Source organism: Neobacillus sp. NRS-1170 (genome assembly GCF_050468025.1).
In genome coordinates, this window is sequence record NZ_JBITPF010000036.1 from 1 (window position 1) to 108,452 (window position 108,452).

General features: G+C 37.1%; 109 protein-coding genes, 4 pseudogenes and 1 riboswitch. Of the genes and pseudogenes, 72 read left to right on the forward strand and 41 right to left on the reverse strand.

Annotated elements, in window-relative coordinates; translation table 11 throughout:
• Window positions 1–79 precede the first annotated feature (79 nt).
• The 5 genes from ACIFOT_RS15940 to ACIFOT_RS15960 all read left to right on the forward strand — a co-directional run bounded on the left by ACIFOT_RS15940 (window position 80) and on the right by ACIFOT_RS15960 (window position 4,014).
• Window positions 80–592 carry a DUF3189 family protein gene (locus ACIFOT_RS15940; protein ID WP_430066203.1) on the forward strand — a complete coding sequence of 171 codons (513 nt, stop codon included), beginning with the start codon at window positions 80–82 and terminating at the stop codon, window positions 590–592.
• Between the two features lie 21 nt (window positions 593–613).
• Window positions 614–1,417, forward strand: a complete 804-nt coding sequence (proC, locus tag ACIFOT_RS15945; RefSeq protein ID WP_430066205.1) for a pyrroline-5-carboxylate reductase — start codon at window positions 614–616, stop codon at window positions 1,415–1,417.
• Window positions 1,418–1,510: 93 nt separating this feature from the next.
• Entirely contained in the window at window positions 1,511–2,746 is a 1,236-nt protein-coding gene (gene pgaC / locus ACIFOT_RS15950) for a poly-beta-1,6-N-acetyl-D-glucosamine synthase (RefSeq protein ID WP_430066207.1), read from the forward strand.
• Window positions 2,707–3,150: a hypothetical protein gene (locus ACIFOT_RS15955; RefSeq protein WP_430066209.1), complete on the forward strand. Its 444-nt coding sequence runs from the start codon at window positions 2,707–2,709 to the stop codon at window positions 3,148–3,150. Before pgaC ends, ACIFOT_RS15955 begins: the two co-directional genes overlap by 40 nt.
• Before the next feature lie 15 nt (window positions 3,151–3,165).
• Window positions 3,166–4,014, forward strand: a complete 849-nt coding sequence (locus ACIFOT_RS15960) for a polysaccharide deacetylase family protein (RefSeq protein ID WP_430066211.1) — start codon at window positions 3,166–3,168, stop codon at window positions 4,012–4,014.
• Between the two features lie 37 nt (window positions 4,015–4,051).
• Here ACIFOT_RS15960 and ACIFOT_RS15965 read toward each other — a convergent pair whose 3' ends face one another.
• The 4 genes from ACIFOT_RS15965 to ACIFOT_RS15980 form a co-directional block, all read right to left on the reverse strand.
• Window positions 4,052–7,081, reverse strand: coding sequence for an efflux RND transporter permease subunit (locus ACIFOT_RS15965; protein ID WP_430066213.1), 3,030 nt, complete (start codon window positions 7,079–7,081; stop codon window positions 4,052–4,054).
• A 115-nt stretch (window positions 7,082–7,196) separates the two neighbouring features.
• A complete protein-coding gene (locus tag ACIFOT_RS15970) occupies window positions 7,197–7,772 on the reverse strand; it encodes a YitT family protein (RefSeq protein ID WP_430066404.1) in 576 nt (191 codons plus the stop codon).
• 116 nt (window positions 7,773–7,888) lie between these two features.
• Window positions 7,889–8,875 (reverse strand): inorganic phosphate transporter, encoded by a 987-nt coding sequence (locus ACIFOT_RS15975; protein ID WP_430066215.1) that lies wholly within the window; start codon window positions 8,873–8,875, stop codon window positions 7,889–7,891.
• Between the two features lie 11 nt (window positions 8,876–8,886).
• Window positions 8,887–9,504 (reverse strand): DUF47 domain-containing protein, encoded by a 618-nt coding sequence (locus ACIFOT_RS15980; protein WP_430066217.1) that lies wholly within the window; start codon window positions 9,502–9,504, stop codon window positions 8,887–8,889.
• 304 nt (window positions 9,505–9,808) lie between these two features.
• On the opposite strand from ACIFOT_RS15980, the gene ACIFOT_RS15985 reads away from it, so the two are divergent.
• Together ACIFOT_RS15985 and ACIFOT_RS15990 are read left to right on the forward strand one after the other, a co-directional pair.
• The gene (locus tag ACIFOT_RS15985) at window positions 9,809–10,513 is read left to right on the forward strand and encodes a pirin family protein (protein WP_430066219.1); all 705 of its coding nucleotides are present in this window, start codon (window positions 9,809–9,811) and stop codon (window positions 10,511–10,513) included.
• Window positions 10,514–10,681: 168 nt separating this feature from the next.
• Window positions 10,682–10,936 carry a GlsB/YeaQ/YmgE family stress response membrane protein gene (locus tag ACIFOT_RS15990; protein ID WP_223593035.1) on the forward strand — a complete coding sequence of 85 codons (255 nt, stop codon included), beginning with the start codon at window positions 10,682–10,684 and terminating at the stop codon, window positions 10,934–10,936.
• A 38-nt stretch (window positions 10,937–10,974) separates the two neighbouring features.
• On the opposite strand, the gene ACIFOT_RS15995 is transcribed toward ACIFOT_RS15990, so the two are convergent.
• Window positions 10,975–11,898, reverse strand: coding sequence for an RluA family pseudouridine synthase (locus ACIFOT_RS15995; protein ID WP_430066221.1), 924 nt, complete (start codon window positions 11,896–11,898; stop codon window positions 10,975–10,977).
• Between the two features lie 109 nt (window positions 11,899–12,007).
• Between ACIFOT_RS15995 and ACIFOT_RS16000 the strand changes: the two genes are divergently transcribed.
• The 3 genes from ACIFOT_RS16000 to ACIFOT_RS16010 all read left to right on the forward strand — a co-directional run bounded on the left by ACIFOT_RS16000 (window position 12,008) and on the right by ACIFOT_RS16010 (window position 15,264).
• On the forward strand, window positions 12,008–12,406 hold the full coding sequence (locus ACIFOT_RS16000; RefSeq protein WP_430066223.1) for a YhcU family protein: 399 nt from the start codon (window positions 12,008–12,010) through the stop codon (window positions 12,404–12,406).
• Between the two features lie 345 nt (window positions 12,407–12,751).
• On the forward strand, window positions 12,752–14,494 hold the full coding sequence (locus tag ACIFOT_RS16005) for a phospho-sugar mutase (protein ID WP_430066225.1): 1,743 nt from the start codon (window positions 12,752–12,754) through the stop codon (window positions 14,492–14,494).
• Between the two features lie 47 nt (window positions 14,495–14,541).
• The gene (locus ACIFOT_RS16010; protein ID WP_430066227.1) at window positions 14,542–15,264 is read left to right on the forward strand and encodes an SDR family oxidoreductase; all 723 of its coding nucleotides are present in this window, start codon (window positions 14,542–14,544) and stop codon (window positions 15,262–15,264) included.
• A 405-nt stretch (window positions 15,265–15,669) separates the two neighbouring features.
• Here ACIFOT_RS16010 and ACIFOT_RS16015 read toward each other — a convergent pair whose 3' ends face one another.
• The 3 genes from ACIFOT_RS16015 to ACIFOT_RS16025 all read right to left on the reverse strand — a co-directional run bounded on the left by ACIFOT_RS16015 (window position 15,670) and on the right by ACIFOT_RS16025 (window position 18,529).
• Window positions 15,670–17,082: a SpoVR family protein gene (locus ACIFOT_RS16015; protein ID WP_430066229.1), complete on the reverse strand. Its 1,413-nt coding sequence runs from the start codon at window positions 17,080–17,082 to the stop codon at window positions 15,670–15,672.
• Between the two features lie 90 nt (window positions 17,083–17,172).
• The gene (locus ACIFOT_RS16020) at window positions 17,173–17,490 is read right to left on the reverse strand and encodes a DUF3889 domain-containing protein (RefSeq protein ID WP_430066231.1); all 318 of its coding nucleotides are present in this window, start codon (window positions 17,488–17,490) and stop codon (window positions 17,173–17,175) included.
• A 61-nt stretch (window positions 17,491–17,551) separates the two neighbouring features.
• Window positions 17,552–18,529 (reverse strand): M14 family zinc carboxypeptidase, encoded by a 978-nt coding sequence (locus ACIFOT_RS16025; protein ID WP_430066233.1) that lies wholly within the window; start codon window positions 18,527–18,529, stop codon window positions 17,552–17,554.
• 137 nt (window positions 18,530–18,666) lie between these two features.
• Here ACIFOT_RS16025 and ACIFOT_RS16030 point away from each other — a divergent pair, with 137 nt between their 5' ends.
• A complete protein-coding gene (locus ACIFOT_RS16030; RefSeq protein WP_430066235.1) occupies window positions 18,667–18,921 on the forward strand; it encodes a YhdB family protein in 255 nt (84 codons plus the stop codon).
• Window positions 18,922–19,016: 95 nt separating this feature from the next.
• On the opposite strand, the gene ACIFOT_RS16035 is transcribed toward ACIFOT_RS16030, so the two are convergent.
• Window positions 19,017–19,667 carry a response regulator gene (locus ACIFOT_RS16035; RefSeq protein WP_430066237.1) on the reverse strand — a complete coding sequence of 217 codons (651 nt, stop codon included), beginning with the start codon at window positions 19,665–19,667 and terminating at the stop codon, window positions 19,017–19,019.
• A gap of 13 nt (window positions 19,668–19,680) precedes the next feature.
• On the reverse strand, window positions 19,681–20,796 hold the full coding sequence (locus ACIFOT_RS16040) for a GAF domain-containing sensor histidine kinase (RefSeq protein WP_430066239.1): 1,116 nt from the start codon (window positions 20,794–20,796) through the stop codon (window positions 19,681–19,683).
• A 284-nt stretch (window positions 20,797–21,080) separates the two neighbouring features.
• Here ACIFOT_RS16040 and ACIFOT_RS16045 point away from each other — a divergent pair, with 284 nt between their 5' ends.
• From ACIFOT_RS16045 to ACIFOT_RS16080, 8 genes are all read left to right on the forward strand, one after another.
• The gene (locus ACIFOT_RS16045; protein ID WP_430066241.1) at window positions 21,081–22,262 is read left to right on the forward strand and encodes a hypothetical protein; all 1,182 of its coding nucleotides are present in this window, start codon (window positions 21,081–21,083) and stop codon (window positions 22,260–22,262) included.
• 36 nt (window positions 22,263–22,298) lie between these two features.
• A complete protein-coding gene (locus tag ACIFOT_RS16050) occupies window positions 22,299–22,487 on the forward strand; it encodes a hypothetical protein (RefSeq protein ID WP_430066243.1) in 189 nt (62 codons plus the stop codon).
• Window positions 22,468–23,418 (forward strand): lysylphosphatidylglycerol synthase transmembrane domain-containing protein, encoded by a 951-nt coding sequence (locus ACIFOT_RS16055; protein ID WP_430066245.1) that lies wholly within the window; start codon window positions 22,468–22,470, stop codon window positions 23,416–23,418. Before ACIFOT_RS16050 ends, ACIFOT_RS16055 begins: the two co-directional genes overlap by 20 nt.
• Window positions 23,415–24,872, forward strand: coding sequence for an alkaline phosphatase family protein (locus ACIFOT_RS16060; protein ID WP_430066247.1), 1,458 nt, complete (start codon window positions 23,415–23,417; stop codon window positions 24,870–24,872). Before ACIFOT_RS16055 ends, ACIFOT_RS16060 begins: the two co-directional genes overlap by 4 nt.
• Window positions 24,869–25,639, forward strand: coding sequence for a glycosyltransferase family 2 protein (locus ACIFOT_RS16065; protein WP_430066249.1), 771 nt, complete (start codon window positions 24,869–24,871; stop codon window positions 25,637–25,639). The genes ACIFOT_RS16060 and ACIFOT_RS16065 overlap by 4 nt, the downstream gene beginning before the upstream one ends.
• A gap of 97 nt (window positions 25,640–25,736) precedes the next feature.
• Entirely contained in the window at window positions 25,737–26,489 is a 753-nt protein-coding gene (locus tag ACIFOT_RS16070; RefSeq protein ID WP_430066251.1) for a hypothetical protein, read from the forward strand.
• 29 nt (window positions 26,490–26,518) lie between these two features.
• Window positions 26,519–27,442, forward strand: coding sequence for an FTR1 family iron permease (locus tag ACIFOT_RS16075; protein ID WP_430066253.1), 924 nt, complete (start codon window positions 26,519–26,521; stop codon window positions 27,440–27,442).
• Between the two features lie 65 nt (window positions 27,443–27,507).
• The gene (locus ACIFOT_RS16080) at window positions 27,508–28,956 is read left to right on the forward strand and encodes a hypothetical protein (RefSeq protein ID WP_430066255.1); all 1,449 of its coding nucleotides are present in this window, start codon (window positions 27,508–27,510) and stop codon (window positions 28,954–28,956) included.
• Between the two features lie 49 nt (window positions 28,957–29,005).
• On the opposite strand, the gene ald is transcribed toward ACIFOT_RS16080, so the two are convergent.
• Window positions 29,006–30,139 carry an alanine dehydrogenase gene (gene ald / locus ACIFOT_RS16085; RefSeq protein ID WP_430066257.1) on the reverse strand — a complete coding sequence of 378 codons (1,134 nt, stop codon included), beginning with the start codon at window positions 30,137–30,139 and terminating at the stop codon, window positions 29,006–29,008.
• A gap of 130 nt (window positions 30,140–30,269) precedes the next feature.
• Entirely contained in the window at window positions 30,270–31,523 is a 1,254-nt protein-coding gene (locus tag ACIFOT_RS16090; protein ID WP_430066259.1) for a PucR family transcriptional regulator, read from the reverse strand.
• A 298-nt stretch (window positions 31,524–31,821) separates the two neighbouring features.
• On the opposite strand from ACIFOT_RS16090, the gene alaP reads away from it, so the two are divergent.
• The 4 genes from alaP (at window position 31,822) to ACIFOT_RS16110 (ending at window position 36,110) form a co-directional block, all read left to right on the forward strand.
• Window positions 31,822–33,222: an alanine permease AlaP gene (gene alaP / locus ACIFOT_RS16095; protein WP_430066261.1), complete on the forward strand. Its 1,401-nt coding sequence runs from the start codon at window positions 31,822–31,824 to the stop codon at window positions 33,220–33,222.
• Between the two features lie 59 nt (window positions 33,223–33,281).
• Window positions 33,282–34,121: a 5'-nucleotidase, lipoprotein e(P4) family gene (locus ACIFOT_RS16100; RefSeq protein WP_430066263.1), complete on the forward strand. Its 840-nt coding sequence runs from the start codon at window positions 33,282–33,284 to the stop codon at window positions 34,119–34,121.
• A 219-nt stretch (window positions 34,122–34,340) separates the two neighbouring features.
• Window positions 34,341–35,210, forward strand: coding sequence for a permease (locus tag ACIFOT_RS16105; protein WP_430066265.1), 870 nt, complete (start codon window positions 34,341–34,343; stop codon window positions 35,208–35,210).
• A gap of 12 nt (window positions 35,211–35,222) precedes the next feature.
• Window positions 35,223–36,110, forward strand: coding sequence for a TIGR03943 family putative permease subunit (locus ACIFOT_RS16110; RefSeq protein ID WP_430066267.1), 888 nt, complete (start codon window positions 35,223–35,225; stop codon window positions 36,108–36,110).
• 122 nt (window positions 36,111–36,232) lie between these two features.
• On the opposite strand, the gene ACIFOT_RS16115 is transcribed toward ACIFOT_RS16110, so the two are convergent.
• Window positions 36,233–36,598: a cytochrome-c oxidase gene (locus tag ACIFOT_RS16115; RefSeq protein ID WP_430066269.1), complete on the reverse strand. Its 366-nt coding sequence runs from the start codon at window positions 36,596–36,598 to the stop codon at window positions 36,233–36,235.
• A 135-nt stretch (window positions 36,599–36,733) separates the two neighbouring features.
• Window positions 36,734–37,990 (reverse strand): DUF445 domain-containing protein, encoded by a 1,257-nt coding sequence (locus ACIFOT_RS16120; protein WP_430066271.1) that lies wholly within the window; start codon window positions 37,988–37,990, stop codon window positions 36,734–36,736.
• 302 nt (window positions 37,991–38,292) lie between these two features.
• Between ACIFOT_RS16120 and ACIFOT_RS16125 the strand changes: the two are divergent.
• From ACIFOT_RS16125 to ACIFOT_RS16135, 3 genes and pseudogenes are all read left to right on the forward strand, one after another.
• A pseudogene (locus ACIFOT_RS16125) lies at window positions 38,293–38,433 on the forward strand (HupE/UreJ family protein); the annotation flags it as partial.
• Window positions 38,434–38,474: 41 nt separating this feature from the next.
• The gene (locus ACIFOT_RS16130; protein ID WP_430066273.1) at window positions 38,475–38,849 is read left to right on the forward strand and encodes an N-acetylmuramoyl-L-alanine amidase family protein; all 375 of its coding nucleotides are present in this window, start codon (window positions 38,475–38,477) and stop codon (window positions 38,847–38,849) included.
• Window positions 38,850–39,017: 168 nt separating this feature from the next.
• A complete protein-coding gene (locus ACIFOT_RS16135; RefSeq protein ID WP_430066275.1) occupies window positions 39,018–39,557 on the forward strand; it encodes a hypothetical protein in 540 nt (179 codons plus the stop codon).
• Window positions 39,558–39,610: 53 nt separating this feature from the next.
• Here the strand turns inward: ACIFOT_RS16135 and ACIFOT_RS16140 are convergent, their stop codons facing one another.
• Entirely contained in the window at window positions 39,611–39,844 is a 234-nt protein-coding gene (locus ACIFOT_RS16140) for a hypothetical protein (protein ID WP_430066277.1), read from the reverse strand.
• 332 nt (window positions 39,845–40,176) lie between these two features.
• Between ACIFOT_RS16140 and ACIFOT_RS16145 the strand changes: the two genes are divergently transcribed.
• Window positions 40,177–40,473 carry a hypothetical protein gene (locus tag ACIFOT_RS16145; RefSeq protein ID WP_430066279.1) on the forward strand — a complete coding sequence of 99 codons (297 nt, stop codon included), beginning with the start codon at window positions 40,177–40,179 and terminating at the stop codon, window positions 40,471–40,473.
• 68 nt (window positions 40,474–40,541) lie between these two features.
• Here ACIFOT_RS16145 and ACIFOT_RS16150 read toward each other — a convergent pair whose 3' ends face one another.
• The 6 genes from ACIFOT_RS16150 to ACIFOT_RS16175 form a co-directional block, all read right to left on the reverse strand.
• On the reverse strand, window positions 40,542–40,724 hold the full coding sequence (locus ACIFOT_RS16150; protein ID WP_430066281.1) for a hypothetical protein: 183 nt from the start codon (window positions 40,722–40,724) through the stop codon (window positions 40,542–40,544).
• A gap of 119 nt (window positions 40,725–40,843) precedes the next feature.
• Window positions 40,844–42,196 carry a hemolysin family protein gene (locus ACIFOT_RS16155; RefSeq protein WP_430066283.1) on the reverse strand — a complete coding sequence of 451 codons (1,353 nt, stop codon included), beginning with the start codon at window positions 42,194–42,196 and terminating at the stop codon, window positions 40,844–40,846.
• Window positions 42,197–42,256: 60 nt separating this feature from the next.
• Window positions 42,257–42,691, reverse strand: a complete 435-nt coding sequence (locus ACIFOT_RS16160) for a MerR family transcriptional regulator (protein WP_430066285.1) — start codon at window positions 42,689–42,691, stop codon at window positions 42,257–42,259.
• Between the two features lie 156 nt (window positions 42,692–42,847).
• On the reverse strand, window positions 42,848–44,155 hold the full coding sequence (locus ACIFOT_RS16165) for a hemolysin family protein (protein WP_430066287.1): 1,308 nt from the start codon (window positions 44,153–44,155) through the stop codon (window positions 42,848–42,850).
• Window positions 44,156–44,283: 128 nt separating this feature from the next.
• A complete protein-coding gene (locus ACIFOT_RS16170) occupies window positions 44,284–44,850 on the reverse strand; it encodes a GNAT family N-acetyltransferase (RefSeq protein ID WP_430066289.1) in 567 nt (188 codons plus the stop codon).
• Between the two features lie 106 nt (window positions 44,851–44,956).
• Window positions 44,957–46,117 (reverse strand): histidine kinase N-terminal domain-containing protein, encoded by a 1,161-nt coding sequence (locus ACIFOT_RS16175; RefSeq protein WP_430066291.1) that lies wholly within the window; start codon window positions 46,115–46,117, stop codon window positions 44,957–44,959.
• Window positions 46,118–46,316: 199 nt separating this feature from the next.
• Window positions 46,317–46,423, forward strand: a riboswitch (TPP riboswitch).
• Window positions 46,424–46,495: 72 nt separating this feature from the next.
• Between ACIFOT_RS16175 and thiT the strand changes: the two genes are divergently transcribed.
• The 12 genes from thiT (at window position 46,496) to ACIFOT_RS16235 (ending at window position 58,001) form a co-directional block, all read left to right on the forward strand.
• The gene (gene thiT, locus ACIFOT_RS16180; RefSeq protein ID WP_430066293.1) at window positions 46,496–47,080 is read left to right on the forward strand and encodes an energy-coupled thiamine transporter ThiT; all 585 of its coding nucleotides are present in this window, start codon (window positions 46,496–46,498) and stop codon (window positions 47,078–47,080) included.
• A gap of 144 nt (window positions 47,081–47,224) precedes the next feature.
• Window positions 47,225–47,449: a FeoA family protein gene (locus tag ACIFOT_RS16185; protein WP_430066295.1), complete on the forward strand. Its 225-nt coding sequence runs from the start codon at window positions 47,225–47,227 to the stop codon at window positions 47,447–47,449.
• Entirely contained in the window at window positions 47,449–49,452 is a 2,004-nt protein-coding gene (feoB, locus tag ACIFOT_RS16190) for a ferrous iron transport protein B (RefSeq protein ID WP_430066297.1), read from the forward strand. Before ACIFOT_RS16185 ends, feoB begins: the two co-directional genes overlap by 1 nt.
• Before the next feature lie 21 nt (window positions 49,453–49,473).
• Complete coding sequence (locus ACIFOT_RS16195; RefSeq protein ID WP_430066406.1) at window positions 49,474–49,626, forward strand: FeoB-associated Cys-rich membrane protein; 153 nt, start codon at window positions 49,474–49,476, stop codon at window positions 49,624–49,626.
• Window positions 49,627–49,788: 162 nt separating this feature from the next.
• The gene (locus ACIFOT_RS16200; protein WP_223592984.1) at window positions 49,789–50,244 is read left to right on the forward strand and encodes a helix-turn-helix transcriptional regulator; all 456 of its coding nucleotides are present in this window, start codon (window positions 49,789–49,791) and stop codon (window positions 50,242–50,244) included.
• 60 nt (window positions 50,245–50,304) lie between these two features.
• Complete coding sequence (locus tag ACIFOT_RS16205; protein ID WP_430066300.1) at window positions 50,305–52,299, forward strand: transglycosylase domain-containing protein; 1,995 nt, start codon at window positions 50,305–50,307, stop codon at window positions 52,297–52,299.
• A 141-nt stretch (window positions 52,300–52,440) separates the two neighbouring features.
• On the forward strand, window positions 52,441–52,998 hold the full coding sequence (gene sigY / locus ACIFOT_RS16210; RefSeq protein ID WP_430066302.1) for an RNA polymerase sigma factor SigY: 558 nt from the start codon (window positions 52,441–52,443) through the stop codon (window positions 52,996–52,998).
• A complete protein-coding gene (locus tag ACIFOT_RS16215; protein WP_430066304.1) occupies window positions 52,952–53,299 on the forward strand; it encodes a YxlC family protein in 348 nt (115 codons plus the stop codon). The genes sigY and ACIFOT_RS16215 overlap by 47 nt, the downstream gene beginning before the upstream one ends.
• Complete coding sequence (locus ACIFOT_RS16220; protein WP_430066306.1) at window positions 53,296–53,532, forward strand: sigma-Y antisigma factor component; 237 nt, start codon at window positions 53,296–53,298, stop codon at window positions 53,530–53,532. The genes ACIFOT_RS16215 and ACIFOT_RS16220 overlap by 4 nt, the downstream gene beginning before the upstream one ends.
• Window positions 53,513–53,827, forward strand: a complete 315-nt coding sequence (locus ACIFOT_RS16225) for a YbjQ family protein (protein WP_430066308.1) — start codon at window positions 53,513–53,515, stop codon at window positions 53,825–53,827. The genes ACIFOT_RS16220 and ACIFOT_RS16225 overlap by 20 nt, the downstream gene beginning before the upstream one ends.
• A 404-nt stretch (window positions 53,828–54,231) precedes the next feature.
• Window positions 54,232–55,989, forward strand: coding sequence for an ABC transporter ATP-binding protein (locus ACIFOT_RS16230; protein ID WP_430066310.1), 1,758 nt, complete (start codon window positions 54,232–54,234; stop codon window positions 55,987–55,989).
• Window positions 55,986–58,001 carry an ABC transporter ATP-binding protein gene (locus tag ACIFOT_RS16235; protein WP_430066312.1) on the forward strand — a complete coding sequence of 672 codons (2,016 nt, stop codon included), beginning with the start codon at window positions 55,986–55,988 and terminating at the stop codon, window positions 57,999–58,001. The genes ACIFOT_RS16230 and ACIFOT_RS16235 overlap by 4 nt, the downstream gene beginning before the upstream one ends.
• Before the next feature lie 38 nt (window positions 58,002–58,039).
• On the opposite strand, the gene ACIFOT_RS16240 is transcribed toward ACIFOT_RS16235, so the two are convergent.
• Window positions 58,040–58,660, reverse strand: a complete 621-nt coding sequence (locus tag ACIFOT_RS16240; protein WP_430066314.1) for an NAD(P)-dependent oxidoreductase — start codon at window positions 58,658–58,660, stop codon at window positions 58,040–58,042.
• Window positions 58,661–58,957: 297 nt separating this feature from the next.
• On the opposite strand from ACIFOT_RS16240, the gene fumC reads away from it, so the two are divergent.
• Window positions 58,958–60,337 carry a class II fumarate hydratase gene (fumC, locus tag ACIFOT_RS16245; RefSeq protein WP_430066316.1) on the forward strand — a complete coding sequence of 460 codons (1,380 nt, stop codon included), beginning with the start codon at window positions 58,958–58,960 and terminating at the stop codon, window positions 60,335–60,337.
• A gap of 79 nt (window positions 60,338–60,416) precedes the next feature.
• Here the strand turns inward: fumC and ACIFOT_RS16250 are convergent, their stop codons facing one another.
• Entirely contained in the window at window positions 60,417–60,620 is a 204-nt protein-coding gene (locus ACIFOT_RS16250; protein WP_430066318.1) for a small, acid-soluble spore protein, alpha/beta type, read from the reverse strand.
• Window positions 60,621–60,953: 333 nt separating this feature from the next.
• On the opposite strand from ACIFOT_RS16250, the gene ACIFOT_RS16255 reads away from it, so the two are divergent.
• Complete coding sequence (locus ACIFOT_RS16255; RefSeq protein WP_430066320.1) at window positions 60,954–61,196, forward strand: hypothetical protein; 243 nt, start codon at window positions 60,954–60,956, stop codon at window positions 61,194–61,196.
• A gap of 41 nt (window positions 61,197–61,237) precedes the next feature.
• On the opposite strand, the gene ACIFOT_RS16260 is transcribed toward ACIFOT_RS16255, so the two are convergent.
• The 8 genes from ACIFOT_RS16260 to ACIFOT_RS16295 form a co-directional block, all read right to left on the reverse strand.
• Window positions 61,238–62,338, reverse strand: a complete 1,101-nt coding sequence (locus ACIFOT_RS16260) for an ABC transporter ATP-binding protein (RefSeq protein ID WP_430066322.1) — start codon at window positions 62,336–62,338, stop codon at window positions 61,238–61,240.
• Between the two features lie 106 nt (window positions 62,339–62,444).
• The gene (locus ACIFOT_RS16265) at window positions 62,445–63,350 is read right to left on the reverse strand and encodes a PucR family transcriptional regulator (protein WP_430066324.1); all 906 of its coding nucleotides are present in this window, start codon (window positions 63,348–63,350) and stop codon (window positions 62,445–62,447) included.
• A 114-nt stretch (window positions 63,351–63,464) separates the two neighbouring features.
• Window positions 63,465–63,656, reverse strand: a complete 192-nt coding sequence (locus tag ACIFOT_RS16270; protein WP_430066326.1) for a hypothetical protein — start codon at window positions 63,654–63,656, stop codon at window positions 63,465–63,467.
• Window positions 63,657–63,708: 52 nt separating this feature from the next.
• Window positions 63,709–63,918 (reverse strand): YheE family protein, encoded by a 210-nt coding sequence (locus ACIFOT_RS16275; protein ID WP_430066328.1) that lies wholly within the window; start codon window positions 63,916–63,918, stop codon window positions 63,709–63,711.
• A gap of 75 nt (window positions 63,919–63,993) precedes the next feature.
• Window positions 63,994–65,040 carry a YheC/YheD family protein gene (locus ACIFOT_RS16280; protein WP_430066330.1) on the reverse strand — a complete coding sequence of 349 codons (1,047 nt, stop codon included), beginning with the start codon at window positions 65,038–65,040 and terminating at the stop codon, window positions 63,994–63,996.
• Window positions 65,037–66,401, reverse strand: a complete 1,365-nt coding sequence (locus tag ACIFOT_RS16285; RefSeq protein ID WP_430066332.1) for a YheC/YheD family protein — start codon at window positions 66,399–66,401, stop codon at window positions 65,037–65,039. The genes ACIFOT_RS16280 and ACIFOT_RS16285 overlap by 4 nt, the downstream gene beginning before the upstream one ends.
• Window positions 66,379–67,482 carry a YheC/YheD family protein gene (locus tag ACIFOT_RS16290; protein ID WP_430066334.1) on the reverse strand — a complete coding sequence of 368 codons (1,104 nt, stop codon included), beginning with the start codon at window positions 67,480–67,482 and terminating at the stop codon, window positions 66,379–66,381. The genes ACIFOT_RS16285 and ACIFOT_RS16290 overlap by 23 nt, the downstream gene beginning before the upstream one ends.
• 1 nt (window position 67,483) lies before the next feature.
• Entirely contained in the window at window positions 67,484–68,863 is a 1,380-nt protein-coding gene (locus tag ACIFOT_RS16295; RefSeq protein WP_430066336.1) for a YheC/YheD family protein, read from the reverse strand.
• A 239-nt stretch (window positions 68,864–69,102) separates the two neighbouring features.
• Here ACIFOT_RS16295 and ACIFOT_RS16300 point away from each other — a divergent pair, with 239 nt between their 5' ends.
• The 5 genes and pseudogenes from ACIFOT_RS16300 to ACIFOT_RS16320 all read left to right on the forward strand — a co-directional run bounded on the left by ACIFOT_RS16300 (window position 69,103) and on the right by ACIFOT_RS16320 (window position 74,776).
• On the forward strand, window positions 69,103–69,453 hold the full coding sequence (locus tag ACIFOT_RS16300) for a YlbF family regulator (RefSeq protein ID WP_430066338.1): 351 nt from the start codon (window positions 69,103–69,105) through the stop codon (window positions 69,451–69,453).
• A gap of 126 nt (window positions 69,454–69,579) precedes the next feature.
• Window positions 69,580–70,449 (forward strand): Cof-type HAD-IIB family hydrolase, encoded by an 870-nt coding sequence (locus tag ACIFOT_RS16305; RefSeq protein ID WP_430066340.1) that lies wholly within the window; start codon window positions 69,580–69,582, stop codon window positions 70,447–70,449.
• Between the two features lie 127 nt (window positions 70,450–70,576).
• A complete protein-coding gene (locus tag ACIFOT_RS16310; RefSeq protein ID WP_430066342.1) occupies window positions 70,577–72,088 on the forward strand; it encodes a coproporphyrinogen III oxidase in 1,512 nt (503 codons plus the stop codon).
• Between the two features lie 131 nt (window positions 72,089–72,219).
• Window positions 72,220–73,839 carry a long-chain fatty acid--CoA ligase gene (locus ACIFOT_RS16315; RefSeq protein ID WP_430066344.1) on the forward strand — a complete coding sequence of 540 codons (1,620 nt, stop codon included), beginning with the start codon at window positions 72,220–72,222 and terminating at the stop codon, window positions 73,837–73,839.
• A gap of 146 nt (window positions 73,840–73,985) precedes the next feature.
• Window positions 73,986–74,776, forward strand: a pseudogene (locus ACIFOT_RS16320) (enoyl-CoA hydratase).
• Window positions 74,777–74,811: 35 nt separating this feature from the next.
• Here the strand turns inward: ACIFOT_RS16320 and ACIFOT_RS16325 are convergent.
• Entirely contained in the window at window positions 74,812–74,997 is a 186-nt protein-coding gene (locus tag ACIFOT_RS16325; protein WP_430066408.1) for a YhzD family protein, read from the reverse strand.
• Between the two features lie 125 nt (window positions 74,998–75,122).
• Between ACIFOT_RS16325 and ACIFOT_RS16330 the strand changes: the two genes are divergently transcribed.
• From ACIFOT_RS16330 to ACIFOT_RS16355, 6 genes are all read left to right on the forward strand, one after another.
• On the forward strand, window positions 75,123–76,022 hold the full coding sequence (locus ACIFOT_RS16330) for an ABC transporter ATP-binding protein (protein WP_430066346.1): 900 nt from the start codon (window positions 75,123–75,125) through the stop codon (window positions 76,020–76,022).
• Entirely contained in the window at window positions 76,015–77,268 is a 1,254-nt protein-coding gene (locus tag ACIFOT_RS16335) for an ABC transporter permease (protein ID WP_430066348.1), read from the forward strand. The genes ACIFOT_RS16330 and ACIFOT_RS16335 overlap by 8 nt, the downstream gene beginning before the upstream one ends.
• A gap of 117 nt (window positions 77,269–77,385) precedes the next feature.
• Window positions 77,386–78,606, forward strand: coding sequence for a metallophosphoesterase family protein (locus ACIFOT_RS16340; RefSeq protein WP_430066350.1), 1,221 nt, complete (start codon window positions 77,386–77,388; stop codon window positions 78,604–78,606).
• A 125-nt stretch (window positions 78,607–78,731) separates the two neighbouring features.
• Window positions 78,732–81,734, forward strand: coding sequence for an AAA family ATPase (locus ACIFOT_RS16345; RefSeq protein ID WP_430066352.1), 3,003 nt, complete (start codon window positions 78,732–78,734; stop codon window positions 81,732–81,734).
• Window positions 81,735–81,785: 51 nt separating this feature from the next.
• Window positions 81,786–82,730 (forward strand): 3'-5' exoribonuclease YhaM, encoded by a 945-nt coding sequence (yhaM, locus tag ACIFOT_RS16350; RefSeq protein WP_430066410.1) that lies wholly within the window; start codon window positions 81,786–81,788, stop codon window positions 82,728–82,730.
• Between the two features lie 83 nt (window positions 82,731–82,813).
• Complete coding sequence (locus ACIFOT_RS16355; protein ID WP_430066354.1) at window positions 82,814–83,008, forward strand: sporulation YhaL family protein; 195 nt, start codon at window positions 82,814–82,816, stop codon at window positions 83,006–83,008.
• Window positions 83,009–83,050: 42 nt separating this feature from the next.
• On the opposite strand, the gene ACIFOT_RS16360 is transcribed toward ACIFOT_RS16355, so the two are convergent.
• Entirely contained in the window at window positions 83,051–83,923 is an 873-nt protein-coding gene (locus ACIFOT_RS16360) for a peptidylprolyl isomerase (RefSeq protein WP_430066356.1), read from the reverse strand.
• Window positions 83,924–84,130: 207 nt separating this feature from the next.
• Between ACIFOT_RS16360 and ACIFOT_RS16365 the strand changes: the two genes are divergently transcribed.
• The gene (locus ACIFOT_RS16365) at window positions 84,131–84,217 is read left to right on the forward strand and encodes a YjcZ family sporulation protein (RefSeq protein ID WP_223593141.1); all 87 of its coding nucleotides are present in this window, start codon (window positions 84,131–84,133) and stop codon (window positions 84,215–84,217) included.
• 32 nt (window positions 84,218–84,249) lie between these two features.
• Window positions 84,250–84,342 (forward strand): YjcZ family sporulation protein, encoded by a 93-nt coding sequence (locus ACIFOT_RS16370; RefSeq protein WP_223592945.1) that lies wholly within the window; start codon window positions 84,250–84,252, stop codon window positions 84,340–84,342.
• Between the two features lie 290 nt (window positions 84,343–84,632).
• Here the strand turns inward: ACIFOT_RS16370 and ACIFOT_RS16375 are convergent, their stop codons facing one another.
• On the reverse strand, window positions 84,633–84,812 hold the full coding sequence (locus ACIFOT_RS16375) for a hypothetical protein (RefSeq protein WP_191272637.1): 180 nt from the start codon (window positions 84,810–84,812) through the stop codon (window positions 84,633–84,635).
• Between the two features lie 207 nt (window positions 84,813–85,019).
• Between ACIFOT_RS16375 and ACIFOT_RS16380 the strand changes: the two genes are divergently transcribed.
• Window positions 85,020–85,358, forward strand: coding sequence for a DUF1878 family protein (locus ACIFOT_RS16380; protein WP_430066358.1), 339 nt, complete (start codon window positions 85,020–85,022; stop codon window positions 85,356–85,358).
• Here ACIFOT_RS16380 and ACIFOT_RS16385 read toward each other — a convergent pair.
• Entirely contained in the window at window positions 85,355–85,930 is a 576-nt protein-coding gene (locus ACIFOT_RS16385) for an HTH-type transcriptional regulator Hpr (protein ID WP_430066360.1), read from the reverse strand. The two genes, ACIFOT_RS16380 and ACIFOT_RS16385, sit on opposite strands and share 4 nt — an antisense overlap.
• A gap of 222 nt (window positions 85,931–86,152) precedes the next feature.
• Between ACIFOT_RS16385 and ACIFOT_RS16390 the strand changes: the two genes are divergently transcribed.
• The gene (locus ACIFOT_RS16390; protein ID WP_430066362.1) at window positions 86,153–86,344 is read left to right on the forward strand and encodes a hypothetical protein; all 192 of its coding nucleotides are present in this window, start codon (window positions 86,153–86,155) and stop codon (window positions 86,342–86,344) included.
• Window positions 86,345–86,411: 67 nt separating this feature from the next.
• Here ACIFOT_RS16390 and ACIFOT_RS16395 read toward each other — a convergent pair whose 3' ends face one another.
• Together ACIFOT_RS16395 and ACIFOT_RS16400 are read right to left on the reverse strand one after the other, a co-directional pair.
• Window positions 86,412–86,939 (reverse strand): tryptophan transporter, encoded by a 528-nt coding sequence (locus ACIFOT_RS16395; RefSeq protein WP_430066364.1) that lies wholly within the window; start codon window positions 86,937–86,939, stop codon window positions 86,412–86,414.
• A gap of 151 nt (window positions 86,940–87,090) precedes the next feature.
• Window positions 87,091–87,510: an HIT family protein gene (locus ACIFOT_RS16400; RefSeq protein WP_430066366.1), complete on the reverse strand. Its 420-nt coding sequence runs from the start codon at window positions 87,508–87,510 to the stop codon at window positions 87,091–87,093.
• A 594-nt stretch (window positions 87,511–88,104) separates the two neighbouring features.
• Here ACIFOT_RS16400 and ACIFOT_RS16405 point away from each other — a divergent pair.
• From ACIFOT_RS16405 to ACIFOT_RS16415, 3 genes are all read left to right on the forward strand, one after another.
• Window positions 88,105–88,845, forward strand: coding sequence for an ABC transporter ATP-binding protein (locus ACIFOT_RS16405; protein WP_430066368.1), 741 nt, complete (start codon window positions 88,105–88,107; stop codon window positions 88,843–88,845).
• Window positions 88,838–90,061 carry an ABC transporter permease gene (locus ACIFOT_RS16410; protein WP_430066370.1) on the forward strand — a complete coding sequence of 408 codons (1,224 nt, stop codon included), beginning with the start codon at window positions 88,838–88,840 and terminating at the stop codon, window positions 90,059–90,061. Before ACIFOT_RS16405 ends, ACIFOT_RS16410 begins: the two co-directional genes overlap by 8 nt.
• Before the next feature lie 62 nt (window positions 90,062–90,123).
• Window positions 90,124–90,846, forward strand: coding sequence for an EcsC family protein (locus tag ACIFOT_RS16415; protein WP_430066372.1), 723 nt, complete (start codon window positions 90,124–90,126; stop codon window positions 90,844–90,846).
• A 22-nt stretch (window positions 90,847–90,868) separates the two neighbouring features.
• On the opposite strand, the gene ACIFOT_RS16420 is transcribed toward ACIFOT_RS16415, so the two are convergent.
• Entirely contained in the window at window positions 90,869–92,041 is a 1,173-nt protein-coding gene (locus tag ACIFOT_RS16420; protein ID WP_430066374.1) for a M20 family metallopeptidase, read from the reverse strand.
• 140 nt (window positions 92,042–92,181) lie between these two features.
• Here ACIFOT_RS16420 and ACIFOT_RS16425 point away from each other — a divergent pair, with 140 nt between their 5' ends.
• The gene (locus ACIFOT_RS16425; RefSeq protein ID WP_430066376.1) at window positions 92,182–92,817 is read left to right on the forward strand and encodes a phosphatase PAP2 family protein; all 636 of its coding nucleotides are present in this window, start codon (window positions 92,182–92,184) and stop codon (window positions 92,815–92,817) included.
• A 39-nt stretch (window positions 92,818–92,856) separates the two neighbouring features.
• On the opposite strand, the pseudogene ACIFOT_RS16430 reads toward ACIFOT_RS16425, so the two are convergent.
• From ACIFOT_RS16430 to ACIFOT_RS16440, 3 genes and pseudogenes are all read right to left on the reverse strand, one after another.
• A pseudogene (locus tag ACIFOT_RS16430) lies at window positions 92,857–93,819 on the reverse strand (hypothetical protein); the annotation flags it as partial.
• Between the two features lie 23 nt (window positions 93,820–93,842).
• Window positions 93,843–95,273: a recombinase family protein gene (locus ACIFOT_RS16435; RefSeq protein WP_430066378.1), complete on the reverse strand. Its 1,431-nt coding sequence runs from the start codon at window positions 95,271–95,273 to the stop codon at window positions 93,843–93,845.
• Window positions 95,273–95,716 carry a helix-turn-helix domain-containing protein gene (locus ACIFOT_RS16440; RefSeq protein ID WP_430066380.1) on the reverse strand — a complete coding sequence of 148 codons (444 nt, stop codon included), beginning with the start codon at window positions 95,714–95,716 and terminating at the stop codon, window positions 95,273–95,275. Before ACIFOT_RS16440 ends, ACIFOT_RS16435 begins: the two co-directional genes overlap by 1 nt.
• Before the next feature lie 155 nt (window positions 95,717–95,871).
• Between ACIFOT_RS16440 and ACIFOT_RS16445 the strand changes: the two genes are divergently transcribed.
• The 12 genes and pseudogenes from ACIFOT_RS16445 (at window position 95,872) to ACIFOT_RS16500 (ending at window position 108,202) form a co-directional block, all read left to right on the forward strand.
• On the forward strand, window positions 95,872–96,069 hold the full coding sequence (locus ACIFOT_RS16445; RefSeq protein ID WP_430066382.1) for a helix-turn-helix transcriptional regulator: 198 nt from the start codon (window positions 95,872–95,874) through the stop codon (window positions 96,067–96,069).
• A gap of 110 nt (window positions 96,070–96,179) precedes the next feature.
• Window positions 96,180–96,311 (forward strand): hypothetical protein, encoded by a 132-nt coding sequence (locus ACIFOT_RS16450; protein WP_430066384.1) that lies wholly within the window; start codon window positions 96,180–96,182, stop codon window positions 96,309–96,311.
• Window positions 96,312–96,504: 193 nt separating this feature from the next.
• On the forward strand, window positions 96,505–97,110 hold the full coding sequence (locus tag ACIFOT_RS16455) for a CHC2 zinc finger domain-containing protein (RefSeq protein ID WP_430066386.1): 606 nt from the start codon (window positions 96,505–96,507) through the stop codon (window positions 97,108–97,110).
• 2 nt (window positions 97,111–97,112) lie between these two features.
• Window positions 97,113–98,534, forward strand: coding sequence for a hypothetical protein (locus tag ACIFOT_RS16460; protein WP_430066388.1), 1,422 nt, complete (start codon window positions 97,113–97,115; stop codon window positions 98,532–98,534).
• 264 nt (window positions 98,535–98,798) lie between these two features.
• Window positions 98,799–99,332 (forward strand): ERCC4 domain-containing protein, encoded by a 534-nt coding sequence (locus tag ACIFOT_RS16465; protein ID WP_430066390.1) that lies wholly within the window; start codon window positions 98,799–98,801, stop codon window positions 99,330–99,332.
• 42 nt (window positions 99,333–99,374) lie between these two features.
• Window positions 99,375–99,764: a single-stranded DNA-binding protein gene (locus tag ACIFOT_RS16470; RefSeq protein WP_430066392.1), complete on the forward strand. Its 390-nt coding sequence runs from the start codon at window positions 99,375–99,377 to the stop codon at window positions 99,762–99,764.
• A gap of 22 nt (window positions 99,765–99,786) precedes the next feature.
• On the forward strand, window positions 99,787–100,188 hold the full coding sequence (locus ACIFOT_RS16475) for a terminase small subunit (RefSeq protein ID WP_430066394.1): 402 nt from the start codon (window positions 99,787–99,789) through the stop codon (window positions 100,186–100,188).
• Window positions 100,189–100,467: 279 nt separating this feature from the next.
• Entirely contained in the window at window positions 100,468–102,795 is a 2,328-nt protein-coding gene (gene hsdR, locus ACIFOT_RS16480) for an EcoAI/FtnUII family type I restriction enzme subunit R (protein ID WP_430066396.1), read from the forward strand.
• A gap of 116 nt (window positions 102,796–102,911) precedes the next feature.
• Window positions 102,912–104,340 (forward strand): annotated as a pseudogene (locus tag ACIFOT_RS16485) (N-6 DNA methylase).
• Window position 104,341: 1 nt separating this feature from the next.
• Window positions 104,342–105,718 carry a restriction endonuclease subunit S gene (locus ACIFOT_RS16490; RefSeq protein ID WP_430066398.1) on the forward strand — a complete coding sequence of 459 codons (1,377 nt, stop codon included), beginning with the start codon at window positions 104,342–104,344 and terminating at the stop codon, window positions 105,716–105,718.
• Window positions 105,719–106,205: 487 nt separating this feature from the next.
• Window positions 106,206–106,769 (forward strand): recombinase family protein, encoded by a 564-nt coding sequence (locus ACIFOT_RS16495; protein WP_430066400.1) that lies wholly within the window; start codon window positions 106,206–106,208, stop codon window positions 106,767–106,769.
• Between the two features lie 617 nt (window positions 106,770–107,386).
• A complete protein-coding gene (locus ACIFOT_RS16500) occupies window positions 107,387–108,202 on the forward strand; it encodes a DUF2628 domain-containing protein (protein ID WP_430066402.1) in 816 nt (271 codons plus the stop codon).
• The last annotated feature ends 250 nt before the right edge of the window (window positions 108,203–108,452 follow it).

Genomic DNA, 108,452 nt, shown 5'->3' on the forward strand with positions numbered 1-108,452 from the left:
TCATGCGCCTACTCTATTTTGGTTAAACTTTCAACAATCATCCATAATATAAATAGACAAACGAATAAAGGATGATACCATGATTTATATTTACAATGATTATGGTGGGACACATACAACTTCAATGGCAGCGGCTTATCATTTAAAACAATTGCCGCAATCAGAACAGAAATTGACGACGGAAGAAATATTAAATGTGAAATATTTCAATAAATTAACAAAACAAGATTTTGGCAAGCTAATTTTTCACGGAGTGGATGATGAAGGCCATTCTGTGTATACAATTGGACGGAAAAGGAACAAATATGTGGTTCCTGCTTTAAAAGAAATGAGTTTATTGCTGCAAGAAAAGTTTAAGTTTGATGAAAAAATCGTGTTTTCCAATACATCGCCAACCGTTCCAATTTTAATGTCAATGGGAGGATTTTTTTCGAGAGGATTAAAAATTGATGTTATCGGGGTGCCACTATTAGTAAAAGGGGCGAAAAGATGCTGTGACAATGTTTATCGCTTAGTTGAAAATACAAAAGAAGTTGGCAGAACAACATTTGCAGAAAATGTCATCATATTAGAAAATGAAATGTACAAGTAAGAAGAATAGGGTGTGGAGAGAATGAATAAAAAGATAGGATTTATTGGAGCGGGGAAAATGGCGCAGGCCATGCTAGAAGGAATTGTAAAATCAGAAGTGATTTCACGGGAAAACATCATGGCAAGTTCAGCAACAAAAAATACAATTGATAAAATCGCCGAGAGCTTCAGGATTAGGACATCATTACATAATATTGAAGTTGCAAGGTTTGCAGATATTCTTATCCTTGCTGTTAAGCCAGAACTTCATACTTCCGTAATTGAAGAAATAAAGCATGAAATTAAACAAGATACAATTATTGTAACGATTGCGGCAGGCATTAATTTAGTTGACCTTGAACATGCCTTTGGCCAGAAAGTTAAAGCAGTTCGGACCATGCCAAATACCCCTTCCCTGGTAGGGGAAGGAATGAGCGTCATTTGTCCAAATGACCGTCTTAGTGAAGTAGAAATTATGGAAGTTGAGCACGTGTTCAAGACCTTTGGAAAAACTGAACGGCTCGAGGAAAAATGGATGGATGCAGTGCCAGCCATTAGTGGATCTTCCCCTGCTTATATTTATATGCTAATTGAAGCCATGGCAGATGGTGGAGTTCAACAAGGAATTCCAAGGGACAAGTCCTATCGTCTTGCTGCTCAGGCTATTCTTGGCGCAGCCAAAATGGTTCTGGAAACTGGTATTCATCCAGGCGAACTTAAGGATAATGTGTGTACCCCTGGGGGGGCAACCATTGAAGCTGTGGCTGCTCTTGAGAAAAAGCAATTTCGCGGAGCCATCCTGTCTGCGATGGAGAGCTGTACGGATAAGGTAAAAATGTTAAGGTGATTTCACTTTGGATCCATTTATGGGTCCTTTTTTTATAAATAGGAAAAAATAAATCGGGAGGAGTTGCTTAATTGGATATGAAAGGTAAAAAAAATGGAACAAATAATTAGTTATGTTTCAGAGTTTGTGTTTTGGTATCCATTAATTATGTCTTTGATATGGATAGCTGGTACTCATTTATTTTTTAATTATCGTGAACAAGAAGACTTAATTAATTTTGATCAAATTGAATGGCCATTAATCAGTGTTTTAGTACCATGTTACAACGAAGAAGAAACTGTTGAAGAAACCATTCACTATTTGTCTAATATCAATTATCCGAAAAAAGAAATTATTGCAGTGAATGATGGGAGTACTGATAACACTTTTACTATCCTTCGGAGCCTGGTTAATCATTATTCCGATCTAAAAGTGATTGATTGTAAAGAAAATAGGGGAAAAGCAAATGCTTTACATATTGCCTGTCATGCATCAAACGGGGAGTTTTTAGTCTGCGTTGACTCTGATGCCATTTTAGATCCATACGCAGCGCATTATCTCATTTACCACTTTCTTCATAAGGGTGAAAGACTAGGAGCAGTGACTGGAAATCCAAGAATTCGAAATCGTGACACATTATTAAGTCGTTTACAGATTGTAGAATACGCATCGATCATAGGAGCGATCAAAAGAACTCAAAGAATAATAGGTAAAATTATGACCGTTTCGGGTGTGGTTGTAGCCTTTCGAAAAAAGGCCCTAGTGGATGTGGGTTTATGGGATCGGGATATGATCACAGAGGATATAGCCGTTTCTTGGAAATTGCAGGAACGATTTTGGGACATTCGATATGAACCACGTGCATTGTGCTGGATGCTTGTTCCTGAAACGATAGGCGGCATTTGGAAACAAAGAATCCGTTGGGCTCAAGGTGGACAAGAAGTGATGATGAGATATTGGAGGGTTTTATTAGACTGGCGACAAAGAAGGATTTGGCCAGTATATCTTGAACAATGGGTTAGTTTAATTTGGTCCTTTTCATGGGCATTTGTCACCCTTTATTATTTTTTTTCAGTCTCATCGATTCAACAGCTTTTTATATGGATAACTTTTTCGTCCTTCGCCCTTGTTTTTATGAGTCTAATCCAACTTTGGGCTTCGATAAAAGTCGATTCAAAGTATGACAAGATAACAAAGTATTACTTATGGGCTGCATGGTATCCAGTCATTTATTGGATTCTAAATGCATTTATCGTCATGTTTGCTCTCCCTAAAGCAATTAAATCAAGAATGAAGGGTGGTTATGCTACATGGGTAAGTCCAGACAGAGGGAATCGAAAAACGAGTTAATTATCCGCACAAAGATCAATTGGTTTAAGGAAATCTTAATTTCGTTCATTTCAATAATTGTTTGGACTTATTGTATAGGAGTTTTGTTTTTTTTTATTGGTGCATTATTTGATTATAATAATCAATATTTAGGTCTCATAAAGATTGCTTTTAAGATGACAAATAGTGATATACGTTCTTTTTTAATAATGGTTTTCTGTCTTTGGCTAATTTTTTATATCGGACTTTGGAGTTGGAAAAATTATAATTTGAAAAGGTTTGGTCCTTTAAAAAGGAGATCAATGCCGAATGATACGACAAAAGAAGATCTTTTACGCCTTAAGCTAATGAGTGAGGAAGATTTTCAATCCTTGCACCAATCAAGGGTAGTAGTATTTGAGAAAAACCCCATAAAAGATATTTGAAACTAGGTGGCCGCTTTGAAAAAGTATTTTTATGGCATTTGTATCTTGTTGATGGTTATTAGTGGTGGCTACAATCTCTATAAACATACGGATTTTTCTAAATCAGCGATGAGTTTTCCAGATGAACTTGACCAAAATGGTTGTCTTGGTTTAACTTACCATCGCATACGCAAAAACAATTTTTTTAATAAAACGGTTGAATTCCTAACAGGTACAGATGAATTAACCATATATAATGTGTATGAGGATGTTTTTAAAAAACAAATAAAAATTTTAAAGAAACAAAAAGCAGTATTTTTAAATCCAGATGAAATTAGAAAAGCTCAGGCAAATGGGGAGTTTCCAGAAAAATGTGTTTGGGTTTCCTTTGATGATATTGACATTTCAATGTATGAGAATGCCTTTCCGATTTTGAAAGAAAATGATATACCTTTTACTTTATTTGTGATTGCTGGACATGTTGGAAGAGATTTTGACAATTTACAACTTACTTCGTGGGATCAGCTCCAAGAGATGGTTGATAGCGGGCTAGCTACGGTAGGATCACATACTTTTGACATGCATAAATTAGTTGGAGTGAAACCAATCTTTTTCTTGAAAAGTAACCTCCACGCATTTGAGGAAGATCTATTGCTTAGTAAAAAGACGATAGAGAAAAACTTAGGGGTGCAGGTAGAAGATTTCGCCTACCCTTATGGAAATGGAAAAGATGAATTAGCTGCTGTGATTCAGAGAAGTGGATTTAAAAGCGCATCCATTCTTGCACCTAGATCAATTACTGTTAACAACGATAGATATTGGATGAATCGCATCCTTGTGAATGATGAGGTTTTTAAGAAAATCGTGACTAATTGGATCGATTAAAACCAAACCACCAGCAGAAAATGCTGGTGGTTCATTATTACACTGGTAAATCAGTAGGAGAAGATTTTTGTTTTCTTTGCTTTTTCGATTTCTTAAAATGGAACAATTCATATATTACCGGGATTACAACCAGCGTTAATAACGTTGCGACGCTAAGACCGCCAATAACGACAATTGCTAAACTTTGAGAAACAAGATTTCCTGCTTCAGCCTTTTTTAACAATAACGGGATCATCGCTGAAATCGTCGCTACTGCTGTCATAATAATCGGTCTCATTCGGATGGCAGTGGCCTCAACAATGGCATCGCGTATAATCATCTTTTGCTCATTTTGTTTAATCCGATCTAAAAGAACAATTGCATTTGTCACTACAATGCCGATTAGCATTAAAGCACCAAGCAGTGCTGTAATATCAACGGTAATACGGCTAATTAACAGACCAAGAATAGCACCGACAGCTGCAAGCGGCAACGAAAACAAAATGGCAATTGGTGCGCGAATGGTTTTAAAGGTAATGACCATAATTAAGAATACAATGCCAATAGAAACGGCCATAGTGGTAAATAAATCTGTGAAATCATCAGCCTGCTGGGCGCTGGCACCGCCAACAAAAATTTCAACCCCATCAGCAAACTTTAACCCTTTATTTTCTTTTTTGTCCCCATGGATAATTTTATTAATCTCTGCTGAAATATCTGAGAGTTTTTTAGCATCAACTGTTGCAACGATTCGAATATAGGGGTCGCCGTCTTTTGAGAACAGGTTTGCAGGTTTTTCTTCTTTCGTTAATTTAGCAATGGTTGAAACTGGCACCATTCCATTTGCCGTCATGACTGGGATATTTTCAATATCTCCAGATGATTTTGGATCTAATACAGGCTCAAGATAGACGACTGTTTGCTGGTCATTTAAGCTTAGCTCCCCAATAGGAGTCTTGTTTAACATAACCGAGAGCTGCTGGGCAATTTGAGCTGAATTGCCTTTCTCAGGGTCTACCTCGAGCGAATAAACAGTCTTTTTATCTTCCGCGTTCGTTTGGATTTTTTCAATTCCATTTATATTCTTAATTTTATCTTTAATTTTTAGCGAAGCAGTCTCCAAGTCGTTTGATTGGTCGCCGACAACATCAATTGTAATTTGAGGCGAGCCGCTGCTCGTCATGGAGGCGGCACCAGCAGTAAGAGTAGCTTCAGGATATTCCTCTTTTTGTGAATTTATTTTTTTGATAAGTTTATCTGTATCCTTTTTATCTTTTAGAACAATATTATAGGCAGCATTCGTAGGTGATCCAACAGCTCCAAATTTTGCTGCGTCGGCATTGTTGCCAAGCAGGGTGAATTCCGTTTTTACTTCTTTTTGGTCTAGGATAAACTTCTCTAGCTTTAAGGTTCCTTGTTTAACTTTTTCAATCGGTGTTTCATTTGGATAGTTCAAGTTAACACTAACAAATTCGGCGGTCGAATTATCTACCGTGCCTTTTGGCATCACAAAGTAGATGCCGATGGAACCCACAAACAATAGAAAAGATAATGTTAAGATAATCCATTTGTGGTTTAAAGACCATGTAACCAACCTCATAAATTTGACAGAAGGTTTATGTTCATGCAGCTTTGCTTTTCTTAACAAACCTGCACTCATGATTGGAACAACTGTTAGGGCAACAATTAAAGACGTAAGTAAAGAATAGGTTATCGTTAAGGCAAATGGCATCAAGAAATCCTGCAGACCGCCGCTGACAAGTCCTATCGGCAAGAAGACGGCAACGGTCGTCAGGGTTGAAGCAGTAATCGCCTTGGATACTTCTTTCGTAGCATCGATAACAAGTTGAATAGAAAACTTTTCATTTTGCATTTTTCTAAAAATATTCTCAATCACCACAATACTATCATCAACTAATCGACCCACGGCAACGGCAACACCGCCCAGCGTTAAGATATTTAACGTGACTCCTGAGCGTGATAGCAAAAATAAGGTAAACGCTAACGATAATGGTATCGAAACAATCGTTATGAAGGTGGAACGAATATTTCTTAAAAATAGCATGATGACAATTGTGGCAAAAAGTGCTCCAACTAAAACTTCCTTCATCATCGATGTGACTGATTTTTCTACCATATCTGCAGTAGCAAAGATGACATTTGTTTCTGTTTGTTCATATTTCTTATTGATTTCCTTGGTTGCTTCTTTTACCTGCTTACTAACTGTAACAGCATTTGACTGACTGTCCTTTGTAACGATGAATAAGAGGCCATCAGCACCATCAATTCTAGTGATTGTATCTTCAGGCTTATTTACCTTAACATTTGCGATATCTTTTAAACTAACACCTGGAGCGACAGAAAGATTTTCAATTTTTGTCAGATTATCGATTTTACCAAATACTTTAATGTTACTAGCTTTACCTGAAATTGTTTTTTCTCCGACAGCTACTGCACTGTTTTGACCCTGCAGAACGCTCATGACAGCTTGTAATGAAACCTGGTGTTGTGTGAGTAATTTATTGTCAACCTTGACGGAAACATATGAATTAGCCAGTCCGTATGTTTGAATAGAGGCCACGCCTTTTATATCTTTAAAATATGGAATGATTTTTTTGTCGGCAAATTTTAGATTTTCTGGGGTTAGACCATCCTTAAAGGTTACTCCAACGTCTGCGATAGGAATCATTGAGGTATTTAATTGAACAATAGTCGGGTTAGAAACATTAGCGGGAAATTGGATCGTACTAAGTGATTCTTGGACTTCCTGTTTTGCTTCCTTCATATCGGTTTTGGATTCGAAGTTGATATCAATCTTTGAGAAACCATCGCCCGTTGTGGAAAAAGTGTTCTTTTTGCCTTTTATCCCAGAGACTGCTTTTTCAATAGGTTGGGTTACATCATTCTCCATTGTGTTTGAATCTGTACCTTGCCCCATCACAATAACAGATACTTGAGGATTATCTGCGGAGGGCAAAAATTCCATCGGTAATGTTAAATAACTAACAAGACCCATTAAAAGAATAAGAATCGTCATAATACTGACAGCGGCTTTATTATTGATTGCCCATTTTGTAAACCACGACATGTTTAATTTCCCCTCTTATGGTTTTTTTTTCCTATAACCATGAGAATAGTAACACAACTTATTTGAAATACGGAGTTGTTTGAAAATTCTTTTTTCGCAAAAAACGACAATTATTTTAATGTGTTTCTGGTCTTCTTGCCACAGTGACTGTTGTCATGAGTCCAACACAAAGAATGGTCAATAGGGAATAAAAAAACTTTTCTAATCCAACTACTTGAATGCCGCTTGTTATAATCAGCCCGTCAATTAAGAAAATGATAATTCCTATATTAATTGTAGTAAATTTAGTTAACAGCTGGGCCAATAAATCTGTCCCGCCCGTACTTGTTTCATAGCGAAGCATGACGCCGATGCCAATCCCTACAAGCAACCCGCCAATGACTGTACTTGGTAATATACCGAGATGGATTCTTCCATTAATAAAGGAAAAAAGATCAATACAAAAGGATGAAATAATTAAACCATGAAGGCTGTAGAAGAAATAACGCCTTTCAAAAAACCAGGCTAATACATAAAGGGGAAGGCTAAGAAGAATAATGCTAAGTCCAGTGGGCCAGCCATAAAAATAATGAATGATTAAGCCTAAACCAATTACACCCCCATCTAGCAAGTGATAAGGGACTAGAAATCCGTTTACACCTAAACTTAATAATATTGAACCAATCATCATTGCGAATATTTTTTCAATCATCATTTTCACCTCAAAACTTGTCCTTTTACATTAAAGTTATGAAGCGTGACTTCATTTAGAAGTGAACAAATAAAAAAAGAGGAGGAAACAAAAGTTTCTTCCTCTTTTTATTGCATTTAAAAAGCAAGATTTAGAATAAAGTAGCAGATTCCTGCTAATACCGCGGTAATTGGCAATGTAATGACCCAAGTGATAAGCATTCGCTGGGCAGTACCCCATTTAACCCCTTTTAGACGGTGAGCAGAACCAACTCCAAGTATTCCTGAAGAAATTACGTGGGTTGTACTAACTGGTAAATGGATGAAAGTAGCACCAAAAATGATTCCAGCTCCCGTTAAATCCGCAGCGACCCCGTTAATAGGTCTTATTTTCATAATTTTTCCGCCAACGGTTTTAATAATTTTCCAGCCCCCGATTGAAGTTCCGAGACCCATGGCAATCGCACAGGAAGCTTGAACCCAAAAAGGAACCTCATCACTTTGAATAGTACCTGTAGTGAGAAGAGCCATAGTGATGATCCCCATCGATTTTTGTGCATCGTTCGTTCCATGTGAGTAGGACTGTAATGCAGCTGTAGCTATTTGGATATAACGAAAGTTTCGATTGGTTTTTGTTAAATTAAAATTCTGAAAAACAACTTTAAAAATACTATAAACAATGTAACCGACTGCAAACGCTAAAATAGGAGAAATAATTAGTGCTTCTAAAATTTTTAAAAACCCGCCATAGTTAAGTGAATTAAATCCTTCGGCTGCAATGGCTGCACCCGCAATGGAACCGATAATTGCATGGGATGAACTGCTTGGAATGCCGTAATACCAAGTGAGTAGGTTCCATGCGATGGCCGCAATTAACGCTGCTAATATTACTACAGTCCCATTGCTTAGGCTGAAAGGATCGACAATATCCTTCGATACCGTTTTAGCTACCCCAGTAAATGTCATCGCCCCAACAAAGTTCATTACCGCAGCCAAAATGATGGCATGACGGGGCTTTAAGGCTTTTGTAGAAACAGATGTTGCAATTGCATTTGCGGTATCATGGAATCCATTAATAAAGTCAAATGCAAGGGCACCAATTACAATTAATATAATTAGGGTCATAGTTAAGCTCCTTATGCATTTTTCATAATAATGGTTTCAAGAGTATTGGCAACTGATTGACAGTAGTCAGCAATGTCCTCTAGATTTTCATAAATTTCCTTGTATTGAATAATGCGGATTGGGTCTTTTTCAACAGTAAATAAATTTTTGATGGATTGTCTTAAGATATTATCGCATTTTGATTCAAAATCTTTTATTTTGATGGCATGCTCTCTAATTTGAGCAAGCTTTTTATTGGAAAGAAGTACTACGGCTTTATCGATTTCATGAACACTTCCCTGAATGGCTTCTACAAACTTAACCATAAACTCATCAGCACTAGTAATTGAATACATTTCAAATAATGCTGAACATCCTTCAAGTCCATCTAGGACATCATCCATACTCATGGCAAGATGCAGAATGTCTTCTCGTTCAATAGGAGTGATAAAGGCGTCATTTAATTCTTTAATCACTTCATGAACATACGAATCTCCTTTTGTTTCAAGCTCTTTCATTTTTTCAGAGAAAATTTTTAAATCACTCACGTTTTTTAATTTGTATTCTGTAAAAAAATTGGCACTTTCTTTTAAGTTAGCGGAAATATTATTTAATAAAACCGAGAACTTATCATTTTTTTTGAATGCCATGTGATTACCTCCAATATTCATATGTAAAGTTTTACACTTACCGAAAATATTTTATCGGAAATTTGTCGAAAAATGAAACAAATCTTAACGAAATTTACAAAAACTTAACATTTGAATTTTCTGAATTATGCTTCATCATAATAGTACTTTTTTACTTTTTCCTTAGAAATGTTTCTTTATGTATGAAGTTGACTAAATAAGACGAGGATAGTATGATTATCTCAAATTAAAGATATTTGATTTTGAGATTATGGGGTTAGACAAAATATTGGGATACTATAAAAAACAATTGAGGTGGAAACTGATGATTAACATTTTTAAAGCTGAAGATAGATATACTGCCGACCATGGCTGGTTAAAAAGTAATTTTAGTTTTTCATTTGCTGAATACTATGATTCAGCCAATATGCAATTTGGACCAATGCGTGTATTAAATGATGATATTGTGCAGCCCTTAAGAGGTTTCGGGGCACACCCGCATCGTGAAATGGAAATTGTATCCATAGTATTAAAAGGCCAATTAAAGCATGAAGATAGTACCGGACGAAGTGCGGTGACGACCTTTGGCGGGGTTCAAAGGATGTCAGCTGGAACTGGGGTCATTCACTCAGAAGTAAACCCTTCACCTTCAGACGAAGTAAACTTCTTACAATTATGGTTTATGCCTGAGCGAAATGGTCTTACCCCCTCTTATGAGAAAACAGAATTTGATGTAAGTCAAATGAAGAATATGCTATTACCAATTGTATCGAAAAATGGTGCCGGGGAAAAAGTAGCAGGTATCCATCAGGATTTAACCATTTATTTGTCTGATTTAGATGAGGGCAGCGAGTTAACTTTTCAACAAGAAAAGAGTCGGCGGATTTTCTTCTTTGTGATTGAGGGAGATGTAGAACTAAACCATGATTATAAGTTGAATAAACGCGATTCTGCTCGGATAACAGACACTACAGAATTACAGATTAAGGCTGCTAATAAAAGCAGATTAATGCTGATTGATTTACCATAAAGCAGACCGGATTCATTGAATCCGGTTTTTATTCTTTCTGTGAGTAATAAAATAAAAATTGGGTAATTTATAGGTACAGGCAGGAAGAATTCAATTTCTTCACCAACTGCCTGAGATTTAGGCTCAGACGCTTTAAAAATAGGTGAAAACTAAAAAGGAGTGTTCGTAATGGGCTTTATTTGGTCATTGATTGTTGGTGGTATTATTGGATGGTTAGCTGGTCTAATCGTTGGAAGAAATATTCCTGGTGGCATTATAGGTAATATAATTGCTGGATTTGTTGGCGCATGGCTTGGAACGATGATTTTAGGAAACTGGGGTCCGCATGTTGCTGATTTTGCCATCATTCCGGCGATAATTGGTGCTGCTGTACTCGTTCTCCTGCTAAGCTTCATCATGAGGGCATTTAGAAGAGCTGATTAAGGAAATAAAAGCCTCCCAACACGGGAGGCTTTGTCTATTTATATCGAATATACATCAATATCATCAAAAATAACCGGATGATCGATAAAAGGTGCGTGACAGCTGATTTTTTCTTGTGTAAACGGATGAACAAATTCAAGCTTTGCAGCATGAAGTGCCTGCCTGTTTACAAGTGGTTTTCCTCCGTACAAAATATCTCCAACTAAAGGATTGCCGAGGTGACTTAAGTGAACGCGGATTTGATGTGTTCTCCCTGTATCCAGCCAGCACTTTACATAAGACAGCTTTCGTACTTTATCTTCTTTTAATATTTGATAATGGGTAATGGCAGCCTGTCCAGAAGGAGACACTCTTCTTTTGGTTGCATGATGGCGGTCACGTCCAATTTGAGCATTAATGGTCCCTTTTTTTCTCTGTAATAAACCATGAACCATAGCAAGGTAAGTTCTCTTTATTTGGCGCTCTTCCAGCATTCTATCTAAGATAACACCAGCTAAAACGTGCTTCGCAAATAAGATTGCTCCTGAGGTATCCCGGTCTAGGCGGTGGATTTGGCGGATGTTTTTCATTTCTCCTTTTGACAATAAATAAAAAGATGCGGCATTGATTAAAGTGTTTGTTTCCGTATTTGTATCATTTGGATGAGTATTCATAAACGGCGGCTTATTGATAACAAGAAAATGATCATCCTCAAACAAAACCTCTATTTCATAGTAATGTGGAGGGACCTGAATCTCTTCTTCCTCAAATAATTGAATTTCTAGTTTTGTTCCACCGGTAAGCGGCAAATTCCAATCTACTCGATTACCATCCAAGCGGACCTTTTCTTCCATTCTGAAAGAATGAATGACTTTTTTGGGAGCTTTCCACACATTACGGAAAATTTCATCAGTTGTTTTGCCTTCCCACTCTTTTGGGATTATGAGCTGCAACCAATCTCCCTTTCGTATTGTATTAAGCATAAGTACTCCTTTACTTTCTATTAATTACCACGCTTTATTCCTCGTTTGTTATGTTATTCTTATCATATATATTACGATAGAATTATGCGATGGCAAAGGTGGGTTATAAGTGAAAATTGTTTTTGCCTCAACACCAAGTCAAGAGCAAGAAATTTGTGAACTTGTGAGGTATATTTACTCTAATATTTTTCCACTCTATTTTACTGATGAGGAAATTTTTCAGTTTGAACAGTTAAAGGTCTTGCATACTTCAGGGAAGCATGTCGAAGATTTTAGTACCTTAAAGGATGCCTTTCAGGTTATGACAAGCATTCAAACGATCATTTCCATTCTTGAGGCGTCACCTCTTGATGAACAGTATGCTGCTTTATTTGATAAAAATGTTGCGAATCTGCAGGATTTTGGATTGTTTTTCCCATTTGAATTTGAACAATTTTATGAAGCCAAGAGTTTGAAAAATACGATACTTAGTATATACACGAAAGCAGATAATGAATTGCTCATATAAAAATTAAAATGCCTGCATTTTTGCAGGTATTTTATTTTGCTTTTTTTTATGTGTTAAAAGCCATTTTTTATTTTTATAACTGTTGATTGGAGCGGAAGGCGCGAAGACTCCTGCGGGAGTACGGGGCCGAGGAGGCTCCCCGGCATGCCCGCGGACCGCTCGCGCCTGGAGCGCAAATCAACAACCAAGTTTAACAGAGCATTTTAATTTATAAAAATTTTAAGGTAAAATAGTAGGGTAATTAAACATTCTGCGAAAATTGTCGGATTTTATATACGATTTTTTAAGGAGTAACATGTTATAACTAAGAAAAAATATAAATTAGAAAGAAACGGGAGGGCCATTATGGACTGGAAAGAAGTAGCAAATAGTTGGATTGAATTTAAAGATTTGGATGTAGAATTACATAATCAATTAGAAGAAATAAAGAAAGATGAAAAACTGCTTGAAGAGGCATTTTATAAGAATTTGGAATTTGGAACTGGCGGTATGCGCGGTGAATTAGGTGTTGGGACAAACCGTATGAACATATATACTGTCCGCAAGGCTTCAGCTGGGCTGGCTGCATTCATAGAAGAACATGGTTTAGAAGCAAAACAACGCGGAGTTGTGATTGCCTTTGATTCACGCCACAAATCACCGCTTTTCGCAATGGAGGCTGCCAAAACACTTGCCACCAAAGGGATTCAAACATATGTATTTGATGAATTAAGACCAACTCCAGAATTATCGTTTGCATTAAGGTATTTAAACGCTTTTTCTGGAATTGTCATTACCGCGAGTCATAATCCGCCGGAATATAACGGTTATAAGGTTTATGGTTCTGATGGCGGACAGCTGCCTCCTCTTGATGCTGATATTGTGATCAACCGGGTAAATGAAATAGAGAACGAATTATTAATCGAGGTCGACAGTGAGGAAAAGTTAAAGGCTGAGGGACTCATTAAAACCATCGGTCAAGAAGTAGACCAAGCCTATCTTGAAAACTTAAAAACAATTTCCGAAAATCCACATCTAGCGGAAGAAACGGATCTTCATGTCGTATTTACTCCATTACATGGAACGGCCAATAAACCGGTTCGTTCAGCGCTTGCTGCTTTAGGCTATAAGAATGTAACAGTGGTGAAGGAGCAAGAGCTTCCAGACCCAGAATTTTCAACAGTAAAAAGTCCTAACCCGGAAGAGCATGCGGCCTTTGAATTAGCCATTCGTGATGGGAAACGAGTAGGTGCAGATCTTTTAATTGCGACGGATCCGGATGCAGATCGACTTGGTATAGCAGTCCTTAATCCTGAAGGTGAATATGTTGTTTTAACTGGAAATCAAACAGGGGCTCTTTTACTTGATTATCTCTTAACACAGAAAAAGGAAAAAGGAACGTTGCCTCAAAATGGAGTTGTGTTAAAAACAATCGTGACATCGGAATTAGGTAGAAGAATTGCTTCCGCTTTCCAATTAGAAACGATTGATGTATTAACAGGTTTTAAATTTATCGCAGAAAAAATCAAAGAGTATGAAGTTACAGGTGAGCATACATACCTATTTGGTTATGAGGAATCCTACGGATATCTCATTGGCGATTTTGCCCGTGATAAGGACGCAGTCCAAGCAGCATTATTGGCAACAGAGGTTTGCGCTTATTATAAAAAGCAAGGAATGTCCCTTTATGAAGGAATGATGCAGGTTTTTGAAAAATACGGCTATTATCAGGAAGGTCTTCGCTCTTTAACATTAAAAGGTAAAGAGGGAGCGGAACAAATTCAGCGCATTTTAGCCTCGTTCCGAAACGATCCGCTTAAAAACCTTGGCTCATTGAAAACAGCAGTATCTGAGGATTACTTAACGGGACTTCGTGTATCCGGCAATAAGGAAGAAAGAATTGAATTGCCAAAGTCCAATGTATTAAAATATACTTTCGAAGACGGTTCATGGGTATGTCTAAGACCTTCAGGCACAGAACCAAAAGTAAAATTCTATTTTGGTGTTAATAGTGAAAGTCTTGTATCAAGTAAAACGAAACTACAAGCGATTGAGAAAGACTTTATGGATTTAGTCGATCAAAAAGTAAAAATGGTACAAGAAAATTAGGATTTTAACCAACATCATCGAGAATTCATCAAGAAAGGAATAGCCATATGCTAAAAGACCAAATTGCCATTGTCACTGGCGCTTCTAGGGGGATTGGCAGGGAAATCTCTGTCAAGCTAGCCGAGCAAGGGATGAAGTTAACGCTTGTTGGAAGTTCAGCGCAAGTGACTGAAACAGCAAGTGAACTTAAGAAACTAGGGTTTGAAAATGTCCTTCCAGTTCAAGCCGATGTTTCGAATGAAGAGGATATGCTTCGGGTTGTTCAGTATACGATTGATGCCTACGGTTCAGTTGATGTTCTTGTAAATAATGCAGGAGTGGGCTTCTTTAAGTTAACTGAAGATGTAACTGTGGACGAGTGGAGGAAGGTATTCGAGGTAAATGTCCAAGGGGTATTCTTAGCAACGAAAGCTGTGCTTCCACATATGAAGAAGAAAAGGTCTGGAACGGTTATTACCATTTCTTCTGATGTTGGTCGCTATACAATCCCTAATGGTTCAGCTTACACAGCAACTAAATATGCTGTCCAAGGATTCTCGGGTTCAGTTGCTCAGGAAGTCCGTGAATACGGAATCCGTGTTGGCACGATCAATCCGGGTATGGTAGATACGTATTTTGCAGAATCCGAGCAAGGCTTGCCTGAGAAAAAAGACTGGCTCAAAGTAGCGGACATTGCGAATGCCGTGGTTTACATGGCTTCTGCACCTAAGCATATGATTATTGATGAAATCGTCTTACATCCTTTTGTACAGCAATATCCGATAGCATAAGAATAACCCCGAAAGGCACGTTGCGCCTTTCGGGGTTATTTTTTTGAAAATGGGCTACGTGATTGAAATCGAGGTGGTGAAGAGAATCAGAAGAATGACTCTACGTGACCGAAAATGTGGTAGTAAAAAGAAATGGGTAACGTAGAAAGGGTCTAGGTGACCGAAAGCGAGGTGCTGAAGAGAAAAAAGTAACGTAGAAGGGGTCTACGTGACCGAAAACGAAGTTGTAAAGAGAAAAGGGTCACATAGAAAGGGTCTACGTGACCCAAATGACTGCTGAAGAGGATATAACGGTCACGTAGAAAAAGTTTCATTGCCCGAAGCGACTAAAAATGAGCTCTTACGGTAAATGAAAACATAGATAAAAAAGCCATCCCAAAAACAACAGGATAGCTCTCTACAACATTATAAATATTTCCGATGTACACCTTTGCCGTCATAGGAAAAAAGCATTTTTCTTTCCTCGATGATGGTTTCTATATGGACGGGTCTTCCCCAAAGCTGGTGTACGTAAGGCAATACCTTTTCAAGATATTTTACATCTAATTCAACGCCTTCATACCAATGCTTTAAGTAAAGTTCACCATTTTTCAGGTAGTCGCCATCATTAACGGTAATGTACGGAAACCCGCCATTTACCCGCATATTGACTAATTGGTCGCGTATATGCTCCCACTGCTTATCAACAACTTTATAATCCCGTCCTTGCTTTTGGAAAAGATACATATCCTCTCTCATGACAAGGTCTTTATTCAAATAATTTCGCAAGAAGGAAATATCTGATTCAACCTCACGAACTTCAAATATTTTATCACGGCCAGACCCTGGCAGCACGCCTCTGCGCTTCATTTCATCTGTTGGATTATTGTAGCGCTCCTCGATATCCTCAAAAATTTTAATACCAAGATAATAAGGATTAATGCCTGTTTTTGAAGGCTGAACGACACCAGCATTCAATTTGGCAAATTCAATGGCTTCCCCGCTTGTTAATTCCAATTCTCGTAATATCCGTTGATGCCAGAACGAAGCCCAGCCTTCGTTCATGATTTTTGTTTCCAGCTGCGGCCAGAAGTAGAGCATTTCTTCGCGCATCATCGTTAAAATATCCCGCTGCCAATCTTCAAGCTCTCTGCTGTAGGTTTCAATAAAAAGGAGCAAATCCTTTTCCGGCCTAGGTGGAAATTTCTTTTTCCGTGGCTGTGCAGGTCCCTGTTTTTCTTTTTCATCCAAACTCCATAGGTCATCGTAGGGAGTGATGATTGGGGTTTCACCCGATTCTTCTTCATCATCGCCAATTGACCAAGCAAGCTTTGGCCTCATCAACGAAGGATCAATATGCTCATCAATTGCCAATACAGCATCTAAAAATGTTTCTACTTCTTTTTTTCCGTATTGAATCTCATATTTGTGAATTCGTTCGGCAGTGGCTGACATGCTTTCTACCATATCCCGCTTCGTATTTTGGAAACGGACGTTGTTCTTAAAGAAATCACAGTGGGCTAAAACGTGAGCAACGATTAACTTATTTTGAATCAGGGTATTGGAATCAAGTAAAAAGGCGTAGCATGGATTTGAATTAATAACCAGTTCATAAATTTTACTCAAACCCAGGTCATAATGGAGTTTCATTTTGTGAAATTGCTTTCCAAAACTCCAGTGTGAAAACCGGGTTGGCATACCATAGGCTCCAAAGGTATAAATAATTTCAGCAGGACAAATTTCATATCGCATTGGATAAAAATCCAGCCCAAATCCACTTGCAATCTCTGTAATTTCACTAATCGCATATTCTAGTGCTTTGCGTTCTTCACCATTCAATTGCCATTCCCCCCTTTTCCTCTTACCACAATGTATGAGGCTAAGCTGGGAATGATGAGAAAGAAGCCAAAAAACAATAAGCAGGGTCGCTTATTGTTTTTGATTTTCCACTGTTATATTTAAAACCTTATTATTTGTTGCATCATGACTCACTTTTACAATCACAAAGAAGTTCTGGTTATTTTCTTGCACTTTAAAACGAAAACCATCTTCTACCTTTGTTGTATCAATTTTCTTTCTTCCTAAATATTCATAATCCTTAATGGGAGCCCCTGGAAAGTCCGCCTGAACGACCGTTATGGCAATCCTGCCAAATTTTTCATAGTCAGGCTTTTGTGCCTCTCCTTGTAGGTTAACATAGACTAAAAAACACAACATAATAAATAGGCCAGCCAAAAATTTTCTCAAGAAAATCCCTCCAAAAAAAAGCGTTTGAAAATATTTTCTCCAAAATGTTCTGTAATATGTATTATTTGGAAATTTTTTTTGCCTCTTGCGCAAGCTTTAGCCCCACAAATCGGTTTCGTTTCCATTCTTTTTTAAAAACAGATAATGGCGGGCTTGTCTCCCCAACAAGATAACTAATTTCAATCGTCATGGCTGGCTTGTGATAAGTGGTGATAAACCAATCAGTGAACCCTCCTCCAACAGCATCATCAGGGGGAGTATTTAATTTATAACCCGTTATCTTCGCGATTTTTTTAGCAATTGATTTATCCCGTGAAAGATTCTTTCCATTTTTATATTTCCAAAAAATTTCTTCTCCAGCCGTATGATAAGCAACAGCAATTGAAGGATTAATTTCTTTAATAAAATTAGTCAAGGCTATGACCTCTTTAGCTTGAAGCGGCTTTTTCCCTTTATAAAGTTTATAAAATGGTTTATTCGTTTTTGTATCTAGACTGTCCCATCCTGCGGGGTATTGCCTGTTTAGGTCTACACCTATTCCATTTGCTTTCCATCGTTTAAAACGCTTTGAATCATCATTCATATGCAATATTTGTCCCTTTTGTTTGGCTGAAAATTGTTTAAAGTTGTGTTGTTGTATGGCTACACCATCTGGATTCAGCATAGGAACAAACCAGATCGAAATATCGTTTAAAATATTTTTGGAGCCAGTCCTCTCCAACGCATGATAATCATGGGCATAGGTTTCCAGCATTTTCATTAAAAGCATACTTGTCAGCCATTCACGACCATGATGGGAGCCGATTAAGACGATATTTTTTTCCCCAGTGCCAAGCTTAGCAGCTAAAATATTTTGTCCAAAATGGGTCGTTCCAATTGCTTTTAATTCAACTTCATCTTTATATTTCTCCTTCAATAACTTAAGATCATGTTCAAGCATTTCATAAGAGTATGGTTTATTCGTTATTACAATGGCGGCATTAGCAGTGGTTTGAAATGCAAGGAAGAGTACCATTAATAAACAAAAATATTTAGCCATATAACCTCCTCCTAAAGAATTTATACAGGTAAAAGTTGAAAAGGGCATAGGAATAGGGTGTCCAACATTTTCTGTGAAAGTTCTTTTAAAAATGTCATAAAATAAACTCAACTCCTAATAAGGAGGAGAGATAAAAAATGAATAAAGTGGATTATGACCGGGCGCTATATTATACGCATCGGTCAGAATGGGATAATTTACTGATATTAATGGTTAGAACAAAAGATCAATTTTTATCTAAAAAGATCGAACAATTCCTGCATGCTTACAATTTTGAAAGTGACTACAGTGTTCTTGAAAAGAAACTTTATAACCTGCTTCGTTACATCGACCATGCTAACGAAACCTTTGAAGCCGATCCTAATGAGATACCGATGTATAGTCTTTCCTAAAAAAACAAGTGGATACAGAATTGTGTGAGAAACTTTTTTACAACCGGACCAAAGAATTCCACCAAAAAACACGGCTTTATTCAGAAGCCGTGTTTTTAACTGTTTTTTATGACACCATTTCGTACAGCATAAAGGGCTGCTTGGGTTCGGTCAGCGAGCTCAAGTTTAGCTAAAATGCTGGAGACATGGGTTTTAACTGTTTTTTCAGTAATAAAGAGGGATGCTGCAATTTCTTTATTGCTTTTTCCACTGGCGATTTCTTTGAGGACTTCCAATTCTCTTTTTGTCAAATCTTCTAGAGGCTTTTTTTCTTCATTATTTTTAGAAGAGAACTGAGATAAAAGATGAGTTGTCGCTTTCGGATGGAGTTGATTTTCGCCTTTCATTAATTGTCTAATGGCTTTTACAAGTTCATCAGGCTCAATATCTTTTAGCTGATACCCAGAAGCACCGGCTTCGATTGCTGGGATGACATGGTTTTGGTCAGAAAAACTGGTTAAGATCATGATATTCATGCTCTGATGCTTTTCTTTTATTTTTCGCGTTGCTTCAATTCCGTCCATTACTGGCATGACTAAGTCCATTAAGACCACGTCTGGTAAAAGGATGTCTGCCAGTTCGACAGCTTCTTTTCCATTTTTCGCTTCCCCGATGATTTCGATGTTCTCTTGGGTTTTTAAGAAAAAGACCAAGCCTCTTCGGACAACATGATGGTCATCAGCTATAAGTATTCGAATGGTACTCATTATTCTTCTCCCCTTAAAAAGGTATATTAACTTTAATCATTGTCCCTTTATCTGTTTTACTTTTGATATGAAAAGTCCCCCCTAAGCTTTCAGTTCGGTCCTTCATACTTTTTAATCCGAGAGAAGGGAGTTCGTTTGCTTCGTCGTAATGAAAACCGGAGCCGGTATCTTTAATTTCAAGGGAAATTCGGTTTTCACCAACAAGGATAGAAAGATGAACCGACGTCTCCCCTGAATGTTTTTTACAATTTGCCAAAGCTTCCTGACCGATTCTCCATAATCCTTCTTCAATGGTGCTAGGCAAATGAATTACACCGTTCACATTTATGTTGACTTTTAAACCGAGCATGTCTCCGTAGCTGCATAAAGCACTGACGATGCCTTTTTCTAGTCCCTTTGGACGAAGCTGCCAAATAAGTGCCCGCATTTCGTTTAAGGCTTCCTGAGCCAAATCTTGAATATAGCCAAAGGTTTCTTTAACATCCTTACTCTTTGTCATTTCCATGCCGCCACGTGCCGTCAGACTCAAAGAAAAAAGCAGTTGGTTGACGGAATCATGCAAATCTCTAGCTAGTCTGTTTCTTTCTGCAGTTAAAGCAATTTCTTGTTCTCGGTGTGTCAGGTTTATTCGTTTTAAGGCAGATCCAATTTGCAGGGCTATAGATTCTAATAAAGCGAGCTCTTCATGGTTAAATCTTGTTTTATAGGGGGAACCCACATTTAAAAGGCCGAATTTTTCGTTTCCAGCTTTTAAAGGGACTGTGGCGTGATGTGTTAATCCACATGTATCTCCCAGACCTTGTTCAATGGCAATCTCTAGCCGTTTACATTCGATGATATTGGTAGCTTTATCTAATCGGCCATTATTGTAACGGTTAATACACCAGCAGTCCCCGGTGCACATTAGTGTATTTTGATTCTCTGTCAATGCCGGAGGAAGGTTTTCTTTCGCAGCCAGTTCAAATCGGCCTGTACGGTCAATCAGAAAAATCCAGCCCGTCTGCATACCTGTTACATTAAGTAGTTTTTTAAGAACCTCTGTAAGGATAGCTTGAATATCAGTGCCACGGTTAAGAAGTTCGGCAATTTCTTTCAATATTTTTAATTCGGATAGATGGTTTTCGTTCATTTAAAAGTCCCCCAGAAAATGCTAACTCTTCCCATTATTATAACGCTTTTTATTCCCAGGAGCCTTAGAAAAAAGTACAGCATTTTCTACGACCAAAGTCTGAAAAAGGAATGATCATGAATATAAAGGATGGCCTTTTTACCTTTTTAAACAGATTAGAAATAGTGTCTATTTTGTTACATTTGAAAAACCTCGTTGACATTGAGAATCATTCTCTCTATAATGATAAATGTAAATGATAATCATTATCAAACGACAAATATAAAAAACCGGGGGAAACAGGGATGTCTATCAAATTTAAACTTCTTGCAGCAACTGCAGCACTTTCTTTAATACTTGGAGCATGCGGAAAAGCTGAGGAAACCGAAACTAAACCAAAAGTAGAGAACAAGGAAAAATCAGCGGAGAAGAAAGAAGCTGAGAAAACAGAAGAAGTGGATTATGCGAAAGTTTTTAGTGAAGCCATCACTGAGCTTGATAAAGCAAAAGAAGGTAAAGACGTTGATTTTGCAAAAGTAACTGATTTGTACAATAAAAATTTAAAAGAGCTAGTTCAAAACCGTGATACTGAATTTGAAGATACCCTTGATGAAAAAATCACTGCTGCATTAACAGCTGGTAAAGATGGTTCAATGGACAAAGTGGTTGTAAGACAAATTTTTGATAAATTGATGCAAAAAGTGTTCTATACATCGATTAAGCACGATTTCACTGAAGTAACAGAAAAATGGGGTAACACAGACGAAGTAAATGGTGAACTTGAAGAAGCAAAAGGCTATTATGCTATCTTAAAGTCTACAGTTGAAAAGCGTGATGCCGCTTATGGAACCAATCTTGTCAGCGTGATCGATGGCGGATTTAACGAAATCGAAACGGCAATTAAGAACAATGATCAATTAAGCTTTAACTTAGGCAAGCAAGTAGTTGATAAGACTCTTATGAAGACTTTCTATCTTGCAACTGGAGCTCTTCCAAATGGATATGCGACAAAAACAGCTGCGGAAGCAAAAGAAGATGCTGCTGCAGCAAAGGTGGAGCAAGCGGAAGGCTGGGCGTTCTTCCAATCGTTATATAGTTATTTAAATAAACATGCTGTAGAAGAAACAGCTTTTATTGAAAAATCTTTTACGCTTGAATCTGATGTTAAAGCTATAGACCCTGCTGCTATTAACAAAGCGTTTGTCCGCGGCTTTGCAAAAATTGCCATTTCTGAGTACGGTGAAAGTAAAGAATTCTTAGAAAAAGGTGAAGATAAAGCAGCAGTTACTGGTTTAGAGGGAGCTCTATTTATCGATATTATTGGTGAGGATCTCAAGACACTTCTTGGTGAAGATGCTTATAAGACATTAAATGAAAAAGCCCAGAAATATGTCGATACAGCAAAAGCAAAGGATAAAGCTGCTGGGGAAACACAATTAAACGACTTGATTTCTAATCTGAATACAATCGTAGAGAAAGCGAAATAATGCAGAGGAATTATGTCTTAATAGAGGTGTATTGAATTGAAAGTTGTTGTAACAGGGGGAGCAGGAGTTAAGCTGGGGGCTTTTCGTCAAGGTGATGTTCATTCGACTTGGGCAGATATTAGAAAAGCAAAAGAACAGCTTGGGTATTATCCAGCCGTTACTTTTTCAGAAGGGCTTACCAATACAATCAAATGGGCGAAAAAACATGAAACGGAAATCTGTTAAACGATCCATCAGATTGACAGGAGTCTTCTTAATTGCAGTATTTATCGTATTGTCCATTCGTTATTTTCATCATGAACAATTTTTAAAGGAAACTAAAGAATTCTTCATTGGCAATCCGATTATCCTTATGATTGTTACGATTTCTTATTTGTTTTCATTTATCCTGAGGGCTGAAGCTTGGAGATTATATTTAGGAAAAAAAGTTAGGTTTTTCAGCTGTCTTCAAGGAGTACTTTTGAGTCTCTTTGTAAATCATATTATGCCGATTAAAGTAGGAGATGCGATTCGAATCGGTGTTTTATCCTGGCGGGAAAAAAATATCAAGCCGGAAATTTCCGCCCACTCGGTGATTGTTCTCAGGGTATTGGATATGTTTTTTCTTTTGTTGTTTTCCTTTATTGGATTAATCGCCTTATCGAGGTCATTTACAATCGGATATTCTCTACCAATGGCACTTATTTTGCTGGTAATCGTTTTAATTGGATTCTTAATTCTTAATAAATTTCGTCCGCCCTTTTTGGAAAAGCATATTCAATTAATAAAAACTAGCATAGCTAGCAGGAATTTTACATGGATTATTATCCTTGTTGCCTTAAGCTGGATTCTTGAAGGAGCTGTCGTTTGGGGAGTTACAACCTCACTGGGGAACGGTTTGCCCGTTTACAAAGCAATATGGGTCAACTCCATTACTGTCGGAGGACAGGTTTTTCAAATTACGCCTGGCGGAATTTCCACCTATGAAGCCGTCATGACAGCAGCTTTATCAAGTTTTCATTATCCGGTCAAGGATAGTTTTATGGTAGCGCTTGTTAGCCACAGCTATAAATTTATTTTTTCCTATTTTGTTGGATTCCTGCTCTTGATCCATTCACCGAGAACAAAAATCAACCAAATCAGAGAAATTCTTTTAATGAGGGGAAGACCTGAATGAAAAAAGCATCAAAATTTGAAAAAACAGCAGCTAGGTGCTGGAACCTATTAAATGAGGGAAAGCCGTTTACACCCATTTTTACAGTTGGCACCATGGTCATTTATTCATTATCCAAACTAGGTGACCCTTCATTTTTAGCGGATATTTCCTTAGGGCTGCTTGCCATTGTACCAATGCTGATTATTTATTATTTATTTGACTATCCATTGTTCTTAAGAAATTATTTATGGATTCCATTTACTGCCTATCTTATTATCTGGAACAATGTTAATCTCGGCCTGCTCCTAACAGCAATCGGTTTATATTTCTTTTTTACCGTCTTTTTTTGGGGCACCTTTTACTATCATTTACGGATAGGAACATCATGGCTAAATTTTACCCGCTTTTGGAAGCTCGTATTAAAAAATAGTGATTCAACCAGTGGAAACGCCCAGGAACAATTACCAAAGTTTTTGCTGCTTTTGTCACTTTGGAATTTAGTTACAGCCAAACATGAATGGTCCGGACGTGAAGTTGGCATTTTATTTCTTTTTTATGCAGGGGTACTATTGTTTTCATGGATTCTACATAAAAACTTATTTGACTGGAAGCCGAAAATTATTCCGACCTATACTTCCAATGTTAAGGAGCGAGATTCTGCAATTAACGAAAAGGTTATAGTTATGGTTATAGACGGTATGAGGAAAGAACGGTTTGAAGAAGCCAATACCCCCTTTCTTGATTTTTTGAGAAAAAATGGAACAGACTATACTCGAATGGAAACAGTCTATCCGGCAAGAACAGTCGTTTGCTTTTCTTCCATGTTCACAGGAACCTATCCATTTGAACACGGAATTAAATCCAATATGGTGTGGAAGCTCGGGATTAAAGTTGAAAGTGTGTTCGATACTCTAAGAAAAGTAGGGAAAAAGGGTTCATTATTAGCAGTTGCCCATCTAGTTGATTCATTTGGTAAGGATGTCGAGACCTATACTGCCGTAATGAATAATAGTATCGTCGACCGGAGCATTATTGAACGTGCCAAAAATATCATGAACGAGCAGAATCCAGACCTGCAGATTGTACAATTAATTAGTACGGATCAAACTGGACACAGCCGGGGCGTTTTATATGATGAATACATTCAAAAAATTGAAGAAGCTGATAGCCTGATTGAAGAATATTTTTATTGGCTTAAAGAAAAAGGGAAGCTTGATAATTACACATTTATTGTATGTGCCGATCATGGCCAGGCAGATGGTATCGGAGGTCATGGCCACTTGGATGAAGGTGAACGGTTTGTACCGTTCTTCATGTATGGCCCTGCGATTGAACAAGGAAAGAGTGTCGAGGAAAAGCAAAGTTTAGTATCTATGGCATCGACTATCTCTTACTTATTGGGGGCTCCATTCCCAGGTAAATCACGTGGTCCTGTATTAATTGATGCAATTAGGAAGGAAGTAATAAAGGAATGAAGCAGCAAAAAGTGATTGTTTTTCTACCAGCTTTTAATGAGGAAGAATCAATCGTTGAGGTGATTCAGAACATACCAAGACATTTTAATCAGAATGTATGTGTAGAAGTATTAGTTATCAATGATGGTTCGAGTGACCGAACAGAATTGCTTTCTTGGGAAGCAGGTGCTGATTATGTTCACACCTTCCCGATAAACAAAGGTTTAGGGGCAGCAGTCCGCAAAGGTCTAGAGTTATGTGCAGCAAATGGCGCAGACATCGGGGTTATGATTGACGCTGATAATGAATATCCTGCTGAGCAAATTCCCGAATTAATTGAACCAATTTTAATGGGAACGCATGATTATGTGATGGGTTCCCGATTCCTTGGGACAATAAAGGGAATGAGATGGAACCGAAGACTCGGAAATTACTGTTTCACCTTTCTGCAGGCACTGCTGCTAAGGAAATGGATTTATGATGGTCAATCCGGTATGAGAGCCTTTTCTCGGCAGGCGATGATAGAAGCAGAAATTATCCATGATTACAATTATGCCCAAGTAGTCACACTTAATCTAATCCGCAAGGGCTTTCGAATGAAGGAAATCCCGATTCGTTATCAAGTTCGGAAAACTGGTGAATCTTTTATTAAGTTTAAGGCCTATATGACGTCTGTCTTACCAGCCATTTTAAAAGAAATGCGAAGACCTGTGAATAAAGTAGTTAAAATAAATCGTCAGGTGAATGGAAAGGTACATCCCTATATGAATAGGAACCAGGAACAATAAATAAGATAATTATGTTAATTATGTGACATTCTGCTTTGTTTCATTGACAGCGTGAATGATAATCATTATCATTATCATTGTAGGAGTGAATTTGTAGATGAAAAAATTCTCAGTTTTATTTTTTATTATAGCAATCCTATTGAACAGTTTCTCCATTATCGGGGTTCATGCTTATTCCTACGGAGATCCAAATGAAGAGAAGGTTGCTGAAGTATACAAGGAAATGGTCGTTAAGCTCAATGAGACCCCCCCAAATTACACATCTGCGAAAAAGCAATTCGAAACCGTAAAAGAAGAAATTGATATGCATATGGGTCCAGAGCCTGCAAAATTAATTATTGGCAATCTCGATTCAAAAGATAAAGAAGCTGCCCTTTCTAATATGGAAAAGCTGTTGGTTTTAAATATTGCCAGACGCTTGGAAAGCATAGAAAGCAATTTTAAAGAATATGACACTACCAAACGTCTGCTTGCCAAAGGGTTTGCTACATACGAAGCGTTATCTCCAAAAGTTGAGGCTGAAAACCCTGAGAATGATAAAAAGATTCGAGAGGATTTTGATCAATCACTCGAAGCATTGGGGAACCCTGGATTGTTTGGGGTAGGGAAGAAAGAAGCTAATTTAGATGCTTTTAAGGAAAATAAAGATGAAATCTTAAATAGTTTAAAAACAGAATTTAAATTAAAAAGTCTTGAGGTTGGTCATTTTTCTGAAAGTGCCACTGAACAAGCTGCCGCTAAAAAGGACTGGACGGATCCCTCTAATATTAGAAACTGGATTCCGCTCGTATTAATCGTCGCTGTCCTTATTGCTGTTATTATTTTTGTAATCCGTAGAAAAAGAAAATAAAAAGACACCATTGGGGAGGAGAAAAGGCTGTGGAGATTCAAGCGCTGTTAATTACATTTCGTGAAGTCCTAGAAGCGTTATTAATTGTTGGGATAATTACAACGTATTTAAAAAGAGTCAATCATAAGCAGTTCAATAAATATGTTTGGTTAGGGGCGGGGCTCGCTGTTTTGGCGAGTGTCGGGGTAGCACTGTTATTCCAACTGGTTTTTACCGGCTTTGCTGCAATGGGAAGCGAAATGTATTTAAAAATAGGGATTATGCTGGTTTCTACAGTCTTATTAACCCAAATGGTTTTCTGGATGGCGAGTCATAGCCGCGATTTAAAAGGGAACATGGAAGGAAAAATGAATAAATTTATTTCCACCGGCAATGTAGTCGGAATGGTTATCCACTCGTTTCTCGTTGTTCTTCGTGAAGGAGTAGAGACAGTGTTTTTCTTCGCTGCTATTACAGGAGGGAACATCGGCGCTGCCATGCAGGGGTGGGGTGCAGTCACGGGGGTAGTGATAGCCGCCATTGTTTCTTATTTGTTCTTTAAAGGTACAATGAAAGTGCCATTGAGTACTTTCTTCAAATTTACAGGTGCATTTATCATTTTAATATCTGCTGGATTACTCGTCCAAGCAATCTCCATGATGCAAGACCTTAACATAATAGGCAGTATTCTCCCGCATGTATATGATTTAACCTGGTTTCTTCCAGAGCATCCGATTGATTATACACATTATCTGCGTGATCACGGGACGGCCCCAATTCTTTCGGGAGATATCGGTGTATTCTTAAAAGCACTGTTTGGCTATTCTTCGATGCCATCGATTGAAGAAGTGCTTGCTTATATCGGGTACTTTGTCGCTATATTATTGCTGACGTCCTCAAAGCCGTCTGCAGCTAAGCATAAAAAGGAAGAAGCTCCAAACAATGCCCAGGTTCTTAAACCACAAGCAAAATAATCTTTTATAATCAAAGTGCAAGGCCATGCTGCCTTGTACTTTTTCTCTATAAGGCGTGTGAAAATATGAAAATATCTATTCCGTTGCAATGCATCCTGTTAATAATCGTATCTATTTTGTCAATCATAATTGTTTTTATTTCTCAACTTATGTTTCTTAATCCATTTACCTCGTCCTGGGATCAGGTTGATTTTACGCTTGCCGTCTCCCGTTTTGATTTAATGGCAATGCAGCCACACTTTCCAGGATATCCCTTTTTTATTCTTGGCGGAAAAATGTTGAATCCTTTTGTGAAAAATCCATCAGAGGCATTAACGTTATTTAATATTTTATTTTATGCCACTTCTATTTTTCCTGTTTACAAGGTATGCAGGAGATTATTAACCGCCAGTTATTCGTGGTTTTCAACAGCTATAATCTATTCAACCAGTTATTGTATCATTATGGTCAACCAGCCGATGTCAGAAGGGTCGGCTCTTGCTGCCTTCTGGTGGTATATGTGGAGTTTGCTTTTTGCATTTGAAAGGAGAAATTCAAACTATATTTTGCTGCCATTAGGGTTGTTAAGTATCTTGTTAGGTATTCGCCTTTCTTATTTGCCTTTTGCAATCGGCATCCTTTTTCTTTTTTATTCTAAAATGAAAAATAAAACCATCACTTGGAGAGAGCTTATTTATTTTTCTCTCTTTGGCTTAGCCTTTCAGGCCTGCTGGGTAGTGGCACTCATTTTTTCGGAAGGCAGTTTGACTGGTTTTATCAAGCTCTCTTTAGCATTTACAAGCGGTCATTTCAATGACTGGGGAGGTGCAATTGAAACATCTAAAATAAGTTTTTTTGAAAGGTTTTTCATTTTTACTTGTGATAATATTATCTGGACAGGACTCGCAGCAAGATCTGCCATTGTCATTCTTATTTACATTATCCTACTAGCTTTATCCAAAAAAAGTGTACCTGCACACCCTTTAATGAAGCTAGTATATGTAATGTTCAGCAGTTATTTTATATGGGGCCTGCTGGCACAAAACGTTGATAAGGCACGGCACACGCTGCCGCTCGTAATTCTGCTAGTATTTTTTCTATGTACCATAATTTTTTCAAATAAAACTTCTTTCCTGATTCTTGCACTATCTTTGTTTCTATTAGGACAACAAGTTTGGAACGATGTTGTGTTGTTGAAGTCGGAGGCAAAAGAAAGCCCGGCTATTTATAAAATGAATGCTTACCTGGAAAAAATCGATAAGCCAATCGTGCTATATACTTGGGAAGAAACGAGGGTTCTGCAATATTTGCATGCCCCATATACGCACAAACGAATCGAAACTTTCCAATTTTTCCTATCGGATTCAAAGTATTATCATGGTAATACAATTTTGCTAACGGATAAGGTCGTAAAAGGTTTCCGGGCACAAGGGGTTTCTTTGGATGGAAAAATTACAAAGGTAACAAGCTTTCAATCAAATGAACTTTTAGATCCTGTATATCATGAAATTACTTTATATAAATGGAAGGAATAAAATATAAAATGCCCCCCAAGAAAACTCTTGAGGGGCACATTTTTATATATTAGATAGCTGCAAGTTCTTTTTGAAGAGCATCTTCTACTGTTACATACTCATAGCCAAGATCCTTTGCAACGGCCTCGAATGTAATTTCACCGTTAGCAACGTTCAAGCCTAGTTTTAATGCTGCGTTTTCAGCAATCGCCTTATAAACGCCTTTATTAGCGATTTGCAGGGCATATGGAACCGTCACATTTGTTAATGCAATAGTTGAAGTTCTAGGAACAGCACCAGGCATATTGGCAACAGAGTAGTGAATAACGCCATGCTTTTCGAAAGTTGGATTGTCGTGAGTTGTTACATGGTCGATTGTTTCAACAATTCCACCCTGGTCAATCGCAACGTCCACGATAACTGATCCCGGTTTCATAGTTTTAACCATTTCTTCTGTTACAAGCTTCGGAGCTTTTGCACCAGGAATTAGAACAGCACCAATTAAAAGATCTGCTTCTGCAACTGCTTCTGCAATATTGAAGGGATTAGACATTAAAGTTTTAATCTGATTTCCAAAAATATCATCAAGTTGGCGAAGACGGTCAGCGCTTAAGTCGATGATAGTAACATCTGCACCAAGGCCAATTGCCATTTTAGCAGCGTTTGTTCCAACAATACCACCGCCGACGATTGTTACTTTACCGCGGTTAACCCCAGGTACACCTGCAAGAAGGATGCCTTGGCCGCCATTATTCTTTTGTAAGAACTGTGCTCCGATTTGCGCTGCCATACGTCCAGCCACTTCGCTCATTGGAGTTAAAAGTGGAAGCGTTCTGTTTGCAGTAACTGTTTCGTAAGCAATGGCAATTACGCCGCTATCTTTAAGTGCTTGAGCGAGAGGTGGCTCAGCAGCAAGATGTAAATAAGTAAATAGGATTAAACCTTGACGGAAGTACTTGTACTCACTTGCAAGAGGTTCTTTTACCTTCATAATCATATCTGCTTTTGTCCATACTTGTTCAGCGCTGTCGATAATCTCAGCACCGGCTTTTGCGTAATCTTCATTAGTGAAACCGCTTCCAATTCCGGCATCCTTTTCTACCAAAACAGTATGACCCGCATTTAAAAATGAAACAACACCAGCTGGTGTAAGTGCTACACGATTTTCATTGTTTTTAATTTCTTTAGGTACACCAATAAACATAACCCTAATTCCTCCCTAAATAACTTAAAAGTAATTTACCTATGGCTAAAGTATAAAAGGTTAGCCACAAAATTTCTTTGTTAAGAACGGAGAAAGATTCTTTAGTTTTTTGGGGATTTTCACAAAAGGTTCAAATCCCCTGGTATTTTTCAAGTTTTAAATCTAAGTAGAGCATCATTTTTTGATTCGGATCCTTAAAATTTACCTCACCAATTTCAGCGATCCGTTTCAAGCGATAATTTAACGTATTAGCGTGGACATTTAATTCCTTAGCAGTATCATTAATATTATTATCATTATTTAAAAAAATCTCTAAGGTTTCCACAAGATTGCTATTATGCTTCTGATCATATTCGTGTAATTTTATTAAGGAATAGTTTTCGTATTCTTCGTTTTTTCTTTTTTCTAACAGGAGACCAAAGAATTGATAAATGCCAAGCTTTTGATAATTGTAAATGTCTTTGGTTTCGCAAGGGAATTTTTGTTTAATAGATAAAACAGATAATGTTTCCTCATAGGCTTGTCTGATTTTTTGATAATCCTTATAAATACCACTCAAAACAGGGGTGATATCCCTAACACCGTATCGATCCCTCATCTTTAATACAAAAACCTGGACAAATTGTTCAAGCTCTGTAAGCGCGTTTTCTAAACCTTCAGCGGATACTAATAGAATGAGCTGGTTACAGTCTATGGTATAAAGCATAATTTTCAGCCGTTGGTTTGTTTTTAAAAGATAAGAGATGTTTTGCTCTTCTTTACTGGTGATATTTTCATTAAACTGAAAAACTAAAACGGCGAACGAAGACGAAGGTGTTATTTGCAAAGTATGAAAGTTTTCAAATATTTCTTCCTGAACCTTTAAATGACCTGTTAAAAGCTTCCAAAAAAATTCCTGAGAACGTTCTTCCTTTTTATTTTTCCTTGTCTGAAGCTGGAGGAGTTTATTTTTTGCAGCATCCGCCGCCTTTTTTAATAGGATGAAATCATCATCCGTTAAGGATTTGTCGATTTCTAATGCCCAAATAAATCCGATTACTTCCTCCTGCTTCCAAATCGAAATAGCAACCCTGTTGCTGAGTCCTACATCCTCTATACTCTTTACACGAATAGGCTCACTCGTTTGGAGGAGAGCTGGAATGGTTCCTTCTTTCCATAATTGGTTTATAACTTTCTCTGGAACCCTGCGGCCTATAATCGTCGAAATTCTTGCCGGATCTGTCCGTTCATCATGTGTACTATAGGCAAGAAGCCGATGATTCACATCCTCAATGGTCACAGGGCATTTCAAAACCTGACTAATGAGGTCGGCAAATTCATCTAAACTATCAAAGGCCGTTTTAAAAGGATCATGTAATCTATTACTCAAACTGGTAACCTCCATAATGGAAGAATTAATAATATTCCTTTGTTTAATTTTACAAAATAAATGCGAGAATTTCTTGTTTTTTTACAAAAAATTCGTTAATAATAATGTTAAAATAATTCAAGTAATATTCAAAAAAATAAAAATTTATAAAATTCAATTTTGAAAGCGTTGTCAAATAGGAAAAAGGGAGGAGAAAACACTAATACTTTATGCCGTTGTGGTAAAATAAATAATATTGTTACTATTTTAATAAAATCAAATGAAGTGGAATGGAAGAGAAATTGAAGTTGATTAATCAGGGGGAGATTAATATATGAGCAAAAACACTCATGGCAAAGAACTTCATCGCGGTTTAGAAGAAAGGCATATTACCTTGATGTCTTTAGGGGCAGCCATCGGGGTTGGACTCTTTTTAGGTTCTGCAACCGCAATTAAAATGGCTGGACCAGGTATTTTATTCGGATACGCCTTTAGTGGCTTGATTATGTTTTTTATTATGAGAGCACTTGGGGAAATGGCAATTCAAAAACCTGTTGCCGGTTCGTTCAGTAAATACGCACGAGATTATTTGGGACCGCTTGCAGGATACATTACTGGCTGGAATTATTGGTTTTTGTGGGTCGTTACTTGTATGGCTGAAATTACGGCTGTCGGAATCTATATGGAATATTGGTACCCTGGAGTTCCGCGTTGGATATGGGCACTGGCAGCACTTGTCATTATGGCAACAGTAAACTTTTTAGCGGTTAAAGCATATGGGGAATTGGAATTCTGGTTTGCACTTATTAAAATTGTAACCATTTTGGCAATGATTGTTGTAGGAGCTGGAATGATTTTCTTTGGATTAGGAAACGGCGGCCTAGCAACAGGAATTAAAAATTTATGGGAACATGGCGGATTTTTCCCGAATGGAATTAAAGGTGTTCTCCTATCCTTACAAATGGTTATGTTTGCATATCTTGGTATTGAAATGATTGGGGTTACGGCTGGGGAAGTAAAGAATCCGGAGAAATCTCTTTCAAGGGCGATTGACTCTGTCTTCTGGCGAATTTTAATTTTTTATGTTGGTGCATTGTTTGTGATCATGTCGATTTATCCATGGGAAGAAATAGGAACGAAGGGAAGTCCGTTTGTTCTTACTTTTGAAAAAATCGGCATTCCAGGTGCAGCAGGAATTATTAACTTTGTCGTGTTAACGGCAGCCCTTTCATCTTGTAACAGTGGTATTTTTAGTACAGCAAGGATGCTATTTAATCTAGCGGAGCACGGTGAAGCACCGCAGAATTTTGCTAAAGTAACAAAAAACGGTGTTCCAGGCATTGCGGTTTTAGCCTCTGCAGGTGCTTTATTAATTGGCGTAGTGCTGAACTATATCGTTCCGGCAAAAGTTTTTACCTGGGTGACTAGTATTGCAACATTTGGAGCGATTTGGACATGGGGAGTTATTCTGTTATCGCAAATTCGTTACCGTAAAAGCTTAAAGCCTAATGAAGTGACGAATTTAAAATACAAAGTTCCACTATTCCCAATTACTTCGTATATCTCATTAGCCTTTTTAGCCTTTGTTATTGCCCTAATGGCCTATAATCCGGATACAAGAATAGCCTTAGTGATTGGCCCGCTATTCCTAATATTCTTGGTTGGGGTGTATTATTTAAAAGGATTTCATAAAAGAGATTTAACACAAACTACATCTAAAAAACGAGTAGGTTAAGCTGAAATGAGGCCCTGGAAAAAGGGCCTCATTTTTTTACCTTGATTCCACATACTAATATGGAACTCAAAAAGGAGGGCCATATATTGGAGAAGAGTAAAATAATCTGTATCACAGCATTGACCTTATTTTTTACTTTTTCCTGTGATCAGGCGAAGTCACAAACCGTTATTAACCCGTTGCAAGAACAAAATACCATGTCAGTTCTTTGGTATCAAAAAGCAGGCGAGGCAAGGGCATTATTTTATCAAGGATATAACATTGGAAGAATGAGATTGGATGACATACTCAGTAAAAAACAATGGAAACAAGGGTTGAAGCCTGCAATTGTTCTGGATTTAGATGAGACCGTTATTGATAATAGCCCGCTATTCGCGGCGAAAATCATGTCACCTGCGAGCGCATATTTGAATTGGGGCATGTGGGTGGAACGTGCTGAGGCGAAAGCCTTACCAGGTGCAATAGAATTTTTAAAATATGCAGATTCAAAGGGTATAGCCATTTTTTATATATCCAATCGCAAAGAATCGCAAAAAGCAGCAACGATTATTAATTTACAACGGGTTGGCGCTCCGCAAGCAGACGCAGCGCATGTTTTATTGAAGCAAAAAGGAGAAAGAGGAAAAGAAGCACGACGTTTGCAGGTTGCGCAAACACATGATATTGTATTGCTGTTTGGTGATAATCTTGGGGATTTCAGTGGGTTTGAGGGGCTATCTATAACCCAAAGAGTACAAATGGTCGACAAACAAAGAAATGAATTTGGAAGAAAGCTGATTGTTTTTCCTAATCCAATGTATGGAGATTGGGAAGGGGCTATTTATCAATATGATTCCAGAAGACCTGATCTTGAAAAAGCAAAGCTAAGGAAAGATAATTTAGAACCATTACAACCATGATTTAATCGAAAATATCATTAGGCAGTTCCAATTTTGATGGAGCTGTCTTTTTGCTTTTGTTATTAAAATTAAAGTAGTATGATGTATTTATTCTTTAAACCAAGTAATCTACCACATTTGGAAAATGAAAACATAACAAAATACATTGTTTTTTGTTATGATAGAAATTGTTTTTTAAATAAATCTAGTAGTGAAGTGTTTCTTCAAGGAGGTACTTCTATGGATCGATTATTACAATTAAATACGATTTTTATCAGCATTGTGATTGAGGCTATTCCGTTTATTGTCATAGGGGCATTAATTTCTGCACTGATAGAAGTATTCGTTTCTGAAAATATGATTATTAGAATGATGCCTAAAAATAGATTTTTATCGGTTATTGCAGCTAGTTTTTTAGGGGTATTATTCCCTGGGTGTGAATGTGGAATAGTCCCGATAGCTTCAAGATTAATAAAAAAGGGGGTAGCACCTCATGCGGCTATTTCCTTTATGCTCTCATCGCCTATTATCAATCCCATTGTAGTATTTGCTACATTCATCGCCTTTGGTGATAGTTGGACAATGGTTTTTTACAGGGCAGGATTAGCGTTAGTAGTTTCTATTTTGGTCGGTATTGTCCTATCTTTTGTTATCAAAGAAAATCCATTGAAAGAGAATATTGATGTGCACGCCCATGATCATTCTAACCAAAATACCAAACAAAAGCTGATTAGTGTTGTTACACATACAATTGATGAATTTCTAAGTGTAGCTAAATTTCTGGTTATGGGGTCATTGATTGCTGCTTCTATGCAGGTTTATGTACCAACAAAGATTCTGCTTACTTTAGGTGATACAAAAGTTACAGCGATTTTAGTCATGATGGGCTTAGCGTTTATCTTATCGATTTGTTCGGAAGCGGATGCTTTTGTTGCTTCCTCATTTAGAAATAGTTTCGGCCAAAGTTCTATTGTAGCTTTTCTAGTTTTAGGGCCAATGTTAGATATAAAAAATGTTTTGATGATGACCGGATATTTTCAGAAAAGAATCGTTATTATTTTAGTTACTTTAATTTCAGTCTTTGTATTCATTGGTTCACTTCTTCTGTAAAGGGGGATTTAGATGTTTAGGGTTGTCATTTTATTATTGTTTACCAACTTATTTTTTACTCTGCACCTTTCAGGGAACATTTCAAAATATATAAATATGAAATATGCCTTCCTATCTAAAAGCATGGTCGTGGTGTTATTTCTGTTGACGATTGCTGAAGGAATAAGATGGTATTTAGCGGACAAGAAGCAACAAAAGGACCACATTGGTTGTGATTGTCATCATGACCATGAGCACGAACACAATTATGAAATTGAAAAAAAGAAAGTATCTAAAGGAAAAAAGGTAAAAAGATTTTTATCTTACACGTTTGTATTAATACCCGCCCTTACAGGTGTTCTTTTACCTGTTGCAACTTTGGATTCACAGCTAGTGAATGCTAAAGGGTTTCAATTTCCTACCTTAGAGGATGGCAATGATAAATACGGGATGCATCAAGTTCTTAATCCTGATATGAGCCAATTTTTAGGACAAGATGCCTTCTTAGATTTAGTTCATAAGGAGTCCAAGTCTTATAAAGTAAAAAACGATATTACCTTGACTGATAATGATTATTTAAAAGCATTAGAAGTTATTTATAATTACTCTGGTGATTTCGTAGGGAAAACAATTACTTTTAAAGGTTTCTCTTATAACGGTCCTAACCTAAACAACAATCAAATCTTTCTGCTTCGGTTTGGGATCATCCATTGTATAGCAGACTCTGGGGCATTTGGTATGATGATTCAATTCCCGAATGATATTCATATTCCAAATGACCAATGGTACCAGGTAACAGGAAAAGTGGATACCGTATATTATCCTCCAATGAAGGCGAGAATTCCTGTTATCAAAGTGACAAGTTATGAAACAATCAACCAGCCTAAAGATCCTTATGTTTATCGAAACAGCTTTAATTAATAATTGGATATAGATTATGGTTTACGATTTTATGAAACAAAGGACCCTCTGGGGTCCTTTGTTAATATCATAATTCTTTCACTGCTTTTTCGTATTGGGTTTAAAACTACAACAATAATCCATTAGCTCTTAACATTCTGTAGGATATTTATGGCGAAGAGGATGATGGCCAGAACCAATAATGTTCCGCCAATAGCAATGAAAGGACCGGCAGATTCAACTCCAGAAACTAAGCACGCAAGGGCAATCATCATGACAGGCAATGCAATATTATGGAGCCAAAAGTGAACTTTCGCTAATCCTGTTTCCGCTGCACTTGGATAAACAGCATAAATGAGCCCAGCTAGTGCCATTGACACCCATCCTAACAAATTGACATGGACGTGTACTGGCGTAAGGTCAAATTTCTCTGTCATGGACATATACATCCCCATACAAACACCTATGACAAAATACACAACAGAGATTTTAATAAACCTAACTCCCATTCCTCAGCCTCCTTATTTAGTAAAAAAATATGACAACAGTACTAAATATGAAGAACTACTTGGAAAAAGAACTTTCATTTAATAGGACATAATTTGTATTTTCAAAAAAACAAGCAGCCCCAATTTTACGGCTGCTCAGAAAAAGGTTTTAATTCCAATTAGAACGAGGCCAATTAAAAATCCACAAACTGCCCCATTTACCCGAATCCATTGAAGGTCTTTTCCTACATTGTTTTCAATCATGTTGATGAGTGTTTCGTTATCAAGCTTTTCTAAATTCTCTTCGACGAGTTTGCCTATTTTTGAATGATTATTATCAACAAAGTTGGAAATATGCTTCTTAATCCAAGATTCTAGATTGTTAATTTTTTCAGGATTTTTTTTAAATTCATTTAAGCTATTTTCGATTAAAGGCAGTAAATATTCATTCATAAATATAGGGTCGTCTAAAGTTTCAATAGCTCTCTGCTGGAGTTTAGTTAAAAAGCCGGTTATTTTTTCTTCCGGTTCCCATTTGTCTATCAATTGTATTTTAAAGTTTTCGAGCTCATCAAAAATCTTTTCATCACTTTTAATGTTTTGCAATTTATTATGGATATGAATGAGCAAGGTTTGTCTATTTTGATTAAATGGATCACGGAAACTATCTACACCTTTAAGGATTAGATTCTGGAGAATTCCTCCTAACTTTTCCTCATTAACCAGATTACTAAAGGACTTCAAAGCAAACTGCATGATACCATCTGCTTTAATATTTTCAATAGCGTCAACTGCCATGCCCCCGAGTTTGTATTTCGTTGTTTCTCTAGATGCCCATTCATCAATCTCTTTTAATACGAAATCAAGTGCTCTTTCATCGTATTTCCTAATCGATACTTGATCAATAAGTAATGGGAGATAGAGTTTAATATCCAGTTCATTTAAGTAATTCTTTATTTCCTTTTCAATAATGGGAGCAATTTTATTAATATCTACTTTATTAAGTAAATATTGAATAACGGATTTGAAATTTTTTTGCACCCCTGGTGAGTGTAGCTCCTTTTCAATTAAGGATAGAATTTTATCCGAGAAATGAAAGGTATCAATTTTCTTACGAATACTTTCTTTTGTAAGCCAATCATTTTCTAACATTGAAATAATGCCCCCGATGATTCTTTTACGGTTTTTAGGGAGCAAGGCTGTATGTGGAATAGGAATACCAAGTGGATGTCGAAACAAAGCGGTTACGGCAAACCAATCGGCTAGACCTCCGACAAGTCCTGCTTCGAAACCACCCTGCAGGATTACACCCCAAAGTGAATCCTGGTAAGGCATTGTAGCAATGAATCCAATTGCCATCACAGCAAGGGAAATAGCGGCAAGATGCCTTGATTTATTTTTTTGCTTGAACATTTTTTTACCCCTCGTTTTTAGATAAATATGGTAAGGCTATTATCTCAATTTAACATAATAAAAAGCAAAAAAAACTTCTTAATAAAATAGTGAAATATTTTATTAAGAAGTACTTATCCGATTTTTAAGAAAAGATTCGCTCAATTAACCAAAACCCACCCAAGATTGTGATGATAATAGAGCCAATTTGGGCAATCTTTCTATAAGACTTTTGCTTTTGGATTAATCCAAGTAAAGGCAAAAGTAATAGGACGATCATAAGCTGAACGGCTTCAATTCCCAGGTTAAAATTAATTTTCAGTATTTGCTACGTAGCACTAGAAAATATTTTCCGAAAAGAGATTAAATACCGCTGGAGTATCACCTCCTTATTCGGATTATTACACGGGCTGGGATTTGCCACTATATTAAAAGAAATGGCTATTCCAAAAAGCCACCTTGCCGTGGCATTGGTAAATCCTATTTTGTTGATGCATCAGGAAAAATGCCAACAAATACTTGGGTACTTTACCTTGGCAAATGGTACTTTGTTGACGCTAGTGGAGCTAAGAAAACAAATTCATGGGTTCAAACAAACAAGAAATGGTACTATGTTGATGCAACTGGAGTCATGAAAACAAATTCATGGATTCAAACAAACGGTAAATGGTACTTTGTAGATGGAAATGGAGTCATGAAAACAAGTTCATGGGTTCAATCAAGCGGAAAATGGTATTACTTAAATGCTGACGGTTCTATGGCAACCGGATGGATTAAAGTGAGCAACAAGTGGTACTACCTATACAAAGAGGGTCATATGGCTGCCAATACCATGATTGGTAAGTATAAGATTGGCAAAGATGGTGCCTGGATTCAATAATCTGCTACTATAAACAAAACCTCCTCTCAAGAATGAGAGGAGGTTTTGTGTTGATTTGTAATTAGTTAAAACAATTATTATCCATGAAACCTTTTTTTATATTCTTCGTCTTATTAAATGTTGTAAAATAAGCAACGCTAAAATAAAAAGAATTAGGGGGATTATGAAATGAAGAAGTTTTTGTTATTATTATCAGCTTTAATCATGGCTGTTGGTCTAGCAGCATGCTCAAGCAGCAACGAAGAAAAGACAGCGAAGAAGGACACAAAGGAAGCTCAAGAAGCAGCTGCTCCTAAGGTTGATGTAAAAAAGGAATTGGTCAAATTCTATATGGATCTTGGAAAGCGTATTAACGCAAAAGATGCTGATCTAAATGCATATGTTGCGAAGGCCTCAAAGGAGGATGCGAAGCCTGAAGAATTGCCAACAGCTGAGGATAGAGCTGCTGCAAGTGCATCTGCTGCAGCGGTAGCCGCAGATCTAAATAGTCTGCAAATTCCTGCCGAGTTAAAGGATAAGAAAGCGGATCTTGAGGCTGCTGTAAAAGACTATGCTGCCTCATACCAAGCAAAGGCTGATGAATTGAAGAAGGATAAGCCAGTATTTGACGCTGCTGATGCAACCTTTGCACAAGGTGAACAGAAGCTTGCTGCAGTATTTGAAAGTGCAAAATTACTTGCTCCAAGCTTAGATAAACAAGTTAACTAAACAAGTCAAAAAGCAAGCCTAGTCTGTTTATCTGGCTTGCTTTTTTATGGTCTCTAATTAATGGCAGTTGTGATTTCTTCCTTAAAAGTAACCTGCAATTCATCTATCAGGTCATTAACGGACAAATATGTTTCCGTATTTTCAAAAAACCACACATCGTTTTCTTCAATGAAAAAAGTAATCCCATCAATTTCTTTTGTAAAACCTATATCTTCAGGAATTTCCGCAGAGAAGGCCAGGCTATAGCCTTTATGCTGTTGCCCAAGTCCAGCGTATCGTGGGAACATTCGAATACTAAATGGCTTTTTAAATTCAAACTCTTTAGTGAACCATGCGGCAGCCTTTTTTTTCGATCGAAATGAACATATTTTACACCAACCTTTTCATGTGGTAAGAATCCATTTAAAAGAGGGAGGCATTTTCTTTTCCCTATATTGCAAGAATATACCTTTTTTAGTATTCTGCCTGTGATAATATTCACGGGCTTTTGCCATTAAGGATGAATTAAAAAATTGTTCACGTTTTTGTCTCGAAGTGTTCACATTGTTGTTGCTTTTAACAACTTCATCATAGTGCAAACGATGATAAAATATGTACATCAAGAAGAGGAGAGGATAATATGGAGCGTGAACTTGATTACCTGAATGAGAATATTAACGATATCAAAACTTTAATTAATAAGTTTAATGAAACATTAGATAATATTGAAAAAAGACTTTCTAGATTAGAAAAAGTAGATAGTATCGAACACAGAGTGGCCGTGAACCAAATTGATCTATCTGATATTAAAGAATCGCTGCAGCGAATTGAGGAGACAAAGAGCAGTGAAATTCAAAATATTAACCGCCGGCTTGATTCTCATTTAGTCAAAATAGCGAAAGCCGAAGAAGAAATTATTATGATTAATTCGAAATAAATGATTTCATAAAAAAGATCAGGTTACGTACAACCTGATCTTTTTTTAATTCAGAATCGAAAGGTTTACTAACTTTTAATAAGTGCTTTTAATCCATAATAAATTAGTGCAAAAGCAAAAATTAGAATGGCAAGAGCTCCAACGATATGAAAAAAAGGATAAAGGCCAGATAAAAAACCGATTGTTGGCATTTTTATTAAGGCAAAGCCTGCTAAAATACACGCTAAATATAAACCAGCTGCATAATTCATGTTCTCCACCCCCTTACGAGTAACATATGATTTTTTGCCATTGATGATTGGACAAATGTACAATCAAAAGCAAAAAAAAAGACCAATCATTTTGGTCTTTTTTTTAAAAATAAATTTATTTAGTATAATACTTCGGATTTGGAAACGGCAATTTGCTGTATAGTAGCTTCACCGTTATGTGCATTTTTCGTCACTTCAATATATTTTATATGATGTTCTTCCATATCAAGGATTTTAAAGGTATAGGATTCATGAACCATGACGTCGCCTTCTTTTGCTTCGTAGTTTTCAGTTAAAATCCAGCCGCCAATTGTATCAACATCTTCATCGTCGATTTCTACGCCCAATAAATCATTCACTTCGCTGACTAGTACCTTTGATTCAATGATATAATGGTTTTCTTTTATTTTGCGGATCATCGGAATTTCATCCATATCAAATTCATCGCGAATTTCGCCAACAATTTCTTCAAGAATATCTTCAACCGTTACAAGACCTGAGGTACCGCCATATTCATCCATTAATACCGCCATGTGCATCCGGTCTTTTTGCATTTTCACCAGCAAATCATGAATTGGAATTGTTTCTATTACTCTTATTATCGGACGAGTATAGCTTTCTAATGTCTGTTTTGATAAATTCTCATTTCCAATTAAATCTGTTACCATTTCCTTAATATTCACAAGCCCAATAATATGGTCCTTATCTCCATCAATGATTGGATACCTTGTGAATTTTTCCTCACGTGTTACCTCAAGGAAGGTCTCTAAAGTATCATCCTTCGATAAAGAAACAATTTCCGTTCTAGGAACCATAATTTCTTTTGCAATTCGATTATCAAACTCAAAAATTTTATTTACATACTTAAACTCTGATTGGTTAATCTCACCACTTTTATAGCTTTCGGATAGGATAATTCGAAGCTCTTCCTCTGTATGAGCAATCTCGTTTTCGGAAACTGGCTTTAAGCCAAAAATACTGGATACAATACGCGCTGAACCATTTAGCACCCAAATAAACGGGTACATAATCTTATAAAAGATGATTAGCGGACGTGCTACCGTAAGGGTTATGAACTCAGCCTTCTGAATCGCCAGTGTTTTTGGAGCAAGCTCACCAACAACTACATGTAAAAATGTAATTGAAGCAAATGCAATCGCAATTGATAATATTTCCGTTGCTCCCTCGGGAATGTTTAATTTTAAGAAAACAGGACCAAGCAAATGCTCTATGGTCGATTCCCCAATCCAACCTAGGCCCAAGGCCGTAATGGTTATCCCAAGCTGACAGGCAGAAAGGTATTCATCCAGATTCGAAATCACTTTTTTTGCTGAAACAGCCTTCGAATTTCCTTCTTCAATTAACTGATCAATTCTTGTACTTCTAATCTTAACAATAGCAAACTCTGAAGTTACAAAAAAGGCAGTCAATGCAATTAAAATGGCTATTAAAACCAAGTTAAATATGTCCAAATATTTTCCTTAGCTCGCTGTTAGACGAGTAAGGAGTCACCTCCCAGTATTATACAAAAATTAGCTCGTTACACTTACGAGCGATTTTTTTAAAGCAGATCTTAGCAGACTTACATTATTAATCAGCTTTTCCTTCTGCTGTTCATCCAGTTTTTCTAATATTGGCAGCAAATCAAATAAATCACTATGAAGCTGCTTCATCTGCTGTGTTACCGCGCAAACATGTTTATCCACTTCAGAAAGATGGATATTCCCCGCTTTCCGCATTTCTAGTTTTCTTCTAATCTCGTCTAAAGGAAAGTGCAAACTCTTGCATTCTTCGATAAACTTTAAATCATTTAACGCTTCATCTGTATAAATGCGGTAATTTGACTTAGAACGATCTGCCCTTAGTAAGCCAATCGACGTATAATAGTCAATTGTTCGTTTCGACACATGCGCTATTTCTGCTATTTCGCCAATTCGATAGACAGCCCCATCATACCACCTCAACAATATATAAAATTAACAATAATTATAAAGAATTTAAACCGTACAGTCAAACGTTCTGGTTATAGTAGTCATTGTTATCTACATTTTATGGGAAAATCGTCATTCGTATGAATGTTAAAATCAAAATATTCTAAAAATGGGAATATGAAAAGCGTCTCCTTATTCTGGAGACGCCTTCGTTTTTTTTACCTCTATGTAGAGAATATGGTGACCTTGGATTTCCTTGATTTGAAATGCGAAACCTTCCTTTTCAAGCGTATCACCCTTATGCACGTCAAATTTTTGGGTTAAAAACCATCCTCCAATCGTGTCGACATCTTCTTCCTCGAGATTAGTACCAAGAAGATCGTTTACCTCGCTAATAAGGACTTTCCCATCCAAAATATAATGATTATCGTCTTTTTTCTGAATTAGAGGCAGTTCGTCTATATCAAATTCATCGCGAATTTCACCGACAATTTCCTCCAAAATATCTTCAACTGTCACAATCCCAGCCGTTCCGCCATATTCATCGGATAACACGGCCATATGGGATCTGTTTTTTTGGAGTTTAACCAAAAGTTCCTGGATTGGAATTGTTTCAATTACATGAATGACAGGCTTTAAATAAGGCATAAGCGGTTCTTCTCCGTTACATTTTTGCTGGATGCAATCCGTTAATACTTCTTTTATATTAACAATCCCTAAGATATTGTCCTTGTCTCCTTCAATGAGGGGATACCGAGTGTATTTTTCCTCCTTTACGATTGCAAGAATCTCTTCCATGGTGGCAGTTTTGGAGAGTGAAATCACCTCTGTCCGGGGCACCATAATTTCTTTCGCAATCCGATCATCAAATTCAAAGATTCGATTCATGTATTTGTATTCAGATTGATTAATTTCCCCGCTTGCATAGCTTTGGGAAAGAATCATTCGCAATTCCTCTTCCGATAGGCTAATATCATGTTCGGAAGCAGGCTGGATACCAAAAAGCCCAGTTACAAACCGGGCAGAGCGGTTAAGTGCCCAAATAAAAGGATACATGACCTTATAAAACAAGATGAGCGGACCGGCAAAAAGTAAAATGATTTCTTCCGCTTTTTGAATCGCAAACGTTTTTGGAGATAATTCACCAATGACAACATGAATAAAGGTAATGGCCATAAAAGATATAATTACAGAGATAATGTGCTCTATAGCCGACGGTATTTGTATGAATTCAAAAACAGGCTGTAAAAGATTTCGTATGGTTGGTTCGCCAAGCCAGCCTAGAATTAAGGAAATAATAGTGATACCAACTTGTGTTGCGGATAAGTAACCATCTAAATTTGATATTACTTTCTTTGCTGCCTCCGCTTTGTTATTTCCTTCCGACACTAGCTGATCAATTCTTGTTGTACGGACTTTTACAATTGCAAATTCAGATGCAACAAAAAAAGCGGTAAGTGCAATTAAAATAGCAATTATGAATATGTTCATTAAAATCATTTAACACCTTACCATTCGTAAGGTATGCCACCTCACTTAAAATCCTCATTTTTTCATTATTATTTCAAAATAGGCGTTAAAAAGCAAAAAAAGCCAGCATAACAAAAAAACTGCTAATAAAAGCAGCTTTAAAGGTTCTTATTAATGTTCCCAGAACCATTCCATTCACGAGCTAGCATGCTATAAACGATTAGGTCATGGAAGTGACCATTTAAATGTTCGCCATCTCTAATTAAACCTTCCTTCACAAATCCTAATCTTTCCGGTATCGCTCGGCTTTTCTTATTTTTCACTCCACAGCGGATTTCTACTCGATTTAACCCCAATTGAAAAAAGGCATAGTTAAGTAATGCTTGAACAGCTCGGGTCATAACCCCATGGCCTTCCGCATTTTTTGCAAGATAATAGCCAATACTGGTCATGCTATTATGCCAATCCATTTGGTGTAAGCCAATCGAGCCGACAAGTACTCCTTTATAAAGAATCCCAACATTAAATCCGGTACTATCTGCGAATTGATTAAGCCAAACAGGAATAATCGTCTCAAATTGATAGGGAGAAGTCATGCTGTCTACCCAGGGCAGCCACTTCCGCAAATGATTACGATTGTCCTCAACTAGTTGAAAAAGCTTTGAGGCATGGTGCCTCTCGAACAATTGAAGCTCAATTTCATTATCAACTTTTAATGTAAACATTGGACTTTTCTCCTGCTTAAATTTTTTCCTATATCCTATGCAAGATAGAGGGAAGTCGGAAGAAATTTCCTAGATAAAAAAAATCCCGCCTTTTTATTAAGTGGGATTAGTTTCTATCATTTATTAAATGTTCAGATTCCAAACTTAATGCAATCGGTAAATGTATGGAGAAGGTGGTTTTATTCGGTGTGGAATTACAGGTTAATTTCCCTTTGTGTTTTTCAATAATTTCTTTACAAACGAATAGACCTAGACCAGTACCAAGTTTTTTCGTCGTGAAGAACGGTTCAAAAATTGTTTTTTGCAATTCAGTTGGAATCGCAGGACCATTATTTGAAATGGTAATAATAATGTGTTTGTTGTCTTCTAAAGTACTGTTAATTTCTATTGTTGGATGGGGATTCGCATGATGATTTAAAACATCAATTGCATTAAATATAATATTGATAAAAACCTGTCTAATTTCATCAGCATAACCGTGCAGCGTTATTTCCTCACACAACTCTTTGATTATTTTAACTTTGCCATCAAGTATGCTAGGGTAGAGAAAGTTCAAAACTTCGTCTATCAATTTATTTAGTTTAAAGTAATCCTTTTCCTTCCCAATCAATTCTTTCTTGGATAATAACAGAAACTGAGAGATTCTAAAATTTAACTGATCTAATTCACTTGAAATAATATCAAGATATCTCATATTTGGAAAATCAGCTTTAAGCAATTGGATAAATCCTTGAACAGATGTGAGCGGGTTTCTAAATTCATGAATAAAGCTGGATGTCATTTGACCCAAAAGGGTTAGTCGATCCTGATGGGTTGAGTCGATGAACATAGTCTTTTCCTCGATGATTTTGTTTTTTGCTTCTGTATAATTAGAAACTGCATAGTATAAAAACTTGTCAAAACAGAAATTAATCCGATTGATCGATTCTTGCATTTCTCCCCATGATATCCCCGTTTTGCTTAAATAACTGTACATAATCGTTCTGCCAAGATTTACATTATAAACAAAATCCCCAATGTTAATATTGGCAATTACTCTTTCTTCCGATATTTCTTTTGCAATCTTTTCGATTACTAACAAAAGCTCCTCTTCGGTCAACTTATGCATATTTAAGATAACATGAAAAAGTGCTTTGCCATTTTCGCTTATTTTTTCTATATATGGGTCTTCTTTAGAAATAATATATGAATTTTCCCAATCAAGAAGCAATTGATCTTTATGTTTATCAAAGAAAGCAATTAAATCTGTTTGATCATTTTTAAACATATTGTCCCTCCCGAAACACATTACGCCTTACCATCATAATTCGCTGATAATGACAAAAAACCCTCTTAAAAACATGTTAAAATTATTTTCCTAATATTTACATAGTTAATTTGTCACAAAAATCTTCTTTTAAAAATAGTTTAAATTTACCCTTGTATTCGATTTGGAATAGTAGTATATTCATAAAGAATTAATTGTATAGTTCCACAGGGGGAGCTGCAAATGGCGGCTGAGAGTGAACGGTTGAGTTCTGACCCTATGAACCTGTTAGTTAACACTAGCGTAGGGATGTGGTTTGCCAGATAGATTAGCAATGCAGACAATCCTTATGTCTTGCATTGCTTTTTTTTGTTTACCAAAATGGAGGGAGAAATTGAAATGACTAAAAGAAATAATACTTTATTTATTACCGAGGTTGCTGTTTTTACTGCGCTCGCGTATTTATTGGATTATGTGGGAAATATTCTTTCGTTTAAAATCTGGCCGCAGGGAGGATCGGTTTCAATCGCAATGGTACCGATTTTCCTAATGGCCTTCCGCTGGGGAATGAAAGGCGGCCTTTTAACCGGATTTTTATTAGGATTATTACAGTTCATTCTTGGTTTTGCGCAAGTATATACAATTATTCAAGGAATTATTGATTACTTTATAGCTTTTACAGTGGTAGGCTTTGCGGGCATTTTTGCCCGTCAGATAAGCAAAATGCTTAATGAAGGGAAAAAAGGTAAATGGATTAGCTATGTAATATTTGGTGCTTTCATTGGGAGCTTGCTTCGTTATCTATGCCATTTCGTTTCAGGGTTCGTTTTCTTTGGAGAGTATGCCCCAAAGGGCCAGCCGGTTATGATTTATTCCCTGCTTTATAATGGGACATATATGCTTCCTAGCTTTGTGATTAGTGCCATCATTGTCATTCTTGTTATTGGAGCAATGCCAAAGAGAATGCTAGTCCGGGAAAAATAAGTTTTAACAAAAGAAAAGCCTCGCGGCTTTTTTTTTTCGCTTTTTTGTCACAAGTTGAATAGGCTAAATACCTTAACTAAATGATAAAATTACCTTATAAAGAAAGAGAATCATTCTCAATTAACATAGATAGGGTGAAAATACATGTTTGGTTTATTAAAAGCAGGGGATAAAGGAAAAATTATTGACATTTCACATGTGGGTCACCTCGTACAAAGACGATTGCTAGATTTAGGAATTACTGAAGGATCAGAAGTTTGCGTGAAGTGTGTAATGCCCTTTGGCGGTCCTATTATGATAGAATCCTGCGGCCAGTGTATTGGAATCCGGAGGAAAGAAGCAATTCAAATAGAAGTGGTGAGAATATAATGGAAATTGCTCTAATTGGAAACCCCAATACTGGGAAAACCTCGCTGTTTAATAATCTAACAGGTTCCTATGAGTATGTTGGCAACTGGAGCGGTGTAACAGTTGAAAAGAAAGTAGGAGTATTTAAAAATAATATTGGCAGATTAATTGACTTGCCTGGTGTGTATACTCTAAATCCGCTTTCAAAGGATGAAGGGGTTGTAACGTCATTCTTTTTAAATGAATCAGTGGATCGCTTGCTAAATATTCTCGATGCTTCTCAATTAGAGCGCAATTTGCATTTGACTTTGCAATTGCTGGAATTTGAAAAGCCTGCTCTTATCGGACTAAATATGATAGATGTCGCAAATAAACGCGGAATTCACATTGATGCATCAAAGCTGGCTAAAATACTCGGCGTTCCTGTTGTTCCTGCAGTCGCTCGAAGCGGGAAGGGCTGCGATAAGCTTGTAGATGTCATTTCCACGAATTCTATCATCCCCATAAATAGGAATCTTGTTCATTATGGGAATGAGGTTGAAGAGGCGATTTTGGCATTGTCCTATGAAATCACGGGTAAAACAGAACATTCACTAAGATGGCTGGCAATTCAATTCTTAGAGGGAAATGAATACGTTAAAAATTATCTAAATAGAATAAGTGACTCACAAAAAATCAGTGTCATAGCTGCTAACTTGGAATTGAAGTTACAACAACACTATGGCACCAAGTCTTTGGCTAATTTCATTTATTTAAAGAGAAAAGAAGTTATTGATAAAATTATCGCAGAAGTTGCGATAAAAAGTGATTCGGTTATTCCGCTTTCAGAAAAAATAGATAGCATCGTCACGAATCGGTATATAGGGATGCCGATCTTTTTGTTCCTTATGTATTTAATGTTTATGCTTACATTTGATTGGCTTGGAACACCGTTGTCAGATGGCTTAGAAGCTCTTTTAACAGGACCTATTACGGCCGGTTTTGAAAAAATATTGACAGCTATACATGCTTCTGAATTTATTCATGCACTCATCATTGAAGGCTTAGTAGCAGGTGTTGGCGGGGTACTTGTCTTTGTACCGCAAATTTTTATCTTGTTCTTCTTCATTTCCTTATTAGAAGATTCAGGATATATGGCTCGTGTTGCCCTAGTAATGGATCGAATAATGGAAGCAGTAGGTTTGAATGGAAAAGCTTTTATTCCAATGATGATTGGCTTTGGCTGTAATGTTCCCGGAATAATGGCGGCAAGGACCATTGAAACACCAAGGGAACGGCTGTTAACGATTTTGCTGACCCCCTTAATGTCCTGTTCGGCACGCTTGCCCGTTTATGCCTTATTTGTCGGGGCATTCTTTGCTGCCCATAAAGCACTCATTGTACTAAGCTTATATATACTTGGAATTGTTGTCGCTTTGATCTTAGCAAAAATATTTTCTTCCAGGCTGTTAAAATCAGAAACTTCCCTTTTTGTCATTGAACTGCCTCCTTACCGTTTGCCTCAATTTCAATCATTATGGAGAAGTACATGGGATAAAGGGAAAGGGTTTGTGAGAAAGGCTGGTACCTTTATTTTTGCTGGTTCAGTGTTTATCTGGTTATTATCCTATGCAGGACCGAACGGTTTAAATGTAAACATGGATAACAGCTTCCTAGCAGCCATTGGAGGCATCCTTGCCCCTGTGCTCGCGCCAATTGGTTTTGGTACATGGCAGGCTGCTGCATCCTTAATTACAGGCTTCCTAGCTAAAGAGGCCATTATTTCAACCATGAATATTATCTATTTTGTGCCTAAGGACAACAGCCTGCAAGGACTACTATCCCATTATTACATGCCGCTCTCCGCCTATAGTTTTATGGTGTTTATACTTTTGTATATCCCTTGCTTAGCTACTACTGCAACGATATATAAAGAAACCGGTTCTAAAAAATGGACAGCTTTTTCAATGGGTTATGCATTAGCAATTGCCTACATTTTGTCGATAATCATATATCAGGGTGGAAAACTGCTTGGTCTTGGATGATTATTTAAAGAGGTGAATATGATGATTGCCAGTATTGTTATCGGTGCTGCCATTTTTGGATATGCTGCATGGGCAATGATGAACTTTATCAATAAATCGAAAAAAGGCAAATGTGCCGCCTGTGATTTAAAAAATTCGTGTTCAAGCCAGTGTGGCAATTCGGAAGAATTATAATTCTTTAGGTAAATCAACAGGCCAGTTAGCAAAGACAAATCCCCTTTCTAGACAATCTGACTGCTATCAAAGAATTGATAGCAGTTTTTTTATGATAAAATTTGAATGATTCCAGGAACTTGTGTAAAATTACACCATAAGCTATTGAAGGAAGGGCTTTAAATGACCAGAGATGAAATCATATTGAAAGTGTCTGAAAAGCTTCGCTTGATTCGGACTGAAGCAGGCTATACCCAGGATAGAATGGCTGAAATCATTGGTGTATCAAAGAAAACACTTGTTCAAATTGAAAAAGGAAGAGTCCTTGCTAACTGGTCAACAGTCGTTGCTATTTGTGCTCTTTTCCGGGAAACGGAAACAGTACAATTTTTATTTGGTAATGAGCCACTTGAGGTATTGGAAACGGTAGCTCGAGAAGGAATTGATTACCGCAAAACGAAAACATTGGGCGGCCGGATCTGGTGGAGAGCAATATCTAAGAAAAGCGGATTTATTCTCCAACAAAATATCCTCAGTAAACATTTTAGGATACTGGACGAAGGCAATTATCGGATTTTTAGCAGCTTTGATGAGAAGCTATCGAAACAGCGTTTTAAAGAGCTGACGAAAAGTGAATAATATCTAAACATAAGATAGGGTTCTCCTGTCTTTTTTTTCTCTTCGAAATAGGAGGCATCTATGAAAAATTTGAAAAAATGGCATGGAGTTCAAATCTTGGTATTAATCGGCTTAGTTATCATTTTAGGCTTCTTTGGCGCTATTTATTTTTTTTCCAAGAATGCCAATATAACTGGACTTAAAAATGAACTACCCCAGCCAACGGTTTTTTATGATGTAAACGGGAAAATAGCGAGCAAGGTTTCGGCGAATAAAAATGAAGGGGTTCCAATTAAGGAAATCCCTGAATCAATGAAGAATGCCGTAATTGCCATCGAGGATCATCGATTTTATCAACATGAAGGTGTTGATTTAATTGGTACCTCAAGGGCGCTTTTCCGTGACCTAAAGGAAGGAGGGATGGTGGAAGGCGGCAGCACTATCACACAGCAATTGACGAAAAATACTATCCTTACATCTGAAAAAACGCTTAAAAGAAAAATGGAAGAGATCTTTTTAGCATTGGCGGTTGAGCGAGAATATTCGAAACAAGAAATTCTGCAAATGTATCTAAACCAAATTTATTTTGGAAATGGGGCATATGGGATTAAGCAAGCAGCAGGCAAATATTTTGCCAAAGAGGCAAAGGAGCTTTCGATTAGTGAATCCGCTCTACTAGCCGGATTAATTAAGGCTCCATCTGCCCTGAATCCATATGACCATATGCAAAAAGCAATTAACAGGCGAAATCTTGTACTACTGCAAATGAAAAATCAAGGCTATATTACAAATGAACAATATGAAAAAGCCAAACTGGAAAAAGTGGTTTTAGATGATAAGGGCGGCGATCCGTTCCGCGGTAAATTCCCTTATTATGTTGATCAGGTATTAGACGAAGCAATTCATCAGTATGGGTTATCGCAAGATGATCTGCTTACTGGAGGCTATCAAATTTATACAGAGCTTGACCCCCATATGCAATCGGTAATGGAATCAACCTATCAAAATAACAGTTTATTTCCAAAAGGAAAAGACCGTCTAGTTCAAAGCGGCGGGGTCTTAGTAGACCCGAAAACAGGCGGGGTCAGAGCCCTTGCAGGAGGAAGAGGAGAACACACTTTTAGAGGCTACAACCGGGCGTCCCAATTAAAAGCACAGCCCGGTTCCTCATTTAAGCCATTAGCTGTCTATACCCCTGCGCTAGAAGAGGGTTGGAAAATCACGGATATGCTAAAGGATGAACCGATGAAATTTGGAAATTATCAGCCTAGTAATTACGATCATCAATATATGGGAGAAGTCCCGATGTATGAGGCGGTTAAGGAATCGAAAAATGTATCAGCAGTATGGCTTTTAAATGAAATCGGAATTGAAAAGGGGCTGGATTCAGTTAAACGATTCGGCATTTCCCTGGATAAAGCGGACCGGAATTTATCGGTTGCCCTTGGAGGCTTGCATAAAGGAGTCTCTCCCCTAGACATGGCAGAAGCTTTTTCCGTATTTCCGAATAACGGTGTCGAAGTGAAGGCGCATGTGATCAAAAAAATCGTCGATGCAAATGGCAATGTGGTTGCCGAATGGAAAGTCAAAAAGGAGAGAGTTACGACAAAAGCAGTGACGGATGATATGACAACAATGCTGCTCGGTGTTGTGGAACAGGGTACAGGAAAAGCCGCCAAAATCCCTGGCCGCGAAACGGCAGGAAAAACAGGCTCCACCCAAGTACCGATCAAAGGAATTAATGGTCTGAAAGACCAGTGGTTTGTCGGCTATACACCGCAGCTCGTGGGAGCTATCTGGGTCGGTTATGATAAAACAGATGCGGATCATTATATCACTCCCACCAGTAAAACAGGTTCTGCTGTTATATTTCGTGAAGTAATGTCGGCAGCATTAAAAAATAAACCAAAACAAAAATTTAATGTGACGCATATTTCCGTTTTGGAAGAAAAAAAACGATTTAATTTTCAAGAGGAATTTAATAATGAAATTCAAAAATGGGAAGATAAATGGAACAAGCAAATAGACAAGTGGGATAAGAAAGGAAAAAATAAGGGACATGGAAAAGGTGATTAAGGGCACGGAGCAATCCGTGTCTTTTTTTTTTTCAATGTTTAATTGTAAAATAAATTTAGAATGAACGAAAGTTAGTTTTATTCGTCATAAATAAAGAGAGAAAAAACAAGGAATATGGGGGAAGGAGAGGGCTATTGCTAAATGGATGCATTAATAAAAAATGCTAAAAATGGGGACCATCTTGCGTTTGCCATGTTGTTTAAAGAACATTATCCATTCCTTGTAAAATATTTAATAAAAATTACAATGAATCCCGATACAGCTGAAGAATTAGCACAAGAGACAATGGCGAAATGTATTCAAAAGATTCACCTATATAATGGGCAAAGCAAATTTTCTACATGGCTTATTTCTATTGCGACAAATACATATATTGATCAGTGCCGAAAGAAAAAAAGAGAAAAAAACTGGCAGGGACAAGAGGAAATTTACCGGAAGCTGAAGTGGCATTTCGAAAGCAGAAATGAAGACTGGAACGACGCTCTGGAGGCACTCGGGAGACTGCCTGAGGACGTCCGTATTCCCATAATATTAAAGCATTATTATGGTTACTCTTACGAAGAAATAGGCGAATGGCTGAAAATATCTCCTGGAACGGTGAAATCAAGAGTTCATAATGGAATCAAGTCAGTCAGAAAGGAGCTGAACCTAAGTGAAGAAACAGAAAGTCATCGTTTTGGACAGCGATCAACAAAATAATCAGGACATTTTAGCTATTTCTGAGATGCAAGAAGGTTTAAACAAAATAGAACAATTCCCAGTCTATTCACCAGACCTACAATGGTTTCAACAAATGGTTTTAGCGGAAAAACAGCGAATTAGGAAAAAACTCATTAGAGATTTTGCTATCTTTTTAATAGTAGCGATAATCATTTTGTGCGGGATTATGATTTCCTTATTTCAAATGCCGGCAGTTTTTATATTTTTACAGATTGCCACGACCGTTTTTATTGCATTTTATAGTGGAACACGTTTAATGAAGAAGGTGAATGACGGATGAAAGGAGAGTATTCATTAACCGTCATCATCTTAGTGGCTGCTATTTTGTTAGTGCAAAGCATATATTTATTTTTAGATGCCCGTAAACATAATCATAATTATTGGCTTTGGGGAATTGTCGGCCTTATTCAAGCGCCAATGCCGACATTGTTTTATTTGATTTTTGTGAGAAAAATTTTTCGTAAAAAGAGAAGAAGTGAGGCGAATTCAAATTATGATGATTGTTACGACTGATTACCTGCCGGGCAGGGAAATAAAAGAAGTGCTTGGTTTAGTCAAGGGAAGTACAGTCCAATCCAAGCATATTGGCAAGGACTTATTGGCTGGGCTAAAGACCATTGTAGGCGGAGAAATAAAGGAATATACAGATATGTTAAATGAAGCGAGACAAAAGGCGATTGAGAGGATGGCAGAAGAAGCCAGGCAGTTAGGGGCAGATGCCATCATCGCCATGAGATTACAATCTAGTTCGGTCATGCAAGGGGCATCAGAATTAATCGCTTATGGAACGGCGGTTAGGGCAGAATAATTCTGAAAAATGGGAATTGACTTTCATATCAACTGGTGATAATCTAACAAAGGAAGAAAAAATAGGAAATGGAGGGTTGCGCCATGATTAGAATAAGAAAAGTTAATTTTAAAACTGAATATTTAAAAGCAACCTGTCCAAAAGAGAATTCTCTTTAACTCCTTTTTGATGTACATTAAATAAATGACAAAACACAGGTTGCGTTCTTTATTGATGCGTAATGTGTGTTTTTTTGTCTCATTTTTGCAGAGGCATATCGCACTAATACAGCGGTATGTCTCTTTTTTTATCATTTTACCTAAAAAGGGGGAGGAACATGTGATGTTACTAATTGTTGAGGTTAGACTTATTCATTTAGCTGAAGAGATAGAAGGCGGATAGTAAAACAAAGGGGGAGGAACATCATGTTTTCGGTATTAAAAAAATTAAGCTGGTTTTTCAAAGAAAACTGGCAGAGATATGTTATTGCGGTTAGTTTATTAATTTTGGTAGGAATATTAGATGTGCTGCCGCCAAAATTGATTGGTATGGCTATTGATAATATTCATCTTGGGGAGATGAGTAAAAATAAAATCTTTCAATATTTAGGTGTTCTTTTATTGATCATGCTTGCATCCTACGGAATCACTTATGTATGGATGTACAAATTGTTTGGCGGCGCCTTCCTTGTTGAAAGAAAGCTTCGTTCACGGTTTGTGCATCACCTATTAAAGATGACGCCATCTTTTTATGAAAAGAATCGAACAGGAGACTTAATGGCCCGAGCAACTAATGATTTAAAAGCAATTTCGATTACCGCTGGATTCGGTATTTTAACGCTGGTTGATTCCAGTGTTTGGATGCTGACCTTATTGTTGACAATGGGGTTATTTATTAGCTGGGAGCTAACGTTAGCGGCCATTATTCCCTTGCCGGTTATGGCAATCCTGATGCAGATTTATGGTAAGAGAATTCACACACGCTTTATGGAGGCACAGGATGCTTTCGGTGAGTTAAATGACAGGGTTCTGGAATCAGTTGCAGGAGTCAGGGTCATTCGTGCCTATGTCCAAGAACAGGCTGATTGGAATAGGTTCCATCTATTAACAGAGGATGTTTATCAAAAAAACCTAAAAGTAGCAAGGATTGATTCTTTATTTGATCCAACCATTAAGATCCTGGTTGGAATCAGTTATTTAATCGGGCTTGGCTATGGCGCGTATTTAGTTTTTCATCAAACGATTACTTTAGGCAATCTTGTTTCCTTCAATGTCTATTTAGGGATGTTGATATGGCCGATGTTTGCAATTGGCGAGTTAATCAATGTGATGCAACGTGGAAATGCTTCACTAGACCGTGTCAATGAAACATTGGCCTATCAGGAAGAGGTTGAAAATCCAAGTGATCCGGTGGCAATCAATTCTGTTGAAAATATAGAATACAAGAGGGTAACCTTTCGCTATCCATCTTCTAAAAATAACAATTTGGAAAATGTGAATGTCCAATTATTTCAAGGTCAAACATTGGGGATCGTCGGTAAAACAGGAAGCGGAAAAACAACCTTTATCAAACAATTATTAAGGCAGTACCCGCTTGGAACCGGTGAACTATCCATTGCTGGAGTTCCGATTGAAGAGCAGATGCTGGATAAAGTACGAAATTGGATTGGCTATGTACCCCAGGACCATGTTTTATTTTCAAGAAGTGTAAAGGAGAATATTCTCTTTGGCAGAAAGGATGCAAGCGATCAAGAATTAGAGAATGCTATCGATCTTGCTGCATTTCGAAAGGATCTTGAGATGCTTCCGGAAGGGTTAAGTACATTGGTTGGTGAAAAAGGGGTAGCTCTTTCCGGAGGGCAAAAGCAGAGGATTTCGATTGCACGTGCACTCATTAAAAATCCGGAAATTCTCATTCTCGATGATTCATTATCAGCGGTTGATGCCAAAACCGAAAAAAGGATTATTGATAATATCCGTCAAGTCAGAAATAACAAAACAACGATTATCACCACCCACAGAATGTCGGCTGTTCAGCATGCTGATCATATTATTGTCCTTGATGAAGGAAGAATTATTGAAGAAGGGACACATAAACAGCTCATAGCGGTTGACGGGTGGTATAAAGAACAATTTTTACGACAGCAAATTGAAGGAAACATAGAAGAGGGGGTGTCAGCATGACCACAGGCAGAAGATTATTTGGATATGCATTAGCTTATAAAAAGATTATTATAGCTGCATTGGTCATGCTCACCATCTCGGTAGTCACAGATCTAGCAGGTCCCTTTATTGCAAAAAAGGTGATTGATCAGCATATTTTAGGGATTGAGTCAAAATGGTATGTTTCCAAGAAGGACGCAAATGCGGTAGAGTACAATGGTCAATTTTACAAAAGAGGAAAGTATTTTATAGATGGTGAACAGAAAGGGCAGCAAATCAGGATTCTACAGGTAGGCTCAAAATTTATTTTCCTTGATAGGGAGTTAGAATTTGATGGAAAAAGAACGATTGCTGAAGGGTCCTTAGTTATTAGAAAAGGGGAAAAGAAAGCCGTTTATCCGGTAAAAATCTTAAAGGGAGGAGAACTCCTTAAATTTTATCAGCCGGAAATCCCGTCGATTATTCAATTATTGTTCATTTATTTTGGATTATTAGTGGTTTCGGCCATTTTTCAATTTGGCGAACGCTATCTTCTGAAAAAATCGGCAAACCGAATCATCCAAAAAATGCGTGAGGATATTTTTGCTCATATCCAACGACTTTCAATCCAATATTTCGATAATCTGCCCGCAGGGAAAGTAGTGGCAAGAATTACGAATGATACAGAAGCGATCCGCGAGCTTTACGTTACCGTTCTTGCTACCTTTTTTACGAGTGTAATTTATATAACAGGTATATATGCTGCCTTGTTTATTTTGAACGTGAAGTTAGCCGCGATTTGTTTATTATTGTTGCCAATCCTGTATATCTGGGTGTTGGTTTACCGTAAATATGCATCCAAATATAATCGTGTTATTCGATCACGCAATAGTGATATCAATGCCATGATCAATGAATCCATTCAAGGAATGACGATTATACAGGCGTTTAACAGGGAAGAGGATACGAAAGGGGAGTTTGAAAAGCTTAATTATGAGCAATTTACTTATCAAAACAAATTGTTAAGCTTAAATTCTTTAACATCCCATAATCTCGTTGGCATATTAAGAAACCTAATTTTTGTGGCTTTTATTTGGTATTTTGGGGCCCAGTCGCTTCTGCCTGCTAACATTATTTCACTCGGAGTGCTTTATGCTTTTGTGGATTATATCAACCGTCTCTTCCAGCCAGTTCAAGGTATTGTAAATCAATTAGCCAATTTGGAGCAGGCTCTGGTTGCGGGTGAGCGAGTTTTTAAACTAATGGATGAGCATGGTGAAAATGTCAGCACAGAACGGGTTTCAAGGTTTAAAGGAAATGTATCTTTTGATAATGTTTCTTTTGGGTATAAAGATGGAGAGTATGTCCTTAAGAATATCGATTTCCAGGCGAAGCAGGGTGAAACTGTTGCCCTGGTAGGCCACACTGGTTCTGGGAAAAGTTCAATCATGAATTTACTGTTCCGTTATTATGACTGTCAAAAAGGGAAAATTACGATTGATGGAAAAGATGTAGAAAGTTTGCCGCGGCAGTCTATCCGAAATCATATGGGGATTGTCCTGCAGGATCCTTATTTGTTTTCAGGGACAATTGCTTCGAATGTCAGCCTAAATGATCCTTCGATTACGAGAGAAAAGGTGGAAAAAGCCCTAAAGGATGTTGGTGCAGATAAGGTGTTTAGAAATTTAGAGAATGGTTATGACGAACCGGTGATAGAGAAGGGAAGCACCCTATCAAGCGGACAAAGGCAGCTGATTTCTTTTGCACGGGCGCTGGCATTTAATCCGGCAATTCTTATTCTCGATGAAGCTACCTCCAGTATTGATACCGAAACGGAAACTGTTATTCAAGAAGCAATGGAAGTGTTAAAAAAAGGAAGAACAACTTTTATTATCGCCCACCGATTGTCAACCATCCGAAATGCCGACCAAATTCTTGTTTTAGATCGGGGAACGATTGTGGAGAGAGGAACACATGACGAGTTAATGGCCGGTAAGGGCAAATATTATCAGATGTATCAGCTCCAGCAAGGCGGCAGTGAACTGGCCGGTTAGATAAAGGAGACCCTTCTTTACAGAGGGGTCTCGTTTTTTTAATAGGTAAGTCCAACCCTTGAGCCAATAAATTTATTGCTGAAAAGCTGTTGAAATGCAAAATCTCCTGTATCATAGATAGAAATAGAAGAAGGATTTTCAGGAAGAATATCTTTTTCGTACCGATACTGCCCAAGTCTTTCTCCAATTGGTAAATAGGTGGGACATACAACAGTCCAATCTAGCCCAGAAGCCTTTAACAATAAATAAGCCTTTAAATGCTCCTCAGCATCACGGGTACTTTTTCTTTTCGACTCAGACGATTGGAAGCGATATAATTGCGGTGCAGATCGGGCCTGTAGGATTCCGGCTGTTCCAATAGTAATAATTCTTTTGATTCCTTCCCTTTTCATAATACTGATGATTAAAGGCATAGATTGAGAAAGTGTGCTTTTTCCATCAGTATTTAATGCACTTATTACAATGTCAGTCCCCTTCATTGTCTTCACAATATCCTCTTCATTTAAAACGTTCCCAGCCCTGACTTTGAGTCCGCCCGCATTAGCATTTATTTTTTCAAAATCCCTCACCAGCACTTGTACAGAAAATTGATTGGATAACGCATTTTCTAAAATCACAGAGCCTACTCTCCCTGTTGCTCCGAAAAGGCAAATGTTCACAAAAAATTCACTCCTTTGGCACTAAAGTGTAATTTATATCACTAGTAAATAATCTCGCCCATGATAGATTAAAAATGTTTAACAATATATATTAATTGGGGTGGGAAATCAACATGTCTGATTATTCAATAGTCCTATTAATCGGCAGCTTTTTAATCCTTTCTTATTATATCGGATATACAATCTATAAAGCATAGGCTGCAGACAAGTGTCTGCAGTTTTTTTTCGTTTTTGGTAAGAATTGCTTTCGGAATGGGAATATATATTGAAGTAATGTAAAAAAGTGAGGTGGACTCCTTGGAGAATTTTAGAGTAGAAAAAGATACGCTGGGTGAGGTGAAGGTACTAGCTGATAAATTTTGGGGGGCGCAAACACAGCGCAGCAAAGAAAATTTTAAAATTGGCACAGAGAAAATGCCGATTGAACTAATTTATGGTTTGGCATATATAAAAAAAGCAGCCGCAATCGTAAATTTCCAAATAGGAAAGCTAAGTGAATTAAAAATGAATGCTATTAACCACGTATGCGGTCAACTTCTAAATGGAGATTTTGATGACCACTTTCCTTTAATTGTCTGGCAGACAGGCAGCGGGACGCAATCCAATATGAATGTTAATGAAGTGATTGCTAATCGGGCAAATGACTGGCTAAATAAGCAGGGGATTGACCAATATGTTCATCCAAATGATGATGTCAATATGTCCCAAAGCTCGAATGATACATTTCCAACCGCAATGCATATTGCTGCTTATATAAAAATAACTAAAAACCTGCTTCCAGCCATTCAAGAGTTAAAAAGCACCCTGCGAGAAAAAGAAAACTCTTTTTCAAAAATTGTTAAAATCGGAAGAACCCATTTACAGGATGCAACCCCATTAACACTTGGCCAGGAAATTAGCGGATGGAGGTTCATGCTCGATAAGAATGAAAAAATGGTTACAGAAGCAAGTAATTATTTGCTTGATTTAGCAATTGGCGGGACTGCTGTTGGAACCGGTATTAATGCTGGCCCTGAATTTGGAAAAAAGATGGCTGAACAGCTTTCCAAGCTTACCGGTTTTGCGTTTAGATCTTCAGAAAATAAATTTCATGCCCTGACAAGCCATGATGAAATTGTTTATACCCATGGTGCGCTTAAAGCATTAGCGGCAGACCTAATGAAAATTGCAAATGATATTCGCTGGCTTGCAAGTGGACCTAGAAGCGGCATAGGAGAAATTAGCATTCCGGCTAATGAGCCTGGAAGCTCCATCATGCCTGGGAAGGTAAATCCTACTCAAAGTGAAGCATTGACGATGATTGTATGCCAGGTCTTTGGTAATGATACGAGCATCAGTATGGCTGCAAGTCAAGGGAATTTTGAGTTAAATGTCTTTAAACCAGTTATTATTTATAATTTAATCCAATCCATTAGACTTCTAACAGATGGTATTCGGTCATTTAATGAAAATTGTGCCTATGGAATTGAAGCAAATGAACAAGTCATCAAGGAACATGTAGCACGATCCTTAATGTTAGTTACAGCTTTAAATCCGCATATTGGTTATGAAAAAGCAGCAGAGATTGCCAAATTGGCGTTCAAAGAAAACAGCAACTTGAAAGAAGCAGCAATCAAAACTGGTTATGTCTCAGAAGTACAATTTGACCAATGGATTAAACCAGAAAATATGATATAAGTTAAAATGAAAGCCCCCTCTAGTAGAAGAGGGGGCTTTAGCCATATTATTTAATTGGTATATATGGGTTTGCTAAAAATTAACGGAATCCGCCGCCAAGTTGAGACTCAGCCATTTGAACAAGACGCTTTGTAATTTCTCCACCGACAGAACCGTTGGCACGTGAAGTTGTGTCTGCACCAAGATTAACACCAAACTCAGTTGCAATTTCATACTTCATTTGACTAAGTGCTTGCTCGACGCCTGGTACTAAAAGTTGATTAGAGTTGTTGTTACTAGCCATAGTTGAATAACACTCCTCTTAATAAGTTTGGGGTTAGTATGGTATTGAACCATAATGGAAAACCATTGCCACCATGGCCTAACCCATATTATCAATTTTTGTTTGATAAGAATTATTAGTATCGGAGAAATTATATTTGGTTGGATGATCCGGAGTTGCACCGGCTTTTACCCTTGTTGGTTTCATCCATCGATGTAATGTGTTGCTTGTAATTTTATTATGATTAAAAAGTAAAGACTTATTCGAAAGAATTCATTAGTAATTTATTCCATCACATAGGGTAAGTGAAGTAACACAAACTAAAGGTATCTACTTATCAAAAGGGTGAAGAATATGGCGATATGTCCAGTTTGTAATGGTTTGCGCGAAGCCTATTTAATGTGTTCAAACTGCGGAGATTCAATGATAGAGAGCGGCAGACTTATGGATTTTTATGATGATTACAGTCCTTATATGGAAATTGATTTAATGAAAATGGAGGATGGATTTTCAGACACAAATTCAGGACAAAAGTGTCCACATCTTTACCGCTGCCCAACCTGCCATCAAGATGAAATTATTTTTATAAAAGAATAAGCCCCGTCTGTTAGAAACGGGACTTATCAGGAAATTTACTTTTATGGGCGGATTCTTCCTTCTGTATCAGCATCAAAGAAATGTGCTTTATTTAAATCAAACGCAAGATCTAATTTATCACCTGGTTTAACGTCTGCACGTGAATCTAAGCGGGCAACAAAATCTTGTTCTCCGAGGCTTGAATATACCATCATTTCTGCACCAGTTAATTCAGCAACATCAATGTGGGCGGTAATCTTAGTACCTGTAGATGCCTCAATGAAGACTGGTTCATCATGAATGTCTTCTGGGCGAACGCCAAGAATAATTGATTTTCCAATATATCCTTGTTCACGTAAATACTTCATTTTCCCTTCTGGGACAGCAATTGAAGATTTTCCAATGATAAACTTGCCGTCTTCTAATTTTCCATTAAAAAAGTTCATTGCTGGTGACCCGATGAAGCCGCCAACAAACACATTTTCTGGCTTTTCATAAACTTCTTTTGGTGTACCAACCTGTTGAATGACACCGTCTTTCATAACAACTAAACGCGAAGCCATTGTCATTGCTTCTGTTTGGTCATGGGTAACATAGATGGTTGTTGTATTTAAGCGGCGGTGAAGCTTGGCAATTTCAGCACGCATCGCAACGCGAAGCTTAGCATCCAAGTTAGATAAAGGTTCATCCATTAGGAATACCTTTGCATCACGAACGATGGCACGGCCCAAAGCAACACGCTGGCGTTGTCCACCTGAAAGAGCTTTTGGTTTACGAGTTAAATATGCTTCTAATCCTAAAATTTTTGCTGCTTCCTTTACACGACGGTCGATTTCATCTTTTGGAAATTTACGAAGCTTTAATCCAAACGCCATATTATCGTAAACAGTCATATGAGGATAAAGGGCATAGTTTTGGAAAACCATCGCAATATCACGATCTTTTGGAGCTACATCGTTGACTCTTTTACCGTCAATGTAGAAATCACCTTTTGAAATATCTTCAAGGCCTGCGACCATTCGAAGCGTAGTAGATTTTCCGCACCCTGATGGTCCGACAAAGACGATAAATTCCTTATCTTCAATATGTAAATTGAAGTCTTGTACAGCGGTTACTTTATTATCGTAAATTTTATAAATATGATCTAATTTTAATTCTGCCATTCTTTTATTCCTCCCTATATCATTGTAACTTTAGTTTACAGGGGGGGGAGTAAAATTTATATAGACAGTCTGCACAAAGATTGAAAACGCTTTTTTGGGCATTTTGTTATTTCTTTTGCTGTTCAAACAAAAGACAGGCTAAAAAAACGGTAAAGGCTCCGTAAAAATCCTTTAAGCCAATCCCAGTTTTTTCGGTAAATTTATCAATTCGATATTGCAGAGTATTTCTGTGGATATATAATTTTTTAGCCGTCATACTTGCATTTAAATTTTGTTCTAAAAAAACCTTAATTGTAGAAAACATTTCTGTATCATTGGTAAATAGTTCAAATATCTCCTGGTTTATCATTAGTTGTATTTCATCAGGTAAATGACGGGCTAAATAAGACGGGAATACTCGTTCAAACGAAAGTATATTCGAAATTCCAAGACAAGAAATTGCAAATGAAAAGAATTCTTGTTCCTGCTTAAATTTAGTCCGAAGTTGATTAGAAAACGGAATTGGTTTTCCATTAAAAAAGGAAATTTTTACGTAAAAATCACTTTCCAAAGTTGCCGCCATCGACATTATTTCATCTTCTGAAAGAAAATTTTGTTTCTTTTCTTCTATGACGATACCCCTATTTTTGCTTTCCCAAATAATGATAATCTCTTCAGAAAAGAACCCCTTTAATGCTGATTCCATTTCTTCCTGATGATTATCATCACCAGTAATATTAAAATGAATAAATCGAATAGGTGTATCTTCCTTGTATAAAGGGGGAGGGCCTTCAGATAATAGAAATTCAGACCAAGTTTTACCTATACCCGAAGAGGAGACTGGTTGAATATCGACTAATTCATAAAGCGTTTTAAGGAGAGTTAACTCTTTTTCTTCTAATTCTGCTTTAGATATGCCAATCCATTCGTTCGCAATCTCATCATAAAACGTATAAACTAACTCGGAAGGATGCGAGGGCCGACCGGGAAACAAAATGGAGTTCTTATAAATAGTTAATAATTTTCGAAGCATCGTACCTTCCCCATTATAAAAATTTATTGGTTCTATTATATCAGTATAGACCTGCAGCATAAAAATAAAAAAGGCTGAGCCTTTTGAGGTCCAGCCTGATATTATGCAAAGTTATTAATCGCACTCATATGGTGGTTGTTCTTCAACCAAATCTCGTGCCTCTTCAATATTGGTTGAATCATAACGGGCGTGCACAGAGCCACCTGACATTCCTTCATTTATCATGCGGTCAACATCCATAAACACCTTGTCTCTGCCCTCATTTGCAGAGCCTTGATTTGTAACTTGATCTTTACCTTTTTCCATGACTATCCATCCTTTCCTTTTATATTTTTATTGTGTGGGAAAGGATAAATTTTCATTCATAAACATGATAGAGCATTAGTTCATGAATCTGGCTTGTTAACACTTCAATATCTTCCTGTTCAGGAATATTTGTTGTCCATTCAATTTTTCCTGTTTGGTGGTAAATTCCGGTGAATCTTTGCTTTTTATAATAAAAGGAAAAATTCCAGCCTGGTATATTTTTATTTTCAAATAACGGCTTAAACTGAAAATGCATGAGCATGTGATAATCCCCCTTTGATTTCTCAGGTTATTTTTAGCTTACCTTGTTTTGGAGATTATTTAAATAGATTTTCTGTTACATTTTATTATTTGCCAGTTGGAAGAATAAACGGCAAAGCTGCTCGATTTTCTTATCTTCGATTTCAGTTTCGTCAAAGCTCATTGGTTTGGAATTTACTTCAAAAATATAATATTTCCCTGACTCACTTACCGCAGCATCAATCGAAAATTCCCCAAAAAAGCCAAACTGTTCCGATAAGGCCTTTCCTATCTGAGGGACGATTGTTTGAATGAATTGGTCATGTTCAGTCGATTGCAAAAGCTTGTAAGGGAGGAGCCGCCCGCCTGATGGAATATGGGTCGTTATTTCTTGTTTCTGTGATGAACGAATACCAATCCCAGTTAGGTTAAAGTCATCTTTATATGCATGTGCTAGTATTCTAAAATCAAAACGTGCTCCATTATATTTGGCAGAGGATATTTCTTCCTGTGCAATATAATTTTTATCTTTCAGCTCCTTGTTCCAGTCTTCCCAAAAATGATCAAAGGAGGTATAGGTTTTCTTTTCTTTTACTCCATCCATTTCAATTTCCATTGAATTCATGATTCGTAGGCGGAATATTCCTTTTCCTTTGGAAGCTTGACTAGGTTTTAAATAAACATTCTTATGTTTTTTAAAGAATAAAAAAAATTCATTTTTTGATTGGACAAGGATGGTTTGTGGCAGGTAATGTTGAAGGCTCAGATGATTTTTAAACAAATTAAACAACTCGAATTTATCAATAAAGCAAGGGTTAAAAAAAGGAATGTTTTTTTCTCTTAAGTGGTAAAAAAAGTGTTTGCATCGTTCATCTTGTTCCGATTTCCGAAAAGGGATCCGATTATAAACAAGGTCAGGATATGGAAATGTTTCCTTTATCCATCGATTTTCAATCGGTGAAAAGGAATATCCATTAATCGTATCCTGCTCTACCCCTTCGATTGTAAAAATAAAGCTCATTCCGTTAAGGGAAATAAGCTTTTTTTGCAATTCTATAAAAAGCGGGCCATTCCCGGTTATTGCACCATTAGCTTTACGTGCCGTAATAATACCAACGAGGGGAGTTTTTTTATCGTACTTCATTTGAAAAGTTCCTCTGGGTGGAATAAGGATTGTTCTGTCAGAAATACAGCAAAGGCTAGAGATAATCTTCGAGTTAATATATCAAATAGCTTTAGTTCTGGATGACTGAAGATGGATCTTCCTGGCTTAGAATTCGCTTCGAAAAGCCAAACTTCACCGTTTCGGTCGATGCCTAAATCAAAACCAATCTCGCCAATAATCCCCGATATATTTTTATCAATAGCCTTACTTAATAAGAGAGCTGCATTCGATAGTTTTTTAGTAAATAACTCGCATTCATCCTTCGAAAAAATTTCTTCCATTGTTTTAATAGCTCCACCGCTTCTAGCATGTGTTGTAACACTGCCTGCACCAGCAATTTTGGCTGCAATGGCACTTACATGCCAAATTCCTGAATCGTCCTTATTCGTATGAATACGAAAATCAATGGACCGACCGTCTTGCCTTTGCAAATGAATGCCTTGTTGCACCAGCATTTTTTCAAGTGACTGATTTCCAAAAACGGAATGAAACAATCTTTCTAAGCTTGAAAATTTGCGCAAGCGGTTAACACCTGCGTCATCTTGGTAGCGGCAAAAATATTCAGATGTATGCTTATTATAGATAATTTGGTGTACACCTAATCCAAGGCTTCCATTTTTAGGTTTAATATACACATGACCATAATTTGAAAGCATCCTTTCAATTATGGAAAAAGAGGTAAACGGATGGGTTTCAGGAAGATAGGCATCGACTGAACCGTCCTGCTGCAGTCTTTCGTATATATCCAGCTTATTGAAGAAGCCAGGATTATACCAAGGAATAAGATAGTCTTTTTGTAATCTTTCCTTCACTTTGATTAATTTTGGATTTCCTTCACTTCTACGATTTGGCAGGCGATCGTAAATAACATTCGGAAAAGGCACCTCGAAATTATGCCAAGAGGAATCATAATAAAAGAACCCCTCAATTATCCCACGTTCCCAATCAATATGCCGCTCTCCAAAAAGATAGGCAATTGCCCCAACCTCTTTATTTACTGATAGAAGTTTGGAAAAGAATAACGTTCTTTCTCCTATGGGCTGTTCCGGAATTTGTGTAAAGCCGGCAGTGAAGATTCCAACGAGCGGCCCAATATAAAGTATTTCGTTTTCTAAAAATATATGGAGCGGAATATTCAAGCATGGGAAATGTATAGCTTTTTGAATTTCTTTACTAATCACAATGCGGTCATTTTTGTCTGGATGGGGGCGAAAATCAACCTCCATTGATTTTGACCCGAAGGCAATTCTTTTTAAGGTTTTTTCTTTAATAAGAAAAGGCGGGCAAAAAACGATCAATTGATTATTTGGGGCAATTTCAATGAGATAACGTTTTCTCATGAAAGCTCTTCCTTTCTGATTGACCGGTCTGAAATAAATGTTTTCCATAAAGAAGAGGAGCTAAGAAAAGAGTTTCTTTTAAAGCTGGCTGGGTTTCTAATATAACCTTTCTCCCTGGCTTGGAATTAATGTCTAGAATCCAAATGGATCCGTTTTTAGCGATACCTATATCGACACCAAGTTCAAATAAAGGCAGAAATTCTTTTTCAAGCATAAGGGGGAGCTGGGAAAGGATATATTCTAACTCCTCTCGGATATACTTTCCTTTAGCCGGCTGCAATGATGATGTCCAATCCGAAAAGGTGATAACGGAACCTCCTGCACTTAAATTTGATAAGATGCCTCCAGAATTGCCTAATCGAATACCTCTGCCAAGCTCACCCCAGACTCCCTGAATATTCTTTTGCAGGAGAATGCGAATATCAAAGGGCTGAAGTTCATCATTGGATAATTCCAGAAACGGCTGGATCAGGTATTGGCGGTTAGCTATTAATGGATCCAGCCAATTGATAAGCTTGGACTCATTTGGAAAAATCCGCGAAATAATCTTTTTTTGTTTCTCTGTTTTGACATGAAAGGTTTTGTCATTTTTTTTCAATGAATAAATGCCAAATCCCTGAAACCCATTAATTGGCTTTATGATAATTTTCTTTAACTTATTGAGTTCTTTTAAGATGCTGCTTGAATCATTTGCAAATTTTGTCGGTGGTAAATAGGCAGATAATGCAGTGTTTTTAAGTGAATGGTAAAGTTCAAGTTTGTTTGGCAATCCATAGCCTAAAAAAGTAATATCATTTCTGCTTTTAAGCCAGGAAACAATGGGAAGGCAAAGCTTGGAATGCTCATCATCTCCATAAAAACAACGATCGTATAAAATGGTTGGAATTAGAAATTCTGTGTCTATCCACTGAGCAGTTTTTGCATCAAATTTTTTACCTCTTACCTGAAGTGAATGGGGATTAATTTCAGTAGGGATAAAACGGTAACATTCCATTTCGCACGATTCCGCAAGTTTAGCGATATCGTTAATATAAGAATCTTCACTATCCAGCTTTAGGGACATGATTCCAAATGAAATCAATTTATTCAACCTCCTTTTCAGAAATAACGTCTTTGGCCAGCTTTGTACAAAATTGGATAATCGCTTTTGCTGACGGTCTAATTTTTCCGAGACCGTCTTCAAATAGTTTGGAAGGTTTTGAGTTTACTTCTATTAGCCAGGGTTTTCCTCCTTCGTCAACCCCAATGTCAATTCCAAGCTCTCCGGTTATACCAGTTGAACGTAGACCAATGTTTTCCGCAATTTCAATTGATAATTCCTTCATAAGGGAGAGCGTTTGAAAAGCCTCTTTTTGATCCATCCATGTTAATAAGGCCTGGAGCGGCCGTAGTAATGTTCCGCCTCTAGCTAAATTTGATACGAATTCTTGGTCATTTGCGACTCTTGCTACCATTGAAGTCACACCCCAAGTGTCTTTTTCATTTTTGTGGCATAGCACCCGAAAATCCATTGAACGAGAATCTTGCGTAATTAAGGAAATTCCTTGCTGAATAAGAAAGATTCGATTGGTAAGCAGAGGTTTAATTCGTTGATAGATTTCCTCTAGCGAATAATTCTTGTCAATTTTCGGGGTATGGGTTGTAAACGATGTTTGAAAACGAAATAGATTTTCCTTTTCCTTTACTATTTTGATAATGTTTTTTCCTTGACTACCATGAATAGGCTTTACATAAACTGTTTGATATTTTTGAGCAAATTCAAAAAGGCTTTCTCTTGAATATATTTTAGTCTCAGGTGTATAGGGGATTAAGTGGTTTTCCTCTCTAATATGCTTATACACTTCCCATTTAGAGAGAAAACGGTCGTTAAACAATGGAATGTTCAGCTTTTCAATTCTGTTACGGAAATCCTGAAATTGATTTTTTTGTTCGAGAAGTCGGGAATGAATGCGGTTATATATGACATCAGGTAAAGGAAGCCTGGCAGGACTCCATTTTCCTTCATTAAAGTAATATCCTTGATTTGAAAATTGGTCTAATGAAAACACATAGAATAAACCACCATTTTCAGAAATTCCTTGATGAAGTTCTTCACAAAAACCGTGGATAGAACGAAAATGCGGTTGGTTTATTTCATCAGTCGCGAAATCGGTTAACAAGCCTACGACTGGGCCGAGCTGAAGTGTTTGTATGTCATGACGGTAAAAGCCCTGTAACTTTATTTTTTGGGCAGGTAAATCCAATGCCGTCATGATAGAATCGGGTATTAGCACTAGGTTGGGATCCATTTCTACAATTTGTATGTTTACCTTTTCAGAAGCCCTGCCTATGGTGATTTTTATTTCCTGATGGTTTTTAATTTGAAAATGGTGAAACGTATGGCCGGACATTTGTATGAAACGGTCATGTTGTTTTGAGGGCACTATTGGAATAATCGAAATGGTTGAAAATGAAAAAGACATAATCACTCCTCATTTATTTTTCAAAATGGGCATTAGTTGATATAAGTATCGTATGTTGTAATGTTATGGATGGTGAAATGAACATTCTCGCATTTCAAAGAATAGTTTGTTATAGTTGATTGGAAATGTTTATAAGTAGGCTGTGTTAAAGGTTACTGTTGATTTATTAACCCTGTTGATTGGAGCGGAAATCAACAGACTAGTTTAGCACAGCCAATAAATAAAGGGAGTGAACTAAAATGGCAGTTAATTTATTTGATTCCGCCTATGCGCTTGAAACAGCTATTCGTCAAAGCGATGAATATACAGCATTAAAAAACGCCTACAATGAAGTGAATGCAGATCCGGTTGCTAAACAAATGTTTGACCATTTCCGGCAAATGCAAATGAACCTTCAGCAAAAACAAATGATGGGCCAGAATATTTCCGAGCAAGAAGTACAACAGGCTCAAGCAACGGTTGCCCAAGTTCAACAGAATGGAAAAATTGCCCACCTTATGCAAGCTGAACAACGAATGAGCATGATTATTGGGGAACTAAACCAAATTATTATGAAACCATTAGAAGAGCTTTACGGAAAAATGCAATAACACTTCATAAAACCTTCGGTGCCGAAACCGAAGGCTTTTTTCTTGTTCTTGGGTTAGTCATATAAATGGATAAACATTCATAAAAGTGATATAAGGGTAATTTCACCAAGAACAGGGGGCAACAAAATGATTTATCGTTTGCTTGCTTTAAATATTGATGGAACAATACTACAAACGAATGGGAAAATTCATAAGTCAACGAAGGATGCCATTGAATATGTTCAGCAAAAAGGGATTTATGTTACACTCGTTACATCAAGAAGTTTTCCATCAGCGAAAAAGGTTGCTAAGGCATTAAAGATAAAATTACCATTAATCACACACCAGGGTGCTTTAATTGCAAGCGAAGTAGAAAAGCCGATTTATGTTAAACGAATCAATGAGGATATTACCTACGATACAGTCCGATTCCTTGAAGGAATCCCATGCCAAATTAGGCTTGTACATGAACAATTTTCGCTGGCAAATAAATTCAAGCTCCAAAATAATTTATTAGCGAAAACGGTGTTTACCTCAGGGGATCCCATTTTTTATTCACAGCAGTTTGTTTCTTCATTAAGTGAATATTTACATGATCAGCCTGTAACACCGCCAAAGATTGAGGTCTATTTTGAAGAAAAAAGCGATCTAATTGATGCAAAAAAAGCGCTTAGCAAAATGTTTACTGAGATTGAAATTATTGAACTTGATTCATTAAGAATAGATATTGTCCCTTCTGGTGTTTCCAAACTTGCTGGATTAACCGGCATTGCTAATCAGCTTGGGCTTAAAGCGAGAGAAGTGGTTTATATAGGTGACGGACTTGACGATATACCATTAATTGAAGCAGCCGGGTTAGGGGTCGCGATGTGGAATGCTGATTTTGCAGTGAAAAAAGCGTCCGATTGGGTCACGAGGTCGCAAAATGAACAAGGTGTGGCCTATATGGTAAAAGAACACTTTAGAAAACAACAGCCGATTGAGTTTCTACGGAAGATGAAAATAATAAAAAATTGACCTTACAAAGATATCATCGGTGGAAGCCTGTGATATCTTTTTTGCTTTATGGAATAATTTCCACTATATTGACCTTAGATTACTGATTTTGTACACTTAAGCTAGTTTAATTTGAAAGGTGATATACTTGCGGATTTCAATAATAGGGATAGAGGATGAAAGATTCAATCGGCCGCTCCAGCTGATTGCCAATTTGTTTTTTGAAGAATCTCAGATTTTCATGTCAGTCTTTGAAGAAGCTGATATACAAATAAATTTTAACTTGCAGGTTCAGGATAAAATACAGGTTTCAGCTGAATTGATGTGTAAAGACGAAAAAGTCTTTGCCTCAGAATATCAAAGAGAAATGAAAATAACCGATTCAGAAAAAGAAGGTTTTAAACAGATTAAAAACGCTGTTTCCCACGTCTATTTAACTGTATTGCAGGATTACACAGGCATTACGCAAAAATGGGGTATTTTAACAGGGGTCAGACCGACAAAACTTCTTCACAAAAAAGTGCAGGAAGGGATTCCGTTAGAAGCTGCACATCAGCAATTAAAGGCAGATTACTTGATTACAGATGAAAAAATCGAACTTATGCAGCAAATCGTTAATCGTCAATTGACAGTTGTCCCAGACCTATATTCACTTCAAAAAGAAGTGAGTATTTATATCGGTATCCCTTTCTGTCCAACAAAATGTGCCTATTGCACCTTCCCGGCCTATGCGATTAACAATCGTCTTGGCTCCGTTGACTCTTTCTTAGGCGGACTTCATTATGAAATGAGGAAAATCGGTGCATGGTTAAAAGAAAAAGGAATCAAGATTACAACAGTCTATTATGGTGGCGGAACGCCAACGAGTATTACCGCTGAAGAGATGGACATGCTCTACGAAGAAATGTACACATCCTTCCCAGAAGTCGATAAGATTCGCGAAATTACGGTTGAAGCCGGTCGTCCGGACACAATCAGTCCTGAAAAATTGGAAGTATTAAAAAAATGGAAGATTGATCGAATCAGTATTAATCCACAGTCATATACACAAGAAACCTTAAAGGCAATCGGCAGACATCATACGGTAACAGAAACTATAGAAAAATATCATCTTGCACGACGGATGGGCATGAACAATATTAATATGGACTTAATTATTGGCCTGCCAGGTGAAGGAATTCCTGAATTTACCCACTCACTGAATGAAACTGAAAAACTGATGCCTGAATCTTTAACCGTTCATACCTTGTCGTTTAAACGTGCCTCTGAAATGACTAAGAATAAAGAGAAATATAAGGTCGCGGACCGCAGCGAAGTGGAAAAAATGATGGAGCTTGCAGAGGGCTGGACATCTAGGCATGGATATGTACCCTATTATTTATATAGGCAAAAGAACATCTTGGGTAATCTAGAAAATGTTGGTTATTCTATACCAAGTCAAGAAAGTATTTATAATATCATGATTATGGAAGAAGTTCAGACCATTATTGGTCTTGGCTGTGGTGCAGCAAGTAAATTTATTGATCCTCTGACAGGAAAAATAACGCACTTTGCCAATCCTAAGGATCCAAAATCCTACAATGACGGTTTTGAAGCATATACAGATGAGAAAATAAAGATTTTAGATGAATTATTCTCGGAAAAAGGTTCTCCTGCTTAATGAAGCGGGAGAATTTTTTGGGGCATCGTTCTTAATAAAGGATTATTTACCCAGAATGTCGAATATTTTATTGGATATTCTTCATAGAATACTATGAAATTAAAACGCTTTCATTAGTGGGGGGATTCATTATGATGCAAACACCTTTAACGATGACGCATATGATTGAAAGAGCAGAAAAGTATTTTCCAAAGAAACAAGTAGTTTCAAGAACGTCTTCGGGCATCAATAGATTTACCTATAAACAAATTGCAGAAAGAACAAGAAGGCTCGCCGACGCCTTGGTAAAGTTAGGCGTTACTAAAGGTGATAGAGTAGGAACTTTAGCCTGGAACCATCATCGCCATTTGGAAGCCTATTTTGCAATACCATGTATGGGAGCGGTTCTTCATACTATCAATATTCGTCTTGCCCCGCAACATATTTCCTACATTATTAATCATGCAGAGGACAAGGTCCTGCTAGTTGACCCAGACATCCTTCCATTACTCGAAAAATGTGCCCATGAATTACCAAACGTTAAAGCATATGTCATCATGACCGATGAAAAGGAACTTCCGAAAACAAAGATTTCCCCTGTCTATCACTATGAGGACCTATTAGCTGAAGCAAATCCTGCCTACCAATACCCGAATGATATCGATGAGAATGATCCAGCAGGCATGTGTTATACATCCGCAACCACTGGAAATCCAAAAGGTGTGGTCTATTCGCATCGCGGCATTTATCTGCACAGCATGGCTCTAGGTCTTGCGGATACCGCGGCATTAAGTGAAAAAGACATCGCACTTCCTGTGGTACCAATGTTCCATGCCAACGCTTGGGGAATGCCGTTTGCCGCTGTTTGGTTTGGCACATCTCTAATTTTACCTGGTCCATATTTTACACCAAAATTGCTGGCAGAGCTTATCGAACAAGAAAAGGTAACGATTACAGCGGGGGTCCCTACAATCTGGCTGGGACTATTAAAAGAACTTGATGAAGGCTCCTATGATTTGAGCAGTTTAAGAGGGGTTTTATGTGGAGGATCTGCTGCACCAAAAGGCATGATTAAGGCTTATGAGCAGCGCCATAAAATTCCTTTCATGCATGCCTATGGGATGACAGAAACAAGCCCGCTTGCCGTTATCTCTACTTTAAAAAGCTACCAAGAGGAATTAGATCCTGAGGAGAAACTAAATATTAGAGCAAAGCAAGGGACCCTTGTTCCAGGTTTAGAAATGAAAATTGTCGGCAAGAATGGCGAAGTTGCCTGGGATGGAAGGGAGATGGGAGAACTATGTATTAGAGGACCATGGATTGCCTCCGAATATTATCAAGACGAACGGACTTTAGATGCATTTAGGGATGGGTGGCTCCATACCGGAGATGTGGTGACAATAGATGAGGAAGGCTTTGTGAAAATCGTAGACCGTACAAAGGATTTAATCAAGAGCGGCGGCGAATGGATCTCCTCAGTTGACTTAGAGAATGCATTGATGGCACATGAGTCTGTGTTCGAAGCGGCCGTTGTCGCCGTTCCCCATGAAAGGTGGCAAGAGCGTCCGGTTGCCTGTGTCGTTTTAAAAGATGCCTTTATAGGAAAAATAACGAAAGATGAGCTAGTTGAGTTTTTAAAACCACAGTTTGCTAAATGGTGGATTCCCGATGATATCTTATTCGTCTCGGAAATTCCAAAAACTTCAGTTGGTAAATTCCTGAAAATGGCATTAAGGGAACAGGTCCAAAAAGATATTCTTCCAAAAAATTAGAATTAAGGACAAAGGGTTCAGCCTTTTGTCCTTTTACTGTATAGGTAAATACTAGAAGAAAATTCAATATATTAAGAATGTTTGTTTTTATTCCTTCCATTACCAGCTATAATGGAAATGAATAAACAATTTGGGGGGCGTTTAAAATGGCAATGAATTTTGTTACGGATAAGGTAAATGTGCAAATTGAAGGCCGCGTTGCAACGTTGGAAATGAATCGTCCGGAATCAATGAACGCTATGGATATAGATGTCATTAAAGGGCTCGTCTGTAAACTAAAGGAAATTAGCGAATCAGATGATATTGATATCGTTGTCCTAACAGGCAAAGGTAGAGCCTTTTCGGCTGGGGGAGACATTAAAACCATGCTTTCAAACATGAATGAGAGCGATTTCTTGCCGGTCATGGATTGCATCAGTGAATTAATTATCACTCTTTATAGTATCCCAAAATTAACAATCAGTGCTGTCTCAGGTGCTGCTGCTGGATTAGGGTTCAGTTTAGCATTAGCAACGGACTATATTATCGCAGACAAGGCAAGCAAACTGGCGATGAATTTTATTGGAATTGGCCTTATTCCTGATGGAGGGGCGCATTTCTTTTTAGAAAAGAGATTAGGTGAAACGAAGGCAAAGCAAGTGATTTGGGACGGTAAAATGATGAGTGCGGAAGAAGCATATAAGCTGGGTCTTGTTCAAGAAGTGGCTGAAGAAGATCTTCAAGAGACATTACATACACGAATTAGCGACTGGTTGGGCCGTCCTATCCAAGCGATGATTAAAACAAAAAAGATTTTAGCAGAAAAGAACCGCCCTCAATTATTGAAAATCTTAGAATTAGAAAAATACGGACAGCAGAAAATGCGGGAAACTTTAGACCATAAAGAAGGCATAAAGGCTTTATTGAAAAAAGGAAGCCAAATTTTATCGGCAAATAATAAAACAAAGAAGCTCATGAGCTTCTTTGTTTTTTCTAAGAATGAAACAGCAATAACTTTCCGCTTGGTGAGATACATCGATGTGTTTTTTCTAGTAAGTTTTTCTCTGATAATAGTTTTTCACCATGCTTCTTAGCCGCATCGTCATTATCTGCCTGGAAGGCTTCATCTAAAAGCTTTTCTCCATTTGCTTCAAAGGCTGTTAGTTTATAAGTTTTCATCATACATACCCCTTTATTAAAAAAATAATCACTATTATTTTCACATAATTCTTAATATTTTTCAAAGGGAAAAATTTGAAACTTTTTCCTGTTTGGTACGTATGAAAACAGAAGGAGTGATTAACATGGTACTCAAACTTGAAGGTGTGACGAAGCGTTTTGGGCAATTTACGGCTGTCGATCAATTATCCTTAGAAATTCCCGAAAAAGAAATGTTTGGCTTCTTAGGAGCTAACGGGGCGGGTAAAACCACTACCTTCCGTATGATTCTAGGCCTTTTGGATTCTACCGATGGAAAAATCACATGGGATGGAAAGGCGATTGATTATTCTACAAGCCACTTGGTCGGCTATCTTCCTGAGGAAAGAGGGTTGTACCCAAAACTGAAAGTCCGCGACCAACTCGTTTATTTAGCTAGATTAAGAGGGATGCAAAAAAATGATGCTCTTATTGAACTAAAATCGTGGCTAGAACGATTTAAAATACCAGAGTATGAGAATAAGAAGGTGGAGGAGCTTTCTAAAGGAAATCAGCAGAAAATCCAATTTATTGCCGCAGTTCTACATAAACCAAAATTATTAATTCTCGATGAACCATTCAGCGGCCTTGATCCTGTTAATGTGGAAATGTTAAAGAAAGCTGTTCTGGCTTTAAAGGAAAATGGAGCGACCATTGTGTTTTCAAGCCACAGGATGGAGCATGTCGAGGAAATGTGTGAGCACCTCTGCATTTTGCATAAGGGAAGTCCAGTCGTACATGGTTCATTAAAAGAAATCAAGCGGGCATTCGGCAAAAAGAATCTTGCTATTCATGCTGATTTTAAATTAGACCAGTTAAAAAATTTCCCTGGAGTGGTAAGGGCTAAATCAACAATGGAAGGCGTTCATCTGCAAATTGAAGGGGAGCCAGTTGCAGAAAAAATATTAAAAGAAATAGTAGGGAAAGGATTCATTCGAAAATTTGCCCTTGAAGAACCTTCTTTAAATGATATTTTTATAGAGAAAGTAGGTAATTCTTATGAATAATTTTTGGATAATCTTATTTCATACTTATCTAAACAAACTGAAAAGCAAATCGTTTATTGTCACGACCATTTTAACCATTGTGATTGTGCTCGCCCTCACAAATTTAAATAATATCATTTCTATATTTGATAAAAATGGCGGTAAAGAAACAGTAGCAGTGCTCGATGAAACAGGAAGGCTTTATGAGCCTTTCAAACAACAAGCTGCAGCAATAAATAAAGATATTAAACTTACTAATTATAATGGAACTGAAAAAGAAGCGGAAAAAGCTATCGAAAAAGGCGAGTTTAAAGGACTTATTCAATTACGCTTTAATGATGAAAAGCTTCCAGAAGCAACCTATAAAGCTAGGAGCATTGCAGATTCTTCTTTGTTTACGGATCTCCAGACTAGTTTACAGCAGGTAAAAACCATGCTTGCCGCAACGCAAATAAATTTGACTCCCACACAACTTAAAAAACTATATGAACCAGTGTCATTTGAAAAATTTGCCTTAGAAAAAAATGCGAAAACGGAAGAGGAATTGAATCAAGCAAGAGGCCTTGTCTATGTTCTTCTTTTCATAATTTATTTTAGTGTTATCATGTATGCCAATATGATTGCGATGGAGGTAGCGACCGAAAAGTCTTCAAGGGTCATGGAAATCTTAATTTCAAGTGTTTCGCCAATAAAGCAAATGTTTGCCAAAATTATTGGCATCGGCTTATTAAGTCTGACGCAGCTTACAGTATTTTTAATCGTCGGATATTACTCATTAACCAAGAATATGGAATCATTAAAAGACGGCTTTTTTGGCGTTTACGGCTTTAAAGATATACCAGGAGAGACGATTATGTATGCTGTCATCTTCTTTATTCTCGGTTATTTCCTTTATGCAACACTTGCTGCCTTTTTGGGTTCGCTCGTCAGCAGGATTGAAGATGTCCAGCAGATGATTACCCCAATGACACTGCTGGTGGTTGGCGGTTTTATGATTGCCATGTTTGGGCTAGGAAAACCGGACGCTCCGTTTATTACGGCAACGTCCTATATTCCATTTTTTACACCAATGATTATGTTTTTGCGTGTCGGGATGCTGACCATTCCAGCTTGGGAGGCGATATTAGGAATATCGATCCTAGTACTCACTATTGCTGCTTTAGCCGTATTCGGTGCCCGAGTATATCGTGGAGGAGTGTTAATGTATGGGCAGTCAAATTCCTATAAAGATATTAAAAAAGCGTTACAATTAACTAAGAATAAATAGAGGGTTTAAGCCTTACCGTTTTTGGTAAGGCTTATTATTATTTTTACTACAGAACGTGCATTCGTATTTTAAAGATGTTAAAATGAAAGAAAAGAGGATGAAAGGAATATTTTGCCGATGAAAAAGATAACGTTTATTCATGCAGCGGATCTGCATTTAGATAGTCCGATGGTCGGATTAAAACATTTGCCTGCAGACATCTTTTCAAGAATCAAAGAAAGTACCTTCACGGCCTTAAAAAAGCTTACAGCTGCAGCTATCTGCCATCAAGTTGATTTTGTCATTTTAGCTGGTGATTTATTTGATGGCGAAGACCGCAGCCTGCGTGCCCAGTCACGCTTTCGAACAGAGATGCAGAAGCTTGAAGAGCACAATATTCCCGTTTTTGTTATTCATGGAAATCACGACCACTTAAATGGCTCATGGGTCCATTTGGATATGCCGGCAAATGTCCATATTTTTGATAGTGAGGTTGAGGTTAAGGATTTACATACAAGAAATGGTGAAAAGGTTCACTTTTATGGATTTAGTTATCCAACCAGGCACGTGTTCGATAGAAAAATAGATGAATATATGAAAGTAGAAGGAGCTGATTTCCATATCGGTGTTCTTCATGGCAATGAGAGTTCTGGCACGGAGCACGATAACTACGCGCCTTTCTCCATCCAGGAATTGAAAGAAAAAGGCTTTGATTATTGGGCTTTAGGACATATCCATAAGCGGGCAGTTTTATCAGAATTCCCGCCAATTATTTATCCGGGAAATATTCAGGGGAGAAATAAGAAGGAAACAGGAACAAAAGGCTGCTATTTAGTAGAGCTTTCAGAATCAGATGTAAATATGAAGTTTATAGAAACCTCTGATATTTTGTGGCAGGAAGCGGTCCTTGATGCTGCACCGGCAAATACCTTTGACGAAGTCCTTAAGCTGTGTCATGCAAAGATAAATGAAATCCGACAGGAAAAAACAGGAACTCTTTTATCTCTTTATATAGAAAATGTTCACTTGAATGATGACAGGGAAATAAGGGGGTTAAACGAAGAACTATTAGAACTGCTATTTGAGAATGAACGAGAGGAAGAATCGTTTGTATGGACATTCGATTTACTGATGATGGAGGCGCAGCAAATTGACAAAGAAAACTTAAAAACGGAAGCAAATTTTTATGCTGAGCTTTTTGAGACGATTGAAAATTATCAAGAAATTAACCACGCCGTGACTCCATTATATAATCATCCATTAGGGAGGAAATATTTATCCCATTTATCAGAGGAAGAACAAGATAATCTAATCAAAAAAGCTGAAAAACTATTAATCGAATTACTTTATCAATCTTAAAAGAAGCCTGAGTTAAGAGTCATTGTTGTGTTTTTCACTAAGTTGATTGGAACGGAAAGCGAGAGCCTGGAGGGAAAATTAACAGCAAAATTTAACACAGGCAAAAAGAAAGGAGTGTTTACATATTGAAAATTGTCGAGTTGCAGATTTATGGCTATGGTCAACTAGAGAATGTAAAAATCAATGACATATCCGATTTCCAAGTTTTTTTTGGTGAAAACGAAGCCGGGAAATCGACGATAATGGCCTTTATTCATGGTGTATTGTTTGGGTTCCCTACGAAACAACAAACTGAACTGCGTTACGAACCGAAACATCACCACAAATATGGGGGGAAAATAAAAGTTTATCATGAAGATTATGGGTATGCAGTCATTGAACGTGTAAAAGGTAAAGCTGCAGGCGACGTAACGGTTGTCTTTGATAATGGGACGGTTGGCGGCGAGGAACTGCTTAAAGAAATACTTGTAAATTTCGATAAGGGTCTATTTCAAGCAATTTTTTCTTTTAATATACATGGGCTGCAGAATATTCATCAAATGAAGGGTGAAGAAATTGGCAGGTTTTTATTTTCCGCAGGGACCTTAGGGACAGAAAAGTTAGCGAAAACAGAAACTATTTTACAAAAAGAATTAGATTACCGCTTTAAACCATCCGGAAAGAAACCTATTTTAAATGAAAGACTTCAAGAACTTCATGAAATTAGTGCGGACTTAAAAAAAGCAGCAGCTAAAAATAAGGACTACGAATTCTTTGTCGAAAAAAAAGAAAAGCTCGAGCAGGAAATGGAAAATGTAAATCATTCCCTTGTGGAAATTCATGAAAAGGTAGAAAAACTATCCGAATGGAAACGAATTGAGGCAATCGTAAAAGAGGAAAAATGGACGAAAAAAGATCTCGGCGAATTAGGAAAAATTGTTTTTCCTGCCCGTGGAATTGAAAGAATAGAAAAATTAACTCAGCTCATTCATCCCTATAATGCCCAAATTGCCAGCCTTGAGGAAAGAATTATCCAAGTAAAAAAAGAACTTACAGATATTCAGCCGGAGCCTTCAATTCTAGAAAATGAAGCAGCAATTTTATCATCACTCGATCAAGTACCTCTTCATGATCAATTGAAACTTGAAAAGCAGCAATGTGAAACAAAATTGCTAGAAATTGAAGAAAAACTTTCGGCCATTAAAGAAAGACTTCATTTGAATATTAATGAGGAAGAAATTCTCTCGATTAATACTAATATTTATATGAAAAATCAGGTAGAAAGGGTCACGCGAAAGCAGCAAAAGCTAGAGGAGGCTAAAGATGACCTGGAATCACAATTTAGAGACGAAAAAAACAATCTGCAGGAAATTGAAAAAGTAATCCGCTTAACAGAATCCGTTTGTTTATCCAAGCAAAAAAGAGACCTGCTAGTTGAACAAGTTAACCAAAGAAATGATAAAAAAAGCTTGGAGGCAGAATTAAAGTCTGCACAAGATAAATTTGAATTTTACCATCAGGCACTTGAAAGGGAAAAGAATGAAAAGGAAAGGTTTGTTAAGCAGAGAAGCTTTCAATTTGTTATTTTTGATCTAATTTTACTAGGAATAGCTTTATATGGATTGCTAACCAAACAGGTTCCTTTATTAGCATTTGGGAGTCTTGGATGCTTGATAATCACCTTTTTAATGATTAGAAGCCTTAATAATTCCAAACAAAAGACTGTTGATCCAATGCTAACGGAATTAAAAGAAAAGGAAAAAGCAATCCTTCAAAAATTACAATCAGCTGAAATGAGAGATTTTTCTCAGCTGGAGGAACAATTGAGGATGGATAATCTCCGTCTTGAGCAGCTGCAAAAGTCGAAAATAAAGTTAGAACAACAGCAAAAGCTTTATGAAAAGGTAATTACAAAGTTTGAGGAATGGGAACTAGAATCGGCACAAAATAAGGAACAGCTGTATTCCATAAGCAGTGAGTTAAAGATTCCTGAATATATTGCCAATACTTTTTTACAGGAAGCCTTCCATTTAATCGAACAATATAAATCAGTAATACGTGAGAAAAAACAAATGCTTGAAAGACTTGAGCACATCAATCAACAGCAAGCTATAATTGTGAAAGACCTTAATATAATTGCAAATAGGTATTTGCAAGAAAAGAGTATGGATTTACAAAAAGCAGCTTATTTATTGAGAAATAAGCTTAAGGAAGAGCATGAAAAACAGATCAAGAGTCAAGAAAGAGTTTCCAAATTAGCAGACCTCGATGCTGAATTGCAGCAAAAAAAGCAGGAACAAGGCCATCTGCAACTTGAATACCAAAAGCTCTTAGAGGATGCCAAGGTAGAATCAGAGCAAAAATATTATGAACTTGGTGAAAAAGCAGCAAAGCAGGGAAAGCTTCTTGAACGTCTTGAATCCATTCAGAGCCAACTGCATTTCTCTATACTTTCAGAGCCGGAAAGAGACAGCTATTTACAACTTCAAAATGCTGGGGAATTATTAAATGAATGTAATCAGCAAATAAAAGGCTTACAAGCAAAATTAAAAAATCTCCAAGAGGAACTGGCTTCAATAAAATACGAAATCCAGGCCCTTGAAGAAGGCGGATTATATTCCGACATTCTACATCACTATAAACAGAAAAAATTTGAATTAGAAGAAGCAGCCAAAGAGTGGTCGGTTTATAGTTTGGCACAAGATATACTTGTAAGTACCATTGAAAGGTACAAGAATATTCATTTACCAAGGATGTTATCAAAGGCAGAAGAATATCTATCATTCCTGACAAATGGCAGCTATCAAAAGATTCATCTGCAAAAATCAGGTACTGGCTTTTTAGTTGAAAGGGAAGACCATACATTATTTGAAGCGAATGAACTAAGTCAAGCAACGACAGAACAGCTTTATTTAGCAGTTCGGCTTGCCTTAGCAACCACACTTTATGAAATCTACCATTTCCCAATCATCATTGATGATAGTTTTGTAAATTTTGATGCCGGCAGGACTGAAAAAGTTATTCAGCTTCTAAATCGGTTGGATAGGAATCAGATTTTATTTTTCACGTGCCATAGTCATATACTTCATTATTTTAAAAAGGAAAATGTTCTTCGGTTGGAAAAAGGTGCTGTTCAGATTATTTCATAGAGTTATAGCCAGGTATGTTATACTCGTACTAAAAGAAGGAGCGTGGTTATGTTGGCTAAAGGTGTACTGCATTATGAGATTGGGGAACAGGTTGAATTATTTTTATTAATAAAAAGTTCAACAAAAGGAATTGCGAGTAATGGCAAGCCGTTTTTGACGTTAATCCTTCAGGACCAAAGCGGTGAGATAGAGGCAAAGCTCTGGGATGCAGGTGAAGAGGAAGAAAAAGCTTACGCAGCCCAAAATATTGTCAAAATTCAGGGGGATTTACAAAATTACCGTGGGAAAAGCCAATTAAAGATTCGTCAGATTCGGCCAACTGGACCATCAGATGGCGTTAAATTGGATGATTTTCTCGAAACAGCTCCACTTAGTCAAGATGAGATGGTCAGCAAGCTGACCTCATATATTTTTGAAATGAAAAATCCCAACATCCAACGAATTACACGTCATTTAATCAAAAAACATCAAAAGGCGTTCCTGGAATACCCAGCAGCCACAAAAAACCATCATGAGTTTGTCTCTGGACTTGCCTATCACGTCGTTAGTATGCTTGACTTGGCGAAGGGGATTGCATCATTGTACCCTAGTCTCGATAAAGATTTACTTTATGCAGGAGTTATCTTGCATGATATGGGAAAAGTAATGGAATTATCCGGACCCGTTTCAACCGTTTATACAATCCAAGGTAATTTACTGGGGCACATCACAATTATGATCAATGAAATTGGCAAAGCAGCCGAGGAACTGGGAATTACAGGTGAGGAAGTACTTATACTTCAGCATTTGGTTTTAAGCCATCATGGTAAAGCTGAATGGGGCAGCCCGAAACCACCATTAATTAAAGAGGCAGAGATTCTTCATTATATTGATAATCTCGATGCTAAAATGAATATGCTTGACCGCGCTCTCGAAAGAGTAAAGACTGGTGAATTTTCTGAGCGAATTTATGCATTGGATAATCGGTCATTCTATAAGCCAGTTTTTCATAAATAAAATAACCCATAAAGGGTTATTTTTTTTCATTAGAATGAATATGTTTTTAATAAAAAGTGGACAGCCACTAATGAAGGGAGCAAATGATTTTGACTATTCCTATTTGGATTTATGCAGTTGTGGTTGGAATTGTAGTTAGCGCACTCATGGCCATTAAAACAGGCAGAGAAGAACGAAAGCTTGAACTCGAAAACATTGAGCAAGAAGGGGAAATCTATATAAAACGTCTAGAACGCGAAAAAGAAATGAGAGAAGAACTAAAGGCTACGGGTGAATAAAAAAAGCGGAAACGCCAAATTGGGCGCTTCCGCTTTTTTTTATTATTGTCCAGCAGCAGCTGCTGAAGTTTGCGGCTTCAGTGCATCTTTAAGGTCTTTATCATTTATTTTTACGTTTGCAGCTTTAAGCTCGCGCTCCATGGCTTTGTTAATTTCTTCGCTAGTTAATTTAGATGATTTTACTTGATATTCAATTTCTTTCTTCATGTCAGCATATGATTTTTTCTCTTTTTTATCGGTTACCTGAATAATATGATAGCCGAATTGTGTTTTCACTGGAGCACTAATTTCATTGACTTTTAATGCATATGCTGCTTTTTCAAAGTCAGGATCCATTTTTCCAGCTCCAAACCAGCCTAAATCGCCGCCGTTTTGCGCTGATGCTGTATCTGTTGAATATTCTTTTGCAACATCTTCAAACTTTGCACCGCCATCAAGCTTTTTCTTTACTTCATTTGCAGTTTTTTCATCAGCAACAAGAATGTGGCGTGCTTTAATTTCAGGCTTATAGTTATCGTAGTAGTCCTTCATTTCTTTTTCTGTTGCTTTGACATCCTTCAGTGCAGCTTTTTCTTGAAGCATGCCAAGCTTCATCGTTTTCTTTAAGTCATCTTCACTTTTATACCCATATTGAGCAAGGGTAGTTTGAAAGTTTGCACCTAGATCCGATTTTAATTGGTCAATCTTGTCATTTAATTCTTTATCGGTTACTTTGTACTTCTTAGAAAGAACCTTTTCATAAACAAGCTGCTGGAGGGCTTGTTCCCCATATTTTGCCTTCATCGTATTGTAAAGATCTTCTTGGGTAACATTACCAACCTTACTCTCTGCAACTGTATCAGATCCGCTTTGATTACAAGCACTTAAAGCAAGAACCCCGCTTGCTAAAGAAAGGGCTAAAATCCATTTTTTCATGTTGAAATCTCTCCTAAACAGTATATTCTTGTCCACAATCTCTACTATAACATAAATGCGAACTACTGCAAAAATTTAAACTGTGTTTGTTTTTTGAATATTACAGAAATGCACGTGGGTCTTTTCCAAAAATTTTTGGCAAATGCCTAAACGAAATGAATACTGGTTGAATAGTATATGGTAGCAAATGATAAAGGAGGTATTACGATGAGTGGTGGATATGGAGCTGGCTTCGCTCTAATTGTAGTACTTTTCATACTATTGATTATTGTTGGAGCTTCCTGGATTTACTAAAAATTTAAAGGTTGCTGAAAGGAGGTAAAGATATGTCTGGTGCAGGTGGATATGGTGGAGGATTTGCGTTAGTCGTTGTCCTTTTCATTTTATTAATTATTATCGGAGCTTCTTGGGTTTATTAATTACAAAACGGCAAACTAAAAGCGATGAGATTTCCTCATCGCTTCTATTTTTTTTGCTCTGCTAAACTTGGTTGTTGATTTGCGCTCCAGGCGCGAGCGGTTCGCCGGCGTGCAGGAAAGCCTCCTCGGCGCTTTGGCGCCTGCGGGGTCTCCCCTGCACCGTACTCCCGCTGGAGTCTTCGCGCCTTCCGCTCCAATCAACAGTGTTAAAAATCAAAAATGGCCTTTAACAAAGCCATTTTTTATGGTCCATTACATATCCTTTGTCCCGCAATATGATAACAATTGGATTATGTATATAAAATTTCCAAATATGAAGAAATCAGAAGGATGGTGATTAGAACATTAATGGTACGAAAAACCTTATGCTGGCGTTCTTCAGGTATTTCTTTTTGAATACAAAGGGAACTGGTCATTTTATTTACATAAAACAAGATAAAAATAGCGAAGACAATAAAAATGGAGATCATCAACGATTCCCTCCTTGTTGTTCATTATGCTTAATACATTATCAAAAATTACGAAAAAAAGATAGTCAAAAAGAGTGGAAGAATATTAGACTTTTTATTCAGTTGCATAAAATTTCAGACATTTGTTAAAAAAGGGTTTACCCTTAATTAAAATAGGTGAATAATGTTAATATGCTAACTTTAAAGTTTTGAAATGAGGGCTTGATTATGACAGAATACGAATTGCTATTACAAAGAATTAACCTGCTGGAATACCATCAAAAACTGCTTTTAGAACTACTTAACAACCCAAAGCTTGAATTTTATAAGCTCATTATTGAAAGGGGAATATCTAAACAGGAAGTAATAAATTTCTTTCAATTATGTGATGAAATGAGCATAAAATTGGAAGAACAAAAAGCGGAAGGGTACGTATACTTTCATCCGCTTTTCGACGAATTATCTGCTTCTTTACCAGGTACACTGGAAATAAAAGAAGTACTAAATGCATGTATAAAGCAAGATATTTTCAAGACATTATTTCTGGAGTTCATTAAATACATCTAAGCAAGTTCTTGTTCGGGCTTCTCAGACTTACGAAGTTTCCCATTCTCTTCGATAAATTCGCTCTCAATATTATGGAAAGAACGTTCGAAGATCTCCATGAAATCTGCTCCGTAAATATTGCGAACAATTGCCATCGTTTCAATAAAATCTGGGAATTTTCCATATAGTTCTCTTAGTGGAAGGGCCCCAGAAAAAGCAGAATTACTATTCGGCTCATAGGTTTCCATTAATTGCAGTAAAATGTCTTCACCTTTTTCAGTCAGTTGAATGTAGGTGTTTCGCTTGTCATTTTCTTTTTTAGAAAATTGCAGCAAACCTCTTTCTTCTAACTTTTTTGAAAAATTAAACGCTGTGGATACATGCATCACTCCGAACTTTGCCACATCGGAGATGGAAGCACCATTTAAATGATGGGCGATCCATAGAATATGATGCTCGTTAATATTTAAATCAAACGGTTTAATCCACTGCTGCCAATCCTTCTCAATTGATTTCCAAAGCGCCTTGCTTAATTGTGCAATTCGTTGACTAAAAAAGAAAGCTTCCTTCATTGAATATTGTTTCTCTGTCATCCCCATTTTCACCTACTTTTATATTTCTCTATTATCATTATGCCAATAAAATAAAAATTAATAAAGATATAAATTCACAAAATTTTTAGAAATTATGAAAATTTTATCTTGAAATTTCATTTTTATGCAAAAAACATGCCTTGTTCATAGGAGTGGACGATCAATCATATAAATAGTTACAAGAATAATTAGAATTTTTTCAATATTTTAAGGGGGCAAAAAATGAAGAGTGCAACTGTAATTTTCTTTATCCTTAGTGCCATCCTTTTTTTGGGTACATTTAAATATTTTTTAGTTTATAAAAGACCTGGTGTCTATCCACCGAAACAAGTTTTAAAGAAAAGAATTACGGCATTAGCAGGAGGGTGTGGAATCTGCCTTCTCGTTGCTTCCATGCTTTCTTATTTTTTATAAAATCTGGTAATATTGAATTTAAGAAAAGAACCCTGTTGGGTTCTTTTCTTAAAAAGGATCCCGACCATTATTTTTGAATGACGGAAGCTGTAGATAGTTTAGTTCTTTTAACGATTGAAAGAGCCACTGGATACAAAATAATCATAGTTATGGCATTTAGTGCGATTGCAGGTAATACACCTGCTGAGAATAGTAATGCGAATGAAGTAGGTAAGCCGACAATAAAATACGCAGCTGTTAAAAAGACAGTCCCTGAAACAGCTGTTCCCACTGCAGTTAAAACTGCAACACTTACAACAGAATTTCGGTATTTTTTTAAGGCTAAAAATAAACCAAAAAAGACTATTGCAGTAATAGGTTTATCAATAATATTTGGAATTTGACCGCCTGGAAAACCAGTTGTTAATGCAGACAGAACACCAGTAACAATAGCTAGTAGCATGACACTTTTAAATTCTGGAATAAGGACTATTCCTAAAAACATCATGGCCAGCATCATGTCTGGCTTAATTCCAAAGAATGATGGCATTACCGTGTGTAAAACTACCCCAATCCCCGCTAACAATGCTAAAACAACAAGATTTTTTGTATTCATTTCTCATCTCTCCTCTGCTCTTCTAAGCTATTTGTTTCTCCTGCAGTGCACTCATTGCCTGCAGCGAAAAACTTAGATTCATTATAACATAATAATATAATATTAATAAAGAAATAATTTTCTGATAATTTAAAAATTATTTTTTGAAAAATTAAAGCTGGTTAGAAATATTTGAAGCCATTTCCTGCAATTGTTGAGGAGTATAATCACTTTGATTGTTTTTCCAGACTGCTCCGAATCCATCACCTTTTCCGTAACGAGGAATTAAATGCATATGGTAGTGAAAAACAGATTGGCCGGCATGCTCACCATTATTGTTGATCGTGTTAAGTCCAATTGGTTCATATTCACGCTTTAATGCGTTGGCAATTGAAGGGACGACCTCAAACAAATTTCTGGCAATCTCAGGCGTTAATTCAAATAAGTTCTCCTTATGTATTTTGGGAATAACCAGCATATGTCCTTTTGTCACCTGGCTAATATCCAAGAAAGCCAAAACATGCTCGTTTTCAAAAACCTTTGCTGCAGGAATATCACCATTGACAATTTTACAAAAAATACATTCACTCATCTATTTCACAGCCCTTCATAAAATGTTTGTCTTATTTTACCATAATATAGAAGGATAAAAAAGAAAAGAACAGGATTCGCATGGAATCCTGCCCTCTCGAAGGGGACCTGCTTCATATTGACGTTCAATTAGGAGTGTTCTTTGATAAACACCTCATTTTTCGTAGAGTGTTTTTATAAAGAGACATCATTGTTCAAGCTGACCATCCCCTATATGTGTTTTTATATGTTTTCCCAACTTATAAAAACAGGTGGCGATCTGCGGTAAACACCTCATTTGCCGTTTATTTTTTTAAGATAAACAGTGGTGTTACTTGAACTCCAAATGGTTACCATGCACATTGTACAAAACAACCATCCCCTTATCTGATACGATTGAGAAGCTCACTTGTTTGAATGGAAAATGTCTTTAACAGACACCTCATTTCAAATTTTGATGAATTGCTTCACCGAAGTAAGTTGTTTCCCCTTCGAATATTATGATGTCCGGTTATGAAAGAAATATACAAAAAAAATCGAAAAATTGAATTCCTATTTTTATTGAACGCATTTTGATAAAATAAACCATAATCATGCTATGGAAGGACGTTAAAAAATGTCTTTATTAACAATCGAAAATCTTGTCGGGGGATACACTAGAAACCCGGTATTAAAGGATGTTTCTTTTGAAGTAAAAGAAAAAGAAATGGTTGGTCTCATTGGACTAAATGGAGCCGGAAAAAGTACGACCATAAAACATATCATCGGATTAATGGAGCCGCATAAGGGGGCCATTAAAATTAATGGAAAATCTTTTACCGAGGATAAAGAGGCATATCGCCACTTGTTCACCTTCGTTCCCGAAACTCCTGTTTTATATGAGGAGCTTACATTGGACGAGCATTTGAAATTAACAGCTATGGCCTATGGCCTGGATGAATCGACGTATCAAACAAGAGTTGCGCCTTTGTTGGCTGAATTTCGGATGGAAAAACGCCTGAACTGGTTTCCTGCCCATTTTTCAAAAGGGATGAAACAAAAGGTAATGATCATGTGTGCTTTCTTAGTGCAGCCATCTCTTTATATTGTCGATGAACCTTTTGTTGGACTAGACCCCCTTGGAATCCAATCCTTGCTTGATTTAATGAAAAAAATGAAGGAAAGTGGTGCAGGTATTTTAATGTCAACCCACATTTTGGCAACTGCTGAAAAATATTGTGACCGCTTTGTAATCCTCCATGAAGGAAAAATTAGAGCAAAGGGAACATTAGAGGAACTAAGGGAACAATTTTCGATGCCTGCCGCTTCATTAGATGATTTATATATCCAATTAACAAAGGAAGAAAATTATGTTTGATGAAAAAAAGCTTTGGAAGGATCGGGCAGGGGTCCGTGTAAAGGATTTAGGCAGGTATCTTAGATATATTTTTAATGGGCATCTTGTTATTGTTTTGTTATTTCTTATTGGTACAGCATCCTTTTATTATCAAAAATGGATTGAGGGACTTTCTTCTGGATTTCCGGCAGAAATCATCATGGCCATAATTATTGGGGGTTTCTTAACCTATAGTCCGGTTTATAATTTTTTATTGGAAGCGGATAAAGTGTTCTTAATACCGCTTGAAGAAAAATTAAAAGGATATTTTTTTCGCTCAGGATTATCCAGCCTTTTTTTTCAAGGATATATTCTATTAATGGCTCTTGCAATATTAATGCCAATGTATGCACACATAAGCAGAGAAGGTTTCCACCGCTTTTTCATGTTTTTCGTGGTTTTGTTAGCTTTAAAGGCTTGGAATCTTGCTTCAAGCTGGAGAATCCACTATTATGTTCAATCGTCTGTACATAGATGGGATTTGGTTGTCCGTTATTTTTTGAATGCAGTCTTTTCCTATTTATTATTTAAGGAGGCAAATGTTCTGCTCCTTTTCCTTATCGTTATTATCCTGGCCTTTTATTATTACTCCTTTTATGTGCGAACAAAAAGCATGGGTCTGAAGTGGGATTTATTAATTGATGGGGAAGAAAAAAGAATGGCCTCTTTTTATCGGTTGGCTAATCTTTTTACAGATGTCCCTAAGTTAAAGGAAACGGTTAAAAGAAGAAAATGGCTTGATTTCATTATTAATGGAATGAGCTTTTCGCAAGAAAAAACGTATCTTTATTTGTTTTCTAGAACGTTTCTGCGATCATCTGATTACCTTGGTCTTTTTATCCGCCTAACAGTGATTGGAACATTTGCCATTTATTTTATATCGTTTGGGTTGGGGCAAATTCTGTTAAGTGTCTTATTTTTATATTTAACTGGTTTTCAGCTTCTTCCGTTATGGAACCATCATCAAAACAAGCTATGGGTTGATTTATATCCTGTTGCGACTAACTATAAATCAGCTGCTTTTCATTCATTATTAATGATTATTATGATTGTCCAGGCTGTGATTTTCGCCATGTTCATTTTAATTAAAGGTGAACTGGTTATTGCATTTCTAGCATTACTTGGAGGACTTTTGTTTACCTTCCTGTTTGTGAAATTTTACAGTAAAAATCGTGTAAAAGATGTATCCTCCATTTGAAACCATTGGGCAGATTCCGCCGTAAATAAGCATAAATTATTATGGAGGGGTGGGTCATAAAAATGAATGAATATGAATTGGAAGTCTATAAAGAAGTAGAAGAATGGAAAAGAAAAATAATGAGACGGTCAGGAATGGTGAATCGTCTCTCCAAAAAAGCACAGGGGAAAATAAATGAATTCATTCCGGAAAAGGTCCATGAGGTGATGACAGAGAGTATTAAGGCGATGGTCAAAGCAACATTATTCGGTTCGCAGGTAACGACAAATAAGGATCAGGCAAGCGGGATGACATTGGCTGAACGAGATGAATTGGCTCGAAAAAAAATATCTACTTTTCAAAAAACCGCTATAATTGAAGGAGCGGGTACGGGTGCAGGAGGTATTTTACTCGGGCTGGCTGATTTTCCATTACTGCTTACCATTAAAATGAAATATCTTTTTGAGACAGCAGCTGTTTATGGATTCAATACCAAGGATTATGAGGAAAGGTTATTTATTCTCCATGTTTTTCAGCTTGCTTTTTCAAGTGATGAAATCCGGAAAAATACTTTATATGAGATTGAAAATTGGGAAACACGAAAACAAGTGCTAGTGGAAATGGATTGGCGTAAATTTCAGCAGGAATATCGGGATTATATTGACCTGGTTAAAATGCTGCAGCTTGTCCCGGGAATTGGGGCTTTTGTTGGTGCCTATGCCAATAACAATCTCTTAAAGCATTTGGGAGAAACCGCTATGAATGCCTACAGGTTAAGAATTTTGCAAAAAGCCCCTGAACTATAAATTGTTCAGGGGTTTGTATTATTTACTTCTGAAATTTTATTGCGGCAGTTCCGAGTGTTTTAGCGGCAATTAGCATCGCTTTTTCATCTATATCAAATTTAGGATGGTGATGGGGGTAACCAGCATCATCATTGACTGGTTTCGCTCCTGTATAAAAGAATGTCCCTGGAATTTCCTGTAAATAATAGGCGAAATCCTCGCCGCCCATTTGCGGCTCGGTTTCTTCAATGGTTACAACTTCAGGAACATCTTCAGCACATGAAATTAAAAATTCTGTTTCATTTGCATGATTTACTACCGCAGGGTATCCTCGGAAATAATGATATTCATAACCGCAGTCCGCCAAATAACATGTACCATGTATAATTCGTTTCATTTCGTCCTCGATGAACTGGCGGATATCTTCATTAAACGTACGGACGGTGCCAATCAGTCTTGCTTTATCTGCAATGACATTAAACGCATTTTGAGCCGTAAAAGAGGCAACTGTTACAACAGCGGATTCAACCGGATTGACCTTGCGGCTGACAATTTGTTGTAAATTTAAAACAAGCTGTGAGGCAGTAACGATAGCATCCTTCGTTTTATGAGGCTGGGCTCCATGTCCACCTTTACCTTGAATATCAATTTCAAACCTGTCAGCTGCTGCCATAATCGGTCCAGTTCTATACTGAATCTTCCCAGTCGGTTCACTTGCCCATAAATGTGTTCCGAAAATGACATCTACCCCCTTTAGACATCCTGCCTCAATCATCGATTTTGCCCCGCCGGGTGCATACTCTTCGGCATGCTGGTGAATAAAGACGTAGTTTCCTTCAAGTTCATCTTTTAGTTCATTTAAGGCTTTCGCCAGTACGAGGAGAGTAGCGGTGTGACCATCATGTCCACAGGCGTGCATCACGCCAGGAACTAATGACTTGTAGGGGACATCCTTTTCGTCCTGAATTGGCAGGGCATCGAAGTCAGCTCTTAGTGCAACAGTTTTACCAGGCCTTTTCCCATATATCCTTGCCACCACACCATTTCCGCCAATATTCCCTTCAACTTCAATATTCAGATTCTCATAAAAGGATTTAATGAATTTTGCCGTTTCATATTCTTCAAAGGAAAGTTCTGGATGCTGGTGCATGTACCTCCTAATCGAGACCATTTCATCATAGTAATTTTCTAATTTAGCAAAAAGATTATTTAACATATGTAAACCCCCAAACCTTTGATTATTTAGAATGTATTTTCAAACTATTTTAACATTTTTTACCTTGAAATGTAGATTTTTATATCCTCTTTCATTATACTTTTAAAAGTAATTTAACTAGTAAGAAAGGATTTTGCGGAATGGATCTTAAAAATAAATGGTATTATTCTTATACTTTTATCATCATCGCTGTGTTACTCACGTTATACACCTCCATTAAAGTTGCCCTACATAGTCTATTTTTTATTGATGATAGTGTGGCAGGCTGGGCAACCCATGTCCCTGATTCTTTCATTCCCTTTTTTGTTCAGATAACCGAAATGGGCGATAAAAAAGGGATTGGGGTTGTCGCCTTATTAACTCTTGCCTGGTTATTACTGAAGAAAAGAAACTATTTGGGTGCTGCTGTTTTTGCCTTGTCAGTAGCATTAGGTAATGAAGCTAGTAAGCTTCTAAAAAATCTTTTTGACCGGCCTAGACCTGACCTTGAGCATCTTGTCCAAGTTAAAAGCTACAGCTATCCAAGCGGTCACGCGATGGTAGGGATGATTGTTTATTTTTTTATTGCTTATCTTTTAATGGAAGCAGCCAAATCAAAAACTGTGAAGATCATTATTGCCTGTGCCGCGGCCATATTACTTCTTTTAATAGGGGCGAGCAGAATCATTTTGCAGGTTCATTATCCTTCTGATGTATTAGGCGGATATGCTTTAGGGTACATATGGGTGTTCTGCTCGCTATTAATCTATAAATATTTTAAAAAGCGGGTAAAATAAGCAAGAGGCAGAAAATTAATCTGCCTCTTAATTATTAGTTTAGATTAAAAACATTGCAACTATCGTTGTTACAACCAGACCAATACATACTGGGACAAGGTTTCTTCTGGCTAAGTCGAATGGATCTACCTTACAAATAGCAGCCGCAGGGATTAACGCCCATGGCACGAGTACCCCGCCGCCTACCCAAATCGCTGCAATTTGCCCAAGTGCTGTCAAGGTAGCAATACCTTTGCCGATGGCTGTGCCAAAAAGGGCGGCAACTGAGCCAGCTAGAGAAATCCCAGAGAATCCTGAACCATCTAATCCAGTAATTGCCCCAACTGTAGTTAATGTAACCGCTCCCACTTCTTTACTCAATGGCACAACATTGGCTAGAGCGACACCTAAATCGTTGACGATTCCTTGTGAGGCTTTCGGTAAGAAATCACCAATAATTTTTCCAAAACCAGCATCACCTAAATAGAAGAATGCGGCAATTGGAATAACAGGACCAAACACTTTAAACCCAAAGGTAAAACCTTCGATTAAATATTGAGTGGTTTTTTCAAGCCCTTTATTTTTGTGAGTCGTTAATGTGATTAACAACAAAATGAGGATGGAAGTTCCTCCAATTAATGCGGTTGCATCGCCGCCAGTTAAATCTAATATAGTCATAGCGGCAACATCAGCAGCAAATAATAAAGGCACTAAAAGGGCGAAGAATCGTCTTTGAGCAACTGATAAAAGTGCTGGCTGATTGATTTCTTCTTCATGAGTGTCTTGTATAACAGAATCTGTTATTTTTAGGACGCCCCGCTTCATATCTCTCCTTAAAAAGAAGAAAGCCGTAACGGTTGTAACAATCCCCATTGTGAAAACTAAAGGAACGCTGGCATTAATGACCTCTTGGATTGGAATACCTGCTGCATCAGAAGTTAGCTTTGGAGCAGCCTGAATCACGAAATCCCCAGATAAAGCAATCCCATGACCAAACAAGTTCATTGCCATAGCGGTGCCGAATGTCAACAAAGGAATCTTTTTAATTATGACAATGAAACCTCTTTTATCATAACGGTGGGGGTCTTTCCAGGCGCTCTATAATAGCTTGCAGGCACATCCACAACGATCTTTGTAAACAATTCATTTATAAAACTCTTTTTTTCGTAGTCTGAAGCTGCTTCCCATAATGTGCTAATACTTCTCAATAAGCTTAGGACGGAATCGCGGTCAAGCGATACTTTCTCCAATGAGAGCTCCTTGAGTTGCTCTTGCAACATTTCTTCTTTTTTTGTATCTTCTTGGGTCATGGTTAAATACTCTTCTTGGCTTATTACTCCATTTCCCAAAGCCATCAGCCAATTCTTTTTTCGTGTTTTTATTGATGAAATCTCTTTTTCAAGTTCTTTTAAAAATTGAGATTGATCCATTTTTTCTTTTGAATCCAAATCAAAATCATTTGTTAAATTAAAAAAACGGGCAGGGTCATCTGGAGACAAGTTTTCCAAAAAAACATCTGTTAAAGCTTTCTCAGTAAACATGGGCAAATCGCATGTTCCTTTATTCTTTTTGTTTATACAAATGTAATGTTTGGAGCCTCTAGCTTTTTTATAATATCCAGACAACGGGCCACCACATCTTCCGCAGCGTAAAACACCTGAAAACGGATAAGGGGAAGTTGCCTTTTTCCCTTCTAATGATCTTTGGCTTCTTAATTGTTGAGCAAGATTGAATTGCTTTTCCTCTATAATTGGCTGGTGAATCACAACATCAGAAATAATAACATCTCTTTTAGAGTTGTTAGCCCACCTTAATTTGCCGCTGTAAACAGGATTTTCAATTATTCTTCCAATGGAACGAATGTCTTTGTTTATGCCAAACTGATTTAAATATAAGACAATTGACCTCATACCTTTTCCACTAGTATATAGTTTAAATATATCTCTAATGAAGCGAGCCTCTTCTTCATTAATAATTAGCCTACCCTCCTCCAATGTATACCCAAAGGGAGCCTTGCCGCCATTTCGTTCACCCAAATTTGCTTTTTTAGTCATATTAATAACTACACGCTCTGAAATTGTCTCCCTTTCCCATTGAGCTATTGCAGCTACAAGAGTGATAAGAAATCGCCCAATTGCAGTTGTAGTATCGAAAGGTTCCGTAACAGACCGGATTGCGATTTTATTATCATCGAAAAGTTGAAGGAGGCTGTTCAAGTCACTGACAGATCGTACAAGTCGATCAAGTTTATAAAAAACAACTACATCAAATTTCTGACTTTTGGCATCTGATATAAGTTTTTGTATAGAAGGACGTTGAAGGTTTTTTGCACTGAAACCTTCTTCAAAGTATTCTTCTTGAATAATCCATCCTTGCGATTTAGTGAAATTTCTGATGTTATCTTTCTGAGAATCAATACTGTAACCTTCTTTAAATTGTTCATCAGTTGATACACGTACATATAATGCAACTCGCATTAAAGTTCTCCTACCTTTTTTTCACTTTCTTTAGCCAGCTTAACAACCAGCATAAAGTGTTCATTTATTAATTTTATGTGTTTAGGAGAGAGAGCTTTCCACTGTTCAAAATCGAATAGGTCCAATTTAAATTCCAATTCAAACCATTCTTCTATTTGCCTTCCAACACTACCAAGATTTACGTCAAAAACCAGACCAGATGTATCAATGCCTGCAGCTTGCCAAATAAATTTACTCGTTATATCAGCATTAGTGCGTGATAAAAGATAATCAGTAGTAACACCCAGAGCGTTAGCCAAATCAGCAAGCATTGTGCTGGATGGCGAACTATACTCGTTTTCATAATTGGAAATTGTTGTTTTTTTTGTATTAACCATTTCGGCTAACTGTTGTTGTGTAAGTTTTTTTGCAAGGCGGGCTTTTTTAATCTTTTTCCCTAACATTTTTTTGCTCCTTTTTTACAAAGTTCAAGCTAATTGTACTTTATATTAAAACAAAATAAAAGTACAAAATACTCATATATTTTGTATTGACATACAAAAAACTTGGACTTATACTGAAGAGGTTCAAGCTTATTGAATTATTTGGAGGTGGTTAAATGGAGAAAAATTACATCCTGGTAAACGCAAGGAAAGAGAGTGGTTTAACACAATCAGAGTTAGCAAGTTTAATCGGTTGTAAAAAAACAACGGTGAGTAACTGGGAAAATGGATATGCAAAGCCACGATTAAGTGATGCAATCAAGTTAGCAAGTATTCTTCGTAAAAGTGTAGATAATATTTTTTTTGATGTTTAAGTCCAAGAAAATCATACAATTAACACTTGAAATACAAATAACTTGAACTTAAATCTTTAGCAATATTAGACAATCGGTAAAACATATGTATATAGCAGGAGGCGATGCAGATGATTAAAATTCCAGCTGAGAAGTTAGCGGCCGCTGTTAATAAACACCTGCTCCCAGGATTACTCCGAAGCATTTCCGGAGAACAAAAAACCTCGTTACAAAACAATGAAGATATAAAAAAGCAAGCTTAGTTTAGATATTCATAAGACGATTGAATCAAAAAGGTAGCAAGCTAGAAAAAATACATTGTTCATGCCTCGTTTCTCTTTTTTTGTTTTATATGCGAAATTTGTCGAAATATTTAAATGTTAGATGTTCAGCAAATGGCATAGGAAGGGAAGCGGTCAATCACAAGTTTAAGGTTAAAGAGGTGAGTCTATATCAATGATTGACCAAATAAAAAAGACAATTCCAATAACGGATGCACTTGAAAGATATGCAGGGGTAAATTTTATTAAGACTAATACAAGACGTCGGTGCTTCAATATACGTTGTCCTTATCATAACGATCGAAGTCCAAGTTTTTCGGTATATACGGATACTAATAGTTTCTTTTGTTGGGCTGGCTGCAATGATGGAAAAGCGGGCTCTGTAATCGACATTGTGAAATTATCACTTAATATAGACTATTACAAAGCAGTTGAAACAATAAAAAATGATTATGTGCTTACAGAGCCAGATAGTGCTCAGGCAAAAGAATGGCTGAAAAAAAGATTAGACACGAAACTGGTGGCAGCACTTCAAAAGAAGTTTAATAAAAAGTTAATCCAAAGCATTGATAAATTAAAGTGGGTTCAAGAGCTGTCAATTGATGCTATTTCCAGAATAAAAACACCAGAAGATCTTGAACAGGTAGGCGACTGGTATCACATTATTAGACAGGTGGAGTATTGGTTGGAATGTTTAATTGATGATGATCCTGATGTCCAGTTTAAAACATTGGAAGAGGTTAATGGTTTTATCAAAGAAATAAACGGAAAGGTGTTTTAACTTTGGCAAGTAAAACTGCGGATATTTTTTTAAAAACATATCCGATCGAAAGGGTAAATGACGTGCTTAATGAAGATTTAAATAATTCAAATTTGGTAGAAGAAAATATAGTAAAGCATGACCAGGTTGAAAACTTATTTATCGATGAAGAAGATTTTGTTAATGAAAATGGTGCATTTACTGCAAAACTGAGGTTATATCCTAATGAAGAAGGTCCCGCTGCAGCAGCCTTTTATGGCTTAGCTGGTGAGGTAGTACGTATCATTGACCCTCATACGGAGGCAGATCCGATGGCAACATTAATTACCTTTTTAACTGCATATGGAAATATTATCGGGGATTCTGCACACTTTACGGCGGCAGCAAGGAAACACCCTGCGCGAATTTTTGCGGTCGTTGTTGGAGCTACTGGTAAAGGGAGAAAGGGAACGTCACTAAGTCCTGTTAGATTAATTTTTAATGCGATAGAGCCAATGTGGGAACAAGACCATATGCTTTCAGGTATGTCAAGTGGTGAAGGGTTAATCTATGCTGTAAGAGATGAAGAAATAAAAAATGGTGAAATCGTTGATGAAGGAATAGAGGATAAAAGGGTTCTAGTTGTGGAAGAAGAGTTTGGCAAGGTATTGAGAATTGCCAATAGGGTTGGAAATACTCTTTCTGCAATTGTTCGAGAGTTTTGGGATACTGGCAGTCCAAGAACATTAACAAAACACCCAATGAAAGCTACGAATGCACATTTATCCATTTTAGGTCAGATTACACAAGATGAATTAAAAAAGGAAATCTCTAATGTAGATTTAGTTAATGGATTTGCGAATCGCTTCTTATGGTTAATGGTTGAACGGTCAAAACTGCTACCAAGTGGAGGAGCTTTTCACGAAATGGATATTTCGTCACTAGTAAATAAGATAAAATCTGCTGTTAAGTTTGGGTCTACCGCAGGGGAATTAAAACGAGATAAAGAAACAGAGCAATTATGGGGAAAAGTCTATGGACCATTGTCAACTGGTACAGGCGGTGTAATTGGAGCAGTCACAAGCCGCGCGGAGGCTCAAACGATGCGTCTCGCCTGTATATATGCCTTATTGGATGAATCTCACGAGATAAAAGTTATCCATTTAAAGGCTGCGCTGGATTTGTGGAAATATTGTTTTAGATCAGCTCGCTTCATTTTCGGTAAACAAGGGATTTTAAAAAACAGTAGAGCTATTAAACTCCTAGACGAATTAAAATTTCGAAAAGACAGCGGAAAAGATGGCATGACTAGAAATGAAGTCAGGGAGTTTTATAATAAAAATCTTTGTAAAAATGAAATAGATCAGATTGTTGAAGACTTATTATCTAACGGCTTTATTAGAGTGGATTCTGTACGAAAGGAAGGAGTGAAAAAACCCATTACCAAAATAACACTAACAGATTAGACTTAACGACATTAACGTTGTTAACGCGTTTAATAATAAACCTTTGGTAAAAAAGAATCCAATGCTTTAAATTGGAACGTCTTTTTTAACGCGAATAATAACGCGCTTTATTTGAAATAAGAGATAAATTATCAATGACGTAATAAAAAGCTTATAAAAAACGTTCATAACAAACAGGTTCAAAGCAAGTTAACTCAAGAGGTATTGATTAATGGAGTTAATAGTGTTAATGACGTATTTATGCATGGGGTAGGGTGAATTCATATGAAAGATGGAACTATAAAATATAAATTTACTGAAACGGAAGTTAAAAAATTACTGTCGTCTATAGTGATATTGGTTGATTCGAGAGAGCAAGAAAACAAGCATATTATTGATTATTTTAAGTCTAAGAGAATCCCATATGAAGAGAAAAAGTTAGATTATGGGGATTATGCAGCCTACTTGCCTAAAATTGAAGAGTTGGGTATCCAAAGAAATTTATACTTTATGGCAGCCATTGAAAGGAAGAACAGTGTGGACGAATTGGCGGCCACGATTAAAGACAGGAATCGTTTTGAGAATGAGTTAATTCGGGCGCAGCGGTTCCCTTTTCTGATACTGGTTGAGGATGCAGACGGCTATCAAAACCTCATTAAAGGGAATTACAGAAGCGGATACAATTCAAGGGCATTAGTAGGTTCATTAAAGGCATTTGAGGCACGTTACGGATTTCAAACAGTTTTTGTTGCCCCAAACACAGCAGGAAATTATATATACTTTCATTTTTATTACATGATTAGAAATGTCCTAAAATAGGTGATCTTTTGACAACAACAGAAAAAATGGAGGAAAAAAATAATGAATACAGTTAATTTAATTGGCCGCCTTGTCAAAGACGGAGAACTAAAATTCGCACAATCTGGAACAGCGTTTTATCTTAACACATTAGCTGTTAACAGAAAGTTTAAAAAAGAAGAAACAGATTATATAAGACTTCTGGCTTTCACTAAAACAGCAGAAATAATGGGGAACAATTTGATAAAAGGAGATCAAATTGGGATTGAAGGGCATATTCAAACTGGCAGTTATGAGAAAGATGGGCAGAAAACCTTTACCACTCAGGTTGTGGTGGATAGTATTACTTTCGTGGGAAAGAGGAAAGAGAATGAATCACAAATTAAAACAGCCGTTTCCAACGAGCCATTACAAACTGGAACAGTGATTGATGATGAAGACTTGCCCTTTTAGAAGGGAAAATTTATAAAATGGGGTGTTCCTTATTGATGAACTAAACATTAAGCAAAAGAAATTTGCAGATTTTTACATCGAAAGTGGTAATGCCTCCACCAGTTATATTAAGGCAGGGTACGAAGCAGAAGGAAATGCGGCTGAGGTAAATGCCAGCCGCCTGCTCAGAAATGCTAAGGTCCAAGAATACATCAAGGAGCGGAATGCCCAATTGGATGTGGAATTTATTGCGGACATTACGGAGACAAAGCGGTTTTGGACGGAAATTATGCGAGATGAGAATGCGGAAATGAAGGATCGATTAAAAGCATCGGAATTCATTGCTAAAACAAATGGTGCTTTTGTGGAGAAAAAGGAGCTTCAGGGTGCATTAAATAATAAAATTGAGATATCATTTGTTGACCCCGCAGCAGCGGATGCATAATTTTTTGTTAATATTGCATTAATTATAGAGAGAAGTACAGTCATAATGATTGTATTTCTCTCTATTTTTTTAGCTATAATTATTGTAGCTAAAGTCCTATGCCATGATACAATTATAGTTGGAAAATAAAAGGGACAAACGACAATGGCACCACAAGCAGATATTGATTTCACAAAAGATTTATTCGACGCAGCTAATAAATTACGTGGCAGTGTGTTTGGAAACATTATAGAGTTTAAATAGAATAAGTGATTAAAAATAGGCGAAAGGGCTGAGCTAATGGGAAAGAGAAATCTATCTGAAGAAGATATCAAAGCCAGATATATTACTCCAGCAATCACTGATGCGGGCTGGGACATAAGGAAGCAAGTTCGACTTGAATACGCCTTTACGGCTGGTAGAATCATACTTCGTGGAAATGTAACCGCCAGAGGAAAAAAGAAAAGAGCGGACTATGTACTTTTTTACAAAAATAACTTTCCTTTAGCAGTCATAGAAGCCAAGGATAATAATCATCCAGTAGGAGCTGGATTGCAACAAGCGATTGACTATGCGAAAGCACTGGACATATACTATGTCTATTCTTCAAATGGCGATGGTTTTGTTGAACAAAACTTAATCACTGGTGAAGTAAGAGAACTTAGACTTGAAGAATTTCCAACGCCAAAGGCTTTATATAAAAGATACCTAATCGATAAGAATATCACTGAAGCTGAAGAAAAGGTAATGTTTGAACCTTATTATTATGTGCCTAATTACAAGACGCCTAGATATTATCAAAGGGTTGCAATAAATCGAACTGTAGATGCCGTTGCCAAGGGACAAGAACGTGTGCTTCTGGTAAGTGCTACAGGTACAGGTAAGACATTTATGACCTTCCAGATTATTTATAGGTTATGGAAATCTGGACTAAAGAAAAAAATACTTTTTTTAGCAGACAGAAATGTACTGGTTGATCAGACTATCACCGGAGACTTCAAGCCCTTTGGTGGAAAGATGACAAAAGTACAGAGTAAAAATCTCGATAGTTCTTATGAGATTTACTTAGCCCTTTATCAACAGCTTACCGGTGACGCTGGAGAAGAGACTTTCCGTCAGTTCCAGCCGAACTTTTTTGATTTGATTGTGATTGATGAGTGCCATAGAGGGAGTGCGAAAGAAGATTCAGCGTGGAGAAAGGTCTTAGATTATTTTTCTTCAGCTACTCACGTCGGCTGTACAGCCACACCAATCGAAACAAAGGAAGCATCTAGCTTCTCTTATTTCGGGGAGCCGATTTATGAATATTCTCTTAAACAAGGTATCAATGATGGCTTCCTGGCGCCATATAAAGTCATCAGAATTGGTCTAGATAAAGATTTAGAAGGTTATCGACCGGAAGCTGGGAAGGTTGATAAATTTGGCTATGAAATTGAAGATCGAGAATACAATGTAAAAGATTATGACCGATTGCTTGTAATTGATGATCGAACACGAGTGGTAGCATCTAAAGTCACAGAGTTCTTAAAGAAAACAGATCGCTTTAGTAAAACCATCGTATTCTGTGTGGACATTGAACACGCCGAACGGATGAGACAAGCACTTATCAATGAAAATAGAGACTTGTATTCAGAAAATGATAAATACATCATGCGTATCACTGGGGACAATGAGGTAGGAAAAGCCCAGCTAGAATACTTTATTGATGAAGAAAGCCCTTATCCAGTTATAGCAGTAACCAGTAAGCTCATGACTACCGGCGTGGATGCGAAAATGTGTAAGTTGATTGTTTTAGAAAATAACATCAACAGCATGACCGAATTTAAGCAGATTATCGGGCGTGGGACAAGACTTCTTGAAGAATACGGCAAGACCTACTTTACCATTATGGACTTTCGTAATTCCAGCCGACTATTTGCCGATCCTGCATTTGATGGCAGACCGGAAGTGGTTATTGACCTTGGTGGGAATGACCCAGTAGATGAGCCTGAAGCTGGAACTGAGGAAGGAAATGAAGGCTATGGTCCAAATGATGGCGTCAATGAACCCGATGGTGGTAACCACACTGGGGGCACGGATATCTTTGGTGATGAAGGTGAAGATAAGCCACGCAAATATTATATAGGAGATGTCACAGTTAGAGTTCTTTCAGAGAGAGTCCAATACGTTGATAAAGATGGGAAGCTCATTACTGAAAGTCTGATTGACTACACCAAGAAAAATATCCTCCAGCAATACACAAAGCTGGATGATTTCTTGAGAACATGGACAGAAGCGGAGAAAAAACAAGCCATCATTGATGAATTACAAGACAGTGGTGTGCTGCTTGATGCAGTCAGAGAAGAATTGGGTAGAACAGAGCTGGATGATTTTGATCTTATCTGTCACTTGGCTTACGATAAGCCGCCGCTGACAAAAAAAGAACGAGCAGAGAATGTGAAGAAACGTCACTATCTGTATAAGTATTCCGATATTGCCCAGCAGGTAATTGAAACACTTCTTGATAAGTATGCCAATGATGGCATTAAAGAAATTGAAGATACAAAGGTACTTCAATTAAAGGAATTTGCCAAGATTGGCAGTCCAATGAAAATTGTCAAAGCCTTTGGTGGAAAAGAGGCATATTAGAAGGCAGTACAGGAACTAGAGAATGAAATTTATTACGCATAAATAATAACAACAATAAAACAAGGCAGGTATAGGTTATGGCAATTGGTAATTTTGTTAAGAGAATTCAAGATGTAATGAGAAATGACTCTGGCGTTAATGGAGATGCCCAAAGAATCGAGCAAATCGTTTGGATTCTATTTTTAAAAATATATGATGCAAAGGAAGAAACATGGGAATTTCATGATGACAACTACAAGTCCATCATTCCAGAAGGTTTAAAGTGGAGAGATTGGGCAGTTGACCGAAAAGATGGGGAGGCGTTAACAGGAGATGCTTTACTGGATTTTGTTAACAACAAACTGTTTCCTACCCTTAAGAATCTAGAAATCGATGACGAGACACCAATGAGTCAGGTGATTGTGAAATATGCTTTTGAAGATGCCAATAACTATCAAAAAGATGGAATTCTGCTTCGTCAAGTCATTAATATTATTGATGAAATCGACTTCACAGAATATAAAGAGCGCCATGAATTCGGTGCAATCTATGAATCATTCCTTAAGGATTTACAGAGTGCAGGAAATGCTGGTGAGTTTTATACCCCAAGAGCGGTAACAGGCTTTATGGTAGAAGTGGTAAAACCAACTAGGAGAAAAAATAGGGGACTTCGCCTGCGGTACAGGGGGCTTCTTGACATCTGCCTTGAATGCACTAGATAAACAAGTTGGTAACTCTCTTGAAAAAAGAGAAATCTATAACAAGTCTGTATATGGTATTGAAAAGAAATCGTTGCCGCATATGCTGTGCGTGACCAATATGCTGATTCATGATATTGATGATCCAAACATCCTTCATGGAAATGCATTAGAGACTGACTACAAAGAACTTAGAAAAATGGAGCCATTTGATGTGATTTTGATGAATCCGCCTTATGGAGGAAGTGAGAAAGAGAGCGTCAAAGTCAACTTCCCAATGGAACTGAGAAGTTCTGAAACTGCTGATTTATTTATGAATGTAATCATGTATCGACTTAAGAAAAATGGACGAGCAGCGGTTATCCTACCAGACGGATTCTTATTTGGAACAGATAATGCCAAATTTAATATCAAGAAGAAATTATTCAGTGAGTTTAATCTCAATACTGTTGTAAGGATGCCGCATAGTGTGTTTGCACCATATACATCCATTCGGACAAATATCTTGTTTTTCGACAATAGAGAACCGACAAAAGAAACATGGTTCTACCGTGTGGATATGCCCGAAGGATATAAGAATTTCTCTAAGACTAGACCGATGAAGTTGGAGCATTTTAGTGAAGCTCTCGCTTGGTGGGATAACCGAGAAGAAATTGAAGTGGATGGATTTCCGAAAGCTAAGAAATATTCTATCAGTGAAATTGAAGAAAGAGGTTATAACATTGACTTATGTGGCTTCCCTCATGAGGAAGAAGTTATCTTGGAGCCAATGGATTTGATTCAAGAGTATCAAGAAAAACGAGCTTCTCTTAACGCTGAAATCGACCAAGTATTAGAACAGATTACTTCTATGCTTGGAGGTAATTAATATGAATGCACAGGATTTAAAAAACAGTATTCTTCAACTAGCGATCCAGGGGAAACTTGTAGAACAGCGTGAAGATGAAGGAACTGCGAAAGAACTGCTAGAGCAAATAGAAGAAGAAAAAAAGAAGTTAATCAATGAAGGTAAGTTTAAGAAACAAAAAAAACTAGAAATTAGAGAAGGTGAAATTCCGTTTGATATTCCCGAAAGCTGGGAATGGATTAGATTAGGCGAATTAATTAATATTTCTTCTGGTAAAGGATTAACATCAAAGCAAATGAAAGAAGGAGATATACCTGTATTCGGAGGTAACGGTATAACAGGATATCATAACATAGGAAATGTAGACAAAGAAACTGTAGTAATAGGTCGAGTTGGTTATTATTGTGGCAGTGTGCATGTTACTCCAAAGAACGCATGGGTAACTGATAATGCGTTTATTACAACGTATCCTGATGCTTATATTTACAAAAAGTATTTAGTTTTTGTTTTGCGCCATTTAAATCTTGGAAGAGACAATAATGCAACAGCTCAACCAGTTGTTTCCGGCAAGAAGATATATCCAATATTGTTTCCACTTCCCCCGCTCGAAGAACAAAAGCGTATCGTAGCAAAGATCGATGAATTAATGCCTTATGTGGAGAAATATGATAAATCCTATTCTGAAGTGAAGGAGTTGAATAAAAAGTTCCCGGAAGATATGCAAAAATCTATTTTGCAATATGCCATTCAAGGAAAGCTGGTTGAACAGAGAGAAGAAGAAGGCTCAGCAAAGGAACTCTACCGACAGATTCAAGAAGAAAAGGAAAGGTTGGTTAAGGAAGGTAAAATTAAAGAGACGAAGACACTTCCAGAGATTAAAGAAGATGAAATCCCGTTTGATATTCCTGAAAGTTGGAAGTGGGTGAGGCTAGGAAATGCGGTTGATACTATAATGGGGCAATCGCCAAAAGGCACAAGCGTATTTTCAGGAAATGAGGGGATTGAATTTCATCAAGGGAAAGTATTCTTCGGAGATGACTACCTTCAAATTTCGAATCAATCAACAAATAAACCTACTAAGATAGTTGAACCAAATACTGTACTCCTATGCGTAAGGGCTCCTGTAGGTATACTTAACATAACAAACAGAGAGATATGCATAGGAAGAGGTCTATGTGGAATAAATGCACTTGCTGGTATGGATGCTAAGTTTGTGATGTACACATTAAGAGCTTTTAAAAATGATTTTATAAGAAAAGCTACAGGCACAACCTTTGTAGCTATTACAGGAGAAGTAGTCAAAAACCAGATATTCCCTCTCCCGCCACTAGAAGAACAAAAACGGATTGTTGCAAAGATAGAAGAATTGCTACCTCATTGCAATCAACTAGTGAAGTAGAATATTCGTGGCAACCCCATGGAAATTCAAACCTCTGCACCTTTCAAAATGGTGATCGCGCCAGAGTCGTACGCGAAAAATCCCATTATATGTTGCAAATATCCATTACATTTTTTTCTATTTTGTGAGATCACATTTTGGTCACGCATTTGCGGTAAAAAGAGAATTATTAAGGAATGTAAAGGGTAAAAAAAAGAAGAAAATATTGATAAAAAGCCATTTTGGAAGGTTAGTGGAATTGTGGGGAATCTCTCCAGCCCTAGATTGACAGGGTTAAGGTCATTTTTTGCGGTCATACTAACAAAAGGTTCACTAAAGTACTTAGGAAAATTGCATATCATATTTTTTAATAAAAGCGTCGACTGCAGGCGCTTTTTTTAGTGTCTTAGGTGTCATAACTTAAAAGTTTTGACACCGAAATATAGAAGTGATAAAATAAGGCTATTCAAAGGTGTCATAACATATATTCATAAATGGGGTGAACAAAATGAAGTATGGATACTGTCGAGTAAGCACTTTAGGACAGGACTTGGATGTGCAAATAGAAAGATTGCAAGTTGAAGGCTGCGATAAGATTATTGAGGAAAAATTCACTGGTACAAAGTTGGAAAGACCTAAGTTTAGTAAATTGCTTAAAGAACTAACTGAGGGCGACACATTAGTTGTCACAAAACTAGATCGGTTAGCCAGGAATGTACGTGAAGGAATTGACGTCGTAGAGGAGTTATTCAACAAGGGTGTTCGTGTCCACGTACTAAATGTAGGATTACTTGAAAACACAACTATGGGGCGGTTCTTCCTTCAAACTATGTTGGCGGTAGCGGAAATGGAAAGAAATATGATTGTAGAGCGAACTCAGGAAGGAAAAGCAATGGCAAGGCAGCGCAAGGATTTTAAAGAGGGACGGCCTAAGAAGTTTAAGAAGGCACAAATTGAACATGCATTAAAGCTCCTTCAAACGAATTCGTACTTACAAGTAGAGGAAATAACAGGGATAAGTAAAAGCACACTCATTAGGGCTAAGAAACGTCAGGAGCAGCTTAGTGACTGAAAAGCTATGATAAGGAAATTGAATCGACCATAATGGTCGATTTTTTCATATTTCTAACAACTGTTTTAACGATTGTAATTATAAATGATTTGACTGTAATAACAGCCGAAAAGTTAGTGAATTAATAGGTCTTTTGCCTTCTATTAGAAATAATAATTAATTAAATCTTAAAAGAACGGGTGAATACAATGGAAATGCTAATTCGCTCATAGGTCTTGTAGAACCTCCTTACTAATAATACAAGCCTATCAGTAGAGAATTACTTCCAAACTGGTTGTGTAGGAATTAGAGGAAAAAGACGAAGGGAAAAGTGGTAGAAAACGAAGAATGATTCAAGAAGGGTTAACCTCTTTTAAAGACCATGGGCAATTAAGAGTATACGTTATAGAAAATTAATTATTAGTTAATGCCTTGTAAAAAACAGTAAAGCATTAAATACTTCAGGCGATGTATAAATATAAGTATTCGAGTAGTGAAGATGAGACCCAACATAATTAAAAGTACGCTCATCAAGACAAAGAATGCAGCTTGTTCTTTATTACTATGACGAGAAGGTTAAAAGTACGAAGCAGCCAGAATATCAGTAGGTATTAAACTAAAAATGGGGAGAGGGTCATTTGAGCACACCTGAGAAGGATGAGGAACTGGATAAAGTAGAATTCAAGGGGGAGCCATCAGAGGAATCGTCTGGATTGGACGAATATGAAGCAGTAGTACGAAATAATAAGTCGTATTATGGTTATAAGTGGGGACTAGTTCCAGACCCAGCAAAGAAAAGCACTTGGAATTGGGCAGCTTTTTTCTTACCTTTTTTTTGGCTGCCTTATCGAAAAATGTTTAAACCCTTTTATATATTGGGTTTAATGCCGATGCTTTTGACAGTAGTTTATTCTCTTATTGCTATGCCGGATTGGTTGTATGCTGTTATTTTATTGGCATGTTCTTTGGGTTCCGCTTTTGTTGTGGGGTGGAACGGCAATCGTTTGTATTTTATTCATATTACTAAAATTTTAGAACGAGCTAAAACTTTACCTGAAAAACAAAGAGTTCATTATATACAAAACAAAGGCGGAACACATATCGGCACTATGCTCGGTTTACATCTACTCTTATCGGTTGCGATCTATGGTGTATCATTAGGTTCTTCTTATATACCCACAGAAAAAAACATAACAGATGTAGTCCATTTATCTGGCGAAGGAATTGCATTAGACTTGTATAACGACAATCCAAAATGGAAAGTTATCCATAAGATGGAGCGGTACTATGTGGTGGAGTTCACGGGTTATGATTATGCGTATGATGAAAACGTCCGTATTCTTTTTAACGTATATTTTGATAAATATTATTATGAATGGTTTCAAGTTCACATAAATGGTGGTTTGTTGAACGATGAAGAAACGGATGATTATATCGACTACGTTAATCAATGAGGTAAATTCAAAGCAATAGAAAAAAGGACAGCTGCCCACCTATGCTGTCCTATTCCCTGAGTTTCTAATTTAGAAGGATTAAAAGAATCTAATTTTCGCATGATAAAGTAACCTAATAGTACTTGCCTTTAAATAATTTAATTGCCCATCGATTTCATATTGAACTACCCTTGCTTGAGTTAAAAAAGGATTGCAACAGCGGCGATCCTTTTTCTTATTTCGCTATCGGGGCAGTTTAGTCATAATGAAC

Excerpts from the sequence above, each read along its gene's own strand:
- ACIFOT_RS15940 (WP_430066203.1), top strand. The coding sequence starts at position 80 with ATGATTTATATTTACAATGATTATGGTGGGACACATACAACTTCAATG.
- proC (WP_430066205.1), top strand. The coding sequence starts at position 614 with ATGAATAAAAAGATAGGATTTATTGGAGCGGGGAAAATGGCGCAGGCC.
- pgaC (WP_430066207.1), top strand. The coding sequence starts at position 1,511 with ATGGAACAAATAATTAGTTATGTTTCAGAGTTTGTGTTTTGGTATCCA.
- ACIFOT_RS15955 (WP_430066209.1), top strand. The coding sequence starts at position 2,707 with ATGGGTAAGTCCAGACAGAGGGAATCGAAAAACGAGTTAATTATCCGC.
- ACIFOT_RS15965 (WP_430066213.1), bottom strand. The coding sequence starts at position 7,081 with ATGTCGTGGTTTACAAAATGGGCAATCAATAATAAAGCCGCTGTCAGT.
- ACIFOT_RS15970 (WP_430066404.1), bottom strand. The coding sequence starts at position 7,772 with ATGATTGAAAAAATATTCGCAATGATGATTGGTTCAATATTATTAAGT.
- ACIFOT_RS15975 (WP_430066215.1), bottom strand. The coding sequence starts at position 8,875 with ATGACCCTAATTATATTAATTGTAATTGGTGCCCTTGCATTTGACTTT.
- ACIFOT_RS15980 (WP_430066217.1), bottom strand. The coding sequence starts at position 9,504 with ATGGCATTCAAAAAAAATGATAAGTTCTCGGTTTTATTAAATAATATT.
- ACIFOT_RS15985 (WP_430066219.1), top strand. The coding sequence starts at position 9,809 with ATGATTAACATTTTTAAAGCTGAAGATAGATATACTGCCGACCATGGC.
- ACIFOT_RS15990 (WP_223593035.1), top strand. The coding sequence starts at position 10,682 with ATGGGCTTTATTTGGTCATTGATTGTTGGTGGTATTATTGGATGGTTA.
- ACIFOT_RS15995 (WP_430066221.1), bottom strand. The coding sequence starts at position 11,898 with ATGCTTAATACAATACGAAAGGGAGATTGGTTGCAGCTCATAATCCCA.
- ACIFOT_RS16005 (WP_430066225.1), top strand. The coding sequence starts at position 12,752 with ATGGACTGGAAAGAAGTAGCAAATAGTTGGATTGAATTTAAAGATTTG.
- ACIFOT_RS16010 (WP_430066227.1), top strand. The coding sequence starts at position 14,542 with ATGCTAAAAGACCAAATTGCCATTGTCACTGGCGCTTCTAGGGGGATT.
- ACIFOT_RS16025 (WP_430066233.1), bottom strand. The coding sequence starts at position 18,529 with ATGGCTAAATATTTTTGTTTATTAATGGTACTCTTCCTTGCATTTCAA.
- ACIFOT_RS16030 (WP_430066235.1), top strand. The coding sequence starts at position 18,667 with ATGAATAAAGTGGATTATGACCGGGCGCTATATTATACGCATCGGTCA.
- ACIFOT_RS16035 (WP_430066237.1), bottom strand. The coding sequence starts at position 19,667 with ATGAGTACCATTCGAATACTTATAGCTGATGACCATCATGTTGTCCGA.
- ACIFOT_RS16040 (WP_430066239.1), bottom strand. The coding sequence starts at position 20,796 with ATGAACGAAAACCATCTATCCGAATTAAAAATATTGAAAGAAATTGCC.
- ACIFOT_RS16045 (WP_430066241.1), top strand. The coding sequence starts at position 21,081 with ATGTCTATCAAATTTAAACTTCTTGCAGCAACTGCAGCACTTTCTTTA.
- ACIFOT_RS16055 (WP_430066245.1), top strand. The coding sequence starts at position 22,468 with ATGAAACGGAAATCTGTTAAACGATCCATCAGATTGACAGGAGTCTTC.
- ACIFOT_RS16060 (WP_430066247.1), top strand. The coding sequence starts at position 23,415 with ATGAAAAAAGCATCAAAATTTGAAAAAACAGCAGCTAGGTGCTGGAAC.
- ACIFOT_RS16065 (WP_430066249.1), top strand. The coding sequence starts at position 24,869 with ATGAAGCAGCAAAAAGTGATTGTTTTTCTACCAGCTTTTAATGAGGAA.
- ACIFOT_RS16070 (WP_430066251.1), top strand. The coding sequence starts at position 25,737 with ATGAAAAAATTCTCAGTTTTATTTTTTATTATAGCAATCCTATTGAAC.
- ACIFOT_RS16080 (WP_430066255.1), top strand. The coding sequence starts at position 27,508 with ATGAAAATATCTATTCCGTTGCAATGCATCCTGTTAATAATCGTATCT.
- ald (WP_430066257.1), bottom strand. The coding sequence starts at position 30,139 with ATGTTTATTGGTGTACCTAAAGAAATTAAAAACAATGAAAATCGTGTA.
- ACIFOT_RS16090 (WP_430066259.1), bottom strand. The coding sequence starts at position 31,523 with ATGGAGGTTACCAGTTTGAGTAATAGATTACATGATCCTTTTAAAACG.
- alaP (WP_430066261.1), top strand. The coding sequence starts at position 31,822 with ATGAGCAAAAACACTCATGGCAAAGAACTTCATCGCGGTTTAGAAGAA.
- ACIFOT_RS16100 (WP_430066263.1), top strand. The coding sequence starts at position 33,282 with ATGGAACTCAAAAAGGAGGGCCATATATTGGAGAAGAGTAAAATAATC.
- ACIFOT_RS16105 (WP_430066265.1), top strand. The coding sequence starts at position 34,341 with ATGGATCGATTATTACAATTAAATACGATTTTTATCAGCATTGTGATT.
- ACIFOT_RS16110 (WP_430066267.1), top strand. The coding sequence starts at position 35,223 with ATGTTTAGGGTTGTCATTTTATTATTGTTTACCAACTTATTTTTTACT.
- ACIFOT_RS16115 (WP_430066269.1), bottom strand. The coding sequence starts at position 36,598 with ATGGGAGTTAGGTTTATTAAAATCTCTGTTGTGTATTTTGTCATAGGT.
- ACIFOT_RS16120 (WP_430066271.1), bottom strand. The coding sequence starts at position 37,990 with ATGTTCAAGCAAAAAAATAAATCAAGGCATCTTGCCGCTATTTCCCTT.
- ACIFOT_RS16130 (WP_430066273.1), top strand. The coding sequence starts at position 38,475 with ATGCCAACAAATACTTGGGTACTTTACCTTGGCAAATGGTACTTTGTT.
- ACIFOT_RS16135 (WP_430066275.1), top strand. The coding sequence starts at position 39,018 with ATGAAGAAGTTTTTGTTATTATTATCAGCTTTAATCATGGCTGTTGGT.
- ACIFOT_RS16140 (WP_430066277.1), bottom strand. The coding sequence starts at position 39,844 with ATGTTCCCACGATACGCTGGACTTGGGCAACAGCATAAAGGCTATAGC.
- ACIFOT_RS16145 (WP_430066279.1), top strand. The coding sequence starts at position 40,177 with ATGGAGCGTGAACTTGATTACCTGAATGAGAATATTAACGATATCAAA.
- ACIFOT_RS16150 (WP_430066281.1), bottom strand. The coding sequence starts at position 40,724 with ATGAATTATGCAGCTGGTTTATATTTAGCGTGTATTTTAGCAGGCTTT.
- ACIFOT_RS16165 (WP_430066287.1), bottom strand. The coding sequence starts at position 44,155 with ATGATTTTAATGAACATATTCATAATTGCTATTTTAATTGCACTTACC.
- ACIFOT_RS16170 (WP_430066289.1), bottom strand. The coding sequence starts at position 44,850 with ATGTTTACATTAAAAGTTGATAATGAAATTGAGCTTCAATTGTTCGAG.
- ACIFOT_RS16175 (WP_430066291.1), bottom strand. The coding sequence starts at position 46,117 with ATGTTTAAAAATGATCAAACAGATTTAATTGCTTTCTTTGATAAACAT.
- thiT (WP_430066293.1), top strand. The coding sequence starts at position 46,496 with ATGACTAAAAGAAATAATACTTTATTTATTACCGAGGTTGCTGTTTTT.
- ACIFOT_RS16185 (WP_430066295.1), top strand. The coding sequence starts at position 47,225 with ATGTTTGGTTTATTAAAAGCAGGGGATAAAGGAAAAATTATTGACATT.
- feoB (WP_430066297.1), top strand. The coding sequence starts at position 47,449 with ATGGAAATTGCTCTAATTGGAAACCCCAATACTGGGAAAACCTCGCTG.
- ACIFOT_RS16195 (WP_430066406.1), top strand. The coding sequence starts at position 49,474 with ATGATTGCCAGTATTGTTATCGGTGCTGCCATTTTTGGATATGCTGCA.
- ACIFOT_RS16200 (WP_223592984.1), top strand. The coding sequence starts at position 49,789 with ATGACCAGAGATGAAATCATATTGAAAGTGTCTGAAAAGCTTCGCTTG.
- ACIFOT_RS16205 (WP_430066300.1), top strand. The coding sequence starts at position 50,305 with ATGAAAAATTTGAAAAAATGGCATGGAGTTCAAATCTTGGTATTAATC.
- sigY (WP_430066302.1), top strand. The coding sequence starts at position 52,441 with ATGGATGCATTAATAAAAAATGCTAAAAATGGGGACCATCTTGCGTTT.
- ACIFOT_RS16220 (WP_430066306.1), top strand. The coding sequence starts at position 53,296 with ATGAAAGGAGAGTATTCATTAACCGTCATCATCTTAGTGGCTGCTATT.
- ACIFOT_RS16225 (WP_430066308.1), top strand. The coding sequence starts at position 53,513 with ATGATGATTGTTACGACTGATTACCTGCCGGGCAGGGAAATAAAAGAA.
- ACIFOT_RS16230 (WP_430066310.1), top strand. The coding sequence starts at position 54,232 with ATGTTTTCGGTATTAAAAAAATTAAGCTGGTTTTTCAAAGAAAACTGG.
- ACIFOT_RS16235 (WP_430066312.1), top strand. The coding sequence starts at position 55,986 with ATGACCACAGGCAGAAGATTATTTGGATATGCATTAGCTTATAAAAAG.
- ACIFOT_RS16250 (WP_430066318.1), bottom strand. The coding sequence starts at position 60,620 with ATGGCTAGTAACAACAACTCTAATCAACTTTTAGTACCAGGCGTCGAG.
- ACIFOT_RS16255 (WP_430066320.1), top strand. The coding sequence starts at position 60,954 with ATGGCGATATGTCCAGTTTGTAATGGTTTGCGCGAAGCCTATTTAATG.
- ACIFOT_RS16260 (WP_430066322.1), bottom strand. The coding sequence starts at position 62,338 with ATGGCAGAATTAAAATTAGATCATATTTATAAAATTTACGATAATAAA.
- ACIFOT_RS16265 (WP_430066324.1), bottom strand. The coding sequence starts at position 63,350 with ATGCTTCGAAAATTATTAACTATTTATAAGAACTCCATTTTGTTTCCC.
- ACIFOT_RS16270 (WP_430066326.1), bottom strand. The coding sequence starts at position 63,656 with ATGGAAAAAGGTAAAGATCAAGTTACAAATCAAGGCTCTGCAAATGAG.
- ACIFOT_RS16275 (WP_430066328.1), bottom strand. The coding sequence starts at position 63,918 with ATGCTCATGCATTTTCAGTTTAAGCCGTTATTTGAAAATAAAAATATA.
- ACIFOT_RS16280 (WP_430066330.1), bottom strand. The coding sequence starts at position 65,040 with ATGAAGTACGATAAAAAAACTCCCCTCGTTGGTATTATTACGGCACGT.
- ACIFOT_RS16285 (WP_430066332.1), bottom strand. The coding sequence starts at position 66,401 with ATGAGAAAACGTTATCTCATTGAAATTGCCCCAAATAATCAATTGATC.
- ACIFOT_RS16295 (WP_430066336.1), bottom strand. The coding sequence starts at position 68,863 with ATGTCTTTTTCATTTTCAACCATTTCGATTATTCCAATAGTGCCCTCA.
- ACIFOT_RS16300 (WP_430066338.1), top strand. The coding sequence starts at position 69,103 with ATGGCAGTTAATTTATTTGATTCCGCCTATGCGCTTGAAACAGCTATT.
- ACIFOT_RS16305 (WP_430066340.1), top strand. The coding sequence starts at position 69,580 with ATGATTTATCGTTTGCTTGCTTTAAATATTGATGGAACAATACTACAA.
- ACIFOT_RS16315 (WP_430066344.1), top strand. The coding sequence starts at position 72,220 with ATGATGCAAACACCTTTAACGATGACGCATATGATTGAAAGAGCAGAA.
- ACIFOT_RS16325 (WP_430066408.1), bottom strand. The coding sequence starts at position 74,997 with ATGAAAACTTATAAACTAACAGCCTTTGAAGCAAATGGAGAAAAGCTT.
- ACIFOT_RS16330 (WP_430066346.1), top strand. The coding sequence starts at position 75,123 with ATGGTACTCAAACTTGAAGGTGTGACGAAGCGTTTTGGGCAATTTACG.
- ACIFOT_RS16335 (WP_430066348.1), top strand. The coding sequence starts at position 76,015 with ATGAATAATTTTTGGATAATCTTATTTCATACTTATCTAAACAAACTG.
- ACIFOT_RS16340 (WP_430066350.1), top strand. The coding sequence starts at position 77,386 with ATGAAAAAGATAACGTTTATTCATGCAGCGGATCTGCATTTAGATAGT.
- ACIFOT_RS16355 (WP_430066354.1), top strand. The coding sequence starts at position 82,814 with ATGATTTTGACTATTCCTATTTGGATTTATGCAGTTGTGGTTGGAATT.
- ACIFOT_RS16360 (WP_430066356.1), bottom strand. The coding sequence starts at position 83,923 with ATGAAAAAATGGATTTTAGCCCTTTCTTTAGCAAGCGGGGTTCTTGCT.
- ACIFOT_RS16365 (WP_223593141.1), top strand. The coding sequence starts at position 84,131 with ATGAGTGGTGGATATGGAGCTGGCTTCGCTCTAATTGTAGTACTTTTC.
- ACIFOT_RS16370 (WP_223592945.1), top strand. The coding sequence starts at position 84,250 with ATGTCTGGTGCAGGTGGATATGGTGGAGGATTTGCGTTAGTCGTTGTC.
- ACIFOT_RS16375 (WP_191272637.1), bottom strand. The coding sequence starts at position 84,812 with ATGATCTCCATTTTTATTGTCTTCGCTATTTTTATCTTGTTTTATGTA.
- ACIFOT_RS16380 (WP_430066358.1), top strand. The coding sequence starts at position 85,020 with ATGACAGAATACGAATTGCTATTACAAAGAATTAACCTGCTGGAATAC.
- ACIFOT_RS16385 (WP_430066360.1), bottom strand. The coding sequence starts at position 85,930 with ATGACAGAGAAACAATATTCAATGAAGGAAGCTTTCTTTTTTAGTCAA.
- ACIFOT_RS16390 (WP_430066362.1), top strand. The coding sequence starts at position 86,153 with ATGAAGAGTGCAACTGTAATTTTCTTTATCCTTAGTGCCATCCTTTTT.
- ACIFOT_RS16395 (WP_430066364.1), bottom strand. The coding sequence starts at position 86,939 with ATGAATACAAAAAATCTTGTTGTTTTAGCATTGTTAGCGGGGATTGGG.
- ACIFOT_RS16400 (WP_430066366.1), bottom strand. The coding sequence starts at position 87,510 with ATGAGTGAATGTATTTTTTGTAAAATTGTCAATGGTGATATTCCTGCA.
- ACIFOT_RS16405 (WP_430066368.1), top strand. The coding sequence starts at position 88,105 with ATGTCTTTATTAACAATCGAAAATCTTGTCGGGGGATACACTAGAAAC.
- ACIFOT_RS16410 (WP_430066370.1), top strand. The coding sequence starts at position 88,838 with ATGTTTGATGAAAAAAAGCTTTGGAAGGATCGGGCAGGGGTCCGTGTA.
- ACIFOT_RS16415 (WP_430066372.1), top strand. The coding sequence starts at position 90,124 with ATGAATGAATATGAATTGGAAGTCTATAAAGAAGTAGAAGAATGGAAA.
- ACIFOT_RS16420 (WP_430066374.1), bottom strand. The coding sequence starts at position 92,041 with ATGTTAAATAATCTTTTTGCTAAATTAGAAAATTACTATGATGAAATG.
- ACIFOT_RS16425 (WP_430066376.1), top strand. The coding sequence starts at position 92,182 with ATGGATCTTAAAAATAAATGGTATTATTCTTATACTTTTATCATCATC.
- ACIFOT_RS16435 (WP_430066378.1), bottom strand. The coding sequence starts at position 95,273 with ATGCGAGTTGCATTATATGTACGTGTATCAACTGATGAACAATTTAAA.
- ACIFOT_RS16440 (WP_430066380.1), bottom strand. The coding sequence starts at position 95,716 with ATGTTAGGGAAAAAGATTAAAAAAGCCCGCCTTGCAAAAAAACTTACA.
- ACIFOT_RS16445 (WP_430066382.1), top strand. The coding sequence starts at position 95,872 with ATGGAGAAAAATTACATCCTGGTAAACGCAAGGAAAGAGAGTGGTTTA.
- ACIFOT_RS16450 (WP_430066384.1), top strand. The coding sequence starts at position 96,180 with ATGATTAAAATTCCAGCTGAGAAGTTAGCGGCCGCTGTTAATAAACAC.
- ACIFOT_RS16455 (WP_430066386.1), top strand. The coding sequence starts at position 96,505 with ATGATTGACCAAATAAAAAAGACAATTCCAATAACGGATGCACTTGAA.
- ACIFOT_RS16465 (WP_430066390.1), top strand. The coding sequence starts at position 98,799 with ATGAAAGATGGAACTATAAAATATAAATTTACTGAAACGGAAGTTAAA.
- ACIFOT_RS16470 (WP_430066392.1), top strand. The coding sequence starts at position 99,375 with ATGAATACAGTTAATTTAATTGGCCGCCTTGTCAAAGACGGAGAACTA.
- hsdR (WP_430066396.1), top strand. The coding sequence starts at position 100,468 with ATGGGAAAGAGAAATCTATCTGAAGAAGATATCAAAGCCAGATATATT.
- ACIFOT_RS16490 (WP_430066398.1), top strand. The coding sequence starts at position 104,342 with ATGAATGCACAGGATTTAAAAAACAGTATTCTTCAACTAGCGATCCAG.
- ACIFOT_RS16495 (WP_430066400.1), top strand. The coding sequence starts at position 106,206 with ATGAAGTATGGATACTGTCGAGTAAGCACTTTAGGACAGGACTTGGAT.